The sequence below is a fragment of the Tropicimonas sp. genome (assembly GCF_047971885.1).
Taxonomy (GTDB): Bacteria; Pseudomonadota; Alphaproteobacteria; order Rhodobacterales; family Rhodobacteraceae; genus Tropicimonas.
Genome location: NZ_JBKEAE010000124.1, coordinates 1 through 100,700, shown reverse-complemented (window position 1 = coordinate 100,700; position 100,700 = coordinate 1). Strand labels below are relative to the sequence as shown.

Annotated in this window: 90 protein-coding genes, 1 tRNA gene and 7 pseudogenes; 36 read left to right on the top strand and 62 right to left on the bottom strand. The window is 65.2% G+C overall.

Annotation, left to right across the window (positions count from 1 at the left end):
* Positions 1-41: 41 nt before the first annotated feature.
* Positions 42-281 (bottom strand): annotated as a pseudogene (locus ACK5IR_RS10670) (IS5/IS1182 family transposase); the annotation flags it as partial.
* Positions 282-442: 161 nt separating this feature from the next.
* Between ACK5IR_RS10670 and ACK5IR_RS10665 the strand changes: the two are divergent.
* The 6 genes and pseudogenes from ACK5IR_RS10665 to trbF form a co-directional block, all read left to right on the top strand.
* Positions 443-1,030, top strand: a pseudogene (locus ACK5IR_RS10665) (strawberry notch-like NTP hydrolase domain-containing protein); the annotation flags it as partial.
* Between the two features lie 31 nt (positions 1,031-1,061).
* Positions 1,062-2,039, top strand: a pseudogene (locus tag ACK5IR_RS10660) (strawberry notch C-terminal domain-containing protein); the annotation flags it as partial.
* A gap of 325 nt (positions 2,040-2,364) precedes the next feature.
* Positions 2,365-2,625: an antitoxin gene (locus ACK5IR_RS10655; protein ID WP_416928680.1), complete on the top strand. Its 261-nt coding sequence runs from the start codon at positions 2,365-2,367 to the stop codon at positions 2,623-2,625.
* Positions 2,622-3,029, top strand: coding sequence for a type II toxin-antitoxin system VapC family toxin (locus ACK5IR_RS10650; protein WP_416928678.1), 408 nt, complete (start codon positions 2,622-2,624; stop codon positions 3,027-3,029). The genes ACK5IR_RS10655 and ACK5IR_RS10650 overlap by 4 nt, the downstream gene beginning before the upstream one ends.
* A gap of 367 nt (positions 3,030-3,396) precedes the next feature.
* The gene (trbL, locus tag ACK5IR_RS10645; RefSeq protein WP_416928676.1) at positions 3,397-4,755 is read left to right on the top strand and encodes a P-type conjugative transfer protein TrbL; all 1,359 of its coding nucleotides are present in this window, start codon (positions 3,397-3,399) and stop codon (positions 4,753-4,755) included.
* Positions 4,752-5,162: pseudogene (trbF, locus tag ACK5IR_RS10640) on the top strand (conjugal transfer protein TrbF); the annotation flags it as partial. The gene trbL and the pseudogene trbF, both read left to right, overlap by 4 nt.
* Here trbF and ACK5IR_RS10635 read toward each other — a convergent pair.
* The 11 genes from ACK5IR_RS10635 to ACK5IR_RS10585 form a co-directional block, all read right to left on the bottom strand.
* Positions 5,155-6,012, bottom strand: a complete 858-nt coding sequence (locus tag ACK5IR_RS10635; protein WP_416928690.1) for a Gfo/Idh/MocA family oxidoreductase — start codon at positions 6,010-6,012, stop codon at positions 5,155-5,157. The pseudogene trbF and the gene ACK5IR_RS10635 sit on opposite strands and share 8 nt — an antisense overlap.
* 155 nt (positions 6,013-6,167) lie before the next feature.
* Entirely contained in the window at positions 6,168-7,337 is a 1,170-nt protein-coding gene (locus tag ACK5IR_RS10630) for a Gfo/Idh/MocA family protein (protein ID WP_416928674.1), read from the bottom strand.
* 37 nt (positions 7,338-7,374) lie between these two features.
* The gene (gene iolE / locus ACK5IR_RS10625) at positions 7,375-8,301 is read right to left on the bottom strand and encodes a myo-inosose-2 dehydratase (protein WP_416928672.1); all 927 of its coding nucleotides are present in this window, start codon (positions 8,299-8,301) and stop codon (positions 7,375-7,377) included.
* Positions 8,302-8,376: 75 nt separating this feature from the next.
* Positions 8,377-9,180: an HpcH/HpaI aldolase family protein gene (locus tag ACK5IR_RS10620; protein ID WP_416928670.1), complete on the bottom strand. Its 804-nt coding sequence runs from the start codon at positions 9,178-9,180 to the stop codon at positions 8,377-8,379.
* Positions 9,143-10,990 carry a 3D-(3,5/4)-trihydroxycyclohexane-1,2-dione acylhydrolase (decyclizing) gene (gene iolD / locus ACK5IR_RS10615; RefSeq protein ID WP_416928668.1) on the bottom strand — a complete coding sequence of 616 codons (1,848 nt, stop codon included), beginning with the start codon at positions 10,988-10,990 and terminating at the stop codon, positions 9,143-9,145. The genes ACK5IR_RS10620 and iolD overlap by 38 nt, the downstream gene beginning before the upstream one ends.
* 26 nt (positions 10,991-11,016) lie before the next feature.
* Complete coding sequence (locus ACK5IR_RS10610) at positions 11,017-11,751, bottom strand: ATP-binding cassette domain-containing protein (RefSeq protein WP_416928666.1); 735 nt, start codon at positions 11,749-11,751, stop codon at positions 11,017-11,019.
* Positions 11,748-12,761, bottom strand: coding sequence for an ABC transporter permease (locus ACK5IR_RS10605; protein WP_416928664.1), 1,014 nt, complete (start codon positions 12,759-12,761; stop codon positions 11,748-11,750). The genes ACK5IR_RS10610 and ACK5IR_RS10605 overlap by 4 nt, the downstream gene beginning before the upstream one ends.
* Entirely contained in the window at positions 12,758-13,735 is a 978-nt protein-coding gene (locus tag ACK5IR_RS10600) for a substrate-binding domain-containing protein (RefSeq protein ID WP_416928662.1), read from the bottom strand. The genes ACK5IR_RS10605 and ACK5IR_RS10600 overlap by 4 nt, the downstream gene beginning before the upstream one ends.
* Positions 13,732-14,511 carry an SDR family NAD(P)-dependent oxidoreductase gene (locus ACK5IR_RS10595; protein ID WP_416928660.1) on the bottom strand — a complete coding sequence of 260 codons (780 nt, stop codon included), beginning with the start codon at positions 14,509-14,511 and terminating at the stop codon, positions 13,732-13,734. Before ACK5IR_RS10595 ends, ACK5IR_RS10600 begins: the two co-directional genes overlap by 4 nt.
* On the bottom strand, positions 14,508-15,344 hold the full coding sequence (locus ACK5IR_RS10590) for an amidohydrolase family protein (protein WP_416928658.1): 837 nt from the start codon (positions 15,342-15,344) through the stop codon (positions 14,508-14,510). The genes ACK5IR_RS10595 and ACK5IR_RS10590 overlap by 4 nt, the downstream gene beginning before the upstream one ends.
* Positions 15,341-16,576, bottom strand: a complete 1,236-nt coding sequence (locus tag ACK5IR_RS10585) for a mandelate racemase/muconate lactonizing enzyme family protein (RefSeq protein ID WP_416928656.1) — start codon at positions 16,574-16,576, stop codon at positions 15,341-15,343. Before ACK5IR_RS10585 ends, ACK5IR_RS10590 begins: the two co-directional genes overlap by 4 nt.
* Before the next feature lie 168 nt (positions 16,577-16,744).
* Between ACK5IR_RS10585 and ACK5IR_RS10580 the strand changes: the two genes are divergently transcribed.
* Both ACK5IR_RS10580 and ACK5IR_RS10575 read left to right on the top strand, forming a co-directional pair.
* Entirely contained in the window at positions 16,745-17,431 is a 687-nt protein-coding gene (locus ACK5IR_RS10580) for a FadR/GntR family transcriptional regulator (RefSeq protein WP_416928654.1), read from the top strand.
* Positions 17,432-18,093: 662 nt separating this feature from the next.
* Complete coding sequence (locus ACK5IR_RS10575; protein WP_416928652.1) at positions 18,094-18,261, top strand: JAB domain-containing protein; 168 nt, start codon at positions 18,094-18,096, stop codon at positions 18,259-18,261.
* Between the two features lie 399 nt (positions 18,262-18,660).
* Here ACK5IR_RS10575 and ACK5IR_RS10570 read toward each other — a convergent pair whose 3' ends face one another.
* The gene (locus ACK5IR_RS10570) at positions 18,661-19,644 is read right to left on the bottom strand and encodes a glycosyltransferase (protein WP_416928650.1); all 984 of its coding nucleotides are present in this window, start codon (positions 19,642-19,644) and stop codon (positions 18,661-18,663) included.
* Positions 19,645-19,772: 128 nt separating this feature from the next.
* Here ACK5IR_RS10570 and ACK5IR_RS10565 point away from each other — a divergent pair, with 128 nt between their 5' ends.
* The 6 genes from ACK5IR_RS10565 to mmsB all read left to right on the top strand — a co-directional run bounded on the left by ACK5IR_RS10565 (position 19,773) and on the right by mmsB (position 25,488).
* Entirely contained in the window at positions 19,773-20,906 is a 1,134-nt protein-coding gene (locus tag ACK5IR_RS10565) for a carboxylate-amine ligase (protein WP_416928648.1), read from the top strand.
* Between the two features lie 3 nt (positions 20,907-20,909).
* Complete coding sequence (locus ACK5IR_RS10560) at positions 20,910-21,581, top strand: DUF2161 domain-containing phosphodiesterase (RefSeq protein ID WP_416928646.1); 672 nt, start codon at positions 20,910-20,912, stop codon at positions 21,579-21,581.
* Between the two features lie 104 nt (positions 21,582-21,685).
* Positions 21,686-22,270 (top strand): L,D-transpeptidase, encoded by a 585-nt coding sequence (locus tag ACK5IR_RS10555; RefSeq protein WP_416928644.1) that lies wholly within the window; start codon positions 21,686-21,688, stop codon positions 22,268-22,270.
* 151 nt (positions 22,271-22,421) lie between these two features.
* Positions 22,422-23,564: an acyl-CoA dehydrogenase family protein gene (locus ACK5IR_RS10550; protein WP_416928642.1), complete on the top strand. Its 1,143-nt coding sequence runs from the start codon at positions 22,422-22,424 to the stop codon at positions 23,562-23,564.
* The gene (locus ACK5IR_RS10545) at positions 23,561-24,613 is read left to right on the top strand and encodes an enoyl-CoA hydratase/isomerase family protein (protein WP_416928640.1); all 1,053 of its coding nucleotides are present in this window, start codon (positions 23,561-23,563) and stop codon (positions 24,611-24,613) included. The genes ACK5IR_RS10550 and ACK5IR_RS10545 overlap by 4 nt, the downstream gene beginning before the upstream one ends.
* Positions 24,610-25,488, top strand: coding sequence for a 3-hydroxyisobutyrate dehydrogenase (mmsB, locus tag ACK5IR_RS10540; RefSeq protein WP_416928638.1), 879 nt, complete (start codon positions 24,610-24,612; stop codon positions 25,486-25,488). Before ACK5IR_RS10545 ends, mmsB begins: the two co-directional genes overlap by 4 nt.
* Positions 25,489-25,524: 36 nt before the next feature.
* Here mmsB and ACK5IR_RS10535 read toward each other — a convergent pair whose 3' ends face one another.
* From ACK5IR_RS10535 to ACK5IR_RS10485, 11 genes are all read right to left on the bottom strand, one after another.
* Entirely contained in the window at positions 25,525-27,624 is a 2,100-nt protein-coding gene (locus ACK5IR_RS10535) for an exonuclease domain-containing protein (protein WP_416928636.1), read from the bottom strand.
* A complete protein-coding gene (locus ACK5IR_RS10530; RefSeq protein ID WP_416928634.1) occupies positions 27,617-28,021 on the bottom strand; it encodes a response regulator transcription factor in 405 nt (134 codons plus the stop codon). Before ACK5IR_RS10530 ends, ACK5IR_RS10535 begins: the two co-directional genes overlap by 8 nt.
* A 1-nt stretch (position 28,022) precedes the next feature.
* Positions 28,023-28,544: a hypothetical protein gene (locus tag ACK5IR_RS10525; RefSeq protein ID WP_416928632.1), complete on the bottom strand. Its 522-nt coding sequence runs from the start codon at positions 28,542-28,544 to the stop codon at positions 28,023-28,025.
* A 45-nt stretch (positions 28,545-28,589) separates the two neighbouring features.
* On the bottom strand, positions 28,590-30,431 hold the full coding sequence (locus tag ACK5IR_RS10520; protein ID WP_416928630.1) for a DUF294 nucleotidyltransferase-like domain-containing protein: 1,842 nt from the start codon (positions 30,429-30,431) through the stop codon (positions 28,590-28,592).
* A gap of 118 nt (positions 30,432-30,549) precedes the next feature.
* Positions 30,550-32,337 (bottom strand): sodium:solute symporter family protein, encoded by a 1,788-nt coding sequence (locus ACK5IR_RS10515; protein WP_416928628.1) that lies wholly within the window; start codon positions 32,335-32,337, stop codon positions 30,550-30,552.
* Between the two features lie 17 nt (positions 32,338-32,354).
* Positions 32,355-32,615, bottom strand: a complete 261-nt coding sequence (locus ACK5IR_RS10510; protein ID WP_416928626.1) for a DUF4212 domain-containing protein — start codon at positions 32,613-32,615, stop codon at positions 32,355-32,357.
* A gap of 109 nt (positions 32,616-32,724) precedes the next feature.
* Entirely contained in the window at positions 32,725-33,402 is a 678-nt protein-coding gene (locus ACK5IR_RS10505) for an adenylate kinase (RefSeq protein WP_416928624.1), read from the bottom strand.
* Positions 33,403-33,408: 6 nt separating this feature from the next.
* Positions 33,409-35,376, bottom strand: a complete 1,968-nt coding sequence (gene acs, locus ACK5IR_RS10500) for an acetate--CoA ligase (protein WP_416928622.1) — start codon at positions 35,374-35,376, stop codon at positions 33,409-33,411.
* A gap of 398 nt (positions 35,377-35,774) precedes the next feature.
* Positions 35,775-36,944, bottom strand: a complete 1,170-nt coding sequence (locus ACK5IR_RS10495) for an alpha-hydroxy acid oxidase (RefSeq protein ID WP_416928620.1) — start codon at positions 36,942-36,944, stop codon at positions 35,775-35,777.
* A gap of 107 nt (positions 36,945-37,051) precedes the next feature.
* The gene (gene trpA, locus ACK5IR_RS10490; protein ID WP_416928618.1) at positions 37,052-37,843 is read right to left on the bottom strand and encodes a tryptophan synthase subunit alpha; all 792 of its coding nucleotides are present in this window, start codon (positions 37,841-37,843) and stop codon (positions 37,052-37,054) included.
* An 86-nt stretch (positions 37,844-37,929) separates the two neighbouring features.
* On the bottom strand, positions 37,930-38,346 hold the full coding sequence (locus tag ACK5IR_RS10485) for a VOC family protein (RefSeq protein ID WP_416928616.1): 417 nt from the start codon (positions 38,344-38,346) through the stop codon (positions 37,930-37,932).
* A 136-nt stretch (positions 38,347-38,482) separates the two neighbouring features.
* Between ACK5IR_RS10485 and ychF the strand changes: the two genes are divergently transcribed.
* Positions 38,483-39,580, top strand: a complete 1,098-nt coding sequence (ychF, locus tag ACK5IR_RS10480; RefSeq protein WP_416928614.1) for a redox-regulated ATPase YchF — start codon at positions 38,483-38,485, stop codon at positions 39,578-39,580.
* 163 nt (positions 39,581-39,743) lie between these two features.
* On the opposite strand, the gene ACK5IR_RS10475 is transcribed toward ychF, so the two are convergent.
* Together ACK5IR_RS10475 and ACK5IR_RS10470 are read right to left on the bottom strand one after the other, a co-directional pair.
* Complete coding sequence (locus ACK5IR_RS10475; protein WP_416928612.1) at positions 39,744-40,058, bottom strand: DUF1476 domain-containing protein; 315 nt, start codon at positions 40,056-40,058, stop codon at positions 39,744-39,746.
* Positions 40,059-40,178: 120 nt separating this feature from the next.
* Entirely contained in the window at positions 40,179-41,165 is a 987-nt protein-coding gene (locus ACK5IR_RS10470; protein ID WP_416928610.1) for a 2-hydroxyacid dehydrogenase, read from the bottom strand.
* Positions 41,166-41,266: 101 nt separating this feature from the next.
* Between ACK5IR_RS10470 and ACK5IR_RS10465 the strand changes: the two genes are divergently transcribed.
* Together ACK5IR_RS10465 and ACK5IR_RS10460 are read left to right on the top strand one after the other, a co-directional pair.
* On the top strand, positions 41,267-41,806 hold the full coding sequence (locus ACK5IR_RS10465) for an SH3 domain-containing protein (RefSeq protein ID WP_416928608.1): 540 nt from the start codon (positions 41,267-41,269) through the stop codon (positions 41,804-41,806).
* 114 nt (positions 41,807-41,920) lie between these two features.
* On the top strand, positions 41,921-42,799 hold the full coding sequence (locus ACK5IR_RS10460; protein ID WP_416928606.1) for a cation diffusion facilitator family transporter: 879 nt from the start codon (positions 41,921-41,923) through the stop codon (positions 42,797-42,799).
* 16 nt (positions 42,800-42,815) lie between these two features.
* Here the strand turns inward: ACK5IR_RS10460 and ACK5IR_RS10455 are convergent, their stop codons facing one another.
* The 6 genes and pseudogenes from ACK5IR_RS10455 to dut form a co-directional block, all read right to left on the bottom strand.
* The gene (locus tag ACK5IR_RS10455; RefSeq protein WP_416928604.1) at positions 42,816-43,268 is read right to left on the bottom strand and encodes a GFA family protein; all 453 of its coding nucleotides are present in this window, start codon (positions 43,266-43,268) and stop codon (positions 42,816-42,818) included.
* Positions 43,269-43,293: 25 nt separating this feature from the next.
* Entirely contained in the window at positions 43,294-45,321 is a 2,028-nt protein-coding gene (locus ACK5IR_RS10450; RefSeq protein WP_416928603.1) for a M3 family metallopeptidase, read from the bottom strand.
* A 50-nt stretch (positions 45,322-45,371) separates the two neighbouring features.
* The gene (locus ACK5IR_RS10445; RefSeq protein ID WP_416928601.1) at positions 45,372-46,181 is read right to left on the bottom strand and encodes an amino acid ABC transporter permease; all 810 of its coding nucleotides are present in this window, start codon (positions 46,179-46,181) and stop codon (positions 45,372-45,374) included.
* A 25-nt stretch (positions 46,182-46,206) separates the two neighbouring features.
* A complete protein-coding gene (locus ACK5IR_RS10440; RefSeq protein WP_416928688.1) occupies positions 46,207-46,959 on the bottom strand; it encodes a transporter substrate-binding domain-containing protein in 753 nt (250 codons plus the stop codon).
* Positions 46,960-47,059: 100 nt separating this feature from the next.
* A pseudogene (locus ACK5IR_RS10435) lies at positions 47,060-47,809 on the bottom strand (HesA/MoeB/ThiF family protein); the annotation flags it as partial.
* A 38-nt stretch (positions 47,810-47,847) separates the two neighbouring features.
* Entirely contained in the window at positions 47,848-48,300 is a 453-nt protein-coding gene (gene dut, locus ACK5IR_RS10430; protein ID WP_416928599.1) for a dUTP diphosphatase, read from the bottom strand.
* Positions 48,301-48,401: 101 nt separating this feature from the next.
* Between dut and mobA the strand changes: the two genes are divergently transcribed.
* Both mobA and ACK5IR_RS10420 read left to right on the top strand, forming a co-directional pair.
* Complete coding sequence (mobA, locus tag ACK5IR_RS10425; RefSeq protein WP_416928597.1) at positions 48,402-49,019, top strand: molybdenum cofactor guanylyltransferase MobA; 618 nt, start codon at positions 48,402-48,404, stop codon at positions 49,017-49,019.
* Positions 49,020-49,068: 49 nt separating this feature from the next.
* Positions 49,069-49,896 (top strand): sulfite exporter TauE/SafE family protein, encoded by an 828-nt coding sequence (locus tag ACK5IR_RS10420; RefSeq protein WP_416928595.1) that lies wholly within the window; start codon positions 49,069-49,071, stop codon positions 49,894-49,896.
* Between the two features lie 27 nt (positions 49,897-49,923).
* Here the strand turns inward: ACK5IR_RS10420 and ACK5IR_RS10415 are convergent.
* From ACK5IR_RS10415 to pdxH, 4 genes are all read right to left on the bottom strand, one after another.
* Positions 49,924-50,000, bottom strand: a tRNA-Pro gene (locus ACK5IR_RS10415).
* A gap of 86 nt (positions 50,001-50,086) precedes the next feature.
* Positions 50,087-50,518: a DUF192 domain-containing protein gene (locus tag ACK5IR_RS10410; RefSeq protein ID WP_416928686.1), complete on the bottom strand. Its 432-nt coding sequence runs from the start codon at positions 50,516-50,518 to the stop codon at positions 50,087-50,089.
* Positions 50,519-50,565: 47 nt separating this feature from the next.
* Complete coding sequence (locus ACK5IR_RS10405) at positions 50,566-51,066, bottom strand: cold-shock protein (protein ID WP_416928593.1); 501 nt, start codon at positions 51,064-51,066, stop codon at positions 50,566-50,568.
* A gap of 268 nt (positions 51,067-51,334) precedes the next feature.
* The gene (pdxH, locus tag ACK5IR_RS10400) at positions 51,335-51,937 is read right to left on the bottom strand and encodes a pyridoxamine 5'-phosphate oxidase (RefSeq protein ID WP_416928591.1); all 603 of its coding nucleotides are present in this window, start codon (positions 51,935-51,937) and stop codon (positions 51,335-51,337) included.
* A 135-nt stretch (positions 51,938-52,072) separates the two neighbouring features.
* On the opposite strand from pdxH, the gene fabI reads away from it, so the two are divergent.
* The 5 genes and pseudogenes from fabI to ACK5IR_RS10375 all read left to right on the top strand — a co-directional run bounded on the left by fabI (position 52,073) and on the right by ACK5IR_RS10375 (position 58,178).
* A complete protein-coding gene (fabI, locus tag ACK5IR_RS10395) occupies positions 52,073-52,891 on the top strand; it encodes an enoyl-ACP reductase FabI (protein ID WP_416928589.1) in 819 nt (272 codons plus the stop codon).
* 7 nt (positions 52,892-52,898) lie between these two features.
* A complete protein-coding gene (gene gpt, locus ACK5IR_RS10390) occupies positions 52,899-53,405 on the top strand; it encodes a xanthine phosphoribosyltransferase (RefSeq protein WP_416928587.1) in 507 nt (168 codons plus the stop codon).
* Positions 53,406-53,616: 211 nt separating this feature from the next.
* Positions 53,617-55,458 carry a SurA N-terminal domain-containing protein gene (locus ACK5IR_RS10385; RefSeq protein WP_416928585.1) on the top strand — a complete coding sequence of 614 codons (1,842 nt, stop codon included), beginning with the start codon at positions 53,617-53,619 and terminating at the stop codon, positions 55,456-55,458.
* Positions 55,459-55,462: 4 nt separating this feature from the next.
* A pseudogene (gene trpE, locus ACK5IR_RS10380) lies at positions 55,463-56,977 on the top strand (anthranilate synthase component I).
* 103 nt (positions 56,978-57,080) lie between these two features.
* The gene (locus ACK5IR_RS10375; protein ID WP_416928582.1) at positions 57,081-58,178 is read left to right on the top strand and encodes an AI-2E family transporter; all 1,098 of its coding nucleotides are present in this window, start codon (positions 57,081-57,083) and stop codon (positions 58,176-58,178) included.
* Positions 58,179-58,194: 16 nt separating this feature from the next.
* On the opposite strand, the gene ACK5IR_RS10370 is transcribed toward ACK5IR_RS10375, so the two are convergent.
* The 3 genes from ACK5IR_RS10370 to ACK5IR_RS10360 all read right to left on the bottom strand — a co-directional run bounded on the left by ACK5IR_RS10370 (position 58,195) and on the right by ACK5IR_RS10360 (position 61,232).
* A complete protein-coding gene (locus ACK5IR_RS10370) occupies positions 58,195-58,989 on the bottom strand; it encodes an endonuclease/exonuclease/phosphatase family protein (protein ID WP_416928580.1) in 795 nt (264 codons plus the stop codon).
* Positions 58,990-59,006: 17 nt separating this feature from the next.
* Entirely contained in the window at positions 59,007-60,419 is a 1,413-nt protein-coding gene (gene cls / locus ACK5IR_RS10365; protein ID WP_416928578.1) for a cardiolipin synthase, read from the bottom strand.
* A 180-nt stretch (positions 60,420-60,599) separates the two neighbouring features.
* Positions 60,600-61,232: a hypothetical protein gene (locus tag ACK5IR_RS10360; protein WP_416928576.1), complete on the bottom strand. Its 633-nt coding sequence runs from the start codon at positions 61,230-61,232 to the stop codon at positions 60,600-60,602.
* A 143-nt stretch (positions 61,233-61,375) separates the two neighbouring features.
* Between ACK5IR_RS10360 and ACK5IR_RS10355 the strand changes: the two genes are divergently transcribed.
* The 7 genes from ACK5IR_RS10355 to lexA all read left to right on the top strand — a co-directional run bounded on the left by ACK5IR_RS10355 (position 61,376) and on the right by lexA (position 66,877).
* Positions 61,376-61,957, top strand: coding sequence for an anthranilate synthase component II (locus ACK5IR_RS10355; protein ID WP_416928574.1), 582 nt, complete (start codon positions 61,376-61,378; stop codon positions 61,955-61,957).
* Positions 61,954-62,973 carry an anthranilate phosphoribosyltransferase gene (gene trpD, locus ACK5IR_RS10350; RefSeq protein ID WP_416928572.1) on the top strand — a complete coding sequence of 340 codons (1,020 nt, stop codon included), beginning with the start codon at positions 61,954-61,956 and terminating at the stop codon, positions 62,971-62,973. Before ACK5IR_RS10355 ends, trpD begins: the two co-directional genes overlap by 4 nt.
* Positions 62,970-63,635 (top strand): uracil-DNA glycosylase, encoded by a 666-nt coding sequence (locus tag ACK5IR_RS10345; protein WP_416928570.1) that lies wholly within the window; start codon positions 62,970-62,972, stop codon positions 63,633-63,635. The genes trpD and ACK5IR_RS10345 overlap by 4 nt, the downstream gene beginning before the upstream one ends.
* Entirely contained in the window at positions 63,632-64,456 is an 825-nt protein-coding gene (gene trpC, locus ACK5IR_RS10340) for an indole-3-glycerol phosphate synthase TrpC (RefSeq protein WP_416928568.1), read from the top strand. Before ACK5IR_RS10345 ends, trpC begins: the two co-directional genes overlap by 4 nt.
* On the top strand, positions 64,456-64,932 hold the full coding sequence (moaC, locus tag ACK5IR_RS10335) for a cyclic pyranopterin monophosphate synthase MoaC (protein ID WP_416928566.1): 477 nt from the start codon (positions 64,456-64,458) through the stop codon (positions 64,930-64,932). Before trpC ends, moaC begins: the two co-directional genes overlap by 1 nt.
* On the top strand, positions 64,929-66,101 hold the full coding sequence (gene glp / locus ACK5IR_RS10330) for a gephyrin-like molybdotransferase Glp (RefSeq protein ID WP_416928564.1): 1,173 nt from the start codon (positions 64,929-64,931) through the stop codon (positions 66,099-66,101). Before moaC ends, glp begins: the two co-directional genes overlap by 4 nt.
* 80 nt (positions 66,102-66,181) lie before the next feature.
* On the top strand, positions 66,182-66,877 hold the full coding sequence (lexA, locus tag ACK5IR_RS10325) for a transcriptional repressor LexA (RefSeq protein ID WP_416928562.1): 696 nt from the start codon (positions 66,182-66,184) through the stop codon (positions 66,875-66,877).
* On the opposite strand, the gene ACK5IR_RS10320 is transcribed toward lexA, so the two are convergent.
* Positions 66,871-68,973: a ComEC/Rec2 family competence protein gene (locus ACK5IR_RS10320; protein ID WP_416928560.1), complete on the bottom strand. Its 2,103-nt coding sequence runs from the start codon at positions 68,971-68,973 to the stop codon at positions 66,871-66,873. The genes lexA and ACK5IR_RS10320 overlap by 7 nt on opposite strands.
* A gap of 250 nt (positions 68,974-69,223) precedes the next feature.
* On the opposite strand from ACK5IR_RS10320, the gene gltX reads away from it, so the two are divergent.
* Together gltX and gltA are read left to right on the top strand one after the other, a co-directional pair.
* Positions 69,224-70,642: a glutamate--tRNA ligase gene (gltX, locus tag ACK5IR_RS10315; protein WP_416928558.1), complete on the top strand. Its 1,419-nt coding sequence runs from the start codon at positions 69,224-69,226 to the stop codon at positions 70,640-70,642.
* Between the two features lie 76 nt (positions 70,643-70,718).
* Positions 70,719-72,011, top strand: a complete 1,293-nt coding sequence (gltA, locus tag ACK5IR_RS10310; RefSeq protein WP_416928556.1) for a citrate synthase — start codon at positions 70,719-70,721, stop codon at positions 72,009-72,011.
* Positions 72,012-72,106: 95 nt separating this feature from the next.
* On the opposite strand, the gene ACK5IR_RS10305 is transcribed toward gltA, so the two are convergent.
* The 12 genes from ACK5IR_RS10305 to ACK5IR_RS10250 all read right to left on the bottom strand — a co-directional run bounded on the left by ACK5IR_RS10305 (position 72,107) and on the right by ACK5IR_RS10250 (position 87,602).
* Positions 72,107-72,898: a GH25 family lysozyme gene (locus ACK5IR_RS10305; RefSeq protein ID WP_416928554.1), complete on the bottom strand. Its 792-nt coding sequence runs from the start codon at positions 72,896-72,898 to the stop codon at positions 72,107-72,109.
* Entirely contained in the window at positions 72,898-74,127 is a 1,230-nt protein-coding gene (locus ACK5IR_RS10300) for a THUMP domain-containing class I SAM-dependent RNA methyltransferase (protein ID WP_416928552.1), read from the bottom strand. The genes ACK5IR_RS10305 and ACK5IR_RS10300 overlap by 1 nt, the downstream gene beginning before the upstream one ends.
* Before the next feature lie 285 nt (positions 74,128-74,412).
* The gene (locus tag ACK5IR_RS10295) at positions 74,413-74,574 is read right to left on the bottom strand and encodes a hypothetical protein (protein WP_416928550.1); all 162 of its coding nucleotides are present in this window, start codon (positions 74,572-74,574) and stop codon (positions 74,413-74,415) included.
* Between the two features lie 264 nt (positions 74,575-74,838).
* Positions 74,839-77,298 (bottom strand): beta-glucosidase H, encoded by a 2,460-nt coding sequence (locus ACK5IR_RS10290; RefSeq protein WP_416928548.1) that lies wholly within the window; start codon positions 77,296-77,298, stop codon positions 74,839-74,841.
* A 109-nt stretch (positions 77,299-77,407) separates the two neighbouring features.
* Positions 77,408-79,000 carry a glycoside hydrolase family 43 protein gene (locus ACK5IR_RS10285; protein WP_416928546.1) on the bottom strand — a complete coding sequence of 531 codons (1,593 nt, stop codon included), beginning with the start codon at positions 78,998-79,000 and terminating at the stop codon, positions 77,408-77,410.
* Entirely contained in the window at positions 78,997-80,136 is a 1,140-nt protein-coding gene (locus ACK5IR_RS10280) for a Gfo/Idh/MocA family protein (RefSeq protein WP_416928544.1), read from the bottom strand. The genes ACK5IR_RS10285 and ACK5IR_RS10280 overlap by 4 nt, the downstream gene beginning before the upstream one ends.
* 11 nt (positions 80,137-80,147) lie before the next feature.
* On the bottom strand, positions 80,148-80,900 hold the full coding sequence (locus tag ACK5IR_RS10275; RefSeq protein ID WP_416928542.1) for a sugar phosphate isomerase/epimerase family protein: 753 nt from the start codon (positions 80,898-80,900) through the stop codon (positions 80,148-80,150).
* Between the two features lie 23 nt (positions 80,901-80,923).
* A complete protein-coding gene (locus ACK5IR_RS10270) occupies positions 80,924-83,356 on the bottom strand; it encodes a beta-mannosidase (RefSeq protein WP_416928540.1) in 2,433 nt (810 codons plus the stop codon).
* Complete coding sequence (locus tag ACK5IR_RS10265; RefSeq protein ID WP_416928538.1) at positions 83,353-84,426, bottom strand: ABC transporter ATP-binding protein; 1,074 nt, start codon at positions 84,424-84,426, stop codon at positions 83,353-83,355. Before ACK5IR_RS10265 ends, ACK5IR_RS10270 begins: the two co-directional genes overlap by 4 nt.
* Positions 84,427-84,431: 5 nt before the next feature.
* Positions 84,432-85,316, bottom strand: a complete 885-nt coding sequence (locus ACK5IR_RS10260; protein WP_416928684.1) for a carbohydrate ABC transporter permease — start codon at positions 85,314-85,316, stop codon at positions 84,432-84,434.
* 31 nt (positions 85,317-85,347) lie between these two features.
* Positions 85,348-86,274: a carbohydrate ABC transporter permease gene (locus ACK5IR_RS10255; protein ID WP_416928536.1), complete on the bottom strand. Its 927-nt coding sequence runs from the start codon at positions 86,272-86,274 to the stop codon at positions 85,348-85,350.
* An 89-nt stretch (positions 86,275-86,363) separates the two neighbouring features.
* Positions 86,364-87,602, bottom strand: coding sequence for an ABC transporter substrate-binding protein (locus tag ACK5IR_RS10250; RefSeq protein WP_416928534.1), 1,239 nt, complete (start codon positions 87,600-87,602; stop codon positions 86,364-86,366).
* A gap of 178 nt (positions 87,603-87,780) precedes the next feature.
* Between ACK5IR_RS10250 and ACK5IR_RS10245 the strand changes: the two genes are divergently transcribed.
* Positions 87,781-88,827, top strand: coding sequence for a LacI family transcriptional regulator (locus ACK5IR_RS10245; protein ID WP_416928532.1), 1,047 nt, complete (start codon positions 87,781-87,783; stop codon positions 88,825-88,827).
* A 41-nt stretch (positions 88,828-88,868) separates the two neighbouring features.
* Here the strand turns inward: ACK5IR_RS10245 and ACK5IR_RS10240 are convergent, their stop codons facing one another.
* The 10 genes from ACK5IR_RS10240 to ACK5IR_RS10195 all read right to left on the bottom strand — a co-directional run bounded on the left by ACK5IR_RS10240 (position 88,869) and on the right by ACK5IR_RS10195 (position 98,649).
* Positions 88,869-89,252, bottom strand: coding sequence for a hypothetical protein (locus ACK5IR_RS10240; protein ID WP_416928530.1), 384 nt, complete (start codon positions 89,250-89,252; stop codon positions 88,869-88,871).
* Positions 89,236-90,345 (bottom strand): flagellar type III secretion system protein FlhB, encoded by a 1,110-nt coding sequence (flhB, locus tag ACK5IR_RS10235; protein WP_416928528.1) that lies wholly within the window; start codon positions 90,343-90,345, stop codon positions 89,236-89,238. The genes ACK5IR_RS10240 and flhB overlap by 17 nt, the downstream gene beginning before the upstream one ends.
* Positions 90,345-91,115, bottom strand: coding sequence for a flagellar biosynthetic protein FliR (locus tag ACK5IR_RS10230; RefSeq protein WP_416928526.1), 771 nt, complete (start codon positions 91,113-91,115; stop codon positions 90,345-90,347). The genes flhB and ACK5IR_RS10230 overlap by 1 nt, the downstream gene beginning before the upstream one ends.
* Complete coding sequence (flhA, locus tag ACK5IR_RS10225; protein ID WP_416928682.1) at positions 91,112-93,142, bottom strand: flagellar biosynthesis protein FlhA; 2,031 nt, start codon at positions 93,140-93,142, stop codon at positions 91,112-91,114. The genes ACK5IR_RS10230 and flhA overlap by 4 nt, the downstream gene beginning before the upstream one ends.
* A 53-nt stretch (positions 93,143-93,195) precedes the next feature.
* Positions 93,196-93,960, bottom strand: coding sequence for a transglycosylase SLT domain-containing protein (locus ACK5IR_RS10220; RefSeq protein ID WP_416928524.1), 765 nt, complete (start codon positions 93,958-93,960; stop codon positions 93,196-93,198).
* A 56-nt stretch (positions 93,961-94,016) separates the two neighbouring features.
* Positions 94,017-96,251, bottom strand: coding sequence for a hypothetical protein (locus ACK5IR_RS10215; RefSeq protein ID WP_416928522.1), 2,235 nt, complete (start codon positions 96,249-96,251; stop codon positions 94,017-94,019).
* Entirely contained in the window at positions 96,251-97,123 is an 873-nt protein-coding gene (gene motA / locus ACK5IR_RS10210) for a flagellar motor stator protein MotA (protein ID WP_416928520.1), read from the bottom strand. Before motA ends, ACK5IR_RS10215 begins: the two co-directional genes overlap by 1 nt.
* A gap of 72 nt (positions 97,124-97,195) precedes the next feature.
* Positions 97,196-97,792 (bottom strand): MotE family protein, encoded by a 597-nt coding sequence (locus ACK5IR_RS10205; RefSeq protein WP_416928518.1) that lies wholly within the window; start codon positions 97,790-97,792, stop codon positions 97,196-97,198.
* Entirely contained in the window at positions 97,789-98,163 is a 375-nt protein-coding gene (locus tag ACK5IR_RS10200) for a hypothetical protein (RefSeq protein ID WP_416928516.1), read from the bottom strand. The genes ACK5IR_RS10205 and ACK5IR_RS10200 overlap by 4 nt, the downstream gene beginning before the upstream one ends.
* 9 nt (positions 98,164-98,172) lie before the next feature.
* A complete protein-coding gene (locus tag ACK5IR_RS10195; RefSeq protein ID WP_416928514.1) occupies positions 98,173-98,649 on the bottom strand; it encodes a flagellar basal body-associated FliL family protein in 477 nt (158 codons plus the stop codon).
* Positions 98,650-98,765: 116 nt separating this feature from the next.
* Between ACK5IR_RS10195 and fliF the strand changes: the two genes are divergently transcribed.
* Positions 98,766-100,397 carry a flagellar basal-body MS-ring/collar protein FliF gene (fliF, locus tag ACK5IR_RS10190; RefSeq protein ID WP_416928512.1) on the top strand — a complete coding sequence of 544 codons (1,632 nt, stop codon included), beginning with the start codon at positions 98,766-98,768 and terminating at the stop codon, positions 100,395-100,397.
* Positions 100,397-100,700 (top strand): annotated as a pseudogene (locus ACK5IR_RS10185) (flagellar biosynthesis protein); the annotation flags it as partial. The gene fliF and the pseudogene ACK5IR_RS10185, both read left to right, overlap by 1 nt.

Sequence of the window (100,700 nt, the reverse complement as noted above, 5' to 3'; positions counted from 1 at the left end):
AAATCGGCTGATGGTCGGGGTTCGCCTTTCCCCGGACAGACTTATCCCACAGGCTCTGTGACAGGTATGCCGAGCACGGTGTAGCCGTTCAGGACGGCGATGCGGACCTGGAGTTCGGCGACCTGACGATCGAAGTCCCGCGCCATGAGCCGCTGGCCCAGAAGTCTGACACAATGCATCTTCGTCTCGACGCGGCTCCAGCGGTGGTATCCACTCCATCGTCGCCACCGGGCACGGCCGAGATACCTGGACGCCCGCAGGGTCTCGTTGCGCGCAGCCGCGACGAGCGGATCGTATGGTGGCGTCACGTTAAGACCACGGCGTAAGAGGGAGAGGAAGGCCGGAAGGGATCGAGTCCGTGCGGTCGAGAGAGAGCGCCGGCGGGCTCATATCCCTTCCGCTCTCCCGAGGTTCCCACCATGTCCATGATTTCCGCAACCGCATGCAGGAGCGTGGTCGCGTTGCCTTCTCGGCCGCGATCGACGGTTCCGTCTATGCCAAGCACGGCACCACGGTCGCAACGCGCCTCACCGTTATCGACAAGCTGCCGGCCGACGATCCCGCCACCTTCCCGGCTGCTCCCGGCGTCGCGCCGGATGTCGCCACGCTGATGGGCTGGGTGACGGAACAGGTTCCGGCCCGTCTCCCCGTCGAACTTCCCGGCCTACCTGCGGCTTCGTCCACGCCCCGCACCGTGCGCGGCTATATCAGCCGCAACGCCAAGATCGCGCGCCCCGTCGCGCCCGCCGAGCCCGAGGCCGCGCCTCTCGACTACGAGACGCAGGATTGGCAGGCGGCCGAAGGCGTTCACATCAGCGATGCCATCTACGAGGATTACGGTCTTCAGGTCATCCGTATTCCCGGCGCCCAGGCTCATCCGACCCAGCTCGTGCAGTCGGCGGCCATGGCGAGCGTTGCACCGCCCAAGCCGAGCTATCGCCCGCTCCTGCCGAGGACGATCCATCGCCTGCTCTCGGACGCGCAGCTTGAAACGGTGATCTATGCCGGCGAAGCCCATTCAAACCACATCCCCGGCGCCTGGACCGTGGACGAGACGTTCGATGCGCGTCCACTATCTGCTCGAAGCCGGCTGGAAGGCGGACACCGCCATCCAAGGGCTCGGCCGCACGCACCGGACCAATCAGAAGCAGCCGCCGTTATTCCGACCGATCTCGACCGATGTGAAGTCCGAGAAGCGATTCCTCTCGACCATCGCCCGACGGCTCGACACGCTGGGCGCGATCACGCGCGGCCAGCGGCAGACCGGGGGTCAAGGGCTGTTCCGGCCCGAGGACAATCTGGAATCGCACTACGCGCGCGACGCTCTGCGCCAACTCTATCTCCTGCTTGTGCGCGGCAAGGTCGAGGGATGCTCGCTTGAACGCTTCCAGGCCGCCACTGGCCTCAAGCTCATGGACGACAACGGCATCAAGGATGAGCTGCCGCCGATCACGATGTTTTTAAACCGCCTCCTGGCGCTCACGATCGAGCTTCAGGGCGTCCTCTTCACGGTGTTCGAGCAGCTCCTGACGGCCCGCATCGAGGGCGCTATCGCGTCCGGCACCTATGACGCGGGGCTGGAAACGCTGCGCGCGGAGAGCTTCGTCGTGACCGACCGGCGGACGATCTATACCCATCCGCGAACAGGTGCCGAAACCCGCCTGCTGACCATCGCAGAGCGCAAGCGCAACCGGCCTGTCTCGCTCGACGCCGCTCTTGCCGAACTTGCCGATCCGCGAGCCCGGCTCCTCATCAACGAACAGTCGGGCCGAGCCGCCGTGCAGATTCCGACCACCGCCATCATGCTCGACGATGGCGAGGTCGACCGCCGCGTTCGGCTGATCCGGCCGATGGAAGCACACAACATCCCCATCCGCCTGATGGGCGGGACGCATTGGGTCGAGGCAGACCGGCACGCTTTCGCCTCGGCCTGGAACGCCGAGTTGGCCGACGTGCCGGAGTTTTCCGAAGGCGTCCTGCATATGGTGACGGGGCTGCTCCTGCCGATCTGGCGGCGGCTGCCCAACGACTCCACCCGACGGCTCGATCGCCTGTCGCGCCAGACTGCGCGGCTCGAACGCGACGTCCGGCTGACGGCGGACACACTGGCGCTGTTTATCCGCCACTGGCTGACGACGACGCCGCCGCTTCCATCGGATGCCCATGCGGTAGCCCAGGCCAAGGGCAAGGAGCGGTTCGAGGGTTTCGTCCAGACGCTCGGTATGCGGCTCCAGCAGGGCAGCAGCTTCCTGAGCGAGATCCCCGATGACATTTCCCCGCGTAAAGAAGATGGCGATGCGTGACCATGCTTGCGCAACCTCGATCCGACACGTATATACGTCTCCGTTTATACGGGAGGCCGCCATGCCCCACATCGCCAAAATCTTCCAATCCGGCAATTCGCAGGCCGTCCGCTTGCCGAAGGATTTCCGCTTCGACGTCGAGGAGGTCGAGGTGTCGCGCGAAGGCGACGCGGTGATCCTGCGTCCCAGGCCCGACCAGGGCAGGCGCTGGGCCTCGCTCCATGCCGCTGTCGAGCGCGGCTTGAGCGCGGACTTCATGGCCGAGGGCCGCGACCAGCCGCAGGACCAGATGCGGCCCGAACTCGACCAGGCGTTCCGGTGACGATCCGTCTCCTCGATACCAATGCTGTGATCTCGCTGCTGGCGAGGCGCTCCGAAGCCTTGCTGCGCCGGGTCGAGGCGTCCGAACCTGGCTCGCTCGCCGTTTCGTCCGTGGTCGCCCATGAACTCTATTTCGGCGCCTATCGTAGTGAGAAGATCGCGTTCAACCTCGAAACGCTCCGGCTCTTATTCGCCGACCTTGCCATCCTCGACTTCGATCGGGAGGACGCGCGCGTTGCCGGCGAAATCCGGGCCGAGCTGAAACGGCGCGGCACCCCGATCGGTCCCTACGATACGTTAATCGCCGGACAGGCCATGGCGCGCGACCTCATCCTCGTCACCAACAATGTCGGTGAGTTTTCGCGGATAGCCGGATTGCGGGTCGAGGATTGGTCCCTGGCCTGATTTCCTCCCCGGCGCGGGCTCGCGCAGCAGGAACGCCATCGCTGAACGACGAGACTGATTCGCTTCAGGCTGCCCGATTTGATGCTGCCGCCCGAAGCCGATTCCGCCGTGCGCCTGTATTATCTCGCTGCACTACTACTACGACCGAAACTTGTTGAATCAGGCCGTTTGGCCGTTCTTTTAGTCGTCCCCATCCGGGGACCGCCTTCGCCCTCATCCCCGGAAATGGGGACGAGATGGTTGGCCAAAATCGCAAACAGGCAACGATGGAACGCGGCGCACGTATGCTCCGCACCGCGCTCGGGCCTGCCATCTCGGACCTGTTGCGCGATCCATCCATCGTCGAGGTGATGCTGAACCCCGAGCCATGGGCGGCACCGGCGTCATTGACAACTTCCTCGGTATCTTCACGAGCTACATCGATGCCGGCTTCGGTCTGCTCGGTAGTGAAGTCGGCTTTATTGCGACGACGTTGATCGTGATCGACATCACGCTCGCTGCCCTCTTCTGGGCCTGGGGCGCCGACGACGACATCATCGCGCGTCTGGTGAAGAAGACGCTGTTCGTCGGCGTCTTCGCCTACATCATTTCCAACTGGAACAATCTCGCCCGCATCGTCTTCGAGTCGTCCGCCGGTCTCGGGCTCATGGCTTCCGGCACCGGCTTTTCGACCGCCGATCTCCTGCGCCCCGGCCGCGTCGCGCAGACCGGCCTCGATGCCGGCCGACCGCTGCTCGAATCCATTTCCGATCTCATGGGCTGGATCGCGGTCTTCGAGAACCTCGTGCAGTTCCTGTGCCTGTTCTTCGCCTGGGCGCTTGTGATCCTCGCCTTCTTCATTTTGGCCATCCAGTTGTTTGTCACTTTGATTGAATTCAAGCTGACCACACTGGCCGGCTTCGTCCTCATCCCCTTCGGCCTCTGGGGCAAGTCCGCCTTCATGGCCGAGCGTGTCCTGGGCAATGTCGTCTCTTCCGGCATCAAGGTGCTGGTTCTCGCGGTCATCATCGGAATCGGCTCGACGCTGTTCGGCCAGTTCACCGCCGGCTTCGGCGGCGCGACCCCGACCATCGACGACGCAATGGCCATCGTCCTTGCCGCTCTCTCCCTTCTCGGCCTCGGCATCTTCGGCCCCGGCATTGCCACCGGCCTAGTCTCGGGCGGCCCGCAACTCAGCGCCGGCGCTGCCATCGGCACCGGCCTCGCCGTCGGCGGCGCAGCGATCGCGGCCGGGGGCGCAACTATGCTCGCCGCGCGCGGCGGCGGCGCGGCCCTTTCCGGCGGCGCTGCCCTGGCGCGCGGCGGCGCATCGGCCGCCGGCGCGGCCTCCTCTGCCTACACGCTCGGCTCCATGGGCGAATCCGGCGCAGCAGGCGTCGCGGCTGGTCTCGGCGGCCTTGCCCGCGCCGGTGGCGCCGCCGCCATCTCCCCTCTGAAACGCGCCGTCTCTCGCGCCACCGAAAGCCTCAAGTCCAGCCATGCGGCTGGCATCAAGGGCGGGTTCGAGACGACCGGCGGCAGCTCGACCATGGGAACGATCGGCGGTGGCGCTGCGCCCGCGCCTGCAAGCACATCTTCGCCCGATGGTCCGCCGGCCTGGGCGAAGCGCATGCGCCACAGCCAGGCCATGAGCCATGGCGTCACCGCCGCCGCCCACGCAGTCCGCGCCGGTGACAGCCACGGCGGCGGCTCATCCATCAGCCTATCGGAAAGCGACCGCTCATGAACATCTTCAAGCGCCCCACCACCCATTACGGCAAGACACCGGAACCCGTCACGCCCTATCAGCGGGCGGCCCAGGTCTGGGACGAGCGTATCGGCTCGGCCCGCAACTGGCGTTTCATGGCCTTCGGCTGCCTGATCCTCGCGGGCGGATTCGCCTCGGCCCTGGTCTGGCAATCGGCGCGTGGCACCGTCGTTCCCTGGGTGGTCGAGATCGACAGCCATGGCGAAGCCCGCGCCGTCGAGCCCGCCGTTGCCGACTATCGGCCCACCGACCCGCAAGTGGCCTGGCATCTCGCCCGCTTCGTCGAGCAGGTCCGCGGCCTGCCCTCCGATCCTATCGTTCTACGGCAAGCATGGCTGCGCGCCTATGAGTTCACCACGGACCGAGGCGCGGTGTCGCTCAACGAATAAAGGCGCGGATCTCGGCCGTATAGCTTGGCCCGTACCGCTCCATGTAGAATTCAAGGATGGGGGCATCGGTGCCCGGCGCTTCCTTGGTGAAGCTGCGAAAGCCGGACTGGCGGGGATTGTCTGACATCACCATGCCCGTGGCCCCGAACGCCTCGATCTGCTGGTCGAAACCGTAGGCGCAGCGGCGGGAATTGAGGATAGTGATGATCGTGCCATCCGCCGCCAGCATCGTCACCGATGCGGTGTCAATGTCGCCGAGCTTACCGAGCTCGGGATCGACAACCGAAGAACCGTGCGCCGTTACGCTGGAGATGTCCTTGCCGACGATTGAGCGCGCCATGTCGAAATCATGGATCATCATATCGCGGAACAGACCGCCGGAGCGCGGGATGTAATCGAGCGGCGGCGGGAACGGATCACGGCTGGTAATGGTCACCTGCTCCAGGCGGCCTATCTTGCCGGATTGCACGGCCTCCCTCACCGAGGCGTGGCCACGGTCGAAGCGGCGATTGAAGGCGAGGAACACTTTCCTAGCAGCGGCCTCACCAACGGTCGCCACGAATTCAAGGCTTTGCTTGTAGCTCGGTGCCAGCGGCTTCTCGCACATGGCGGGCTTGCCGGCCTTGACGGCTTCATACAGCAGCTCGACATGCGTGTCCGAGGTCGTCGCGATGAGAACCGCGTCCACATCCGCTATCGCTTCCGCTGCTGTAGCGCAGACTTTCGCACCAGTGTCTTCCGCAAGCGCCTCCGCCGCTGCCGACACCGGGTCGAAAATTGTTGCAACCCGTGCTCCAGCGTTAACAATTGAGGCCGCATGGACCTTTGCCATGCGCCCGGCGCCCATAAGTGCAATTCCCGTCATCTAATTTCTCCTTTCGCGATTCGGCACCTGCCGCCCGCCCTGTTGTTCTCGACCTCGGCGGAGCCTGGGCTGCGAATTGGCCCGCCAGTGAATTCGACGTCGTGATGGTCAATGCCATCCCGACACCATGGCGTTGGCTACGGCCTTACTGGCCCCGCGACCTTTTCCCATCGGCCCGACGACACGCTATCAAGTGCTGCCTGCACGACGGCGATAGCGCTGCGCCCCTCCTCGGCGGATGGCGCGATCTGGGTGTCCTCGATCACCGAGCGGACAAATTGGTAAGCCTCGATGGTCTTGAGGTCATCGAACCCCATCGACAGGCCAATGCCGGGCTGGAAGCGCCCAAACTCGCCCTGCCCCGGCGCGGCCCGCACCGTCCGGTAGCCAGCCTCCTGGCGCATGGCCAATTGGAGCTCGTTCATGTAGTGGAAATTCCACCGTACCGACCCTTCGGTCCCGTAGATTTCGATCGTATATTCCGCGTGCGGCCCAACATGGGCGCGGGACGCCTCGATCGTGCCGACGGCTCCTTCGGCAAAGCGCGCCAGCAGCGCCGCATAGTCGTCCGTTTCAACCGTACCCCGTGGACCTTCAGTTCCGCCTTTGGCGAAAGCTACCGCACCTTGCGTGGCGGGGAGCGGGCGCTCCTTGATGAAGATTTCTGTCAGCGCGGTTACTTCTGAAACTGGACCGACGATATATTGGGCTAGGTCGACGGCATGCGACATGAGATCGGACAGAACGCCGGGGCCGGACTGTGCCTGGATAAAACGCCACGACAATGCCGTATCCGGATCCGCCGCATAGTCGGCAAGAAAAGCAGCTCTAACGCTGTTTATGCGTCCCAGCGCGCCGGACCGGACCAGATCACGGGCGTGTTGCAGGGAGGGAACATGACGGTAGTTGAAGCCAACCGCCGTCTTCACGCCCGCCTCGGCCGCAGCCGAGGCGATCGCCTGGGACTCGGCCAAGGACCGCCCCATGGGCTTCTCGATCCAAAAATGCTTGCCGGCCTTGGCTGCCGCGACGGCGATCTCGTGATGCAGGAAGTTCGGAGAGCAGATCGAGACGACATCGACATCCGGGTTGGCCAGCACATCGCGGTAGTCGGATGCCGCCGAGCGATAGCCCAGCCTGTCGACCGCATAACGGGCACTGGATTCAACGGGATCGGCCGCCACGACCAGATCGACATCAACATCCAGTTCCGGGAAGAATTCACAAATGCCCCGATATCCGCGCGTGTGCAGCCTTCCCATCCAGCCGACCGAGATAAGTCCAACACCAATTCGAGAGGTTGTCATGGTTTTCGCTTCCGTAGCTGAGAGTGTGCAGCCGATGTCAGGCTGTGGGTTTGGAGGCGGCGAAAAGTCCGCTCACGTAGTCAAAGGCCCGCCTGACCGTGGGCGCAGGAATGGCAACGGTGGGATCCTGTTCAGCTTCAACCACCATCCAGCCTTGGTAGCCGCTGTCGCTGACGAAGCGGCGGAGTGGCTCGAAGTCGATGACGCCATCCCCAGGAACGGTGAACATGCCCGCGCGCACGCTGGCATTGAAACTGAGATCCTGAGTGCGGACCCTTTCGAGTATATCGGACCGCACATCCTTGAGATGGATGTGGTTGATGCGACTGGCGAACCGCTCGATCATGCTGAAATAGTCGAAGCCGCCGGCATAGGCGTGTCCCGTATCGAGCAGCAGGCCGGCAGACGGCGCCTGGTCGAACAGGCTGGAAATTTCATCCCAGGTTTCCGCCACCATCATCAGATGATGGTGGTAGGCAAGTTCCAATCCATATTGACCGAGCAGCCATCTGCTGAACTCATCGAGGCGGGCGGCATAGTCCCGCATATCTGAGGGGTCCAATTTCACCCGTTTCGACATCGAAGCGTCCAGCGGCGCATGCGGGAACATCGACCCCGTCTCGCCATAAACCATGACCGCGGCTCCCATGTCCGCGAGGAGCCTAGCATGAGCGGCCACTGCGACCTGCTCCTCGGCGACCGGCCGATCGGCCAGAAGCCCAGAATACCAGCCGGAGATCAGCTCCAGCCCATGTTCGCCCAGCACTTTCCTAAGCGTGGCCGGATCGCGCGGAAACTTGCGGCCCAGTTCCATGCCCTGAAAACCCGCGCCGGCGGCTTCCGCAAGGCAAGTCTCAAGCGTAATGTCCGCCCCAAGATCCTCAAGGACCTCGTTGGTCCAACTAAGCGGGCTGACGCCCAGCTTCACACCGTCGGGCAGGGCTTTGTTTTTAAATTGCGGCATTGCTTTTTTCCTATGACCGAGTGGTGGCGGCCGGCTGCATCGTGGTCGCGCGTGCAGCTTCGTCGCAGCGGCTAATCATTGCTTTATTCCTTCAATGAGCCCGGTGCTTTCACGCGCCAAAATCCATGTGTCGGCTCCCACCGCCACGAAAGTAGCACCCTGCTCGAACAGGCTCTTCGCGGGCTCCACACCATAGCCAAGGGCACCCGCACCACACCCGGCCGCACGGATGCGGCCGAGCCCATCGCGGATGGCCTGCCTCACCTCGGGCACGCCTCCCTTGCCGGCGAATCCCATCGCAGCGGCCAGATCTCCAGGCCCGATAAAGATGGCGTCGACACCTTCCACCGCCGCAATCGCCTCAATGTTGGCGAGCGCGGTCGGCGTTTCCGCCTGGACGATCACGCATATGTCGTCGTGCTGGCGTGCAAGGTATCCGTCGGCATTCCGGCCATAGCCCGTGGCCCTGACAACGCCGGAGATGCCACGGACACCATGGGGCGGATAGCGCGTCCAGGCGACAGCCTCCCGAGCCTGCTCCGGCGTATCGATCATCGGGAACATCAGCGAGCGAACACCAACATCGAGGAGGCGCTTCGCGACAGCTCGATTTGCTTCCGGCGGGCGTACGACGACCGGGCAGGCGCTGCCGACTGCACGAAGCTGATCGGCAATCGACGCAACCTCGTTTGGTGCATGTTCCATGTCGAGGAGCAGCCAGTCCGCCCCGGAAAGAGCCAGTATCTCCGCCGATGCGGGCGAGCAGAGGCTGACCCAGAAGCCTGCCATCTGCCGCTGCTGTGCTAGACCTTGTTTGAAGGCGTTGCCGGGGGTCAGCATTTCAAACCCCATATCTTTGGCGCTTGCGCGCTTCAGCATGTTCGCCGCGGGCCGCACGGATTTCGGCTCTTTCGCTGACTTCGGGAACGCCCACGTCCCACCAGGCATCGCCGGGAACCCATTTGTCAGGCGCGACCTTGATCGAGATAACCGTCGTCCGCGTTTGTTCGCGCGCCCATGTCAGCGCGTCCTCCAGTTCGATCAGGCTTTCTACCGTGCGGCTCGCCGCACCCATGGCCGCCGCATGGGCAGCGAAGTCGACCGCAAAGGGCTCCTTGACGCGGCAGTCTGCGATCAGATTATTGAACGGCTTGTTGCCCTTGCCAGTTTGCAGCCGGTTGATGACCGCATAGCCGCCATTGTCGCAGACGATGACCGTCATCTTGTGTCCGGCAAGAACGGCTGAGTAGATGTCGGAATTCATCATCATGTAGGAGCCGTCGCCCAGCATAACGAAGACCTCGCCGTCCTCCCTCGCCATGGCCGCGCCCCAGCCGCCGGCAAGTTCGTAACCCATGGTGGAGGAGCCCATCTCGCAATCGAAACCGTAGATGCCCTTGCAGCGCCAGCCCTTGGTCAGTTCGCCCACGATGCCGCCGGCGGAGGTCAGAACCATGTCCTCCGGCTGCGAAAGCCGGTTCACGACGCCGACAACCTGGGCGTAGGAGGGCACGAGCGAATTGTCAGCCGCCTGGTGGCGGTCGACCAACGCATCCCATTCCGCCGTCAGTTGCCGACCTTGCTCCAGCCAGGAGGGATCGGCAGCCCAGCCGCCGAGCGCCGCGTCGATTTCAATAAGCGTCTCGCGTGCATCGCCGACCACAGGGAGGGCGCGATGCTTGACGGCGTCGAAGCGGGCCGTATTGATGGCGACGATCTGCGCCTCCGGGGAAAAGACGGTCCACGAGCCGGTGATGAAATCTTGAAGCCGGGTCCCGATGGCAAGCACCAGGTCAGCGTCGCCCGCCATTCCATTGGCCGACGAGGAGCCAAGCACGCCGATCAGGCCGAGGCCGAGCGGATCGCCATGGATCATCGTTCCCTTGCCGGCAATCGTCTCCGTGACCGGAATGCCGCGGCGCCGGGCGAAGTCCATAACCTCCGCCTCTGCCAGCGAATAGCGCACGCCACCTCCGGCAATGATAAGCGGGCGCTTCGCAGCGCTGAGCGCTGCAACGGCGTCGGCTACGGCGGCGCGGTCGGGCCTTGGCCGGGCGATGCGGTGCACGGTCCGCACGAAGAATGCCTCGGGATAGTCGAAGGCCAGTTCCTGCGTATCTTGGCATAGGCCGATGAAAGCGGGGCCGCAGGTTGCCGGATCGAGCATGGTGGCCACCGCCTGGGGCAGCGAGTTCAAGATCTGACCGGGATGAGTGATCCGATCCCAATAGCGTGAAACAGGTTTGAAGCCATCGTTCACAGTGAGGGTGGGATCTCCAAAATTCTCCACTTGCTGAAGCACTGGATCGGGGCGCCGCCCGGCAAATACGTCGCCGGCGAGAAGCAAAAGGGGAAGACGGTTTGAATGCGCCGCCGCCGCCGCCGTTATCATGTTCGTGGCTCCCGGCCCGATGGACGAGGCGGCGACCATAATTTGCCGGCGCCGCTTGGCCTTGGCATAGGCGATGGCGGCCATCGTCATCGATTGTTCATTCTGCCCACGCCAAGTGGGCAGAGCCTCACCGGCGGCCTCCAGCGCTTCGCCCAGGCAAGTGACATTGCCGTGCCCAAAAATGGCGAAGCATCCTGCAAACAGAGGCCGCTCGACGCCATCGTCGTCGATGAACTGGCTACAAAGATATCGGACCAGGGCCTGTGCCATGGTAAGTCTGACTGTGGTCTGAGCCATATCTCTTCCTCCCCAGAAAACGCTGGTTACAAAATGTCGTGAATTTCTTCGATCGAGGTGGCGTCGACGGGCTTGTCGAGAACGATCTCGCCCCGCGCCATGCCCACTACCCGATGGCAGCTTTCAAACACGTGATGTAGATTGTGGCTGATGAAGATGCCGCATTTGCCCTGTCCGCGCAGCGTCTGCACGAAGGCGATGACCTTGTCCGTCTCCTTGACGGAGAGGTGGTTCGTTGGCTCGTCGAGGATGATCATCTTGGAGCGGAAATACATCGCGCGGGCAATCGCGACCCCCTGGCGCTGCCCGCCCGACAACTCTCCCACCAAGGCATCGGGCGAGCGCAGATGCAGCCCGACCTCAGCCAGGGCCGCCGCCGCATCCGCGGCCATACGGCTGGAATCGAGCGGTCCAAGACCCAGGATCGACCAGGCGAGCGGCTCGCGGCCGACAAACAGGTTCCGCGCCACCGACATAGTGGGCACCGTCGAATTGTCTTGATAGATCGTCTCGATGCCCAATGCGCGGGCATCGGCGGGCTTGCGGATACGCACCGCCTGTCCGCCGATGCGGATCGTACCCGCATCCGCCTGCTGCTTGCCCGACAGGATGTTGATCAGCGTCGATTTACCCGCGCCATTGTCTCCCACCAGGCCAACCACCTCATTCTCGCGGATGGCAAGCGAAGCCGATTTGAGCGCATCGACCCCACCATAGGATTTGCTGAGGGCGTCGCATTGCAGGAATATCTGGCCGCTCATAACCGGCCTCCCAGCTTCAGTCCCCGCGTCTTGCTGCGCAGCCAGCCATTAGCGATGACCGCGAAGACCGTGAGGAAGCCGATGGCGAATTTGAACCAGTTGGCGTCGATGCGCGTCAATACCATGCCATTGTCGATCGCCCGCACCAACACGGCCCCGACCACGCCGCCAAGCACCGTGCCAATGCCGCCGCTGAGCGCCGCGCCCCCGATCACGGCCGCCGAGATCGCCTGCAATTCCACCCCTTCGCCGATGGACGGATAGGGCGTGCCCAGCCGCAGCACCTGCAGGATGCCGGCAATGCCGGCCAAGAGCGAACAGAGGACGAAGGCGAAGAGCTTCACATTAGCGACAGGAACGCCCATCGCCGCGGCCGCCTCGCGCGATCCGCCCGTCGCGGCGATCCAGTTTCCTAGATTGGAGCGGCCCATCATCCATCCCGCCGCCAGCGCCAGCGCGAGGAACCACACGAAGGACATGCGCAGGATGCTGCCGCTCCACAGCGGTGCCACGAACAACCAGTCTGGTAGGTCCGACGGCAGCACGGGCGGGAAACCGCCGGACAAAACGACGGTGACGGAGCGGGCCATGTACAGCATGCCCAGGGTCACGATGAAGCTCGGAATGCCCGATTTGAGAGTGATGACGCCATTTGCCAGCCCGACCATGGCGGCGGCGAGCAGGCCCAATGCCAGCGCGACAGCCATGGGCATGCCGGCCTCGAGCAGCAGGGCCATGCACATCGGCGCCAGCGCGAAAACAGAGCCGACCGACAGGTCGAACTCGCCCGCGATCATGAGCACGGTCACACCCACGACCACGATGGCAATTTCCGGGGTGAGGGCCGCCAGCCCGCGCAGATTGTCCGCGGACAGGAACGCTCCACCCGACTGAATCTGGAAGAAGGCCAGCAGCAGGACGAGCAGCAGGATGCCCGCCGTCTCCGGCCGCTGGACCAGGCTGGCTGCGAGCGAGCGCGTTGCAGGCGTATGCAACCTTGCGATTGTCAACGCAATCCCTCACGCGAAAGGGCGAGCAGCGCTTCGGCATCCTGGGGATAGACCAGCGCATTGCCGGTGTTGACGTCGGCGGGCGAAAGGCCGGCAGTGTGGGCGAGATAGGCCATCGCTACCGGAAGGAAGCCCTGCATATAGGGCTGCTGGTCGACCTGAACCTGGATGTAGCCGGACTGAAGCTCCTGCACCACCTGCGGCACAAGATCGAAACCGGCGAGGAGGACCTGGCCGGCCCCGATGCCGCGGTCGCGCAGGATGCGGGCAACCGCTGAGTTGTTGTTCACGATGTCGAAATACGCCGTCAGGCCGGGATCGGCGGTCAGGGCGGAGCCCACGCGCTCGGCCGTCACGGCCGGGTCGATGCCGGAATCGATACGCCTCACCGTCATCGCGCGATCAGGATTGGCCGCCTGATAGTCCGCCAGGAACTTTTCGATGCCGGCAGCGCGCTTTTCGGCGAAATTGGCGCCCGGCAGGCTCACGCCGATCAGCACGGTCAACGGACCTTCAGCCGGGAAATGTCGGGAAAGGTCCCTGGCCAGCTCATATCCGGCCGCCACGAAATCCTGCCCGACAAAAGCCTGCCGCGCATTGCCCCGCGCGCCCTCCGTGTCGTCGACATTGGTAGCGATGACGGTGATGCCGCTCTCCCGCGCACGCGCCAGAACCTCGTCATAGGCACGGTCGTCGATGATCGTGGTGATGAGGGCGTCGGGCGCTCGCGAGATGGCCGTCTCCAGATTGGCGACGTGTTCGGGGATCGATCCGTCGGTCTGGGCAAACAACATCTGGCAATCCGCGCCTACCTTGGCGCAGGCATCCTCAAAACCCAACCTGACCGCCTGGAAGAAGGAATTGGTGGCCGAGCCATGAATGGCCAGCACGAGCTTTGGCTCCTCTTGCGCGAGGGCCGGCAGGCTCACCCCGCAAATGGCGGCGAATGCAAGTGCTCTGACTACAGACGTCATGGCGTTTCTCCAGATATTGGTGTCAAGCTCAGGTTTTGAGCCGTGCGACCGCCATCGGCATAAAGGCTTTGGCCGGTGAAATAGCTGGCGTGGTCGCTGAGCAGAAATCCGATACCCGCGGCAATTTCCTCGGCTTCGGCGACGCGGCGCATCGGCGTCCGGGCATGGATCGAATCGAGTGCAGCGGGCTTTTCGTCGAGCAGCGCATCGAGCAATGCCGTGCGCACGGTGCCGGGCGCCATGGCGTTCACGCGAATTCCATAGGGCGCCAGCTCGACCGCTAGCACGCGCGTCAGCTGGGCAATCGCGCCCTTGGAGGTGGCATAGGCAGTATGGGTCGGTGTCGCGATCACAGCATTGATCGAGGACACCAGCACCGCCGAATAGCTGGCCGGCATTTGCCTGGGCTGCTCTGCCCAGAGCCTCGCCACGGCTTGCACGACCCTGAACGTTCCCAGCACGTTGATGTCGAGAATCTCCGCGAACGCAGTGTCATCAAGCGCGAAAAAATCATGATGCCGATCAATACCCGCACTCGTGACCACGCCATCCGGCAGGCCGTGCGCCTCCACCGCGGTTGCAATCAGGGCGTCCACCGCCTGCCGCGAGGAGACATCGCACGGAACATAGAGAGCGCCGTTGGGCAAACCCTCGGGCGATGGGCTGCGGCCCGCAAGCACGAGGCGCGCGCCCCGTTTCGCCAGAAAATGCGCGGAGGCCAAGCCAATTCCGCCGGCGCCGCCCGTGATGATGTAGGACTTGCCTTCAAAGTTCATGCCGCCACCTCCGCAAAGCCGAATAGCTCTGCCGCATTGTCCGCGAAAAGCATCCGTTGCCCGGCCGCTCCCGGTACGATGCGCCGGGCGAGATCGACCAGCGCGCAGTCATCCGGCGCGGGCTGCAAATTGGGATGTGGCCAGTTCGACGCCCACACGACACGATGGGGCGCTTCCGCGGCGAGCCGGCGGGCAAGCCGGGCAACATCCTCATAGTCCGAGCCGCCCGTGCGCGAGGTTTCGTAGAGGCCGGAAAGCTTCACCCAGACGCGGCCCGACGCAACCAGATCAAGCAGGGCCAAGAAAGCGGGGTGATCGGGGGAGACCGGCTCAAGGAATTTGCCGACATGATCGACGACCAGCACGCAGGGCAGTTCGGCAAGCATCTGCGCCCGCCCAGCCAAGTCGCGTCCGTCCAGTTGCAGATGCAATTGCCAGTTTCGGTCCGCCAGACGGGCGGCCAGCCGCGGCAGATCGTCCCATGCATAGATGCCGCCCTGCAACATGAAGGCGCGCAGCCCGACCACCCCCTGTTCCGAAAGGCCATTCCAGAGCGCGTCCGGCGCATCGGCCGGCGTGACGGCGATACCCCGCGCCGCGCGTCCCAGTCCGTCGAGCCCAGCCAACATCACCGAATTATCGGCGCCATAAAGCATCGACTGCACCAGAACGACGCGATCTATGCCGAGCCGGTCCATCACCGCGCGATAAGCCGCCAGCCCCCCCTCGGGCACCGCGAAGGGGGCGTCTTCCCGATGCGGGCCGGAAGCGTAGAGATGCATATGCGAATCCACGCTGCCTACCGGAAGTTTCTGGAACGGCGGCGGTTTCATGAGGCGGCCTTTCCCGAAAGCCGGCGGGCGAGGTCCGTGCGGGCAAGGAAGCGCTCGGAGAGGGCCATTCCGATACCCGGCGCTTCGGAGGGATATACCCGGCCATCCTCGATCCGCGGCACGGCATCGACGATTTCTGCGTAAAATCCCTGCATATGCGCACGCACGGTTTCGCAAATGAGGCCGTGTGGACTGGCCACCAGAAGGTGGACATTCGCCCCCAGCGTAACAGGGCCGGTGCAGTCATGCGGCGCGATGGAGCGGTCGTAAGCCTCGGCGAGATGGGCGACTTTGACCGCCTCGCTGAGCCCACCAATCCAGGCGACATCGAAATTGGCCACGTCGACGCAACGGCGCGCAAATACCTCGCGATACCAAGGCACCGTCCCAAAATTCTCGCTGCCGGCAACCCGGCCTTTCACACGGGATTTGTAGACGGCGATGTCGTCGAAGTTCTGCATCCAGACTGGCTCTTCATGCCAGTAGATGTTCAGATCGCGCAGCGCTTCGGCGATTTCGAGCGCGGCTGGAAGTTTCCACAACCCATGATACTCGATCATGATATCGATACGGTCGCCGACCGCATTGCGGATCTGTTCGATGGGCCAGAGCGCCTTGCGCAATTCATCGGGGCGGATTTCTTGACCACCATTTCTGAGCGCAAAGGGATCGAAGGGCCAAATCTTCATGGCCGTTATGCCCTCCGAAAGCAGCTCCTCGGCCAGCCGGACTGGCTCGAAGACCTGAAGCAGCAGATCATCGAGCGGCGCGATGCTTTCGGGCGCGGTGTCGTCGCGGCTGATCAGTTCCGTGTTGTAATTGTGCCTGATCCTGTTGTTGTACCGCGCTCCGGCACACGTGTTATAAGCTCGAATGCTGTCGTGCACCCGCCCGCCCAGCAGGCGGTAGAGCGGTTGCCCCTGCACCTTCCCGAAGATATCCCACAGCGCCAGGTCCACCGCGGAATTTCCCGAGACCTCCACGCTTCGGCTCGGGAACCCGTTGAAGTGGTTCCCGACGCGCCGCGAGAGATCATGCATGATCGCAACCCGCCGTGACGGATCCTTACCTATAAGGGCCGGGGCCGCCGTCGAATGGACATAGGCAATGACCGCATTAGGATTGCGGAAGGTTTCCCCCAAGCCGACAAGACCCTCGTCGGTGTGCAGTTGCACCCACACAAGGTTACTGGCTTCCTGCATTTGTAGTGTTTCGACGCCGATGATCTTCACGGCCACCTCCCTCAATAGGGCGATTGTGACCAAATGAGAGACTATATGTCAATATCAGATGGATCGTCATTGTGTTGCACCATATTATCATATTGATACTAAATCGTTTTTTTAATTTGACGTAGATCTATTTTTACATATGATTACAAATCAAATGGAGATGCGCCTATGGAATCCCCCCTGGTGATGAACACAGTCGGACAGCTGCGCGACATGCTGGCGGCGCGGCAAATGTCCGGCGACGGCCGCCTTCCGCGGGAGGTGGACATCGCCGCAAATCTCGGCGTTTCCAGGCCCGTTCTCAGGCGCGCGCTGGAAATTCTCAAAGAGGAGGGCTTGATCGAGTCGCGGCGTGGATCGGGAACATTCGTCAAGCGGGCGGGGCCATTACCGCCTGCGGGCTATACCCGCCCTCAAACCATCATGGACATCGAGGACTGCCTGCACTTTCGGGCCGTCGTCGAAAGCGCGGCGGCCGAAGAGGCCGCGCTGAAAGGCGACTTGAAGGGCATAGCGGCCATTGAGGCGGCAGTGGAGGCGTTGGCGCACCTCCCGGCGGAGGACAATGCCGTGGCTGAGGGGGATTTCGCTTTCCACCTGGCGGTGGCGCACGCGACGGGCAACAAATATTATCCGATGACGCTCGAATTCCTGAAGCCGCATATTTCGCTCGGCCTGCAGCTGGGGCGCCAGCTGCGGTCGGCACCACCGAACATCACCTCCCGCCGCGTCATGAAGGAACATCGGGAAATCTTCGCGGCCATCCAATCCGGCAATGGCGCATTGGCGCGCGAGCAGATGAGCAGGCATCTCGCCGCAGGCATAGAGCGAATTTTTGGCAAGCGCAGCTGGTAGGTCGCAAAATCAGTAGTTGCGGGGGTGCAACCGTTTTGCGTTCATATTCTGATGGGCTGCATCCGATCGCAGCCCGCGTGTTGGGCGTGGCGATAGTCACGACCCTCGTCTGCTCTGCCGTTCGCATATCTGAACCGCATGCGAACAGCAGGTCTGTTCCGCATTCTCCGAATCGGCCGCGCAGGGAAAACCGACCGGGAGGATCAACCCCGCCGATGTATATCCGCGATCCCGAAGCCACCCTACTACGATCTTTTTTGGCTTCTCTAACGAGGAAAGCGGCGGTCTATTCACCCGTGCGCCAACGGTATTCGGAGACACGGACTATGACTGAACCAAAATTTCTGACAACAAAGGAAGTCGCTGATCGGTACAGGGGAACCATCTCGATCGGTACGCTGAAGAACTGGAGGTCGCTGCGGATCGGGCCATCCTTTGTGAAACTTGGGAAAACTATCCTCTATCCCATCGAGCACCTCGACCGTTGGGACCAGGAAAACTTCGTGACTTGCGATGCCCCCAAGGGAGGTCGCGCTACCGGGAGGGAGCGAAGCTGATATAGGCAGGAGTTGGTCGGGATTTCCGCACCCAAGCGCAGCCCCCACCAACTCCCAGCCCGACAAATTCCATATAAGTTTCCGTATCTTAGGAAAACAAGGTGGATGATGCACAACCATCCATCTGGCGACCCGTCGCCATCGAACGAGGATATTGAGATGACAGACCGGATCAACGAAGCCTGCCGTGCCATCGGGCTGACGATTCACGATCATGTGGTGATCGGCAAGGAGGAGGATGCGTCCTTCCGCCAGTTCGGGTATCTCGCCTGATACCCATGGCAACGGGAACTGACCGTTCGCGATGTCGGCAATGCGGGACGAAGCTGCCTTTCACGTGAGATGCAAGCCGCGCCGACGCATGGCCGTGGACAGGCGCTCCTGACGGTAGAACGAAGTGCTTTATGCCAGCCACATCCGCCCGCAATATGAACGTTGTACGGTCGTCACCAAAGCGCCTGGCCGCGGGAGCGGCCAGGCGCTGGCGCGGCGGCCTTCGGCCTTGTTCCGCGCCCGGGTGTCTTGCTCTGCCAGAACAGGAAGGGCTCCGCACCACCTTTCGCATGGCGAACGCGGGTCCGTCTTCGGGACCACTGGCATGACCCTCGCCGCCATCCTGGCACCCCGCGCTTCGGCGTACCTGCCGCACCCCCGGGGACCGGCGGTGTCACGTCACAACGCTTCGCTTCCGCCGCCCTGTCCCTCGGTGTGAAACGCCTCGGCATCGGCGGCGTAATGGCGGCTCGATCCGCCGAACGCACCCCGGATTCGCCCTGCGGCAATGCCGAACTTGTGCACCGCCTTTACCACCGCATAGCGGCCGCTGACCGGAACGCTCAGCAGATAGAGCATGCCGTCCACGCTTCGCAGCAGCGCCTGGACCAGGCTCAGCGGACGCGATTTGCGGTTCAGGCGGACACCGTTGACCGACTGGTCGCGCGCGCGCCGGAAGTGATAGCCCAGGGTCAGGCGCTTCTGCGGCGTTGGTTCTTCGACCACCGCGTCGTGTATCCAGCCGATCCGCGCCCCTGCCGCCTTCATGTCGAGGCTGAACCGCGTATCCGAGCCGCCGGTGAACTGCAGCGATTCGTCGAAGCGCACACCGAGCCTGCGCTGCGCCTCAAGCCGCAGACACCAGTTGTTGGTGTAGATGTTCAACTCGCTGTCGTTTCCCTCGGCGGCCGCCTTGCGGCGGATGCGGTTGCGGCTTTCCGATCGCGCCTGAAGATGCGTCAGAACGGCCCGGTTCCACGCCGTCATCCCGCCTTCGGGGGCGACCAGCCGCACCGGTGCGCCGGCGAGATCGAACCTCCCGGCTTCCATGCCGCGCACGAGGTTCACCAGCCAGTCGCCGGTGACGGTTTCGTCGTCGTCGACGAAGGTCAGGTAATCGGCGCCGGCGGCAAGCGCCATGTCGAGCACCCTGTTCCGGCCCATGGGGATCCCGGGGGTCGGTTCAAGCGCGAACCGGACATCTTCGCAAACGCTCGCCCTGAACGCCGCGACCTCGGTCGCGACGCTGCATTCGGTGTCGTTTTCGGCAAGAAGAAAGACGATCTCCACACCCTCGGGGCGCCGCATGGCGGCGAGACTTTCGAGCAGCTGGCCGAACATCTTCGGCCGCCGCCGCGTAATCGCCCCAACTGCAACAAGCATCGCCGTCCTTTCCCTCGCGCTGTCCGGCAAGCTCTACCCCAGTCGTCGTGCCTTTCCAACAATCGCCTTCTTGCGCGCGCGCACCCTTCCTGACACGCTGCGCGGACATCAAGGGGGGAGGACCGCCGATGCCACGCACCGCGCCCGCGCTTTCGCTGGGGGTCGAGGAGGAATACCTGCTCGTCGACAGCGAAACGCTCGAACTGGCCAACGCGCCCGAAGCCCTGATCGAGGAATGCGCCGGGGCGGTTCAGGGGCAGGTGAGCCCCGAGTTCCTGCAATGCCAGATCGAGGTCGGCACCAAGGTCTGCCCGACGGTCGGCGCGGCACGCGACGACCTGAAGAAGCTGCGCGCCTCGGTCGCCCGCTGCGCGGCGCGCCATGGTCTGGCACCGATCGCCGCCTCGTGCCATCCCTTCGCCGACTGGAAACTGCAGCACCACACCGACAGGACGCGCTACAACGAGCTTGAACGCGCGCTGGCCGGGGTGGCGCGGCGGCTGCTGATCTGCGGCATGCATGTCCATATCGGCATCGAAAGCCCGTCGCAGCGCATCGACCTGATGAACCAGCTCAGCTATTTCCTGCCCCATCTGCTGGCGCTGTCGTGTTCCTCGCCCTTCTGGATGGGGCAGGATACCGGGCTTGCCTCGTACCGGCTGACGGTGTTCGACAACCTGCCGCGCACCGGGTTGCCGCCACGGCTCGAATCCTGGGCTGAATTCGAGCGCATGTCGGGTGTCCTAGTCGAGCTTGGCATCATCGAGGACGCCTCGAAAATCTGGTGGGATCTGCGACCCTCGTCGCGTTTTCCGACCGTCGAGACACGCATCTGCGACGTGCCGACGCGGCTCGAGGATTCGTTGACCATCGCCGCCCTGACACAGTGCTTCACCCGCATGCTGTGGCGGCTGTCGGCCAGAAACCAGCGCTGGCGCATCTACGATTCGGTCCTGATCGGCGAAAACCGCTGGCGGGCGCAGCGCTACGGGCTGAACGAAGGAATGATCGATTTCGGCCAGCGCGAGATCGTGGCCTTTTCCGATCTGGCCGAGGAGATCGTCGAACTGCTGGCCGAGGATGCCGAGGCGCTCCAGTGCACCGCCGAGGTCGGGCGCGTGCACGAGATCGTGGCCCGGGGCAACAGCGCCGATGCGCAACGCGCGGTGCGCGAGACCCGGCTGGCGGCCGGCGACAGCCCGCAGGATGCGATGCGCGCCGTGGTCCGGCATCTTATCGAGGCCTTCCACGACGGGCTCTGAGCCATGGCACCGCGCCCGCGCGAGACAGACCTCTATCCGCCCGTCAAGGCGTTGCTCGAATCCCAAGGCTACACGGTCAAGGCCGAGATCGGCGCCGCCGATGTCGTCGCGATGGGCGAGGAGGGCGACGATCCGGTGATCGTGGAACTGAAAGGCACCTTCTCGCTGTCGCTCTTTCATCAGGCGGTCGCCCGGCAGCGGATCAGCGATTCGGTCTATGTCGCCGTTCCGCATAACCGGGGGCGCCGCTTCCAGCGCGCACTCAGGGCGAATGCGGCGCTCTGCCGGCGGCTCGGGCTCGGGCTCATCACGGTGCGGCTGGCGGATGGCCATGTGCAGGTACATCTCGATCCGGCGCCCTTCCGTCCCCGTCCGTCGGCAAAACGCAAGGGGCAGCTTCTGCGTGAATTCGCCCGCCGCGAGGGCGACCCCAACCGGGGCGGCACCGTCCGCAGCGCGCTGGTGACTGCCTATCGCCAGGATGCGATCCGCCTTGCGGCGCATCTTTGCGCACAGGGCCCGGCGAAGGGCAGCGATGTCTCGGCGGCGACGGGCGTCGCGCGGGCGACACGGATGATGGCCGACAATCATCATGGCTGGTTCGAGCGTGTCGGACGCGGCATCTATACCGTGACCCCGGACGGGCGCAAAGCCGTCAGGATGGCCGGCGGCTGAGCCGGCCGCTTCTCACAAGCCCGTGTATGCCGAACCGGCCACTGGACCCCGCACGCGGTTTTTGCGAAATATCTCTCCAGAACAACAGCAACGAGCAGGTTTCCATGTCTTCCAACCCGACCCGCCGCGGCGTACTCGCCGGTTTCGCCGCCGTGCCGATTCTGGCGGCACCCTCGGTCGTGCACGCTTTCGGCGATGCGCTTCCCGTCGAGCGCGAGCAGACCGGCGCGATGCGCAACATTTCGAGCTTCACCCGCCGCAAATGGGAAGACCATTTCGAACAGATCGGCGTCGGCGCGATCGTCTGCGACGTGGCCAGCCGCGCGGTGCATTTCTGGTCTCCGCAGGGCAATTATCACATTTTTCCCTCATCGGTGCCGAAGACCGACGAGCTGACCAAGCGCGGCTATACCGAGGTCGTGCGCAAGAAGGTCGGCCCCGACTGGCGCCCGACCGCCAGCATGCTGGAAACCGATCCCGACCTGCCGCGTTATGTTGGACCGGGGCCCGACAATCCGCTGGGCACCCATGCGATGTATCTCGGTTGGCCCGCCTATCTGATTCACGGTACCCACGACACGCGCAAGATCGGTCGCCCGTCATCGTCGGGCTGTTTCGGTCTGTATAACGAACAGGTGGCCAGCCTTTTCCCGATGGTCGAGATCGGCACCCAGGTTCGCGTCATCTGACCGAGCCCTTGCGGACGAACTGAATGTGCCGCCCCTCCGGGGCGGCATTTGCGTATCCCCGCGCCGACGCGCACGAAAACCCTTGCATCACCTGCGGCGCCATTGAAAATTGAACGCATATTCAATTTCCACGCGACTTGGGGAGAAACGCATGGATTTCGCGATGAGCGGGGAACAGGCCGCCATTTTCGATCTGGCGCGCAGCTTCGGTGCCGAGGAGATCGCGCCCAATGCGCGGCTTTGGGAGGCCGAGGGCACGATCCCGCGCGCGCTTTGGCCGAAACTGGCGAAGCTGGGTTTCGGCGGGCTTTACGTCTCGGAGGAATCCGGCGGATCGGGCCTGTCGCGGCTCGACGCGACGCTGGTCTTCGAGGCGCTGAGCATGGCCTGCCCTTCGGTCGCGGCCTTCCTGTCGATTCACAACATGTGCGCGGCGATGCTCGATCGCTACGGTTCGGCCGATCTCAGGGCCCGCTTCCTGCCCGGCGCAGTCTCGATGGAAAAGGTCCTGGCCTATTGCCTGACCGAACCCGGCTCGGGCTCGGACGCGGTGGCGTTGAAAACCCGCGCCAAACGCACCAACGAGGGCTATGCCCTGACCGGCACCAAGGCGTTCATCTCGGGCGGTGGCTACGCCGATGCCTATGTGGTGATGGCCCGAACCGGGAGCGACGGGCCGCGGGGCATTTCGGCGCTGGTGATCGAGGACGGCACACCCGGGCTTTCCTTCGGCGGGCTGGAGGCGAAGATGGGCTGGAAAAGCCAGCCGACGCGTCAGGTGCAACTCGATGCCGCCGCCGTTCCGGCCGCAAACCTTCTGGGAGAGGAGGGGCAGGGTTTCGCCTATGCGATGGCCGGGCTCGACGGCGGGCGGCTCAACATCGCGGCCTGTTCGCTGGGCGCCGCGCAGGCGGCGATGGATATGACGCTCGCCTACATGTCCGAACGCCGCGCCTTCGGCCAGACGCTCGACCGGTTCCAGGCGTTGCAGTTTCGTCTCGCCGACATGGAGATCGCGCTTCAGGCAGCGCGCACCTTCCTGCGTCAGGCGGCGTGGAAACTGGATACCGGCGCGCCGGATGCGACAAGGTTCTGCGCCATGGCGAAGAAGCTGGTCACCGAGACCGGCAGCCGGGTTGCCGACCAGTGCCTGCAACTGCACGGTGGCTACGGCTATCTGGCCGATTACGGGATCGAGAAGATCGTGCGCGACCTGCGCGTGCACCAGATCCTCGAAGGCACGAACGAGATCATGCGGGTGATCACCGCCCGCGACCTGCTGGCACACCGATGAGCGACATTTCGATCCGTACGGTCGGGCGCACCGGCCGTATCACCCTGACCCGTCCCCGGGCGCTGAATGCGATGACCTACGACATGTGTCTTGCCATCGACGCAGCGCTGAAGGCATGGGCCGACGATCCCGGTGTGGCGATACTTGTCATCGACGCCGAGGGCGAGCGCGCCTTCTGCGCCGGCGGCGACATCGCCGAGATGTATGCCACCGGTATGGCCGGCGATTATGCCTACGGGCGCCGGTTCTGGCATGACGAATACAACATGAACGCGCGGCTGGCCGAATATCCCAAACCGGTTGCCGCCTTCCTGCAGGGCTTCACCATGGGCGGCGGCGTCGGCATCGGCTGCCATTGCTCGCATCGCGTGGTCTGCGAAACCAGCCAGATCGCCATGCCCGAATGCGGTATCGGGTTGATTCCCGATGTCGGGGGCACATTGCTGCTGGCCGAAGCTCCGGGAAGGCTGGGCGAATACCTCGGCACCACCGGCGGCCGGATGGGGCCGGGCGACGCGCTCCATGCCGGTTTCGCCGACCGGTTCGTTCCACGGGCGGCGTGGCCGGCACTGATCGCGGCGCTGGAGGAAACGCCGGACTGCGCGCTGATCGACAGGGCGGCCCGCCCCGCGCCGGTCTCCCCGCTTGCCGCGCGGCAGGCCGAGATCGATGCCCATTTCAGCGGCGAAACCCTGGGCGATATCCTGCGCGGCCTGCAACAGCAGGACACGGCCTTTGCCTCGGAAACGCTTGCCGCGCTGGCGAGGAACGCCCCGCTCTCGATGGCCTGCACGGTCGAGCTGTGCCACAGACTGCGCGGTCCGGGCGCCGGCATCCGCCGCTCGCTGGAACAGGAATACCGCTTCACCTTCCGCGCCATGGAGCATGCCGATTTTCTCGAAGGTATCCGTGCGGCGATCATCGACAAGGACCGCGCGCCGCGCTGGCGCAACCGGCCGGACGAGGTGACACCCGCCATGGTCGCCGCCATGCTGATGCCGCTCGGCGACAGCAGACTGAAATTCGACGACGGGGAGAACGGAAGATGAAGATCGGATTTATCGGACTGGGCAACATGGGCGCGCCGATGGCGGCCAACCTGGCGGCGGCGGGGAACGCGGTGACGGGCTTCGACCCGGTGGCGCCCTGCCCGGCGGGTATGCAGCCGGCCGCAAGCGCGGCCGGGGCCTGCGCCGGGGCCGAGGTGGTCATCACCATGCTGCCCGGCGGGGCGATCCTGCGTCAGGTCGCGGCCGAAATCCACCCGGCGATGCGGCCGGGCGCGGTGCATCTGGATTGTTCGACCGTCGATGTCGACAGTGCCCGTGCCGTTGCCACCGCCGCCACCGCAAGCGGGCTTCTCGCCATCGACGCGCCGGTTTCGGGCGGGGTCGGCGGTGCGACGGCGGGCACGCTCACCTTCATGGCCGGCGGCCCGGCGCGCGCCTTTGCCATCGTCGCACCGCTCTTCGACGTGATGGGTCGAAAGTCTGTCCATTGCGGCGGCTCCGGTGCCGGACAGGCGGCGAAGATCTGCAACAACATGATCCTCGGCATCACCATGATCGGCACCTGCGAGGCCTTTGCGCTGGCCGACAAGCTGGGGCTCGACCGGCAGAAGCTGTTCGACGTGGTCTCGACCTCCTCGGGGTCGTCCTGGTCGATGAACACCTATTGCCCCGCCCCCGGCGTCGGGCCGCAATCGCCGGCCGACAACGGCTACAAACCCGGATTTGCCGCCGAACTGATGCTCAAGGATCTGCGGCTCAGCCAGCAGGCCGCCGCGGCCGTCGATGCCGACACCCCGCTCGGCGCTGCCGCCACGGCGCTCTACGAAACATTCGTCGAGCACGAGGATGGCCGGGGAAGGGACTTCTCGGCCATGCTGCCACGGTTCGAGCGGCGCGGCTACGGAAGCGGATAACGGCGCGCCGCACCGGCGCCGGAATACGGTATGGAATCAGATCCGGTCCGGATCGTTGGCGTCGCGCAGCAGGCGGCTGTGCCGGCGCACGGCCGCGATGACCTCGCCAAAGGTCCGGTGGCCCTGTCCTTCGAGCATCGGGATCATCATCTCGAATGCCGCCGCCGTGGCGATCGTATCGCCCATCGCGGTATGGCGCGCCTCGGGGGGGATCTCGATCCCCAGCCGTTCGGTCAGCGCGTCGAGCGTATGGGTTTCGGACTGACCGAAGACCACCGCCGACAGCAGCACCGTATCGAGCACCGGATTGTCGAAACTGGCGCCGATCGCCCCCTCGTGCCGGCGCAGGAATTCCAGATCGAAGGGCGCATTGTGCGCCACCAGCACGGCGCCATGGGCAAAGGTATGAAACCGCTTGCCGGCCGTGGCGATGGTGGGCGCGCCCGCAACCATCGCGTCGCTGATGTGGTGCACCTGCGTGGCGACGGCGGGGATCGGGCGTTCGGGGTCGACCAGCGTTTCGAAGCTTTCGCCGGGTATGCGTTTGCCGCCCAGCAGGCGCAGCGCGGCGATCTGCACGATCTCGTCGCCCGACGACGGCAGAAGCCCGGTGGTCTCGGTATCGAAGACCACGCAGGTCAGATCGCGCAGCGGGGTCTGGGCCAGTTCGCCCGAAGGCTCCCGATCAAGCAGTTCGAAATCGTAGACCGCCGAACGGCGCGCGCGCGCCGGGGTCTGTTCGACCGCGCGCGCCTGCGGCAGCGGCAGGCGCAGGATCGCGCGGCCCAGCCGCCCCGGTTCGGGCCAGGCCTCGGTTGCATGGGTCACCAGCACCGAACGCCCGGTAACGTTGGCCATGCCCACCTCGAGCGGCAGATCGAGCCAGCCTTCGAGCAACCCGACCTGAAGCACGTCGCCCTTCCAGCCGAGCGTGATCATCGCCCCGCCCTCGCCATCGCCCGCGATGCGCAGCGAAATCACCGAAGCGTCGATCACGGCCACCAGCCGCTCGCACAGATGGGTCAGCAGGGCGACGATCTGGAAGGCATCGCAGCGAATGACCATGGGCTCGGAATCGCCGGTCACCCTTATGCCGTCGCGCCCGGTGAGCGCGACAACCGAATCGACCAGTTCGCTCGCCCGGACCTCCTCCATCGGCCACCAGCCGCCGCGGTCCCGGTCGTAGCGGGTGCCGAGATCGGTGATCGCGTGGGTCAGCTTGTCGACCTCGCCCAGCAGGGCCGCGCGTCCGTCGCCATTCGCCGCAGCGCCCGAATCGAGCACCGTCTGAATGTTCGCCGCAGGGCGGCGCACACGGTCGAATATCTCGTCCAGAAGCTCCTCGCGCCCGGCATGCAGGCGCAGGTCGGACGTCACGTCGCGCAGCGTCAGCACGTAGCCCGGCACCTCGCCGGCACGATGGGGCAGGTTGACCAGCCGCATGCGCCCGGCCAGCACCTCGCCCGACTGGACGGCGGTGCAGAGCACATCGCAATAGGCATCGGCATCGGCAGAAGCCTTCAGCCGCCGATAGGCGTTTCTCAGCGGGGCGGGGCGCAGGTAATCGAGCACCGACCGGTTGAGGCCGGCCACCACCTCGCCCGGAAGCAGCTCCAGCGCCTGACCGTTGTAGAAAACGATCTGGTGATCGTTGGAGCACAGCAGCACCCCCGCTGGCACGTCGGCCAGCAGCGCCTGAAGCCGCGCATTCTCGACGGCGAGCCGGGTGGTCTCGCGCTCGACGGCCTCGGCCAGCGCGTTCTTGGTTTCGGCCAGCGTGCCGGTAACCGCAAATGCTGCATGCCCGAGATCGCCCAGATAGCGCGCGTCGGCATGGTCGAGTTCCTCGTCGATATCGGCGTGGGCGCGCGCGCGCATGCCGCCGGCAAGCTTCTGGATCGGCCGGGCGACGTTTTCGTCGAACAGGTGCCAGACCCATGTCACGAGGGCCAGAATGCAGAATACCGATATCAGCCCGGCGGAAACGAAAGCCGAGGCCGGAGTCGTCTCGTCGAGGCGGAGATAACCCAGCCAGAGACCGAAAAGCACGGCGGCAACACCGCCGAAGGCAAGAAACGCAAAGAACAGAAACACCCGGAGCCTGAGGCTGAGCGCCTGGGCCAGCCGGTCACGCATCGTTCGCCTCCGTCTCGCCGGCGAGCATTGCCCGCACCTGCGCCATCAGGGTCGAAAGATCGAACGGCTTGGCGATGAACCCGTCCGCCCCGAGCGCCAGCCCCTTGCGCCGCTCCATCGCATTGCCGCGCGCGGTCATCATCAGGATCCGCACATCCGAGAGCGTTTCGTCGAGCCGCATCGCCTGGCAGATCTCGTAGCCCGACTGGCCGGGCAGCATCACGTCGAGCAGCACCAGATCGGGATGTTCGGCGCGGATCGCCGGCAGCGCCGCGTCGCCGTTCGCGACGCGGCTCACCTCCCATCCCTCGCGGCGAAGGACATGGGTCAGGGCGAGGGCGATGTTGTCCTCGTCCTCGACAATCAGGATACGGGCGGCGGGGTCGCTTCCGGTCATGTCAGTCCTCCTTGCAGACAAGTGAAAGGGCGGGGTCGCCGACGCCGACCTCGGTCCATTCCGCCTCGGTCACGCGCCCGGATTCGTCGAAGACGACCGAATCGGCCAGCGGCGCGATACGGTTGCCCTCGCAATCGAAGACCATCGGCAGCACGCGCGGCGCCTTCCAGCGCCCCATAAAGACGATCTGCGCCATATGCTGGCCGGGCACCGCCCCGTTGCTGCGGATCGTCGCCGTGTCGATCGCGGTGAAGCGGTTGATGATCGGCCACAGATAGGTCCATGGCCGCCAGGGCGCGCTGGTGGTGTGAGTGGTGACGACGTGCACGCCCGAAGGGAACTCTGCCGCGCTGCGCTGGAACCAGGTGTATTCCATATACATCGCGTAAACGATCATCGCCGTGCCCGCCGCGGCCGGCATCGCCCATTTCGGCAGCCGTCCGCCGGACAGGCGGTTCAGGATCAGAACCACGCCGGCGGCCAGAAATCCCGCCGCGAAGGCTGCGATCAGTTCAAGAAACATGGCCCCTCCCCGGCGCATGTACCGCGTTATCCTGCCGGCACGGCCTCAGCTCAGCATCCCCTTGCCCTGCCCCGCGGCCGATTGCATGGTGCGGACGACGACAAAGGCATCGCGCAGATGGCTGCGTTCCAGATCGCTCAGATCCGAGGGCAGCATGAAATTGTCCGGCTTGCTTCCGGCGCGGATTTCCTCGGCCTGCTGGTTCAGCCGTGTCTCGGCGATCAGGTCGTAGGCATCGATCAGGTCGTGCCCGCCGGATTGCGAGATCGTGCCGCTCGCCTCGGCCGCCTCGAGCCGGGCGCGCGTGTTGACCTGGGTAATGGCGCCCTTCAGCGCATAGATGCGCCCCAGATCCACCACCGGCACGACGCCGTTCATCTTCATGTCCAGTTCGTTCTTGTGTTCGCCCGAACGCACGGTGGCAAAGCCGCGGAACAGGCCCAGCGGCGGCGTGTGCTTCAGCGAGTTGGCGATCATGTGACTGACGAAGATCGAATTCCTGCGTGCCGCCTGAAGGGTTTCCTCCTGCAGGTTTTCGAACAGGTGCTTCGCCCCGCCGATGGGCCGCAGGTCGAACATCACCGAGGCGAGCATCTGCGCCTCGGGGTCGGGCTTGTCGATCCAGCCGCGGAAATAGCGCTGCCAGACCGACAGCGGCTGCCGCCAGCGCGGGTTGCTCGCCATCATGTCGCCCGGGCAGTAGAAATAGCCGCAGGTATCGAGCCCGTCCGAGACGAACTTTGCCAGCCGGGCGAAGTAGGTCAGATCGCCCTCGGTCGCGTCGTCGCTCAGGATCATGCAATTGTCCTGATCGGAAACGCCGGTCTGCTCCTGCCGGCCCTGCGAGCCGCAGGCCAGCCACAGGTATTCGACCGGCGGCGCACCAAGCTCGGCCTCGGCCAGCGCGATCAGGCGGCGGGTGGCCGCATCGGCGATGTCGGTGACCAGCCGCGTCACCACCTCGTGACGGTTGCCCGCACCGACAAGCTGCATCAGAAGCTTGGGCAGCCGCGCGGTCACCCGCGCCATCTCCTCGGCGGTGTAGGATTCGGCAATCTCCTGCACCATCGAGGCCGAACTGATCGCCTGGAACCGCGTCAGATCGGTCTGGGTCAGGATGCCGACAAGCCGGTCGCCCTCGGTCACGGTCACATGGCCGACCTTGTTTTCCAGCATCACGTTGAGCAGATCCGAACCCAGCGCCGACGGCGCGAGGCTGACCGGGTTGCGGGTCATGATCTCGTGCACGGGCGTGCTTCCGGGCAGGCCCGAGGCGACCACCTTGGTCGCCATGTCGCGCAGGGTGACGATACCGAGCAGGCGGTTACCGGCCTCGGTCACCGCCAGACAGGAAACGCGGGTATCCCGCATCGTACCGGCCGCGGTGCGCACTGTCGTTTCCGGCGCCACCGTCAGCGGATTGCGCGCCATCAGGTCGCCGACCTTCTGGGTGGCAATCTCGCCGCGCCGCTCGCGCGCACCGCTCCGGCCACGGTCGAAGAAGCGGGCGAAGCTGTGGTTGGTGCGGTTCAGTTCGTGGAATATCTCGACCGGCAGAACCAGCAGGCGCGTTTCGTCCACCGCCCGCGCATTGGTCCGGGCGAGCCCGTCGCGCACCAGACCGCGCTCGCCGAAGGTGTTGCGCCCCTTGAGCAGCGATACGGGGGCACCGACCTCGTCGGTGATCTCGACCTTGCCGTGCTCGATGAGATAGAGCCCGTCTAACGGTTCGCCGACCGAATAGATGACACTGCCCGGCCCTGCCACCCTGTCGCGGAACGCACCGGCGATCCGGGTGAGCGTTTCCTGGCTGAGCGTATCGTAGGGATGGACGTTTTCGAGAAAGCGCTGGATGCGCGTATCGCGATCTGTGTCGGTGTCGGTCATCGTCTCACCGCTGGTATCCCTTGGAGGAACCGGCGCGCCCCCGGACATGGGGACGCGCCGAATCTGGTCCCTGTATCGGGCGCGGGCCCTTCAGGGCCCGCACCATTCTCGTTCGATGTCAGTGATCGGTGGCGGTACCCGCGCCACGCGGAATGCGGACGCTTTCGACCAGATCCTGAATCTCCTGCGGCGGCTCCGCCGTCATCCGCGACACAACGAAGGCCGAGGCGAAGTTCAGAAGCGCGCCGACCGTTCCGATCGCCGTGGACTGGATTCCCAGCAGCGAGCCGTCGACGGTGTCGGGGAAGCTTGCCGTGCCGGGAATGAAGAACCAGCCCTTGTGCAGGAAGATGTAGATCACCGTGAAGAGCAGACCCACCAGCATACCGGTCACGGCACCGGTGTTGTTTACCCGTTTCGAGAAGATCCCCATCATCAGCGTCGGGAAGATCGACGCCGCGGCGATACCGAAGGCAAGCGCCACCGTCTGGGCGGCAAAGCCCGGCGGGTTCATGCCCAGATAGGTGGCGATCACGATGGCGACGGCCATGGCGACACGCGCCGACATCAGTTCGGCCGCTTCCGACATGTTCGGGGTCAGCTGACCCTTCAACAGGTCGTGACTCACCGCCGAGGAAATGGCCAGCAGCAGCCCGGCGGCGGTCGACAGGGCGGCAGCCAGGCCGCCGGCGGCGACCAGACCGATCACCCAGCCCGGAAGGTTGGCGATCTCGGGGTTGGCCAAAACGAGGATGTCGTTGTTGAAGTTGGTCAGCTCGTTACCGGTCCAGCCGCTCTCGGCCGCCCGGGCAGCCATGTCCGGGTTCGCCTCGTTATAGTACTGGATTCTGCCGTCGCCGTTCTTGTCTTCCCATCCCAGAAGCCCGGTCTTCTGCCAGGTTCCCATCCAGGCGTAGCCCGGATCGCTGGCGATGGTCTCGATCGAGACCGCCTCGCCGCTGATGCCGTCCGGCCAGAACTGGTTGGTGATGTTGAAGCGCGCCATCGCGCCAACGGCCGGGGCCGTCAGGTAGAGCAGCGCGATGAACACCAGCGCCCACCCGGCGGACCAGCGCGCATCGGCGACGGTCGGCACGGTGAAGAAGCGCATGATGACGTGCGGCAGGCCGGCCGTCCCGATCATCAGCGACATGGTGAACAGAACCATGTTCAGCGTGTCGGTGTGATGGGTGGTGTACTGGGCAAAGCCGAGATCGGTGACGATCTGGTCCAGCTTCACCAGCAGCGGCTCGCCCGAGCCGAGATCGGTCCCGAACAGACCCAGCGGCGGAACCGGGTTGCCGGTCAGTTGCAGCGAGATGAAGATGGCCGGAATCGTATAGGCCAGGATCAGCACGCAGTATTGCGCAACCTGCGTATAGGTCACGCCCTTCATGCCGCCGAACACCGCATAGGCAAAAACCACACAGGCGCCGATCAGCAGGCCGGTGGTGTTGGACACCTCAAGGAAGCGGCCGAAGGCCACGCCGACGCCGGTCATCTGGCCGATCACGTAGGTCACCGAGGCGACGATCAGACAGACCACCGCCACCATGCGCGCGCTCTGGCTGTAGAAACGGTCGCCGATGAACTCGGGCACGGTGAACTTGCCGAACTTGCGCAGGTAGGGCGCGAGCATCAGCGCCAGCAGCACGTAGCCGCCGGTCCAGCCCATGAGGTAGGTCGAGTTGTCGTAGCCGACAAAGGCGATCAGACCCGCCATCGAGATGAACGACGCCGCCGACATCCAGTCAGCGCCGGTCGCCATGCCGTTCAGCACCGGGTGAACGCCCCGGCCGGCGGCATAGAATTCGCTCGTCGAGCCGGCCCGCGCCCAGATCGCGATCGCGATGTAGAGCGCGAACGAACCGCCGACGAAGATCAAATTGATTGTAAACTGATCCATTATCCGGTCCCCGTCGATTATTGCTCGTCCACGCCGTATTCGGCGTCGAGCTTGTTCATCCGCCAGGCGTAGTAGAAGATGATGACGAGGAAGACGAGGATCGCCCCCTGCTGCGCCACCCAGAAGCCCAGATCCGAGCCTCCGACGGTGATCCCCGACAACATCGGCCGCAGCAGGATGCCGAATCCGAAGGGCACGATCGCCCATATGATCAGCAACCAGGTGACGATACGGATGTTCGCCCTCCAGTAGCCGAGAGCCTCAGGTTTTTCCGACATAATGTCCTCCCGTTGGTTTCTGTTTGTCGCTGCGCGCGTCCTGCGCGCAGCGGCCTCACCCGGATAACTCGGTACCGGTTCGCGGGCGGGGATGCCCCCGCCCCGCCGATCAGGCGCTGGCCTGCTCGACAATCCTGTCCAGATCGGCCGCGATCTCGTCGATCGCGCCCATCGCATCCACTTCCCTCAGCACACCGCGGTCACGGTAGAACGCGATCAGCGGCGCCGTTTCCTCGTGATAGGCAACAAGGCGCGCACGCACCGTCTCGGCGTTGTCGTCGGCGCGGCGCTTGAACTCGGTACCGCCGCACTTGTCGCAAACGCCCTCGTTTTCGGGCTTCTTGAAGGTGTCGTGGTAACCCTCGCCGCAAACGGCGCAGGTGTAGCGGCCGGAAATCCGCTCGACCATCGCGTCGTCCTCGACCACGAGGCTGATTGCCGCCGAAATCCGCTGATTGCGGTCGGCAAGCAGCGTATCGAGCGCTTCGGCTTGCCCGAGGGTCCGCGGAAAGCCGTCGAGAATCACACCCCTGGCGACATCCGGCTCGGCCAGCCGCTCGTTCAGGACCTCCAGAACGATCTCGTCGCTCACCAGATCGCCGGCTTCCATGACCGGCCTGGCCTTGCGGCCGGCAGCGGTTCCCGCCGCGACGGCCTCGCGCAGCAGGTCGCCTGTCGACAACTGCACGAACCCGAACCTGTCTTCGAGCATTCGGGCCTGGGTGCCCTTGCCGGCCCCCGGAGGGCCCAGCAGGATCAGGACGTTGGATTGTTTGGTTTCGCTCATGGGCCCTCAGCCTTTGTTCATACGGTTTTCGATGAGGTCCTCGACCACGGAGGGGTCTGCGAGCGTCGAGGTATCCCCAAGGGAGCCGTAGTCGTTTTCGGCGATCTTGCGCAAGATGCGGCGCATGATCTTGCCCGAGCGGGTCTTGGGCAGGCCGGGGGCCCACTGGATGATGTCGGGGGTGGCGATGGGGCCGATCTCGTGGCGGACCCACATGCGCAATTCCTTGAGCAGTTCGTCGGTGGGCTCGACGTCGTTCATCAGGGTGACATAGCAATAGATGCCCTGCCCCTTCATCGGATGCGGATATCCGACCACCGCCGCCTCGGCGACCTTCATATGCGCCACCAGCGCCGATTCGACCTCGGCCGTGCCCATCCGGTGGCCCGAGACGTTGATCACGTCGACGACCCGGCCGGTGATCCAGTAATAGCCGTCGGCATCGCGCCGGCAGCCGTCGCCCGAGAAGTAGTAGCCCTTGTAATCGGCGAAGTAGGTCTGCTCGAAACGGCCGTGGTCGTCCCAGATGCCGCGCATCTGGCCCGGCCAACTGTCCTTGATGCACAGCACGCCCTCACATTCCACCTGACCGATCTCGGCCCCCGACTGCGGGTCGAGCACCACCGGCTGCACGCCGAAGAACGGCTTGGTGGCCGAGCCGGGCTTGGTCGGGATCGCGCCGGGCAACGGGGTGATCAGATGGCCGCCGGTCTCGGTCTGCCACCAGGTATCGACAATCGGGCGCGTGCCCTTGCCGACCTTTTCGTTGTACCAGTTCCACGCCTCGGGGTTGATCGGCTCGCCCACCGTGCCCAGAAGCTTGAGGCTCGACAGGTCGTGCTTCTCGACCCATTCGTCGCCCTGGCCCATCAGCGCGCGGATCGCGGTCGGGGCGGTATAGAACTGGTTCACCTTGTGCTTCTCGACCACCTCCCAGAAGCGGCCCGGATCGGGATAGGTCGGCACGCCCTCGAAGATGACCGTGGTGGCGCCGTTGGCCAGCGGACCGTAGACGATATAGCTGTGCCCCGTCACCCAGCCGACGTCGGCCGTGCACCAGAAGACATCGCCATCGTGATAGTCGAAGACGTATTCGTGGGTCATCGCGGCAAAGAGAAGATAGCCGCCCGAGGTATGGACCACCCCCTTCGGATGGCCGGTCGACCCCGAGGTGTAGAGGATGAACAGCGGATCCTCCGCCCCCATTTCGGCCGGCGTGCTGACCTCGGGCGCATCCATCATCATCTCGTGATAGTCGTGGTCGCGCCCCTCGACCCAGGTCGTCTGCTCGCGGGTGCGGCGGACCACCAGAACCTTGGGGTCGTGGATGCAGTGCAGAAGCGCGGCATCGGTGTTCGACTTGAGCGGCGTCTTGCGCCCGCCGCGCGGCGCATAATCGGCGGTGATGACCAGCTTGGCATCGCAGCCGTTGATGCGGGCGGCCAGCGCCTCGGGCGAAAAACCGGCGAAAACGATCGAGTGGATGGCACCGATGCGGGCGCAGGCCAGCATCGCATAGACCGCCTGCGGCACCATCGGCAGATAGATCACCACCCGGTCGCCGCGGCGGATGCCAAGCTGTTCGAGCACGTTGGCCAGCCGGCAGACCCGGTTGTGCAACTGGCGGTAGGTGATGTACTGCGCCGGCTCCTGAATGTTGTCGGGCTCGAATATCAGCGCCGTCTGGTTGCCACGCTTCGCGACATGCCGGTCGACACAGTTCGCGCAGACGTTCAGCGTGCCGTCCTCGAACCAGTTGACCGCGATATTGCCCGGCTCGAACGACGTGTTCTTGACCTTCGTATAGGGCCGGATCCAGTCCAGCCGCCTGCCGTGCTCGCCCCAGAACCCCTCGGGGTCCGAAACCGATGCCGCGTACATGTCCTCGTACATCGACGCATCGATCAGCGCGGTGGCTTTGAAATCCGCAGGAATGGCGCCGATTTCCCGGGCAGCCTTTGCCTTAGTGCTCATGGGTCGTCCTCCCCTCAAAGTGTCGTCAGCAGTTTGGGGGCATGGTCACTCGGCCTGTTGACACGATCGATGCGCCTCCCCTGCGTCGTCGTTTGCCAGACCATACCCCATTCGGTCAAAAAGTATCTAACCCTTTTTTCTAGAAAGATTTTTATGTCAAGAAATTAACGAAAGGCTTCGTCAGACAGTAAATTTGTTTTCTCAGCCAATCCAAAAGCCATTCCTCGACAATGAGTTAGGCGTCCGCCAAACCGCAAGGGCACAACGCTTGCCAGCCGCCGGACAGGCGGGAATCGTGCGCGAAGCGCCAAATCAACGCAACAACAAACTTGCCTGTCGCGGGCAAAAAACAGAACAATCTTGCCGGCGCACGATTCGCGCCAGACCGGCGCGCATGATCAGAACCGCTTCCAGCGGCCTTCGAAATCCTCGGGCACCAGAAGGATGTCGCGCCCGACATCCTGCAGGCGCCGGTGGCCGCACAGCGCCATCGTCACATCCAGTTCCTTGTGGATAACCTCCAGCGCCCTGGTGACACCCTCTTCGCCCATGGCACCCAGACCATAGACATAGGCGCGTCCGATCATCGTGCCTTTGGCCCCCATGGCGATCGCCTTGAGAACGTCCTGACCCGAACGGATTCCACTGTCGAGATGCACCTCGACCTGATCGCCGACCGCATCGAGGATCGGCTGCAACATGCGGATCGAGCTCAGCGCGCCGTCGAGCTGCCGCCCGCCGTGGTTGGACACGACAATGGCGTCGGCGCCGACATTGGCCGCCATCCGCGCGTCCCCGACATCGAGAATGCCCTTGAGAATCGTCTTGCCACCCCACATCGAGATCAGCTTTTCGACCTTCTTCCAGTCGAGCGACGGGTCGAACTGCGTTGCGGTCCAGGCGGTCAGCGAGGACGGATCGTCGATGTTGTCGACATGGCCGATGATATTGCCGAACTGGCGGCGCGGGGTTTTCAGCATCTCGATGCCCCAGCCCCATTTGGTCGAAAGGTCGATCCAGTTGGCCAGCGTCGGTTTCGGCGGGGCGGACAGGCCGTTCCTGAGGTCCTTGTGGCGCTGGCCGATGATCTGAAGATCGAGCGTGATAACCAGGGCCGAGCACTTCGCTGCCTTGGCGCGCTCGATCAGCCGGCGCAGGTAATCCTCGTCCTTCATCGTGTAGAGCTGGAACCAGAACGGCTTGCTGGTGCGCTCGGCCACGTCCTCGATCGAACAGATCGACATGGTGGAAAGCGTGAAGGGCACACCGAACTTCTCGGCCGCCCGTGCGGCGAGAATCTCGCCATCGGCGTGCTGCATGCCCAGCATTCCCACCGGAGCCAGCGCAACCGGCATGGCGTAATCCTGCCCGATCATCGTGCCGGCGGTGGTGCGGTTGGTCATGTCCACCGCGACGCGCTGGCGCAGATTGATCCGGGAGAAATCGGTGGTGTTCTCGCGAAAGGTCTGTTCGGTCCAGCTGCCGGATTCGGCATAGTCGTAGAACATCTTCGGGACCCGGCGGCGATAGATTCGCTTCAGATCGGCGATATTGGTGATGACCGGCATGATACCCTCCAGAACGCTGGGACAGGCTATGCGAAACGCGGCCTCTGCCGCAATCGCCGGATGACATTCGGGCGCGGAAAACCCGATATCCGCCGGATCGCGGGCGTTCAGGCGCGGTGCGCGCCGTCGGCAAGACCCTTCACGAAGGCAAGAACCTCGGCCACCGGCCTGCCGTCGCCGATCAGTTTCACGATCGCCGAACCGACCACCGCACCGTCGGCGATCCCCGCGATCACCTCGGCCTTTTCGGGCGAATTGATGCCGAAACCGACAATCACCGGCAGGTCGGTCGCCGCCTTGATGCGGGCCACCTCGGGGGCGACATCGGCCGCCTGCGGCTCGGCCGCGCCGGTGATGCCGGTAATCGAAACATAGTAGACAAAGCCGCTGGTATTGCGCAGCACCTTCGGCAGGCGCCGGTCATCGGTGGTCGGTGTGGCCAGCCGGATGAAGTTCAGCCCCGCCCGCTGCGCCGGGATGCAAAGCTCGTCGTCCTCCTCGGGCGGCAGATCGACAACGATCAGCCCGTCGATGCCGGCGGCCCTGGCGTCTTCCAGAAACCGCTCCACCCCGAAGCTGTAGATCGGGTTGTAATACCCCATCGCGACAACCGGCGTCTTCTGATCGTCCATGCGGAAGGCCGCCACCATGTCCAGCGTCTTTTTCAGCGTCTGGCCAGATGCAAGCGCACGCTGCCCGGCATGCTGGATCGTCGGCCCGTCGGCCATCGGATCGGTGAAGGGAATGCCCAGTTCGATGATGTCGACCCCCGCCCCCGGCAGGCCCTTCACGATTTCGAGCGAGGTCGGATAATCCGGATCGCCCGCCATCACATAGGCGACAAAGGCCTTGCGGCCCCCGGCGTTCAGGCGCTGGAACGTGTCGTCGATCCTGGTCATGGCAATCCTCGCAAACGGTCCCGATCCACTTGCAGAAAGCGGGCCGGAAAATCAAGCCGGCCCGCCCGTTCGGCGGCGGACGAAGCTCAGCCCATCCCGGTATCGGTGCTGACCATCCAGAGCTGCCCCCAGCGGTCGCGCAGCGATCCGAACCCGTCGGCGAAGAACGCCTTGTCGAAGGCCATCAGGACCTCGCCGCCTTCCGACAGTCTGTCGAACACCTGCCTGGCCTGCGCGGTTTCCTGCAAGGATACCGATACGTAGGTCGATGCCGGCCTGACGTTCCGCCCCGGCATGTCGTCGCAACCCATGATCATATGGCCGGCGAAACCCACTGCGGCATGCATGATCAGATCTTCCGGCACCTTGGGAAAACCCTCGATTTCAGGAGCCTCGGCGAAACTCATCATGGCGAGAAGCTCACCGCCGAGGATCTCGGCATAGGCGGTCATCGCCTCGCGGCAGTTTCCGTCAAAAAACAGGTATGGGCTGATGGATGGCATTGTCGTCCTCTGTTCGATAGCGTCGACCGGATCGGTCACCGCCAGCCTAACGCGATTTCACCATGCTCCGATAGCTGTCTTGCAGGCGCAGGGATCACACACTAGAAGGCCGCAACCTTTCCACAAGGATTCAGAGATGGGCTTCAAGACCGGCATCGTCGGGCTGCCGAATGTCGGCAAGTCGACGCTCTTCAACGCGCTGACCCGGACCGCCGCCGCGCAGGCGGCGAATTTTCCGTTCTGCACCATCGAGCCCAATGTGGGCGAGGTTGCCGTTCCCGACCCCCGGCTGGAGAACCTGGCGGCGATTGCGAAATCAAAGCAGATCATCCCGACGCGCATGACCTTTGTCGATATCGCCGGGCTGGTGAAGGGAGCGTCGAAGGGCGAGGGGCTCGGCAACCAGTTTCTTGCCAATATCCGCGAATGCGATGCCATCGCCCACGTGCTGCGCTGTTTCGAGGACGGCGACGTGACCCATGTCGACGGCCGGGTGGATCCGGTGGAGGACGCCCGGACCATCGAGACCGAACTGATGCTGGCCGACATGGAGAGCGTTGAAAAGCGCCTGCAGAACCTCGGCCGCAAGGTGCGCGGCGGCGACAGGGAGGCCGTGCAGCAGGAACGCCTGCTCAGGGCCGCGCTTGCGGCGCTGGAAGACGGCAGGCCGGCCCGCACCGTCGCGGTGGACGATGAGGACGCCAGGGCCTGGAGCATGTTGCAGCTTCTGACCGCCAAGCCGGTGCTTTACGTCTGCAACGTGGCCGAGCAGGACGCCGCCGCGGGCAACGCGCTGTCGGAAGCGGTGGCGCAGATGGCCGCCGGCGAAGGCGCCGCTGCGGTGGTGATCTCGGCCCGGATCGAGGAAGAGATCGCGCAGCTCGACCCGGACGAGGCCGGGCTGTTCCTGTCGGAACTGGGGCTGGAGGAAGCCGGGCTCGACCGGCTGATCCGTGTCGGCCACAATCTGCTGGGCCTTCAGACCTATTTCACCGTCGGACCGAAGGAGGCGCGCGCCTGGACCATTCACAAGGGCGACCGCGCGCCGAAGGCCGCCGGCGTCATCCACGGCGATTTCGAGCGCGGCTTCATCCGCGCCGAGACCATCGCCTATGACGATTTCATCGCCTGCGGCGGCGAACAGGGCGCCAGGGAGGCGGGCAGGATGCGGGTCGAGGGCAAGAATTACGTCGTTCAGGATGGCGACGTGCTGCATTTCCTGTTCAACGCCTGACGATTCCCGGCTCCGGCGGACGCCTCGCGGCAGCATCACCGCGCATCTGGTGGCGGACGGCGTGAAGAGGGGCCGGTCGGGCCGGCCCCTTGTATCAGCGTATCAGTGATTCTTTTGCGCGTTGCCCCGGTCTGTCCGATGCGCCCGAACGCTTCCGGCGCGATCAGCCCTCGCCCGCCAGCTGCGCCTTCGCCTCGTCGAGGAATTCCGCGCGTTTCCCGCGAATCTCGTCGGCGCTCGCCAGACTCCCCAGATCGCCCGAAACCTTGCGGATCACATCCTCGTCGCCGGCCTCCTGAAAATCGGACTTGATGACCTCCTGCGCGTAGGAATCGGCATCGGCCCCGGTCCTGTTCATCAGGCCCGCCGCCCACAGGCCCAGCAGCTTGTTCGCCCGCGCCTCGGCGCGGAACTGCATGTCGGCGTCGTGGGCGAATTTCTTCTCGAAGGTGTTCTTCCGCTCGTCAAAGGTAGCCATGGGACCTCCCGTCATTTCAATTGTCGTTCCAGCAGATATGATTGTCCCGCGTTGCCGCCGCAAGGGCGGGTATACGCTGCCATGAGGATTGGCGCGCGTTCCGGACTGGCGGCGCCACGGTCACAGCATGGACGGAACCACCAGATCGGGCGGACGATGACCGTCATCGAAGGTCTTGATATTGATGATGATCTTTTCACCCATCTCGATCCGCCCCTCAAGCGTGGCGGAACCCATCTGCGGCAGAAGCACAACATTTTCGAGGTTCCTGAGCCGCGGGTTGATATTGGCGCCATGCTCGTAGACATCGAGCCCGGCACCGGCGATCTCGCCCGCCCGCAGCATGCGGGTCAGCGCGTTCTCATCGATCACCTCGCCGCGCGAGGTGTTCACGATCACCGCCGTGGACTTCAGCAGTTTCAGCCGCCGCGCGTTCATCAGATGGAAGGTCGACGGCGTGTGCGGACAGTTGATCGAGATCACGTCCATGCGCCGCACCATCTGGTCGAGGCTCTCCCACCAGGTCGCGTCCAGTTCCTGCTCGATCTCGGGGCGCAGGCGGCGACGGTTGTGATAGTGGATCTGCATGCCGAAGACGTGGGCGCGCCGCGCCACCGCCTGCCCGATCCGCCCCATACCGAGGATGCCGAGCCGCCGCCCGGCCACCCGGCCGCCCAGAAAGGCGGTCGGCGCCCAGCCTTCCCAGCGCCCGGCCTGCATCACGGCCAGCCCCTCGGGAATGCGCCGGGTCACGGCAAGGATCAGCGCCATCGTCATGTCGGCCGTATCGTCGGTGGTCACGCCCGGCGTGTTGGTCACCAGCACGCCGCGCTGGCGCGCCGAGGCAATATCGACATTGTCGACCCCGGCACCATAGTTGGCGATCAGCTTCAGCCGGTCGCCCGCCTGGGCCAGCATGGTCGCGTCGATCCGGTCGGTGATCGCGGGCACCAGAACATCGGCACGGCGCATCGCCTCGACCAGTTCGTCGCGGGTCAGCGGAACGTCCCCGGAGCGCAGTTCGGTATCGAACAGCTCGGACATCCGCGCCTCCACCACGTCGGGCAACCGTCGCGTTACGACAACACTCAGCGGCTCTTTCTGCATCGGACCCCTCCTGAGACTTCCCTGAATCCTGCGTCACGCGGCAGAGTGACCGGTGAAGCGGCGCGGCACAAGCGCCCCCCAGAGACGAGCGACAAAATAACATGGGACAGAAGGCACAATCGCCCCGCAAGCGGGCGTCTTTCGCATTGATTCCGGCTTTCGTTCTTGCGGTAACGGCCCTCGCCGGCGGCCTTTCCGCCGCCGAGGCAGCCAAGCGTGGCCCGGTCACCAACCTTCCGCTGCCCCGGTTCGTGTCGCTCAAATCCTCCGAGGGCAACGCCCGGCGCGGCCCTTCGCTGAGCCACCGCATCGACTGGGTCTATACCCGCCGGGCGCTGCCGCTCGAGGTGGTGGCGGAGTTCGGCCACTGGCGGCGGGTGCGCGACCATGACGGCGCCGGCGGGTGGCTGCACTATTCGCTGCTGTCCGGTGTCCGCACCGTGATGGTCGAATCCGAGATGGCCAGCCTGCGCAGCCGCCCGGATACCGCGAGCGAGGTCGTCGCCAGGGCAGAGCGCGGTGTTGTCGCGCGGCTTGGCGAATGCAACCCCGACTGGTGCCGCGTCGCCGCCGATGGCCAGAGAGGCTGGGTCGAGAAAAGCGCGCTCTGGGGTGTCGGGCGCGAGGAAATCCGCGAATAGACGACCGGCGCGCCCGACGCGGACGGCATCGGAGTGCGTCGCCACACCGGCAATCCGCTTGCGCCGGGGTGGCGCAATGCCTAGATATCCCGCCCGGTCGTTTGGGATGGTGTCATGTCGGTCAGCAACAATCGCCTGAATGTTACCGCCGGCATCGCATCGGCGGGCGTGGCGCTGGTGCTGGTGGCGCTGAAGCTCTGGGCGCTGGGGCAAACCGGGGCGCTGTCGATCGCCGCCTCGCTGGCCGACAGCGGGCTCGACCTGATGGTTTCGCTCACCGGGCTGGGGGCGATCGTCTATGCAACCCGCCCGCCCGACGACGATCACGGCTTCGGTCACAGCTCGGCCGAGGATCTGGCCGCGCTGGGACAGGCGCTGTTCCTGCTGATCGCCGCCACGGTCATCGGCACCGCCGGGGTGCGCCGCCTGATCGCCGACACCCCGCCACCGCTTGCCGCCGAAGGCGAGGGCATGGCGGTGATGGGGCTCTCGATCGTCCTGACGCTGGCGCTCGTGCTGTGGCAACGGCATGTCGCCGCCCGCACTGGCAACCGGGTCGTGGCAGCCGATTCGCTGCATTACGTCAGCGATCTGATCCCCAATGTCGGCGCGCTGCTGTCGCTGTGGGCCGCCAGTCGCTTCGGCCTTGCGCAGATCGACAGCGTGGTGGCCATCGGCACCGCCGGCATCCTTGCCGTCGGTGCATTCGGCATCGGGCGCGGCGCCTGGGATGCGCTGATGGACCGTCAGGCAGACCCGGCGATCGTGCGCGGGATCGAGGCGCTGGCCCGCGACTGGCCGGGAATCGAGGGCTTTCACGACCTGCGCACCCGCACCGCCGGGGCGCGCATCTTCGTCAACATGCATGTCGAGATCGACGGGCGCATGTCGCTGACCGAGGCGCACGACATCGGGGCCGATTTGACCCGGGCGATCCTGAAGCGCTATCCGCAGGCCGACGTCATCATCCACCACGATCCGGTCCGGCACTGAGGCCGGGCGGTTGCGGTTACCCCCGTTCCGCCGCAAATTCGCTCAGCAGCGCCGGAAAATCCTCTTCGGGCGGAAACGCCTTGTAGCTGCGGCGCGCCGGCGTTGTCGCCCAGGGCAGTTTCTCGGCCGTCATGGTCTCGACGAAGGGGACGGTCCATTCCGCGATGTCGAACATCGTCGGGCGCACGTTCACCAGATGGTCCATGCCGGCGATCCGCGTGAACATCCAGGTCATGCAGTCGGGACAGAACCGGTGATCGAGCTGCGGGCCGCGAATGCCGCCCCTGACCGGTTCGCCCCCGACGACGCGAAAGGCGCCGGCCGGGATCATCGCCGTCAGCGAAAATGCGCCCGAACTCATCTTCTGGCAGCCGCGGCAATGGCAGGCCGCCGTCATGACGGGCGGTGCGGATATCTCGATCCGTGTATTTCCGCATCGGCAGGTTCCGGCGGCAAGTGGCGTTGGCATGTTCGGTTCTCCGCAGACAGAGTGCTCACCCCACGGTATCGAGGCTCCGCCCCCTGAGCAATGCATCGACCACCGGCAACCGGCCCCGGAACGCGGTATAGAGAACCTCCGGATCCTTCGATCCGCCGGTCGACAGGATGTTCCTTTCCAGCGATTGCGCTACCGCCGGGTCGAACGGATCGCCGGCCTCCCCGAAGGCGGCGAAGGCGTCGGCGTCCATCACCTCGGACCACATGTAGGAATAATAGGCTGCCGCATAATATCCGCCGGAAAAGACATGGGCGAAATGCGGCGTGGCATGGCGCATGCGGATCGCCGGGGGCATGCCGATTTCAGCCAGGACCCCGGCCTGTTTCTGCATCGGATCGGCCGGCGGCGGGCCGTCGTGAAACTCCAGATCGACCATGGCCGAGGCGATGTATTCGACGGTATTGAACCCCATGTCGAAGGTCGATGCGGCCAGTACCCGTTCGAGCATCTCCGCCGGCATCGCCGCGCCGGTTGCGGCATGGGTGCCGAAACGGGTCAGCACTTCGGGCACTTCCAGCCAGTGTTCGTATAGCTGGCTCGGCAATTCGACGAAATCGCGCGGAACCGAGGTGCCCGAGATGCTTTCGTAGCTCACATCGCTCAGCATCTGGTGCAGCGCATGGCCGAATTCGTGAAACAGGGTGCGCGCGTCGTCGTAGGAAAGCAGCGCCGGTGCCCCGGCGCCCGGTCTGGCGAAGTTGCAGACATTCATCACCAGCGGGCGTATATCCCCCGCCAGTTTCTGCTGGCTGCGCAGTGCCGAACACCACGCACCCGAGCGCTTGCCCGAACGGGCAAAATAATCGCCGATGAATACCGCCATATGGCGGCCATCGCGTGTTACCTCCCAGGCGCGGGCATCGGGGTGGTGCAGCGGCAGGTCGAGCGGCGCGAAATCGAGCCCGAACAGGCGCCGCGCGCAGTCGAAGACCGCCTCGATCATCCGCTCCAGTTGCAGATACGGCTTGAGCGCCGCGTCGTCGAAATCGTGTTCGGCCTTGCGCCGCTTTTCGGCGTAATAGTGCCAGTCCCACGGTTGCAGCGGCGCCGCTTCTCCGTCTGCCACCAGTCTCCGTTCGAGGATGACCGCATCGCCGTCGGCGCGGGCCTTTGCCGGCTGCCAGACCGCCATCAGCAGGTCGCGCACCGCCTGCGGCGTTCCGGCCATCTCGGTTTCCAGCTTGTAGGCGGCGAAGTTCTGGTAGCCCAGAAGCACCGCCCGCTCGTGGCGCAGCTTCAGGGTCTGGCGCACGATTTCGCGGTTGTCGGTCCGGCCCCCGTTCGCGCCACGTGCCGTCCATGCCTCAAACGCCCGCTGGCGCAGATCGCGCCGGGGCGAGTATTTCAGAAACGGCACGATCAGCGAGCGCGACAGGGTGATCACCGGCCCCAAAGCGCCCTTTTCCTGCCCGGCGGCCCGCGCGTCGTCGGCGACGAAACCGGGCAGGCCCGCAAGTTCGGCCTCCGAAAGCTCCATGTACCAGTCGCGTTCGTCGGCCAGGACATTCTGGCCAAAGGCGGTGCCCAGCCCGGCCAGTTCGGTGTTGATCGCGCGCAGCCGCGCCCGACCGGCGGCATCGAGCGCCGCGCCGGCGCGGATGAAGTTGCGATGTGTCAGTTCCAGAACGCGCGCCTGCTCCTCGCTCAGCCCAAGACCTGCCGCATCCCGCCACAGCGTATCGACCCGCGCGAAAAGCGCCTCGTTCAGCATCACGTCGCTGTCGAACTCTGCCAGACGGGGCGCGAAATCGCGCTGCAAGGCCTCGCGCGCATCGTTGGCGTCGACCGAGGCCAGCGTGTAGAAAACCGCCAGCACCCCGGACAGGGTACGCCCCGAAAGTTCCAGCGCATCGATGGTATTGGCGAAGGTCGGCGCCTCGGGGCTGGCGGCGAGGGCGGCAATCTCGGCGTGGGCTGCGGCGAGCGCGGTCTCGAAGGCGGGCGCGAAATCGTCGTCGTGCAGGGCGGCGAAATCGGGCAGGTCGAACGGCAGCGGCGAGGGCAAGAGAAGGGGATTGGACATTGCGGGCTCCGTAAGGCTTCGCTCCCTTCCTAGAGCAACCGCGCGACGGATCAATCCCGCGGCTGCTGTCCGGCCCGGCGCATGCCCCGTTCGAACCGCCTGAGCAGCAGCGACAGCGTGACTGTCATCGTCAGGTAAAGAAAGGCCACCACGTTGTAGGTTTCGAAATAGCGGAAATTGCCCGCCGCCATCACCTTGCCCAGCTGGGTGATGTCGAGCACGCCAAGGACCGACACCAGCGAACTGTCCTTGATCATGGCGATGAAATCGTTGCCCAGCGGCGGCAGGATCATCCGCATCGCCTGCGGAAAGACGATCAGCCGGAACCTGAACCAGCCGCCCAGCCCGAGCGATTTCGCCGCTTCGATCTGCCCCTCGTCCACCGCCTGCAGCCCGGCGCGGAACACCTCGGCAATGAACGCCGAATAGCCGATGGTCAGCGCCAGTATCGCCCGCCAGACCAGCGGGAAGTCGCGGGTGCGGACCGGATCGAGCCCAAGCCAGCCGAACGCATGGTTCACGCCGGCAACCAGCGCCGGCGCTATCACGAAGGCGACGTAGAGCAGCAGCACGATCATCGGCAACCCGCGCACGATCTCGACATAGAACCGCGCCACCTGCCTGAGAAACAGGCTGTCCGAAAGCGATGCCATCGCCAATCCCAGCCCGATAACACAGGCCGAGAAGAAGGAAACCACGGTGACGAACACCGTCACGCCCACACCCCGGCTGAGGGTTGTCAGAACCTGCGTGTAGAGCGCGCTGCCGAGCATCGTCCACAGGAAGAACGCGCCCAGCAGTCCGGCGGCAACCAGCCACCAGGGAAAATCGCCGTCCTCTGTCTTCGGGCGCGGTAGCATCGCCGCCTTCCGGTTTTGCCGCGTTTCAGCCGCCCATCTTGTAATCGAGGAACCACTTCCTGTTCAGCGCGTCGAGTGTGCCGTCCTCGCGCATCGCCTCGATCGCCGCGTTGACCGGCGCAACCAGATCCGATCCCCTGGGGAAGATGAAGCCGAAATCCTCGGCCCCGAGCGGCTCGCCAATGATCTTGAGCGCCCCGTCGCTTGCCGCCACATAGCCGCTGGCGGCGGTATCGTCGCTCAGCGCCAGATCCACGTCGCCGGCGCGCAGCGCCTGGATGCCGGCGCCGAAGGTCTCGAACAGCTTGATCCGCGGGTTGCCCTCGTCACCGTCAAGAATGTCGTAGACGGTCACATAGAAGGGCGTCGTGCCGGGCTGGGCAGCGGCGAGGAAATCGGGATTGGCGGCAAATTCCTCGTGATCGGTGAACCGTTCCTCGTCGCCACGCACGATCATCATCATCTGCGAGCGCAGGTAGGGCTCGGAGAAATCGACCATCTCCCTGCGGTCGTCGCGGATGGTGATGCCGTTCATCGCCATGTCGTACTGGCCTTCCGAGATACCCGGTATCATCGCGTCCCACGAGGCGTTCTGATAGACCACCTCGATGTTGATCCGCCGGGCGATCTCGGCCACCGCGTCATATTCCCAGCCGATCGCCTCGCCGGTTTTCGGGTCGATGAACTGCAGCGGCGGATAGGTGTTCTCGGTGATGACCGTCACCTCGCGACCGCCGAGGTCGGGCGTCTCGGCCTGCATCGGTACTGCGGCCAGCATCGCCGCGACGGCCGCGGCAAGGGTCAGTCTGGGGTTCATGGGGGTTCTCCCTGTTGATCGCTTTGCAGTATGCCGCCACGCAGGCGACTGTCCAGCCGCGCTAGGCGGACCCGGCGCCGCAGATCGGGCAGTCGGGCCGCTTCGACAGCGCGATCCGGCGGGTCTCGCCGTAGAGCGCGTCGTAGATCAGCATCCGCCCGCGCAGGGGCTCGCCCGCTCCGGTGATCAGCTTCACCGTCTCGACCGCCATCATCGTGCCGATGACGCCCGGCAACGGCCCCAGCACCCCCGCCGCCGCGCACGAGGGCGCAAGGCCGGGCGCCGGCGCCTGGGGGAAAACGCACTGATAGCAGGGGCCGCCGCGCGCCGGGTCGAAAACGCTGACCTGCCCCTCCCACTGGCTCAGCGCGCCGGAAACCAGTGCAATCCCCGCCGCGACCGCGGTGCGATTGGTCAGATAGCGGGTGTCGAAATTGTCTGTCCCGTCGAGCACCAGATCGTATCGGGCGAAAATGCCGGCGGCGTTGACCGGATCGAGCCGGCCCTGATGCGCCTGAACCGCGACATGCGGGTTCTGCGCCAGCATCGCGGCGCGGGCCGATACGGCCTTGGGCATGCCGATGGTGTCGTGGCGGTGGATAACCTGCCGTTGCAGGTTGGAATTGTCGACCGTGTCCGCGTCGATCACGCCGATGGTGCCGACGCCGGCTGCGGCGAGATAAAGCAGCGCCGGCGAACCCAGCCCCCCCGCGCCGACAACCAGCACCCGCGCGCCGCGCAGCTTCTTCTGCCCCGGCCCGCCGATCTCGCGCAGCACGATATGGCGGGCGTAGCGGTCGAGTTCGCCGGCGGTGAAACTGCCCCCGGGGGCTGTGTTCCGACGCCCGGTCATCGCGTTCCGGTCGAGCCGAACCCGCCCGCGCCGCGCACCGTATCCGACATCTCCGCCACCTCGACCGCCCGGAAGCGCCGCACCTCGGCGATCACCGCCTGCGCGATACGGTCGCCGTGGCGGATGGTGAAGGGCACGCGCCCGAGCATGTAGAGCCCGACCATCACGCAGCCGCGATAATCCTCGTCCACGGTGCCGGGGCTGTTGGGCAGGATCAGCCCGTGTTTCAATGCCAGCCCCGAACGCGGGCGGATCTGCATCTCGGTGCCCGAAGGCAGTTCGACGCAGAAACCGGTCGATATCATCGCGAATTGCCCGTGCTCGAAAATCACCGGGCCATCCGGCAAAAAGGCGCACAGGTCCATTCCCGCCGCGCCCGGCGTCTGATAGGCAGGCAACGGAAGATCGCTGTTGCCCGAGACCCGCTTGAACCTGATTTCGCCTGCCATGACCCGTTTCCGCCGCCGTGCGGCCACCTTGCCCGAAGACGGGTCACTTTGCCAGCTTCGCCGGCGGGCGCAAGCCTTGCCCGCTGCGGCATGTGTGCCCCGTGACTGACAGCGCGCGGGTTCTGCCCGCCGTCGTCGTCGCCGGCGGGCTTTCGCGGCGTATGGGCGGCCCCGAAAAGGCGCTGATGGAACTGGGCGGCCAGAGCCTGCTCGGCCGGGTCGTCGACCGGCTCGCCCCGCAGGCCGCCCCGCTGGCGCTGAATGCCAATGGCGATCCGGGGCGCTTCGCCGCCTTCGGCCTGCCGGTGATCGCCGACAGCGTACCCGGCCGTCCCGGCCCGCTTGCCGGTATCCTTGCGGCGATGGACTGGGCAGCGGGGATCGGTGCGGAGCGGGTCGTCACCGTGGCCTCGGACACGCCGTTCTTTCCACACGATCTGGTGGCGCGCCTTGCCGGCGCGGCGCAGGACGCGGCCATCGTTCTGGCCGCTGCCGGACACCCCGAGCGCGGGCCGATGCGGCACCCGCTTTTCGGGCTGTGGCCTGTCGATCTGCGCGCGAGGTTGCGGGCCGATATCGCAGGCGGCGCCCGCAGGGTGGGGCAATGGGCGGGCGACGCGGGCTGTATCATCGCCCACTTCCCCGCCGAAAGCGACGATCCGTTCTTCAATATCAACACGCCGGATGATCTGGCAGTGGCGCAGCTTCGCCTGCGCTGATCGCGCCCCGGCCCCCTCAACCGCCTGAACGAAAGGGCGCGAGCACACCATGACCGATCTGTCGACGCTGCAAATCCTCATGATCCTGGCCGGGCTGGCCACCACATCGGTCGTTGCGGGCATTCTGGCCGGGCTGCTGGGCGTCGGTGGCGGTATCGTACTGGTCCCGGCGCTGTTCTGGCTGCTTTCGGCAACGCATTTTCCCCCCGAACTGTCGATGCACATGGCGGTTGCAACCTCGCTCGCCACCATCGTCTTCACCTCGGTGTCCTCGGCGCGGGCGCATTACCGGCGCGGTTCGGTCGATGTTTCGCTGCTGCGCCTCTGGGGGCCGGGGATCGCGCTCGGCGCGCTGACCGGCGGGCTTGCAGCCAGATATATCGACGCCGGCGGGCTCAAGCTGATCTTCGGGATCATCGCGCTGCTGGTCTCGCTCAACATGGCAAGCCCGCGCGCGCTGGTAATATCGGACCACCTGCCGAAAAGCCGGCTGGCGAACGGGGCGATCTCGTTCGCGACGGGCACCTTCTCGGCCCTGATGGGGATCGGCGGGGGTACGCTTTCGGTGCCGCTGCTTACCGCCTTTTCGGTCGATATCCGGCGCGCAGTGGGCACGGCAGCGGCTTTCGGCTTCCTGATCGCGGTGCCGGCCACGCTGGGCTTCATCGTCTCCGGGCTTGGCGTTCCGGGGCGGCCGCCGGCATCGCTCGGTTACGTGAACCTGATCGGCGCGGCGGTCATTCTGCCCTTCACAGTCGGCTTCGCGCCGGTCGGGGCACGGCTGGCGCACCGTCTCGACACGATCTGGATCAAGCGGGCCTTTGCCGTATTCCTCGGCATCACCTCGATCCGCATGCTGATGTCGGCTCTGGGCTGAGGGTACCGGTATTTTCCGGCGGCCGGATGGTCGGGACGGCAAGATTCGAACTTGCGACCTACGGTACCCAAAACCGTCGCGCTACCAGGCTGCGCTACGCCCCGACGACGGCCTACCTAAGCGCTGGCGCCGCCGATGGAAAGCCCCAACGCGCGCCCCGGCCGAATAACGGATCGCGCGGTCCGCAGGTTCATTCCGCAGCGCAGGGCCAGGCGGCATCTTCGCCGAATGCGGGGTGGCGCATCTGGCTGCCTTCGGAAATCCCCATCGCCCCGGCCAGCCCGCCGTTGATCTCGAGTACCGCCAGAATCCCGTCGCCGCCGGGGATCGGCGTCAGATCGCCGGGAACCGCGCGCGAATGTACGTGCCGCACCACACCGTCGGGGCCGAGAAAGAGCATGTCGAGCGGGATGAGCGTGTTCTTCATCCAGAAACTGGATGGTTGCGGCCGGGGATAGATGAACAGCATCCCCGACGAACGTGGCAGCACTTCGCGGAACATCAGCCCGCGCGCGCGTTCCGCCTCGTCGTCGGCGATCTCGACCGAAAACCGGGCAGAGCCCCAGTCGCCCCGCAGATCCACCGCATCGGCACGGCAATCCGCCGCGGCGGCAACGGGCATCAGCGCCGCGACGGACAGCGCCGCGATGCGTATCGGGTTAAGCGGCTTCAATGGGTGAGCGCGCGTTCCCACGCGGCAACCTCGATCGCCATGCGCCCCCTGCGCCCGACAACCACGCGCAGGCCCACCGCCTCGCCCGGCTGCAGGTCGGCAAGCCCCGACCGGCGCAGGATCTCGATATGGATGAAGATATCCTCGCCCTTGCCAAAGACATTGGCAAAGCCGAATCCCTTGCCCTTGTCGAACCATTTCACCCGGGAAGGTTCGAGCGGAAGCGCTGCGATCTGCTCCGGGGTCAGTCCCGATTCATCCTCGAAATGGGCCGTGGCGCCATCGTCATCCGGCGGGACGATCTTGAGGACCTCGACAGCCTGCATTCCCCGCGCCGTTTCCTGGGCGAGTATCTCGATCGCCGCTCCATCGGCAACCGACGACTGACCGAAATTGCGCAGGACATTTGCGTGCAGGAGGATGTCCGGTCCGCCTTCATTGCCGACCACGAAGCCAAAGCCCTTGGCTGGATCGAACCATTTGACACGCCCGTTCACGAGCCGGGCGCTTCCTGTCGCAGTACTGGTCACCGAAGGGCCACCTTATTTAGGTCCTGAAATCGATTCAGGCTTGTTTCATCGCGTAGCACTACACAGAAAAATGGAAAGCCCCGCAAGGGACGTGTCCATTTTTGAGAACGCATCGCACAAACACCAAGGAGCTACAGCCCTATTGGTTAAGGGATCGTTATCGGGACATCAAGGCCGTTATACTGTCCAATTGGACAGGTATAGCGGATTTTTTGCGCTCTTCCCCTTCATATGGTCATGGAAACAACCGCACGATATCCCAGCCGCCCCGTCCGTCCGTCCGCCAGCGAAACCGGTCATGCAGACGAAACGCCCCGTCGGCCCAGAACTCGATCTCGACCGGGCGGAGCCGGAATCCCCCCCAGAACGGCGGCCTCGGGGGCTGCATGCCGAATCGGGCGGTGGCGCGCGCGGCCTCGCCCATCAGGGCGGCACGCGATTCGAGCGGCTGGCTCTGGCGCGACGCCCAGGCCCCGAGACGCGACCTGAGCGACCGCGAGGCGAAATAGGCATCCGCCTGGGGGCCGTCCTCGCGCACGGTCAGGCCGCGGACCCGTATCTGCCGGCGCAGGCTTTTCCAGTGCAGGACGAACGCGGCCTTTCCGGCGTGCTCGATCTCCACCGCCTTGGCACTACCGTAGTTGGTGTAGAAAACGAAGGCATCGTTCTCCACCTCCTTCAGCAGCACCATGCGCACGTTCGGCATCCCGTCGGGATCGACCGTGGCAAGGGCGATGGCGTTCGGATCGTTCGGTTCGGCCGCCTCTGCCTCGGCCAGCCAGCGCCGCGAAATCTCGAAAGGATCGTCACCGGCGAATATCCCGCTGCGGTCCGTCATCTGCGCCTCCTTCGACATCATGTCACCGCCACACGATCGCCCGGGGCCGGTCCGGCACCCGCCTGCGCTCCCTTGCCTAGCGGCTTTCGCATGGCTAAACCCGCGAATACCCAATTCCCAGCGGCGGAGGAATAGATGACGACAGGGTTGATGGCCGGCAAGCGCGGCCTGATCATGGGGCTGGCGAACGACAAGTCCATCGCCTGGGGGATCGCCAGGGCCTGTTCCGACGCCGGAGCCGAGCTTGCGCTGACCTATCAGGGCGACGCCTTCCGCAAGCGTGTACTGCCGCTGGCTGAACAGCTTGGCGTGACGCAGCTTGCCGATTGCGACGTCACCGACGACGCCTCGGTCGACGCGCTCTTCACCCAGATCGAACAGGCCTGGGGCGGGCTCGATTTCGTCGTCCACGCCATCGGTTTTTCCGACAAGAACGAGCTTCGCGGCCGCTACGTCGATACCAGCCGGGCGAATTTCGCCATGTCGATGGATATTTCGGTCTATTCCTTCACCTCGGTCGTGCAACGGGCGGAAAAGCTGATGAAGAATGGCGGCGCCTGCCTGACACTCTCCTATTTCGGTGCCGAAAGGGTGATGCCGCATTACAATGTGATGGGCGTCGCCAAGGCGGCGCTCGAGGCCTCGGTACGGTATCTGGCCGAGGATCTCGGCAAGGATGGCATCCGGGTCAACGCCATCTCGGCCGGCCCGATCAAGACGCTCGCCGCCTCGGGGATCGGCGATTTCCGCTACATCCTCAAGTGGAACGAACTGAACTCTCCGCTGCGGCGCAACGTGACGATCCACGATGTGGGCAACTCGGCGCTCTACCTGCTGTCCGACATGGGCGCGGGCGTCACCGGCGAGGTCCACCACGTCGATGCGGGGTATCATGCCGTCGGCATGAAGGCGGTGGACGCCCCCGATATCGACGTTGTCAGCGGCAGGAAGTGAACGTCCGATGACCGACCGCCTGCCCCACGAGAAAGGTTTCCACATCAGCTGGGACCAGATTCACCGCGATTCCCGGGCGCTGGCATGGCGGCTCGACGGCCACGGGCCGCTGGAGGGCGGCGCCTGGAAGGCCGTGGTGGCGATCACCCGCGGCGGCATGGCCCCGGCGATGATCGTCGCGCGCGAGCTTGATATCCGCATCGTCGATACGATCTCGGTCAAATCCTACAACCACCAGAACCAGATGGATGCTCAGGTGCTCAAGGCGCCCGACCCCTCGACCATGGGCGACGGCACGGGCATCCTGGTGGTCGACGATCTGGTCGACAGCGGCAAGACGCTGGAACTGGTGCGCCGGCTCTACCCGCGCGCTCATTTCGCCACTGTCTACGCCAAGCCCAAGGGCCGCCCGATGGTCGATACCTTCATCACCGAGGTCAGCCAGGATACGTGGATCTTCTTCCCGTGGGACATGGCGCTGCAATACGTCGAGCCCTACCGCGGCAACAGATAGGCCGCAACGGACCCTTCCCTGCCGACGGGCGCGGCGACTGCCGGACCTTCGGCCATGCACGAGACGCGATGCCGGCAACCCCGAACCCGCCATGGTGCGGACCGGGCGTTCTCCGGTTCCCGGAACTGCCGGTCCGGTTCCGCTCGGCGCTTGCCTCCCCGCCGCCGGACGCATAGACAGGCGCGACCATTCCTGCTGGAGAACGCCGCAGATGAGCAAGCACATGAAAGCCGGCAATATCCTCGTCTATGTTCTGATTGCCATGCTCGTCGCCGGGCTCGGCGGCTTCGGCATCAGCAACTTCTCGGGCGGCGGCAGCACGGTTGCGACGGTCGGCGACCGGGATATCACCGCACAGGATTATTATCAGGCGCTTGCCCAGGCGATCCGGGCGCAGGAAGCGGCGGGAGCAACCGACCTTTCGATGGCAACCCTCGATGCGCAGGGGATCCCGCAGCAGGTGCGCGGGCAGCTTGCCGGTGCCGCCGCGCTCAACGGTGAAGCGGACCGGATCGGGCTCAGCATCGGCGACGCCGAGGTGGCGCGCCGGATCAGGGAGACCAGCGCCTTCGCCGGTCCCGACGGGAATTTCGACCGCGAAGCCTATGAATACACGCTCGACCGCAATGGCTGGAAGGTCAGCGATTTCGAACGCAACGTGCGCGACGAGGCGACACGCCAGCTTCTCCAGGTCGCCGTGACCCAGGGCGTCGCCACTCCCGAGGCGGAAGTCGGACTGATGGCCGAATGGCTGGGCGAGCAGCGCAGCTTCCGCTGGATCGCCTTCGATACGGCGGCAACCGGCGCCGTGCCGGCACCGACCGACGAAGAGCTCGCCACCTATTTCGAGGCGAACAGGGATATCTTCACCCTGCCCGAGATGAAGCGCATCACCTATGCCGTGCTGACGCCCGAAATGCTGGCAGGCAGCATGGATCTGCCCGAGGACGCGTTGCGCGCGCTCTATAGCGAGCGTGCCGACCGATACGTCGTCCCCGAGCGCCGGCTCGTCGAACGGCTGGTTTTCGGCACGGCAGAGGAGGCGGCGGCGGCCAAGCAGGCGATCGACGCCGGCGAGACCGATTTCGAGACGCTGGTAACCGCGCGCGAGTTGACGCTCGACGATATCGACATGGGCGAGGCGACCCGCACCGATCTGGGACAGGCCGCCGATGCCGTCTTCGGTCTGGCGGAGCCGGGCGTTGTCGGCCCCTACCCCTCCGATCTCGGGCCGGCGCTCTACCGGATGAACGGCATTCTCGTCGCCAGCGAGACCAGCTTCGAGGCGGCCGAGCCGGAACTGCGCGCCGAACTCGGCCGGCAGGAAGCGGCCGAACGGATCGAGGACCTGATCGGCGAGTACGACGACCGCCTTGCCGGCGGCGCCACGCTCGAGGATCTGACCGCCGAGACCGACATGGACCTCGCCACCGTCGATTACTGGGGCGGCACGGACGACCCGGTCGCAGGCAACGCCAGGTTCCGCGAGACGGCCGATGCGCTGACCGACAGCGATTTCCCCGAAATCGTCGTGCTCGACACCGGCGGTATCGTCGCCATGCGTCTCGATCAGATCGTGCCGCCGCGGCAGCAGGCGCTCGACGAGGTGCGCGAGACGGCGATCGCCGGCTGGGAGGCGGAGCGTCAGGCCGAGATGGCGCATCAGGCGGCCGAGGCCGCACGGGCGCAGCTCGATGTGGGCGGCAGGCTTGGCGATGGCGGCGAAACCGTCCGGACCGCAGCGAACGTGACCCGCCTTTCGGCGGGCGGCATACCCGCGCCGGTTCTCGAAGCGGTTTTTGCCATGCAACCGCAAGAGACGCGCATCGTCGACCTGCCCGGCACCGTGCTGCTGGTGGAGCTTGACAGCGTGGCCGGACGGGACGGCGGGAATGCGCAGCTCGGGCAACTCGAAACGGTCATGAGAACCGAACTGACCCAGAGCATTGCCTCCGATCTGATGACCTATTTCACCCAGTCGACGCTGGCCGCCGCCGGCATCAGGTTCAACGAGGCCGGGCTGAACGCCGTCCACACGCAAATGTTCCGGTAGAGCAATGGTACAGCTTTCCCCGTCGTTCGACGAATTTGCCCGTGGCTACGGGCGCGGCGACAATCAGGTGGTCTATGCGCGGCTGGCGGCCGATCTCGATACGCCGGTCAGCCTGATGCTGAAGCTAGCGGATGCGCGCGAAAACAGCTTCGTGCTGGAATCGGTGACCGGCGGCGAGGTGCGGGGGCGCTATTCGATGGTCGGGCTCAAGCCCGACCTGATCTGGAAATGCGACGGCGATTCGGCGCGGATCAACCGGCAGGCCCGCTACGACCCGTCGGCCTGGGTGAATGCCGACAGCGACCCGCTGACCTCGCTGCGTGCGCTGATCGACGAGTGCCGCATCGACCTGCCGGCCGATCTGCCATCGGCGGCGGCCGGGCTTTTCGGCTATCTGGGCTACGACATGATCCGGCAGGTCGAGCATCTGCCCGATATCAACCCCGATCCGGTCGGGCTGCCCGATGCGGTGATGCTGCGCCCGTCGATCGTCGCGGTGCTGGACGGGGTCCGGGGCGAGGTGATCGTCGTATCGCCGGCCTTCACCGCCAGCGGGCTGAGCGCGCGTGCCGCCTATGCGCAGGCCGCCGAGCGGGTGATGGACGCGATCCGCGATCTCGAATCGGGGTTGCGCGGCGAATCGCGCGATCTGGCCGATCTGGCCGAGGTGGGCGAACCGGTGTCGAACTTCACCAAGCCCGCCTATCTGGCGGCGGTCGAGAAGGCGAAGGAGTAGATTCGCGCCGGCGACATCTTTCAGGTTGTGCCGTCGCAGCGCTGGACGGTGCATTTTCCGCTGCCGCCCTTCGCACTCTACCGCAGTCTGCGGCGCACCAACCCCTCGCCCTTCATGTTCTTCTTCAACTTCGGCGGCTTCCAGGTGATCGGTGCCAGCCCCGAGATCCTCGTGCGGCTGCGCGACGGCGAGGTCACCGTCCGGCCCATCGCCGGCACGCGCCCGCGCGGCACAAGCGAGGAGGAAGACCGCGCACTGGAGGCCGACCTGCTGGGCGACGAAAAGGAAATGGCCGAGCACCTGATGCTGCTCGATCTCGGGCGTAACGACGTCGGCCGGGTGGCGCGGATCGGTACCGTCCGGCCCACCGAGGAATTCGTGATCGAGCGCTACAGCCACGTGATGCACATCGTCTCGAACGTGGTCGGCGAACTGAAGGAAGGTGAGGACGCCCTTTCGGCGCTGCTGGCGGGGCTGCCTGCCGGTACGGTATCGGGCGCGCCCAAGGTGCGGGCGATGGGGATCATCGACGAACTGGAGCCGGAAAAGCGCGGTGTCTACGGCGGCGGGGTCGGCTATTTCGCGGCGGACGGGGACATGGACATGTGCATCGCGCTGCGCACCGCCGTGCTGAAGAACGAGAACCTCTATATCCAGGCGGGCGGCGGGGTCGTCTACGACAGCAACCCCGAGGCCGAATGGCAGGAGACGGTCAACAAGTCCCGCGCCATCCGTGCCGCCGCCGAGGATGCGGGCCGGTTCGTCAGGCAGGGCAACCGCTGAACCGCTGCCAGCCTGCCCGATCGCATCCGGCGCGGGCATTGTCGCTTGTCCCGGATTGCGCTCTGTGCACTTACTGCGCATGCGCAACCGGGCAGGTGCAACCATGAACGTTTCCTCCGACAGCCGGACCATCGACCTGCTGATCAGGATCGCGATCCTGGCGGTCTTTCTCTACCTGGTGCTGACCCTGGTCGCGCCGCTGACGATGCTGATGCTCTGGGCGGGCATTCTGTGCATCGCGATCTTTCCGCTTCACACCGCGCTCAGCCGGTGGCTCGGCGGGCACCGGGTCCTGTCGGCCATCATCCTGACCGTGCTTGGAATCGTGCTGGCGGTCGGGCCGGTGGCGGCGCTGGCGCTGGGCATCGTCGAAGGCGGGCACAACCTGATTGTCCGCATCGAAGCCGGACAGATCCGCCTGCCCCCGCCCGACGAGGCGGTGAAAGCCTGGCCGGTCGTCGGGCCGCGGCTCTATTCGTTCTGGGCCGACGCGCACAGCAACATCGCCGGCCTGGTCCAGAATTACGGCCCGCCCGCCCTGCGTGCCGGGCAGGCACTGCTGATCCGGCTGGCCGGATTCGGCGTCGACCTTCTGACGCTGCTGCTGTCGATTCTGGTGATGGGGGTGCTGCTGGTGACGGGCCCCGACATCATGAAGGTCCTGCGCCGGTTCGCCGACCGGATCTATCGCGGCAACGGACCGGCGCTGCTGGAAACCGCCGGGGCAACGGTGCGCAACGTGTCGCGCGGCGTGATCGGCGTCGCTGCCGTTCAGGCGCTGCTGTCGGGTATCCTGATGAGCGCCTTCGGTATCGCGGCGGCCGGCCCGCTGGCGCTGGTGATCCTCGTGCTCTGCATCGTGCAGATCGGCAGCGGCGTGGTACTGATCCCGCTGTCGATCTGGGCCTGGACGTCGATGAGCCCGCAGCAGGCGCTCGTCTTTACCGTTTTTGCTGTCGCGATCACCTTTGTCGACAACATCCTGCGGCCGCTGATGATGTCGCAGGGGTTGAAGACGCCGTTTCTGGCGATACTCGTCGGCCTGATAGGGGGGGTGATCGCCTATGGCGTCGTGGGGATATTCGTCGGCCCGGTGATCATCGCCGTGTTCATCGACCTGTTCACCGTCTGGATCGGCACCGCCGAAGACGAGCCGGATACCCGACCGGCCGCACCCGACCGCACCGGCAAGCCGGGCTGATCCGGCCGGCCCGGGGTCAGTCCAGGTCGCGCTCGCGCGCGAAACGGAAGGCGGAGGGATCGAAGGCGACCGGCAGCGCCGCCTCCCGCGGTTTCTGCAACACCGCGTCCGGATGCGGCGCCAGCGTGACATCGGCCCAGACCGGCAGGTGATCGGAGGCGCGGCTGGCAAGCGGCCCCTCCTCGACCCCGGCATCCACCAGTTCGAGATCGCGCCCCAGCGCCACCCGGTCGAGCCCGGCAACCGGCCGCGCGGCGTGAAACGACTTGCCCGGGCTGATCACGTCGAAATCGGGCGCGAGCGGTTCGAGCCCGCGATCAGCCGACCATTCGTTGAAATCGCCCAGCACTGCCACCCGTTCGGGCGCATCGCCCATATAGGCGCGGATCGTCGCCAGTTGCAGGCGGCGGTAGTAGCGCACCAGCCCCAGATGGGCGCCAACAAGCGAAAGCGGCCCCGCACCGGTTTCGATATCGACACGCACGGCCCCGCGCGGCTCCAGCCCCGGAAGATCCAGATGGAAGGTGTCGTTTATCTCCAGATCGCGGTGGACCAGCACCGCATTGCCGTGCCAGCCCAGGCTCACCTCGTTTTGCGAAAGCGGCGCGATGCGAAAGTCGGTTTCGGTCTCGATGTATTCCCGGCACAGCACCGAGCGCCGCTCGCCGAAACGCTTGTCGACCTCCTGCAGGGCCACCACATCGGCGCCGAGCGTGTTCACCACATCCAGCACCCGCATCGGATCGCGGCGGAAATCGACGCCGACGGCCTTCTGTATGTTGTAGCTTGCCAGTCGCAGGCGCTTGTCCATCGTTTCTCCCCTGGGCCTCAGAGGACCGGTGCCATCAGCCGCGCGAAAGGCGCACCGAAACGGATGCGGCGGGGTTGCTCCTCGAGGGTCTTTTCCAGAACATAGGAATGCGCGAAGTCGTCTTCCAGCATCCGTTCCACATCTTCGGCGGCGCGGCGGTCGAATACCACCACGGTCGCCTCGAAATTGAGCCGGCAGGAGCGGTTGTCCATGTTGGTCGTTCCGACCGATGCGATGTTGTCGTCGACCAGCACAACCTTCTGGTGCATGAAGCCGTCGGTGTAACGATAGATTTTCACCCCGGCGGTCCGCACCTCGTCGAAATAGGCGAAGGCCGCGAGCCACGGCATGGTATGGTCGATCACCTCGGGCACGAGGATCCGCACGTCGACCCCGCGCAGCGCCGCCAGCTTGAGCGCGGTCAGGATGTCGATATCGGGCACGAAATAGGGCGATGCAATCCAGACCCGCTTCTGCGCGCGCGTGATGCAGGCACAGAAATAGATCGAGCCGGTCTCGAGCTCGTCGCCCGGGCCGGTGGCGACCAGAAGCGCGTCCATCTCCTCTTCCTCCCGCCCGGTGTCCCAGCACAGTTCGGGCAGCGGAAGCGCGTTGGTGGCCCAGTGCCAGTCTTCGGCGAAGACGATCTGAAGCTGCGAGACGACCGGCCCGCGCAACCGGCAATGGGTGTCGCGCCAGCGCCCGAAATACGGATCGCGGCCCATGTATTCGTCACCGACGTTCAGCCCGCCGATAAACCCCGTCTTTCCGTCGACAACCACCGTCTTGCGATGGTTGCGGAAATTCATCTCGAACCGGTGCCTGGGCCCGTTGAGCGCATGGGCGTTGACCGCCTCGACCCCGGCATTGTGCAGATCCTCGAGATAGGATTTCGGCAGTTTCACGCAGCCGACCGCATCGTAGAGCAGCCGGACCTCGACCCCGCGCGCCCGGGCGGCCTTGAGACGGCGGGCGAACTCCCGGCCAAGGTCGTCGTCCTTGAAGATGTAGAACTGTACCAGAATGTAATCCTGCGCGGCATTGATCGCCTCGAAGATCGCGTCGAAGGTCTGTTGCCCGTCGATCAGCAACTCCATCGAGTTTCCCGAGACTACCGGCAGTTCGGCCACTTTTTCGAAAGCGGAAAATCCGAAATTGCCGCCGCTTCCATGGGCGCGGTTCTGCTCGGCATAATGCTTGATATCGGCGATGACTTCCTGCGAATCCCTGCGGGCAATCAGATATCCGCGTACCCGATTGTGCCCGAAGACCAGAAAGGCAGGCACCGCCAGCCAGGCGTTGCTGACAAGAAAGATCACCCAGGCGATGGAGCCCTGCGGCGTGCGCGCCCGCGAAATCGCCGCATAGGCAAAATAGACCGCCGTCGCCTCAAGCAGCAGGACGACGATTGCACCCAGTGTGATCCACATGGTCCGTTCTCCCTCGGGCGTGGTTTTCTGCCATGAGCGAAGTTTCAACGAGCGGCGGGAACGATGCAAGGCGCTCGTTGCCGGAAACGGCAAGGGCCGGCGGTGCGGCCGGCGCGCATGCCAAAAACCGGCAGGTCGCGTCTGCCGCTCGCGGCCTGTCCGGCCGGTCGTGCCCGAACCCTAACGTGCGGTGCTGCCGGCATCCTGCCCGACCGGCGCGGCGGGCAAAACCGTCTGTGCCGGATCGGGCGGCACGAAAGCCGGTACGGGTGCGCCTTGCATAACCGGTCCCACGGGACCGGGCACCACCATCGCGGGGGCGGGGTTTTCGGACCGCGCGGCCGGTGCAGCGATGGCTCTTAGCGCTTCGGTGGCCGGGGCATGCGGCACGGCGACAAGAGGTCCGCCCACCTCGGGGCGGACGGTGCCGCCCGCTCCGGACACCGGCACACCGGATTCCACCGCACCGGGCTGCGCAACCACCGGGCCAGAGGATGCCGGCGGCGGCCCGTCCTGCGATGGCAGCGCAACCTCGGCCTCGGGCGGGGCACGGCGAAACTCCGATCCGGCGGGAATCGCCAGGCCCGGTGCCGCCGGAAGGCCCTCACGCCCCTTTTCCGCCGCGTCCCGTCCGGCGGAAGCGGCCGGTGCCGACGCCGTTTCGGCTTCGGGCGGCGCATACGGCGAAGGGCTGGCGCCGGCGTTTCCGCCCGTTGCCGGAGCGGAAAGCGGCAGCATCAGCGATGCGGTCCCCAGAACGGCGACCGATACGATGCTGCCCCAGATCATGCCAGACAGGATTCCCCGCGCCACGGACGCCTCCAGCTTCTTTCGTTGCGCCCGTACCTCGGACCGACGGACTCGCGGTACGCAGCCTTGACCCGGGCGGATGCCTCTGAACATGTATAGCCCGACCCGTACCGCGGTTCACCCCCTTCCTGCCGGGATACCTGCGAATGCTGCTACTGATCGATAACTACGACAGCTTCACCTACAATCTGGTTCACTATTTCGGCGAACTCGGCGCCCGGGTCGACGTCCGGCGCAACGATGCGCTCGACGTCGAGCAGGCGATGAGCCTTGGCGCCGAGGGCATTGTGCTGTCGCCGGGGCCCTGCGATCCGGCGCAGGCGGGCATCTGCCTGGCACTGACCCGCGCCGCCGCCGAGGCCGGCGTGCCGCTGCTCGGCGTCTGTCTCGGGCATCAGGCCAGTGGCGAGGCGTTCGGCGGCCGGGTGGTACGCTGCCACGAGATCGTGCACGGCAAGACGGGCCATATCCACCATGACGGCAGAGGTGTCTTTGCCGGTATCGAGGGGCCATTCGCGGCGACGCGCTATCATTCGCTGGTCGTCGAGCGCGAAAGCCTGCCCGAATGTCTCGAGGTATCGGCCTGGCTCGAGGACGGTACGATCATGGGGCTGCGCCACAGGACGCTGCCCGTCGAGGGCGTGCAGTTCCACCCCGAGAGCATCCGCTCCCAGCACGGCCACCGGATGCTGAAGAACTTCCTCGACCGCATGCGGGTGCCGGCATGAGCGATATTTTCAAACCCCTCGTCGGGCTTGCCGCCGAGCGCCCGCTGAGCCGCGCCGAGGCGGAAACCGCCTTCGACGCCCTGTTCGAGGGCATGGCGACGCCAAGTCAGATCGGCGGTTTCCTGATGGCGCTGCGCACGCGCGGCGAAACCGTCGAGGAGATTTCGGCCGCCGCCCGCGTGATGCGCGCCAAGTGCCACGCCGTCAGGGCGCCCGAAGGGGCGATGGATATCGTCGGAACCGGCGGCGACGGCAAGGGCACGCTGAACATTTCGACCGCCGCCGCCTTTGTCGTGGCCGGCGCCGGGGTGCCGGTGGCCAAGCACGGCAACCGCAACCTCTCGTCCAGATCCGGCTCGGCCGATGCGCTCGGCCAGATGGGGATCAACGTCATGGTTGGCCCCGAGGTGGTGGAGCGCGCGCTGAGCGAGGTCGGCATCGGGTTCATGATGGCGCCGATGCATCACCCGGCGATGCGCCACGTCATGCCGACACGAACCGAGCTTGGCACGCGGACGATCTTCAACCTGCTTGGTCCGCTGACCAATCCGGCGGGGGTGAAATACCAGCTTACCGGCGCCTTCTCACGCGACTGGCTGCGCCCGATGGCCGAAACGCTGGACGCGCTCGGCACACGCGGCGCCTGGCTGGTTCACGGCTCGGACGGGACCGACGAGCTTTCCATCGCCGGCCCGTCGTGGATCGTCGCGCTCAGCGATGGCGGGATCACCGAGCGCGAGATTTCTCCCGAAGACGCCGGGCTGCCGGTTCACCCCTTCGAGGCGGTCCTCGGCGGAACGCCCGCGGAAAACGGCCGGGCATTCGCCGCCCTGCTCGACGGCGCGCCGGGGGCCTATCGCGATGCGGTGCTGCTCAACGCCGCTGCGGCGCTGGTGGTCGCCGGGGTCGCGGGCGATCTGCCCGAGGCGGTCGCCGTCGCGCGCGAAAGCATCGACAGCGGTGCGGCCAGGGCCCGGGCCGAGGGGCTGGCGCGCGTGACCGCCGCAGCGGGATGAGGATCGCGACCGGTCATATCGGCGCCTGGGGCGCGTTGCCGTTCTTCCGCAGCGACCTGCTGCGGATCGCCGTTGCGCTCGACCGCGACGGGCGCCAGATCCTGCCGCCGGCCGACCGGATCCTTGCCGCGCTGGAACTGACCCAGCCCGACGACACGCGGGTTGTCATCCTCGGGCAGGACCCTTACCCGACGCCGGGCCACGCCCACGGGCTCGCCTTTTCCGCCGAACCCGATGTCCGGCCGCTGCCGCGATCGCTGGCCAATATCTACCGCGAGATGAAAGACGATCTGGGTGCCTGTCCGGCCAGTGCCGATCTGCGGTTCTGGGCGCGTCAGGGGGTGCTGCTGCTCAACGCGGTGCTCACCGTTCCGGCGGGCGAGGCGAACGGCCACGGAAAACTCGGCTGGCAGCGGCTGACCCGGCAGGTTCTGGACCGGCTTTCGGACCGGCCGCGCGCCTTTCTCCTCTGGGGCAGACAGGCGCAATCGGCCGCCGCCGGGCTCGACCCGGAAACACATCTCAAGATCGAAACCGCCCATCCCTCGCCGCTCTCGGCGCGGCGCGGATTTTTCGGCTCCCGCCCCTTTTCGCGCACCAACGACTGGCTTCGCGCACGGGGCGAGCCCCCCATCAACTGGACGACCGTGGAGGCTGCATGACCACCCCGACCATCCTCGAAAAGATCAGGGACTACAAGCTTGAGCATATCGCGGCCTGCAAGGCCGCGCGCCCGCAGGGTCAGGTGGAGGCGGAGGCCCGGGAGGCGCCCGTCGTCCGCCCCTTCGCAAAGGCACTGCAAAAGGCGACGCGGACCGGCTATGGGCTGATCGCCGAAATCAAGAAGGCCAGCCCCTCCAAGGGGCTGATCCGCGAGGATTTCGATCCCGCCACGCTGGCGCATGCCTATGAGGCGGGTGGCGCAACCTGTCTTTCGGTGCTGACCGACGGGCCGTCGTTCATGGGCGACGACGCCTATCTGGGCGCGGCCCGCGAAGCGTCCGGCCTGCCGGTGCTGCGCAAGGATTTCATGTTCGATACCTATCAGGTGGCCGAGGCGCGCGCGCTGGGGGCCGACTGCATCCTGATCATCATGGCCGCCGTTTCCGACAGCCAGGCAGCGGAACTGGAGGCGGCGGCGCAGGAATGGGAAATGGACGCACTGATCGAGGTGCACAACCGCGACGAGCTCGAACGTGCGCTCCGGCTTCAGGCCCACATGATCGGTATCAACAACCGCGACCTCAACACCTTCGAAACCACGCTCGACGTGACGCGCGGCCTGATCAAGTTCATCCCCGAGGATCGCCTGATCGTATCGGAATCCGGGCTTTCCGGTCCGAAGGAACTGGCCGAACTGGCGATGTATGGCGCCCGCTGCTTCCTGATCGGCGAAAGCCTGATGCGCGAGGCGGACGTCGAGGCCGCCACCCGCGCCCTGCTGGCCCATCCGCTGACCTCGGCCTATGGCGGGGGCATGTGATGCCGCTGACCCATTTCGATGCCCACGGTCAGGCGCATGTGGTCGATGTCTCCGGCAAACCCGTCACCGCGCGCATCGCCAGTGCCGAAGGGTATGTCCGCATGCGGCCTGAAACGCTCGATCTTGTCGAACAGGGAACGGCGAAGAAGGGCGATGTGCTGGGGGTTGCGCGTCTTGCCGGTATCATGGGCAGCAAGAAGACGGCCGATCTGATCCCGCTCTGCCATCCGCTGCCCGTCACAAGGGTCTCGGTCGAACTTGCCGCCGACCGCGACCTGCCGGGGGTACGCATTGCCGCGACCGTCGGAACCACCGGACAGACCGGAGTCGAGATGGAGGCGCTGACGGCCGTGTCGACGGCCGCACTGACGGTCTATGACATGCTCAAGGCCGTGGAGCGCGGCATGGAGATCGGCGGCATACGGGTCACGTTGAAGGACGGCGGAAAATCCGGCCGTTACGAGGTAGGCGAATGATTTCGGTTGCGGAAGCTCTTCAGAAGGTCCTTACGCTGGCCCGTCCGCTCGGGACGGAACTGGTGCCGCTGGCCGAGGCCGGCGGCCGTGTTCTGGCCGAACCCGTTATCGCGCGACGGGCGCAACCGCCCTTCGCCGCCTCGGCCATGGACGGCTATGCCCTGCGCGGAAACGAGATCGCCCCGGGCGCCCGCTTCGCCGTGATCGGCGAGGCCCCGGCCGGCCGCGCCTTTGCCGGGCAGGTCGGGCCGGGTCAGGCTGTTCGCATCTTTACCGGCGCGCCGGTGCCCAACGGGGCCGATCACGTCGTGATCCAGGAGGATACGCACCGCGACGGCGATGCGGTCGTCATTGCGGAGACGACGAGCAGCGGCAACAATATCCGCCCCGCCGGCGGCGATTTCCGCCCCGGCGACCGGATCGGGGCGCCCCGGCGCCTTTCGCCGTTCGACCTTGCGCTGGCGGCGGCGATGAACGTTCCGGAACTGGCGGTTTTCCGGCGGCCGGTCGTGGCGCTTCTGGCGACCGGCGACGAACTGGTGATGCCGGGCGAGACCCCGCGCGACGACCAGATCGTCGCCTCCAACGCGTTCGGCCTGAAGGCGATGTTCGAGGCCGCCGGCGCCGAGGTCCGTCTTCTGCCCATCGCGCGCGACGACGTGCAGAGCCTGACCACCGCCTTCGGGTTGTGCCAGGGCGCGGATCTGACGGTGACGATCGGCGGCGCCTCGGTCGGCGATCACGATCTGGTCGGCAAGGTGGCCGGCGATCTGGGGATGGAGCGCGCCTTCTACAAGGTCGCGATGCGGCCCGGCAAGCCGCTGATGGCCGGGCGCATGGGCGATGCGGCGATGCTCGGTCTGCCCGGCAATCCGGTCTCGGCCATGGTGTGTGCCCACCTGTTCGCCATTCCCCTGCTGCGCCACATGCAGGGGCAGGAACCGGCCGGCACGCCGCGCATCGAGGCCCGGCTTGGCGCCGCCGTCGCCGCGAACGGGCCGCGCGAGCATTTCATGCGGGCACGGCTCGAGGGCGGAATCATCACCCCGTTCGACCGGCAGGACAGCGCACTGCTGAGCGTCCTGTCATCGGCAAACGCCCTGCTGGCAAGACCCGCCGGCGATGGCCCGCGACAGGCCGGCGACATGGTCGAGGTGATTCCCCTCTGATCTGCGGTATTGACACAAAACGTGAACACTGGCAGAACAGGCCGTAAACACAACCCGACCTACCCGATACGGGGGCTGCCATGCTGACGAAGAAGCAACTGGATCTGCTGGAGTTCATCCACACCCGCGTTCAGCGCGACGGGGTGCCCCCGTCGTTCGACGAAATGAAGGACGCGCTCGATCTGCGGTCGAAATCGGGCATCCACCGGCTGATCACCGCGCTGGAAGAGCGCGGCTTCATCCGCCGGCTGGCACATCGCGCGCGCGCCATCGAGATCGTGAAACTGCCCGAACCGTTGCAGACAAAGGGGTTCCGGCCGCTGGTGATCGACGGCGACGCGCGCAACGAGGCGTCGGTAGCGCCGGCAAACGCCATTCCGGTACAGGTTCAGGCGACCGAACTGCCGGTGATGGGGCGGATCGCGGCCGGCGTTCCGATCGAGGCGATCAGCCATGCCAGCCATACCGTCGCGGTTCCGACCCAGATGGTCGGCCGCGGCCCGCATTATGCGCTCGAGGTCCGGGGCGACTCGATGATCAACGCCGGCATCAACGATGGCGACATCGTGGTGATCCGCGAACAGAGAACCGCCGACGACGGCGATATCGTTGTGGCACTGGTGATCGACGACAACGAGGCGACGCTGAAACGGTTCCGCCGCAGGGGCAGCACCGTTGCCCTCGAAGCCGCCAATCCGGCTTACGAGACGCGGCTTTTCCGCGACGATCAGGTAAAGGTTCAGGGGCGGCTGGTCGGGCTGATCCGCAGCTACTGATCTTTCCGTTCTGCGCGCCGCCGCGCGGGCGACCACAGACGCTGCCCCGTAACATCCGCAACCGTCAGCAGGGCCGCGCCCCGGGCCGAGGGCGTGATCGCAACCGCACCGCTCTGGCGCAGGCTGCGGGGATCGAGCAGGATGCAGGGGCCGTCGGGGCGATGTTCGGGCGGCGTGCTCAGAACGACGATTTCGTTTCCGCAGATCCGGCCGAGTTGCGCTTCGGCGTCGCGCCCCGACAGATGGCGCAGCCGGATCCCCGCAACTTCGATCCGCCTGTCGCCGGGTGCGCCGGTGAAACCGGGGCGCAGGGCGGCCTGCTCCTGATCGGCGGCGTCACCATCGTTTTCCAGCCAGGTTCGGGCGGCGAACCCGTCACCGCGTGGCTTCGACAGCGCGCGCCCCTCGGCTCCGACAACGCCGACCAGACCGCCCGTATCCGACACCAGAACGACGGGCCGTTCCGCCTGTACCCACAGGACAGATGCCGCAACGACCGGCACCAGCCCGACCCGGCGGGCACGCCCCTGCCAGAGTATCAGAAACAGGAACCCGCCGCCCAGCAGCGGAAGAACCCCGGCACCCGGAGCAACGACATGGCTCACCGCCCCGTCGAGCGCGGATACCCCGTGCGCCACCCACAATATCCACTCCAGCCCCCAGCGCATCGCCCAGAGCGCCAGCCCGGACAGGCCAAGCGGCCACAGGACAACCGCCGCGACCGCCGCCGGCATGACCAGCGCGCCCATCAGGGGCACCGACAGCAGGTTGGCGAGCAGCCCGTAATCCGCGATGCGGTTGAAATGGGCTGCGGCAAGGGGCGCCGTGGCCGCCCCGGCAACGGCGGAAGACAGCAGAACCGTCAGGGCCGGTGCCAGCCAGCCCGGCGGGCGCGGAAGCCGGTCGCGCCAGCCGCGCAGCAGGCCGAATGCCACCACCAGCGCCGTGGTGGCGGCAAACGACATCTGAAAGCCCGGACCAAGCAGCGCCTCGGGGCTGAGAACCAGCAGGATCGTCGCGGCGATGGCAACCGAGCGCAGGCTGATCGCCCGCCGCTCAAGCAACACCGCCACCAGCATCACGCCGACCATCACAAAAGCACGCAGGGTCGAGACCGCCCCGCCCGACAGCGCCAGGTAGAAGGCCGCGGCGGCGAGCGCCCCGACGGCGGCGATCTTTTTCGTCGGCCAGCGCAGCGCCAATGCCGGAACCAGCGCCATGGCCATCCGCAGGGCGGAGAACACCACACCGGTCAGCAGCGCCATATGCAGGCCCGAGATCGCCAGAAGATGTGCCATGTTCGAATTTCGCAGGTCGTCCACCACCTCGCGCGGCAACCCCGACCGGTCGCCGGTCAGGAGTGCGGCGGCAAAAGCCCCTGCCGCACCGGGAATCCGCTCCTGCAGCGCGCGGCTCAGGACCATCCGGATACGGAATATCGCCAGTTCCGGCGCGCGCTCGGGCGGGGAAAGCGCCAGCACGGGTGTGCGTGTATAGCCCACCGCCCCCAACCCGTCGAACCAGGCCATGCGGCGGAAATCGAACCCGCCCGGTTCGACCGGCCCGTTGGGCGGCGAGAGATGCCCGGTCAGGATCACCGTCAATCCCGGCTCGGGTACCAGGAAGCCCTGATCGCCGTGCAGGGAAACGCGCACCCGCGTCGGCGTACGCCCGTGACGCATATCCTTCAGTACCACCCGGTCGAGCGTCAGGCGCGTTTTGTCCGAAACGGAGCGGTCGATATCGACGATCCGCCCCTCGATCGGCCCGTAGTAGCGGAAGCCCAGCACCGGTTCGGCCACCAGATGCGCCCGCGCGCCGGCCAGAAGCAGCCCCGCGATCACCAGCGCGGCGGCCCGGAACAACGGTGCCGATACCTCTCCCGCCCGCAGGCCCGCCACCGCGGCGGCCAGCATCGCGCCGGCGCAGAACCCGTAGAACAGCGCATCCGGCTCGAACCGGAGCGAAAACCACCCACCGATTCCCGCCGCCAGACAGACCGGCACCCACAACAACAGGCTTCCCCGTTGCGCACGCAGCGCCCCGGCCAGCCGCTGGCGCCAATCGGGCAGCGGGCGCGATCCTGCTTCTGACAAAACCTCGACCTGCACCGGACGAGGCTAGGCAATCGTGGTTTACGGCTGGTTAACAACCGACAACGCCGGCCGGGCGCACCCTGCGTCGGGGATGCGCCTCTCCCGGACACATGGGCACCTCTTTACCTTCGCGCGGCGCAGCGAATATACCCGGGTGCAAGGTGCCGCTGGCAGCTTTCATGCCATTGCACGTCGCCGGTGCCTGATGTGGCGTCAGGTACGCGGTTCAGATTCGAAAGGCTATCTTCCCATGCAGGACGGCACTCAGGTTGTCACCCGTATCGCCCCCTCACCCACCGGTTTCATGCATATCGGCACGGCGCGAACGGCGTTGTTCAACTGGCTCTATGCGCGCGGCCGGGGCGGCAGGTTCCTGCTGCGGATCGAGGATACCGACCGCGAGCGCGCCACGCCCGGCGCCACCGAAGCGATCCTGCGCGGCATGACATGGCTGGGGCTGGGGTGGGACGGCGAGGCCGTTAGCCAGTTTGCCCGCGCCGGCCGCCACGCCGAGATCGCCCATGCCATGCTGGAAACCGGCGATGCCTACAAGTGCTTTTCGACCCCTGACGAGATCGCCGCCTACCGCGAGACGGCACGGGCAGAGGGGCGCAGCACCAACTTCCGCAGCCCATGGCGCGACGCCGATCCCGCCGATTACCCCGATGCGCCCCATGCCATCCGCATCCGCGCCCCGCGCGAGGGCGAGACGGTGATCGAGGACAGGGTGCAGGGCAGCGTGCGCTGGAAGAACACCGACCTCGACGACATGATCCTGCTGCGCTCGGACGGCACGCCGACCTACATGCTCGCCGTGGTGGTCGACGATCACGACATGGGCGTGACCCATGTGATCCGCGGCGATGACCACCTTGCCAACGCGGCACGACAATCGCTGATCTACCGCGCGATGGGCTGGCCGTTGCCCGTCTATGCCCATATTCCGCTCATCCTCGGGCCGGACGGCAAGAAACTGTCGAAGCGTCACGGCGCCACCGGGGTCGAGGAATACCAGAAGATGGGATATCCCGCTTCGGGCATGCGCAACTACCTTGCCCGGCTCGGCTGGAGCCATGGCGACGACGAGTTCTTCACCGACGCGCAGGCCCTCGAATGGTTCGATCTGGATGGAATCAACAAGGCGCCGGCGCGCTTCGATTTCAAAAAGCTCGAAAATCTCTGCGGGCAGCATATTGCAAGCGCAGAAGATTCCGGGATTCTGACCGATCTGGTGGCATATCTGTCAGCCATCGACGCCGATCCGTTGACGAAAACACAGGAAGATGGACTTTCGCGCGCCATGTACAGCCTGAAAGAGCGATCCAAAACATATGGCGAACTCATTGAAAAAGCACACTTCGTTCTTGGATCGCGCCCGTTCCTGCCGGACGGGAAGGCAGCGGCGGCACTCGATCCTGTATCCCGTGGTATACTGATCGAATTGACGCCGCACCTGCAAAATGCTAGCTGGACGCGGGATGGGCTGGAGGACGCCATCGCCGCCTTCGCCGGGGAAAAAGATTTGAAACTCGGCAGGATCGCACCGCCTCTGCGCGCCGCGCTTGCGGGGCGTACCGTGACGCCCAGCGTCTTTGACATGATGCTCGTAATCGGCCGCGAGGAAACACTGGGCCGGATCGAGGATGCCACCGGGCATTCAGGAAACTAGCCCGCCGCCCGCGGAACAAGCTGCTGCCCCGGAGGCCGGATCGGCCCGCCGGACAACGAACAGAAAGGGATGCCAGATGACGGATAGAATCGCGAAACTCACTTTCGACGGCAAGTCCTTCGACCTGCCGCTGCTGTCGCCCACGCTCGGACCCGATGCGGCAGACATCCGCAAGCTCTATGCCCAGGCCGATATCTTCACCTTCGATCCCGGCTTCACCTCGACCGCCGCCTGCCAGTCGACGATCACCTTCATCGATGGCGAAAAGGGCGAACTGCTGCATCGCGGTTACCCGATCGAGCAGCTTGCCGAGAAATCGCACTACCTGGAGGTCTGCTATCTGCTGCTTTACGGTGAACTGCCGACCCGGGCGCAGATGGAGCAGTTCGAAAATACCATCACACGGCACACGATGCTGCACGAGCAGATGCAGTATTTCTTCCGCGGTTTCCGCCGCGATGCCCATCCGATGGCAACCATGGTCGGTGTGGTCGGCGCCATGTCGGCCTTCTACCACGATTCGACCGACATTACCGATCAGGCGCAGCGCGAAATCGCCTCGCACCGGCTGATCGCCAAGATGCCGACAATCGCCGCCTGGGCCTACAAGTATTCGATCGGCCAGCCCTTCGTCTATCCGCGCAACGATCTCGATTTCGCGGCCAACTTCCTGCACATGTGCTTCTCGGTGCCGGCCGAACCCTATCACGTCGACCCGATCCTTGCCCATGCGATGGACCGGATCTTCACCCTGCACGCCGATCATGAGCAGAACGCCTCGACCTCGACGGTGCGGCTGGCCTCCTCGTCGGGCGCCAATCCCTTCGCCTGTATCGCCGCCGGAATCGCCTGCCTCTGGGGCCCGTCGCATGGCGGTGCCAACCAGGCGGTGCTGGAAATGCTGCGCGAAATCGGCACGCCGGACCGGATCCCCGAGTTCATCGCCCGCGCCAAGGACAAGGACGATCCATTCCGCCTGATGGGCTTCGGCCACCGGGTCTACAAGAACCTCGATCCGCGCGCCAAGGTGATGAAGAAGTCGGCCGACGAGGTGCTCGATCTGCTCGGCATTCACGACAACCCGGTTCTGCAGACCGCCAAGGAACTGGAGCGGATCGCGCTCGAGGACGGCTACTTCATCGAGAAGAAGCTCTATCCGAACGTCGATTTCTACTCGGGCATCATCCTCGACGCGATGGGCTTTCCGACCTCGATGTTCACGCCGATCTTCGCCCTGGCGCGGACGGTCGGCTGGGTTTCGCAGTGGAAAGAACAGCTTGCTGATCCCGAGCACAAGATCGGCCGCCCGCGTCAGCTCTATACCGGTGCCCCTTTCCGCGATTACCTTCCGGTGGACGAACGCGGATAGGCCCAAACCGGTTTTGCGCCTTTACCCGCCCCCTGCCGGCACCTCGCCGCAGGGGGCTTTGCCGTCCCGGCAGCTTCACCCGGGGAAGACGGGTGTCAGCCCGCCCAGGCGTCCCAGTCGGCAGCGCTGCCGCGAAAGACGTTGATGTCGACCTGCCCCGGCACGCCGGGTACCAGACCGGTGCCGGTATATTGCCAGAAATGCCAGGGCGCGCCCGGATAGACCTCGCTCGGATGGCCGGCGACCGAGCGCAGCCAGAACCGCGTGCCGCCGAGCCGCCCGATACCGGTATCGCGCCAGAACTCGACGCCGGTATAGAGAATCGGGCGCTGGCCGTAGTGGCGTTCGAGAATATCGAGGAATTTGCGCGCCTCGCTGCGAACGACTGCCCCGTCGGGACGCAGCAGGCAGGTCGGCGAATAGGGATTCCATTCCATGTCGAGCACCGGCGGCAGCATTCCCGGCTCTTTCGGCACATTGCGGATGAACCAGCGTGCCTGCTCTTCGGCCGAGCGGCAGAAGTAATAGAAATGATAGGCGCCATGCGGCAGGCCGGCCCGCCGGGCACCGTTCCAGTGTTCGCGGAACATCGGGTCGAGGTCCTCGGCGCCCTCGGTGGCCTTGATATAGGCGAAATTCACCCCCGAGTTGCGCACGCGGCGCCAGTCGATCGGCCCCTGATAGCGCGAGACGTCGATCCCGTGCACCGCATGGGCCCGCGGCCCGCGCCCCTGCCATTCATGCGGATCAGCATCGCCAAAGGCCGGATACAGCGCCAGCGCGCCCTGTACATCGGATGTGCCGGCACGATTCGGCATCCGTTCGCCCCCTCCGCCGCAGGCGGCGAGCAGGGCAAGAAGGGCAGCAAGCAATGCGAAAGGTCTCATCAGGATATCTCCGGCGAATCGGTATCAGGCCGTCCTTCCACCCCATTAATGCCATCCGGACAACTGCTGGCAATATCCCTTGCGGGCGCTGGGCGATCGCCGGAACCCTGTTCGCCCAGCGCGCCGGTGCGGAACAGTGCGACCTTCAGTCCACCATGGGGAACGGGTGCGCCGGGTGGCCCGAACGGCAAATCCGTGCTGCGGGCCAGGCCGGCGTCGCTGGTCACCAGACCCACCCGCCAGCCACCGAACCGGGTTTTCAGAACCTCGCCCAGGGTCGCGTGCAGGGCAAAAAGCGGCTTGCGGTTGCCGATCCGCGCGCCGTAGGGCGGGTTGACGATGACCAGCCCCGGCGAGCCTTCGGGCGGGAAAAGCTCGCTCACCGGCTGGCAGCGGAACTCCGTCAGCGCCCCAACACCCGCGCGCTCCGCATTGGCGCGGCTCATGGCGATTGCACCGGCATCGCGGTCGAAGCCGAAAAACCGTGGCGCCGCCGTGATGGCGGCCGCCCGCGGCGCGCGGCGCATCGCCTCCCATGCCGCCGGATCGAAGGTCGCAAGCTGTTCAAAGGCAAAGTGCCGTGCCCGGCCGGGGGCAAGACCGGCGGCGATTTCCGCCGCCTCGATGATGAACGTCCCCGAACCGCACATCGGGTCGACCACCGGACCGCTGCCGTCGTAGCCACACTGGCGCAGGAACATCGCCGCCATCGTCTCGCGCATCGGCGCCTTGCCCACCGCCTGCTTGTGACCGCGCCGATGCAGGGAATCGCCCGATGTATCGACGCTGAGGGTGCAAAGATCGTCCTCGATCCGCACCTTGATCCGTACCAGCGCATCATCGGCGACCGGCGCACCGAGCGTTTCGGTGATCGCGCGCCCGATCCGCTGCGCCGCCGCCCCCTGATGGTAGATTTTCGAACGCCGGCAGGTCACCTCGACCCGCACCGGCACATCGGGGCGCAACACCTCGCCCCAGGGGAACCGGCGCGCCCGCTTGTCGAGTTGCGCCAGATGAAAGGCCCGGAAGGCGCCGATCCGCGCCAGCACCCGCGTCGCACCGCGCAGCCACAGATTGGCCCGCCAGACATCCGGCCAGCCGCCCTGCAACGTCACGCCCCCCGCAACGGCCCGGGGTGCGGGCAACCCGAGCCCGCATGCCTCGTCGTGAAGCGGTACTTCGAGCCCGGGCGCAGCCACAAGGAATATTTCGAAACCGGACCTGTCCATGTCCGGTGCTTAGCGAAGCTCAGGCAAACCCGCGACCGCTTTTTTCGCGCCGGAATGAGCGCAACCGCTCCGGTGCGGCGTATCGCCCGTTCCCGATGACGGAAGATGTCGAATTTCCGGCACGAGCCCGACCATTTTCAAGAATGCGATGCTGAAACAAAATCTGACGGGTTGGCCATTGTGCTGAAATGTCGAAGGGCAGACCGCGGGTCTGCCCTTCAGCTGTTTGGTGTATTTGCTGTCTGCGGTGGTTCGGTCTGGCCACCCTCTTCCGGCCGCATCTTCTCAGGCGGCGTAGACCGCTTCGCGGGCGATCTTGCGGGCGTCGCCACGATGGATGTCGAGGTCCAGGGCAACGTCGAGCGGCATGTTTTCAATCGCACGGACGGTGCGGTTGTAACGGGTACGCCTGGCGACGATCTCGCGGATGGTCTCGATCAGTGTCATTTCAATCTCCTCTGCCAACTTTCATGTCATCATCGACACGGCACATATCGGGTACCTGTTAGCGCTAGACAACTTCATGAAAGTTCGAACCGCCATGCAAATTCTGCAATGCGGCAAAAGATCGGGAATATCGCCCTGCACGGCAAAAGCAGTGGCTCGAACATCACACTGACCGGCGCGAAAGCCGGTGTTCGAGTGGAAAATCGCAGGGCGTGGCCCGCCGCCCGGCGGAACACGCCAGCTTTCCCCGGCAACGTAGCTGCGTCAGACAGCGAGCGTCATCGACGGCATTGCAACCCGCACCGACGCCCGGATATCGACCGCCGAGAACCCGGCCTCGATCGTGAAATCGCCCGTCTCGACACGCCAGAGCCGGTTCGCCACATCGAAGAAGGCAAAATCGCGGGGACCGAGATCGAACGTCATCGCGCGGCTTTCGCCCGGTTCGAGGGTGGCTTTTCCGAATGCCTTGAGTTCGCGCACCGGCCGGTCGACCGATGCCGCGATATCGCCGGCATAGATCTGCACCACCGTGGACCCCCTGCGCCGGCCGGTATTCCGCAGCGTCACGGCGACATGTACGGTGTCGCCGTCCCGAACGGCCGACAGATCGCCCATCTCGAACGTCATGTAGGAAAGACCGTGGCCAAAGGCAAAGAGCGGAACGATCCCCGCCCGGTCGTAATGCCGGTAGCCGATGAAGACGCCCTCCCGGTAGCGCACCTTTCCGTCACGCCCGGGATAGACCTCGGGATCGGCGCTCCAGGTGGGGTTGTCTTCCCAGCGCACGGGAAAGGTCTGCGGCAGGCGGCCGCCCGGTTCGGCATCGCCGAAAAGAACATCGGCAATCGCATTGCCCGCCTCCTGCCCGGGATACCACGCCTGAAGGATCGCCGGCGTTTGCGCCACCCACGGCATTTCGACCGGCCCGCCCGTCTGCAGGACGACAATGGTGCGCGGATTGGCGGCCAGAACCGCTTCGACCAGTTCGTTCTGCCGCCCCGGCAGGGTGATGTTCTCGAGGTCGGAGCCCTCGGTATCCCATTCGCCCGACCGGCCGACAAAGACGATCACCGTTTCGGCCTCGCCGGCGATCCGTGCCGCCTCGGCGATATCGGCGTTGCCCATCGGTACGCCGATCCCGGCGCGCAGTGCCGCGATCATCAGCGTTGTACCTTCCCGCGCCGCGAACTCGATGGTGACGGTATGGTCGGTGCCCGCTTCCAGCACCTTTTCGCCGACAACCTCGTCGCAGCCCTCCTCGAAGAAGGTGCGCCCCCGCGTCCAGTGCGTCGCGGCATCGGCAACCACCTCACCATCGACCAGCATCTTCGACAGGCCCGCCGCATGGATACCGAAGCGGTGCACGCCCGTCACCCCGGCGGTATAGGTGCCGGTCATGCGAACCGAAAACCGGTGCGGATCGACCTTTCCCTCGGCAAGTGGCGGCACCCAGAACGCCTCGGACGCGGTCATGGTCTCGGTATGGGCCGGCGCGCCCTCGAATCGCGGATTGTCGAAATACTCGACCCTGATATCGGCGTGCCAGAGCGGCTCCCAGCGGTGGTTGGTACACCCTTGCGCGTAAAGCAGCCTGTCCTCGCCCAGACGTGCCGCCAGTCCGTCCCAGGGCGAGACGCTGTAGTAGGGGTTGAGTTGCGCCGAACCGCCGCCCATGATCCGGGCCACCCTGGCGTTCGGGCCGATCACCGCAATCCTGCCGCCGGATGCCGGCAGGGGAAGTATCCCGTCATTCTTGAGCAGAACCGTTCCCGCGGCACCCGCCCTGCGGATCAGGGCGCGGGTTTCGGGACGGTCGTTTTCCCGCTCTTCGAACGGGCGATGATCGTCCAGCGACCCGACCCGCTCCATGAGTTTCAGCACCGCTTCGGCGCTGGCGGCAATGGTTTGCCTGGTCACCGAGGCGGCTTCGACAGCCGCGATCAGCTTGTCGCCGCGATCACGTGTCGGCCCCGGCATTTCCAGGTCGAGCCCCGCATTCACCGTCGGCGCCGTCGAATGCGAGCCGAACCAGTCCGACATGACGATGCCGTCATATCCCCAGTCGCCGCGCAGGACCTCGGTCAGCAGCCATTCGCTCTCCGAGGCAAATACCCCGTTCAGACGGTTGTAAGAGGACATCACCCCCCAGGTTCCGGCCTTCTTCACCGCATCCTCGAACGTGCGCAGATAGATCTCGCGCAAGCTGCGCTCGTCGATCTCCGAGTTCATGGTGGTACGCTGGATCTCGCTTTCGTTGCCGGCGAAATGCTTGATCGTCGCCGAAACACCCTGCGCCTGCATGCCCGCGATATACCCGACCGCCAGCGCGGCGGTCAGTTCCGGATCCTCGGAATAGCATTCGAAATTGCGCCCGTTGGTCACCGAGCGATGGATATTGACCGTCGGCGCCAGCGAGACATGCGCGCCCTTCGCCTTTACCTCGTCGGCGATGGCAGCGCCAATCTCGCCCGCAAGCGCGGGATCCCATGTCGCGCCGATCGAGATCCCGACCGGAAAGGCCGCCGATCTGACCCCGCCGACCAACCCGCCGCCGCCGCGCGCGCCATTCGGCCCGTCGGTTACCCGCAGCGTTCCGATTTCCAGCCGTCCGATCGGGTTGACCGACCAGAAATCCTGCCCGGACAGGATCGATACCTGCTCTTCCAGGGTCATTTCCCCCGCCAGTTCGGCGGCGGTCCTGTCAGACGATCGGTTTTTCATTTGACATCTCCTCTTCGGGGTGCGGCGACCGCACACATGCGGACAGCACAGACAACTCGTATCCGGCACCCCGGTTCCGGAAACGGGGCACACTGGTAGCGGGCGGCGATCACCCGTCGCCTGGGCGATAGGCGAACCGGGTAAAGCGCGCCTCCCTGCCGTGACCGGTGATATCGAAGGCCAGCATCCCGACGAAGGCGCCGGTGAACGATCCGTGCTCGCCTGGCGGGCCCTCGTCCGAGATCAGCCACGCGTCCAGTTCCGGACCCGCCGCCTGCCAGTCGCCGCCCTGCCGCCAGAAGAACCGCTGGACCGCACGGTCGACCTCGACAGCCATCTCCACCGGCCCCTCGGCAAGCGGCACGGCATCGTCGAGCCGGTAGGTCAACTTGCCGTCCGGGTAATCCCCCAGGCACGAGGCGGTAACGAGACAGCGGCCGATACCCGGCTCCTCTGTCAGCAGCAGGCAGTGAAACTTGTAGCGATTGTAATAGGTTGTCAGCCCGGCGGCCTGCTGCCAGGTCTCCGGCGCGAAATCGAGCGTCGTCTCGGCGCGATAGGTGAAATCCTCCTGCCGCCGGGCGACCAGCGCCTGCTCGAACCAGCTGCCGACGCTCTCGCGCCCGGTCAGCACCAGCGCACCGGGTTCGACCCGGAACAGCCGCTCGGGAAAGGGCGTGCGCAGCCACTGGAATTCACCCGGCAGCTTTCCGTCGGCGAAATCCGTGACCGAGGGCAGCCGGGGCGCCGGCGCGACATCGACAAGGCCGGGAAGCTCCTGCCGAACCACCAGACCGCCCGCTTCGAGATAGAGCCAGTCGTCGCGCCAGACGCAACGCTCAATGCCACTCTCACGCCCCAGCGGGCAATAGCGTCCGGGCAGCGGCCGCCCCATCAGAAAGCTGTGATAGACCTGACCGTCCGGCGTTTCGACATATTGCCCGTGCCCGGTGCGCTGGATCGGATATTCCGCCACACCCGCCGCAGTCAGCAGGTGCCTGTCGGGATGCAACTCGTAGGGGCCGCGAATATCGCGTGACCGGGCCATGGTGATGGCATGGTTGTAACCTGTGCCCCCCTCGGCCGTGGTCAGGTAGTAATATCCGTTGCGTTTGAACAGATGCGGCCCCTCGGTCAGGCCCAGTGGCGAGCCGTCGAATATCCGGGTGATACCGCCTGTCAGGCCCATTTCGGGGTGCCATTCCTGAAGCAGGATGCCGTCGAACGAGGCATTGGCGGGGTTGGCGCCGCTACCCGGTCCGCGGTGGTTCCATTGCAGCACCACGAACCACTTGCGGCCATCGTCATCGTGGAAAAGCGACGGATCGAACCCGTTGGAATTGACATGGACGGGGTCGGACCAGTCGCCGTCGACGGTTTCGCAGGTGACGATGTAGTTATGCGTGTCCTTGAAGCTTCCGCCCAGACGCCTGACATCCGTGTAAACCAGCCAGAACCTGCCGTCGGCGTGGCTGAGGCATGGCGCCCAGACACCCCCCGAATCCGGGTTTCCCCGCAGGTCGAGTTGCGATGGCCGGTTGAGCGGCCGGGCCACCAGCCGCCAGTTCACCAGATCGCGCGAATGGTGGATCTGAACCCCCGGGTACCATTCGAAGGTCGAGGTGGCGATGTAGTAATCCTCCCCGACCCGGCAGATCGACGGGTCGGGGTTGAAGCCGGGCAGGATGGGGTTGCGGATCACGGCGCCGCCCTGAGCAGCGATGCCGCCTCTTCGGGCAGCAGCACCTCGGGGCGGTCGCAGGTGGTCGAAAGATCGACAAACGCGCCGGCCTCGCCCGATTTCAGGATCGATGTCATCACGTCGATCACATGCAGCGCAAGCTCCAGCGAACAGCGGTGCGGGCGCCCCTGCGCAATTGCCGCCGCCATGTCGGCCAGCCCGGCAACCCGATAATTGGCGCGCCAGACACCATCCTTTTCTTCGTTGGGGATGCCGAAGGGGTGCTGCCACGCTTCGACCGGCCGGATGACACGATCCCCGCCGGCCATTTCCAGCGCACCGCCGAAGAAGTTCGGATCGGGCACGAAAAGGCTGCCGCCGGTCCCGTAGAGTTCCATTGGCGCGTGACGATGGGCGGAAACATCCCAACTCGACGAAAAGGTGATGCTGGCGCCCGAGACGAATTCGAGCAGGGCGTGGATCGTCGTCGGCGTGTTTACCGGTACCGCCTGACCGGCCAGCGGCCCGGTGCCGATGGTCCGGGTGTGGAACGCCGCCGAAGACAGCGCCGCCACCCGCCTGACCGGCCCCAGAAGCTGCACCAGATTGGTGATGTAGTAGGGGCCCAGATCCAGCACCGGCCCGCCGCCGGGCTGGAAGAAGAAGCCGGGGTTGGGATGCCATGCCTCCATGCCCCGGCTCATCACATGGGCGGTGCCCGATGTGATGCGGCCGATGGCATCGCCGTCGATCAGGGCGCGCGCCTGCTGATGGCTGCCGCCAAGGAACGTGTCGGGCGCCGAGCCCACGCGCAACCCGCGCCCGGCAGCCAGCTTGTGCAGCGCCTCGCCCTTGTCCAGCGAAAGAACGAACGGCTTTTCCGAATAGACATGCTTGCCGGCTTCGAGGATCGCCGCCGATACCGAAAAATGCGCATCCGGTATGGTGAGGTTGACGATGACGTCGATATCGTCGGCATCGAGAAGTTCGTCGACCGTATACGCCCGCACACCGAATTCCCCGGCACGCGCCGCGACGGCCTCGGCGTTGATATCCGCCACCGCCCGCATTTCCAGTCCCCTGAACAGGGGCGCAAGTGTCAGATAGGCGGTCGAAATGTTGCCGCATCCGATGATGCCGACACCCAGATTGGTCATGATGGGTTTCCTCAGAACGTCTTTGCGGTGGCGATGGAGCGGCTGGCAAACCGCGCATCGTCCTTCGGATTGTCGTGTTCCACCACAAGGAAGCGGGCGGCGGATGCATCGACCGCCGGGATGATCGTATCCCAGTCCATCACCCCATGGCCCACATCGGCCCAGCCGTCCTCGTCGGCATTCTGGCCTTCGGAGGCGCGATCCTTAAGGTGCACGGCGATCAGCCGGTCAGAATGTTCGCGTACCAGTTCCGCCGGCGACCGGCCGGCGACCTGTGCCCAGGCCAGATCGAGCTCGAGCGCGACATCGTTGTCGGCCAGTATCAGATCGAGCGGCAGCGACCCGTCGGGCAATGCCTCGAATTCGAAGGCGTGGTTGTGCCAGCCATAGGCGAAGCCCGCATCGCGGACCGGCTTGCCCGCTTCGGCCAGCGCGGCGCCGAAGGCGCGCCATCCGGCGGCATCGGCGGGGCGCCGGTCGGGCGGCAGGAACGGCACGATGACGGCGGCCATGTCAAGCTCGCGGGCGATGTCGATGGTGCGGGCGGGATCGTCACGCACCATGTCGAAACCGAAGTGTCCCGTCGGCATGGCCAATCCGTTCCGGGCAAGATCAGCCTTCAGTTTTCCAAGATCGTCGAGCCCGGCGTAGAGCGCGCCGTATCCCTCGACCTGCGTGTAGCCGAGATCGGCCACCATCTTGAGCGTATCCGGCAGCGGGCCGAAATTGCGCGAGGAATAGAGCTGGTAGGAGAAATCACGCATGGCGTGTCCTTTCGTGCTGCGGGTCAGCCCGCATTGCAGGTGGCCGAGTGGAGATCCCGGATCGTCAGGTTCGGCCGGGCGCCGGGATCTCTGGGTGTAAAGCGGATATCCGCCGGAATGCCCGGCAGAAGCAGGAAACCGTTGTCGGAGAAACGCCCCGGAACATCGGATTCGAGTGCCACGAAAAAGGCCGGCTTTTCCGAGGTCAGCCGGATCGTCAGCCCGTCGGGCGCGTCGGTTGTCTCGATGGCGATGTTCGGCGCCTCAAGGCCGAAGGTCTTGTAGGGTGCCGGCGCGAAATGATCGAAGCCGGCGCTGCCGTCGGGCAGGATCCAGCGGAAAAGCAGCATCTCGTCCGCGCGCAGATCCGCGGTGCGAAACACTTCGGTCGCGGCATCGGGTGCAACGGTGGCGCGCGCTTCGCCAAGCGGACGCTGGCCGCCATCCATCGCCAGGGCGAACACCTCGACATCGATGCTCAGCGTTTCCGCCCCGTCGTTCGCCGCCCTCAGGACGAGGCTATCCCCCTCGGGAACCGCCGAGACGATCACCGGGGCGAAGAACTTTTTCGCCATGTGGTGCATCAGCTTCCAGCCACCGCCATAATCGAGCGACGACCACGAGCAGACGGGCCAGGTGTCGTTGAGCTGCCAGATCAGCGTGCCCATGCAGCGCGGCTTGACGCCGCGCCAATAGCTGACAGCGGTGTGAATCGCCAGCCCCTGCTGGACCTGGCTGAGATAGACGAAATTCCCGAAATCCATCGGAAAGCGGAAATAGCGGAACATGGTTTCCGCAATGCGCGCATTGCCACCCCGGTTCTTCTGATGGCTTTCGAAGACCGGATCGGAGATGTTGAATTCCTGCGGCGCCGCGAAGCTCCGGATCACATCCATCGACGGATAGGACTGGAAACCGAATTCCGAGCAGAAGCGCGGCTGCACATCCCGGTAATGTTCGAAATCGCGCCCCTCGTGCCAGACCGACCAGAAATGCATGTCGCCCGAGGTATCGTCGTGCCATGCGTCGCCGAACGAAAGCGGGCCGGGCGTGGGAGAGGACGGCCACCACACCGCCGCAGGATCGGTCTCGCGCAGGGTGGTCTCGATGGCACGGTTCAGCCGGTCGTAATTGACGAGGTACCGGTCGCGGTCGCGCCGGCTTTCCTCGAACCAGGTAAGCGCCCCCACCAGTTCGTTGTCGCCGCACCAAAGCGCCGTCGAGGCATGGTGGTGCAGGCGGGCGACCGCATCGCGCACCTCGGCCTCGACCTCGGTCAGGAAATCGGGGGTCGACGGGTAGAGATTGCAGGCGAACATGAAATCCTGCCATATCAGCAGGCCCAGTTCGTCGCACATGTCGTGCAGCCAGGTGGGCTCGTATCGGCCGCCGCCCCAGATACGGATCATGTTCATGTTGGCGTCGACCGCCGAGTGCAGCAGATCGCGCACCTGTTCGGGCTCGATCCGGCCCGCCAGTGCATCGGCCGGAATCCAGCTTGCCCCCTTGCAGAAGATCGGCCGCCCGTTGACCCGGATAACAAAGCTGCGGCCGATTTCGTCGGGCGCGCTTTCCAGTTCGATCCGGCGAAGCCCGATCCGCCGGTGCTCGCGCTGCGCCCCGAAGGTCACATCGAGATCGGTCAGCGCCTGCGCGCCATGACCCGCCGGCCACCAGAGCGTCGGCTCCGCGATACGGAATTCGCAGGTGACAACCGGGTCGGCGATTCCGGCCGGAACCTGCATGGTCCGCGTTTCACCACCGAAATCGAACCACAGGTCCGGCGTATCGCTCCCAGCCGCTCCCTGCAGGTGGGCGGCCACGCGCAGAACCACCCCGGGGCCGGAATGATCCTGCGAAATCGCCAGCCTGTCGATCCGCATCGGTTCGGCGGGTTCCAGCGACAACGTTCCATAGACACCGACCGGCGCCAGCGCGATATTCCAGTCCCAGCCGAAATCGCATTGCGGCTTGCGCAGCATGTTTCCGTTGCGGATCGGAGAGTTTTCGCCGTGATCGGGGATAAAGAACGGCTGTGCCGCCTGCCGTTCCTCGCATTCGCGGGTGATCGAGGCGAGGCGGATTTCGATCCGGTTCCGCCCCACCACCGCCGCGCCCGAGATATCCGCGCGATAGGTGCGAAAGGCGTTCTGCGTTTCCAGCACCACCATATCGTTGATGCGGATGGTGGCCACGGTGTCGATCTCGCCTGCCACAAGCACCAGATCGGTCCGTTCCAGGTCGATCTCGCGCGTCAGGATCCAGTCGCGCTCGCAAATCCAGCGCAACCCGTATTCGTTGCGCCCCCAGTAGGGTTCGGGGATTTTGCCGGCGGCATGCAGCGCGGTGACAACATCGCCGGGAAGCGTCATGTCGAACGTGTATTTCCGGTAGGCATCGGTCGCCGACCAGCGACCGGCGAGATCGATCTCGCCGGCATGGGCCGAATGGGTCATAGTCGCAGTTCCGTCGCCTTGTCGAAGAACGAGGACTTGGTGGGATCGATGCCGATGCGGATGGTATCGCGCTCGTGCACCTCGGCCTGCCCGTCCATCCGGAAGCGGAAGGTCTGACCGGCGAATTTGGTCCAGACCAGCGTGTCGGATCCCATCGGCTCGACCAGATCGACCACCACATCGGCCTGTATCGGCAGTCCTTCGAGCGCGTGATCGGTCGCCACGTGCTCGGGGCGCACACCCATGGTGGCGGGCCCGTGGGCCGTGCCGCCGGCGAACGGATATCCGGTGGTATCCAGCGCCTCGCCACCGGTACTGAACCGCCCGTCGCGCAGCTCGCCCTCGAGGAAGTTCATCGACGGCGAGCCGATGAAATCGGCCACGAACCTGTTGCCGGGCCTGTTGTAGATTTCCGCCGGGCTGGCAAGCTGCATGATCTGGCCACCCTTCATGATCGCGATCCGGTCGGCCAGTGTCATCGCCTCGACCTGATCGTGGGTGACGTAGATCATGGTGTTTTCAAGCTGCTGGTGCAGGCGCTTGATCTCGACCCGCAGGTCGGCGCGCAGCTTGGCGTCGAGGTTCGACAGCGGTTCGTCGAACAGGAACACGTCGACATCGCGTACCAGCGCCCGCCCGATGGCGACACGCTGGCGCTGCCCGCCCGAAAGCGCGCCGGGCTTGCGCTTGAGAAGCGGCTCGATCTGCAGGATCTCGGCGGCGCGGGCCACACGTTTGGCGATCTCGTCCTTGGCCATGCCCGAATTGCGCAACCCGAAGGATAGGTTCCCCTCGACCGTCATCTGCGGGTAGAGCGCATAGGACTGGAACACCATGCCGATGCCGCGTTCGCTGGGCTCCAGCCAGGTCACATTGCGGTCCTTGATGAAGATCTGGCCGTCGGTGACATCGAGCAGCCCGGCAATGCAGTTGAGCAGCGTGGACTTGCCGCAGCCCGACGAGCCGAGCAGCACCAGAAACTCACCGTCGTGGATGTCGAGATCGAGATTCTGCAGCACCTTGACAGCGCCGAAGTGAAGGTCGAGCGAACGGATGGAAACAGAGTGCATGGTGATTATCCCTTCACGGCGCCGGCAGCGATGCCGCGCACGAACAGCTTGCCGGAAACGAAGTAGATGAAGAGCGGCACAAGCCCGGTCAGCAGCGTCGCCGCCATGTTGACGTTGTATTCCTTCACGCCCTGAACAGAGTTGACGATGTTGTTGAGCTGAACCGTCATCGGGTAGATTTCGGGCTTGGTGTAGATCACGCCGAACAGGAAATCGTTCCAGATGCCGGTAACCTGAAGGATCATCGCCACGACGAAGATCGGCAGTGCCATCGGCAGCATCACCCGGAAATAGATCCCCCAGAAACCGGCGCCGTCGACGCGGGCCGCCTTGAACAGTTCTTCGGGAACGGCGGCGAAATAGTTGCGGAAGAGCAGGGTCAGGATCGGCATGCCGAAGATCGTGTGCACGACGATCAGGCCCCACAGCGATCCGTAAAGGCCGATCTCGCGCAGCAGGATCACGATCGGATAGATCATCACCTGATAGGGGATGAACGCGCCGAGGATCAGGATGGTGAAGAACACCTCGGATCCCCTGAACTTCCAGTTGATCAGCGCATAGCCGTTCACCGACGCCACGGCGATCGACAGCACCACCGACGGCACGAGGATGCGCACCGAGTTCCAGAAGCCGCGCGAAAGCCCGTCGCAGTTGATCCCGGTGCAGGCTTCGGCCCAGGCCTTGACCCAGGGCTGGAAGGTGATCTCGACCGGCGGGGCAAAGATGTTGCCCATGCGGATCTCGGGCATGCCCTTCAGCGAGGTCACGACCATCACGTAGAGCGGCAGCGCGTAGTAGAGCGCCACCACGATGAGCGTGCCGTAGAGCATGATGTTGCGGCGCGAGAAGACGCGGGTCGGTTTCGGGCCGCGCGGTCCGTCGACCATTCCGGTCGCGGGCACGGCGGAGGCGGTCACATCAGCCACGTTTCTTCCCTCCGAATTCGAGATAGGCCCAGGGGATCAGGATGATCGCCACCATCAGCAGCATCATGGTCGATGCGGCAAAACCCTGGCCGAGGTTCTGGCTGCCGAACATGCGGTCGTAGACGTATTTCGCCGGCACCTCCGAGGCGATACCCGGCCCGCCCGAGGTCTGCGCCACCACAAGGTCGTAGACCTTGACGATGCCGCTGGCGATCATCACCAGCGCGGTCACGAAGACCGGCCGCATCATCGGAACGATGACAAAGACATAGGTCTTCCACACCGGGATACCGTCGACGCGGGCGGCCTTCCAGATATCCTCGTCGATACCGCGCAGACCGGCGAGCATGATCACCATGATCAGGCCGGTTCCCTGCCAGAGCGCGGCGATGACGATGCCGTAGATGACGATATCGGCATTGTAGAGCGGGTCGAAATTGAAGCTCTCCCAGCCCATGCTGCGCACCACGTGCTGCACGCCGAGGTCGGGGTTGAGAATCCACTGCCATACAAGACCGGTAACGATGAAACTGAGCGCGAAGGGGTAGAGGAGAATGGTGCGGAACGCGCCTTCGAACCGGATCTTGCGGTCGAGCAGGGCGGCAAGCGTGAAGCCGATGACCATGCTGAAGACCAGCATGCAGGCACCATAGATCGCCAGGTTGTTGATCGAGACAAGCCACCTCCGGGTGCCCCAGAGCCGGTCGTACTGATCGAAACCGACAAAATCGAGCGAGGGCAGAAGCCCCGAACTGGTGAAGGAATAAAAGACCGTCCAGACGGTACAGCCGACGAAGACAACAAGCGCTGTCAGCATCATCGGGATCGCGGCGATCTTTGCGGTAAGGTTCTTCAGAAGTCGTGCGGGCGGACGGCTCGTCTTCCCCGTCCCCGCGGCGGAGCTTTCGGCAGTACTCATGACATTCTCCCGGCCAGTCGGGTTTCTGGAGTCCAGTCGGTTTCTGGAACGAAGACCCGGCCACAGGGGCCGGGTCCGCAGTCGTCAGATCATTTCGCCCGCGAAATGATGTCGGCGTAGACTTCCTGCGCCTCTTCCGGCGGATAGGAGGGGTCGAACCAGAATTCAGTGACCAGATCGTTGATCTCGGCGATCGTATCCGCCGACAGCCGAAGCTCGATCGATGGCACAACCACCGATCCACCCTGCGCCAGAAGGTCCAGGCCCTTCTTCATGCATTCGTTGACGCTTGCCATGTCGACGTCGCCGCGCACCGGCATCGAGCCTTTCTTCTCGTTGAAAGCCACCTGCACGTCGGGTTTCAGCAGCAGCGCCGCAAGCTCCTTCTGGGCTGCGGTCACCGCCGGATCCCTGTTGACGGGGAAATAGATGGCATCGCCCCCGGTATCCAGAACGTCCTGGAGCCCGAGCCCGGGCAGGCAGGTGTAATCGTCGCCGGCGTTCTGCCCGGCAAGCGCGAACTCACCCTGCGCCCAGTCGCCCATGATCTGGCCGCCCGCCTGGCCGGTGATGACAAGGTTCGTGGCCTGGTTCCAGTCCTGCACGTTGGAGTTGGCCGACAGTTCGCGCGCTTGTGCCGCCGCTTCCCATACCTTGAGGAATTCGGGGCTGCGGGCCGCTTCGGCATCCTTCTGGCCCATGATCCGCTCGGCCAGTTCCGGGCCGCCGACTGCGGTGAAGATCACGTTGAACGCACCGCCCTGCTGCCATGGCTGCTGGCCCATCGCCAGCGGTATCTTGCCTGCGGCGACCAGCGCCGGACCGGCGGCGACGAATTCGTCCCAATTGGTGGGTATCGGCACGCCGGCATCCTCGAACGCCTTGTTCGACAACCACATCCACTGCCACGAGTGAATATTGATCGGGGCGCAGTAGATCCTGCCATCGAGCGTACAGGCATCGAGAAGCGACGGCGGGTTGACGAGATCCTTCCAGCCCTCGGCCTCGGCGACATCGGTCAGATCCATCATCAGCCCGGCCTGAATCAGTTCCTCGGTCTGGCGGCCGTGGTTGAACTGCGTCGCACCCATCGGATCGCCGCCGAGAATACGGCTGACGAAAATCGGCCGCGCGACATTGCCGCCTCCGGCCACTGCGCCGTCGACCCATGTGTGTTCGGTCTGTTCGTTGAACGCCTTGGCAAATTCCCTCACGGCTTCAGCCTCGCCGCCGGATGTCCACCAATGGGTCACCTCGAGGTCGACGGCATATGCCGCGCTGGCGCCGGTCAGCGCGGTCGCGGCCAGAATTCCGGTGATTGTCTTCACAATTCTCCTCCCTGGAGCTGAATCACTGTGGGCGGCACTGTAACGATACAGATTTCCATTGCAAGAAACTTTCAAACGGGGTTCACTGTTGGAATTTACGATAGTTGCGTTGCGGCTGCCGGATATCTGCGGATCCGGCATGCACCTTGCGAGTTCCCGGGCCGAACCGCGAAAACGGATGGAAATTGTGGCGAAAAGGACAGGACCGAACGTATCGCAACCACCGGACAAGGGTGGCAAGCCGACGCTCAGGACAGTCTCGCGACTGAGCGGCTTTGCCGTGACAACCGTCTCGCGTGCGCTAAATGACGCACCCGACATCGGCGACGAGACCAAGAGGATCGTCCGCCAGGTCGCCAAGGAGATCGGCTATGTTCCGAATCGCGCCGGCGTGCGGCTGCGTACCGGGCGCACCAACGTGATCAGCCTCGTGCTCGCCACCCATTACGAGATAATGAACCACACCGCACAGCTTATTTCGTCGATAGCCGAGGGGCTGCGCGGCACCCGCTTCCATCTCAACATCACGCCCTACTTTCCCGATCAGGACCCCATGGAGCCGGTTGCCTATCTCGTCGAAACCCGGTCGGCGGATGCGATCCTGCTCAATCAGACCACCCCCGAGGACACGCGGGTAAAATACCTTCTGGAGCGGGGCGTTCCCTTTGCCACCCATGGCCGGACCAGACTCGGTGCCGAACATTCATATTTCGATTTCGACAACGAATCCTTCGGGCGGATGGCCGTGCGCAGGCTTGCCGCTCTCGGGCGCCGCTCGATCGTCCTTGTCCCGGGGCCGCCGAACCAGACCTATGGCGGGCACATGATACATGGCGCCCGGCACGAGGCCGGCAAATGCGGGGTCGATCTGCATCTCGAAACCACTGTTTCCAGCGACAATCCCAGTTGGGAGGTAAAGGAAAGTGTCGCGCGGTGGCTGGCCGAGAAGCCGGAGGTGGACGCGGTCATCACCGCCTCGTCGACCGCCGCGATCGCCGCTGTGACCGCGATCGAGGACGGTGGCCGCTCCGTCGAACAGGAGGTTCGGGTGCTGACGAAAGAGGCGGTGCCATTCCTGCGCGTCATCCGCAAGGACATCATCGTGATACCGGAAAACGTCTATCGCGCCGGCGTTTTTCTCGCGCAGGCGGCGATTCAGGCGATCAACAATCCCGATGCCCCGCCGATGCAGGGGCTCGAAGAACTGGAGGGGGCGGCGCGCTGACGGCCGTGACCAGACCTGCAAAGAAACCCGGACATGGCGTCCTATGCCCGATTACGCCGTTGCGCCGTCTTTCGACGGTCAAGCTCGATCAGCTTCTCCACCGCGCTGTTTCGGCCAAAAGACGCCCGCGCACGCTGCTGAACATCGAGCTTCTCCGCCCTGAGCCTTGCCAGTTCGCGGTTCAGGCGCTGGCGCTCGCGTTCCGCCCAGCGCATCCAGCGCGCGGTTGCGGCCAGTTGTGCCCCGTCGCTGCCTGCCGCCGACAGGTTGGCGATGCTGATCCGCTTGCCATCGGCCAGCGAGGCGAGCTTGCACGCGACCTCGCGCTCCTCGGCGGCCTTCCGGCGCAGGTCCTGACTCTTGCCCAGCCAGACCGCCTCGGCGATCTGCTGCAGGCGTGACAATTCCCTAGCGCGGCTTTGCATCGGTCCGCTCCGTCATCTTTCCGCGGGCGATCTTCCGCATCCTCTCGGCAAAACGGATCGCCGCCGCCGCTGCCCTGTAGTGTTCCGGCCGTATCTCGTCGCCCGGATCGGTGGTCGCATGCAGCTCGCGCGCGAAGGGCGGATCGCGATGAATCGGTACGCCGTTCTCACTGGCGATCTCGCGGATGCGCGCCGCGATCTCGTCCACCCCCTTGGCCACACAGATCGGTGCGCCGGAAAACGATGTCTCCCACTTGAGTGCGACCGCATAATGTTCGGGGTTCACCACCACGACTGCCGCGGCCGGCACCTCCGACAACATCGAATTGAGCGCAATCTCCTGCGCCCGGCGGCGGCGGGACTGCTTCATGTGGGGATCGCCCTCGGATTCCCTGATCTCGTCGCGCAGTTCCTTTTGCGACATGCGGTTTCGCCGGCGGTGTTCGGCAACCTGCCAGAAATGATCGATGGCCCCGATCAGCCCGAAAAGAACCACCAGGATCGACAGGAACTCGACGGCAAGCCGCCCCAGCCGCGTCGCAACCGCAAGATGCGGCAGCATCGTGGCGCCGACCAGCTGTTCGGCATTCCGCCACAGGAACATCGCCATGATCCCCGAGATCAGAACAAGCTTTGCCGCCGATTTGCAGAATTCGAACAGACCGGAGCGGCCGAACTTGTTCTTCGCGTTGCTCAGGGGCGAAATGCGCGAAAATCTGGGGCGCAGCTTGTCCGGAACGAAGACCAGCGCGCGCAGGAAAAGCAGGCTGGCAAGCACCGCAATCGCCGGCAGCAGCAGCGCGGGCAGCACCAGCCGGCCAAGCTGTGCCAGCAGATCGAACGATGGCGGCACAGTCATCCGGTCGATGAAAGCGGCGCGGAAGCCCCGAACCGGGTCGATGAACGACAGGCCAACACCCCCGAGACCCGAAACAGACCCGCCGCCGAAGGTCGCCGCGACAAGCAGAAAACCCGCATAGGAAACCGCAACCGAAATATCGTTCGATTTCGGTATCTCGCCCTTCTTGCGCGCATCGTCGAGCTTTTTCTGGCTCGGTTCGTGCTGCTTGTTGTCGTCCTGTTCGGCAGCCATCAGAAAGCTCCGAACGGATCGGCCGCAACCGCCGCGAGCGTACCGAGCCAGACGTGGAGCAGAACCGGCGAGGCGACCGCAAGCAGCACCAGCCCGGCCCCGGTGATCGCCGGCGCGCCGACAAGCACGACCATGAGTTGCGGCATCGCACGGTTTATTGCGCCCAGTGCAAGGTTGTAGATGAAAGCCGCCAGCACGAACGGCGCTGCGAGCGAGAAGGCAAGCGAAAATGCCCGCGCCACGTGCCCGACCACAAACTCCGCCGTCTGTCCGGAGGCAAGCGGCGTGCCGGCGGGGAAGAGGTGGTAACTTTCGATCAGACGTTCGACGATCGTGACATGAAGCCCGGTCAGCATGGCAAGCGCCAGGCCGGAGATGACAAGCAGATGGCCCACGGCCGGAAGCGGCTCGCCACCCGCACCGCCGAAAAGCTGCGACAGCGAGGTCGATTGCGCGATCATCGAGCCGGCCATCTGCAGGGCATTGACCATGACGCGGAAGGCGAACCCGAATGCAAGGCCGATCAGCGATTCGGTGAACAGCAGCCTGACCATTTCGGCGGAACCGTCGGGCGCCGGGCCGGCCGGAACCGCCGGACCGACGAACACCGTCAGTGCCAGCGCAAGCGACACCCGCACCCGTACCGATACCGTGGTCTCACCAAGCGCCGGAAGCAGCACGAGGCCTGCCCCGATGCGAACGAAGATTGCCGCGCCATGCAGAACGGCGGCGGTGCCAAGGTCGAGAAGGGCGGCAAGATCCCCGTTCAAGCGGGCACCGTTCCGACCATGGCGGGACGGGCATCGAAGCCGAGTTCCTCGAAGGACAGGACCGGCGAATTGATGCCCTTTGCACCCAGCACGTTGGACAGGAACCTGCGCCGGCGTGTCGAGGTTATCAGTGCCGGGTATACGCCGTTTTCGGCGGCGCGCGCCATGCGGTCGGCAACACCGCTGGCAAGGCGGCCAAAATCGTCCGGCGGCAGCGCAACATCCTCCTGTCCGGCCGCTCCGTCTATCTGGTAGGCGATGAAGCGATCCTCCCATTCGGGGGCAAGCTGGATCAGCGGCAGCGTTCCGTCATGGCGGCGCAGTTCCGACACGATCTGAAACCCGAGCCGTTGCCGCACATGCTCGCAGATCGCCTCGGCGGTGCCCAGCCCGCCGCGCCCTTCGGCAATCGCCTCGAGGATCAGGGGTATGTTGCGGATCGAAACGCGCTCTTCCAGCAGCAGCCGCAGGACCGAAAGCAACAGATCCACCGGAACGCGTTCCGGAACAAGTTCGTCGATCAGCTTGCGGTTCGCCTCGGCGCGCGCCGCGTCCGACAGATTTGTCATCTCGTTCAGCAGCCGGCGCAGCGCCTTCAGGGTCAGCAGGCGCGGGAAGTTCTGCTTGACTACCTCGAGAAGATGGGTTGCCAGCACCTCGGTCGGCGTCACGATCGTGGTTCCGGCCAGAGCCACCGTCTCCCTGTCGGGTTGAAGAATCCACCGTGCCGGGGCGCCGTAGACCGGCTCCTTCACATCGTCTCCCGGGGGCAGTACCTGCGCTTCCGACGAGCGCAACGCCAGAAGCCGCTCCGGCTGCAGCCGGTCCCCGGCCTGAACGACGCCGTGAATGCGGATGGAATAGCGCCCCGGCGGAAGCGCAGCATTATCGGTCAGCCTGATCTCGGGCAGGATGAGACCATAGGACTCCGCGACATGGTTGCGCATGTTGCCGATACGGGTATCCAGACCGGTGGCCGGGTCGAGCACCATCGAAACCAGATCGGGCGCGAATTCGAGGTGAATGTCGTCGAGATCGAGAACATCGCCGATCGAGCGCGATCGTGTGGCGGGATCCGGGCGCGAGGCATCCCCGGCCTTTTCGCTCTGCTTGCGCTCTTGCCTGCGACGGGCGTGAAAGGCGGCAGCGAACAGCGCCGTCGATCCGGCGAGAAACGGCAGTGTGGGAAAGCCGGGCACGGCCGCGAAGACCAGCATCAGCGCACCGACGGTCGCAAGCGCCGAAGGGTAGCGCCCAAGCTGTGAAAATACCGCCAGATCGGTTGCGCCCTTGTCGCCGCCCCGCGCGAGCAGCAGCGCCGAAGCGACCGAGATGATCACTGCCGGGATCTGCGAGACGAGCCCGTCTCCAACCGTCAGGATCGCATAGGTTTCGAGCGCCCGGCCGATCGGCATGTGGTGGACGGCCAGCCCCATCGTCAGCCCGACGATCAGGTTCAGGATGGTGATCAGCAGACCCGCGATGGCATCGCCCTTGACGAATTTCGATGCCCCGTCGAGCGATCCGAAGAAGGTGGTTTCCGCCTGTTCGATCTCGCGCCGGCGCTTGGCCTCGGCGTGATCGATGGCGCCCGCCGACATGTCGCTGTCGATGGCAAGCTGCTTGCCGGGCATGCCGTCGAGCGCGAAACGCGCCCCGACCTCGGCCATGCGGGTGGCGCCCTTGGTGATGACCACGAAATTGACGATCATCAGGACGCAGAAGACGACAAGCCCGAGAAAAACGCTCCCCCCCATCACGAACATCGCAAAGCCCTGGATCACATTGCCGGCGGCGTCCGTTCCGGTGTGACCCTGCCCGATGATGAGCTTGGTCGAGGAAACGTTCAGCGAGAGCCTGAGCATCAGCGACGCCAGAAGAATGGTGGGGAACGCGGAGAAATCGAGCGGACGCTCGATGAACAGGGTCACCGTGAAGATGAGAATGGCGAGTGAGAACGAAATCGCAAGCCCGACGTCGAGCACCCAGGCAGGCATGGGCAGGACCATCATCACGATAACGGCCATCAGCGCGATCGTCAGAAGAACGGTCGGGTTGAAAAGGTCTTTTACCGCAGGTTTCAACGTTCTGTACCCCGCGCAAAAAGCGACGGGCCAGCGCTCCGGCTGACGAGGGCAAGCGATCCGTGCGCCGGCATTGCACGGGACTTCCGGTCAAGCGCCAGCACGCTGCCCGGGGTCCGGGTGGCGGATGGTACGGGCGCCCGACGAAGGCGCCTGGACATGCCGGCGTCCTCCCCCGTCCGCTCCCTGTTTTTGCCCTGTAATACTCCGGCCAGCCTTTGCCAGTACCGGTCGGCATGTTCCGGGGTCCGCGAGTGATAGGCTCTGGCAGCGGCTTCCCAACTGCCCAGTTCCTGAAACAGCCCCGACAGAAAGCGCGCCGCGTATTCGGCATTTTCCCTGGGATCGAGCATGGACTCGACTGTAGGGAACCTGTCACCATGCCAGCGGTAGTTCAGCTGAAAACAGCCGATATCGAAATTGGGATCGTCCCCCGCCGACCGGCGCCTGACGAATACCTCGGCGGACTTGCGGTCCGGAAACCACATGCCCCGGCCGTCGGCGTGAACGGTCCATGGCCACGGCATGCGACGGGCACCGGCGCCACGCCCGCTTTCGACCAGCGCCACCGCACGCATCAACTCGCGCGGAACGCCTGCCTCGGAAGCGGCAACGTCCGACCATTTGGTGCATGGATTGGCGCCGGCATCTACCTGCGCACCTGTTGTCGTCACGCCCGTTGCGACAACAAGCGCGACAAGACAGGCCCACCTGGCCGTCCGGCGACAAACCTGCATGCTGCCGTCTGGAATCGCTGTCATCGGACTACCCTTCTGGCTGACCTCTGCCTTCCTAGGTGATGAATCTTGACGGGCTGTTACCGTGTCCCGTTCACGCGCGCTTCGCTTGCTCCCGCCAGATCGCTGGCAAGGACCGTTCCGATCAATGCGCGGGCTGCCTGACTGCGCTGCAACTTCGCACCGGCACCTTTCAGCGTTACGGAACCGGTTTCGACGGGATTCGATGCATCCTGTGGTTCGGTTTCGGCGCGCATCCGCGAAAGACCGGCCAGATCGGCCAGATCGGTTGCGCCGAACCTGCGCAACAGTTCCGGATCGCCCGACATCCATGCCTCGCGCACCGCGTTTTCAGTCAGATCGAGTTCCTCGAACAGTGCCGATGCGGCGTGATGGTCCCCAAGGGCGGAAAGCGCCTTCGCCCGCAGTTCGAGGCTGCGCAGATCGGTTTCACCGGCCACCAGCGAAAGACCCATCGAATAGGCGCCGCGCAGCAGCGCGATTTCCGCGTGAATCTGCCTGATCTCGAGGTCACGGCTTTCGCGATGGGGGCGCAACATGGCCTCGGAAAGCTCCGCCATCTCCAGCCGGGCAAGACGCGCCGCCGCATCTGTCGCGACCCGCCGGTTCAGACTTGCGGTTTCGGCCCCCGAGGTGAGCATCTGCGCCACCGCCAGCAGATGAACATCGTCCCGTGCCGCGAGAATTCGCTCGACAAGGAACGAAAGCACCGGGTCGGTCCCTTCCCGGTCATCCAGTTGCGTCCAGTACCCGATGGCATCGCCAAACGCGCCGATCCTCGCGGCGGCAATTGCCAGCGCTTCCCGCAACTCCGGTTCCACCGGCGTCCCGCGGTTCTCGAAGGCCATCGCTTCGCCCAGTTCCATCTGTTCCGGGCCAATTGACGGCGGTGCCGCATTGCGCAGCAGCGTCACCATGGCCCTGACCGACATGTCATCGTTTTCCGCAGTCAGCGCCTGCAAACGGCCGGCGGCCTCGGCCGACGGGCCGGCGACGATCTCGCGGCTTGCCTCGAGATAGATCATTTCGGGGGTCGGCAGGCCGGGGGCACGAGCGGCCGCACGCCCGATCGCGCCGGCGGCATCGGCGTGGCCCGATGCGTTCAGCCGTTCCTGAAGACCGGGGCCGAGCAGGCGCCTCAGATGCGGCGGAAACCCGGAAAAACTCTCCATGATCGCCCGCGTGTTGACCGATTCGAGGTTCGCAGCATCTGCGGCGGCCATCACTGCCCAGACCGCAGTATCGTCGTCGCAGCGTTCCAGACCGTGAAACGGCGCCGGATCCGCCGCAATGCCGAGATCGACGATATCGGCAATCGCCTCGAACTGGCGGGTTTCGAGGCTCCCCTCGCCCCATTGCCGCAGGATCGCCCGCGCTTCGGCCCCGAACCCGAAGCCAAGATAAGCACGCGCGAGACGTTGCAGGGCGCCCCTGTCCATCCGGTCGACATCCCGAGCCAGGGCCAGGTGCAGACCCGACATCGCCTCGGCAAAACCCTGTGCGCCGGTCCACCCATTCGGGTTCAGGCTTCCCGGGACCGGACAGTCGAGCGCCGTCGACTCCAGCGAAGCGGCGACCGGCGAATCGCGGCCGATCATTTCGAACACCGTTCTGGCGCGCAGATGACCGGCCACCGGCAAAGCGCCCGCGTCACCCGTTTCGGGTGGCGCAACCGGGACGGTCATCTGCGCCAGACCCTGGGACGCAGCACGCGCCAGTTCGTTGGCAAGCCTATTTTCCAGGGCGGCGTAATGCGGCGGCAGGCGCGGTGGGACAGCGGCGAGACCCCTCTCGGGCAATGCTGCCTCTGCCGGGAGAACCGTGGCATCGGGTGTGCCCGCACCCTCGCCGAACCGCCAGACGGTTTTCGCGCCCGGGCGTCCGAAGGGAAATGCGACGGGAGCGGGGGTGGTTGGCTGCACTGCCGCAACGGCCTCGGGAGCCGACCTGATATCGAGCGCAACCGTGTTATTTCCCGCCAGAAAGACCTCTAGCACGCAGGCACAGTCGCTTTTCAGATCGAGCGTGGCGCTCTTCGCGTCGAAGCCGACATCCGAGAGACGGTCGCGGGGGATGCGGTCGAACACCCGGGACAAATCGAGCGAAAGGCCGGAACGTTCGAACGTGACGGAAAAACCCGTTTCGGTCCTCTCGCTGCGCCATCCGGTCGGCTCGGCAAAGACGAGTACAATTCGCGAAAAATTGTCATGCTCACCCGACAGCACCCGCACGTTTTCCGCGTTGGCGCCCGTTGCCGCCAGTATCGCCAACCCGAGGGTCGCCAGCCGGCGCATCAGGCGGCTTCCTTCTGTTTGACTTCCTTCAGCGCCTCCTCGAGATCGCCAAAACTCGGCCTGATATGGCTGGGCGTGTTCTGCCGGCCTACCTCGATGCAGATATTTGGCGGATGACTGTGAAGATTGGCGACCAGAACCTCGCGGATCAACTGATAGAAATGCGCATCTTCGACGGTGGCGTCACGAACCTTCGCCGCGAAGGGGCCAACGATCCCATAGGCCAGAAACACCCCCAGAAACGTCCCGACCAGCGCGCCACCGATCAGCCGGCCGAGAATTTCCGGCGGTTGGTCGATGGAGCCCATCGTCTTGATGACGCCGAGCACCGCAGCAACGATGCCCAGCGCCGGCAGACCATCGGCCATGGTCTGAAGCGCATGACTTCCATGAAGGGCATGGGCCTGATTTGCCTCGATGCGCTTTTCCAGAACCTCCTCGACCTGATGGGGATCGTCATAGTTCATCGACGCCGAGCGGAGCGTGTCGCAGATCAGATCCACCGCCTCGCCGTCCTTGAGAATCCTGGGATATCTGGCAAAGATCGCGGAGTCCGCCGGCGCCTCGACATGTTCTTCCAGCGCGACGGGGTTCTGCCGCGCCAGCCTGACCAGTTCGAACAGCAGACAGAGAAGATCGCGATAATCGGCCGGCTTCCATTTCGGCCCCTTGAACACCTTTCCCACATCCCGGAGCGTGTGCTTGATCCCGGACAGGTCGTTGGAAATGACAAACGCGCCGACCGCCGCGCCGCCGATCATGGTCAGTTCGTAGGGCATCGACTTCAGGATGATCGCCATCTTGCCGCCGGCGGCGAGATAGCCACCGAACACCATCGCGAAAACCACCACAATTCCAACGATTCCGATCATCCGTGCACTCCACCCGCATGGCTGTGTCATCCCGAGGATGGCAGGCTGCGGTTAACATCCGCTGAGGCGCGCCTATTCGCTTGGCACACCGGTATTGCGACCGGCGAGAATGGCACTCACCGTATAGGCCGCGCCGGGATCCATGCCTGCCATCACGGCCGCGGCCGAATCGGGCGACATCCGCGCCAGAAAACCCGCCGCAAAACTCGGGTCCATCTCCTCGAACAGCGCCGAGGCCTCCTTGGGCCGCATGTTCTCGTAGACTGCGGTCAACCGGCCGATATCCGATTCGGCGGCACCGTCCGCCTGGGCCATCGTGGCGGCGAGCGCTTTTTCGGTATCGACCAGATCCGCAAGATTCCACTCGATTTCCGTTTCCGCAAGCCGCAGCGCCTGCATGCGGCCCGCGATCTGCTCCTCGCGCCGGTCAAGTTCTTCGGATCGCTTGCGCAGCGTGACGAGAACCGCCGCCACATCGGCATCCGCCCCGCAGGAAAGGGGCGATTCGCCATCAGGCCGGTTCGGTGCCGAGGCAATTGCCTCGAACTCACGCGCAATGGCGACACCCGTGTTGCCGGCAAGCCTGAGAACGCCGGAGCCGGCAAGCAGCGCCGAAAGGACAAGCAACACCCGCCGGCTGCCGCCCTTGCGCGACCGGGCGCGGCTCATCGGGTCGCCTCGCGCCGTTTGCCCGCCCTGGTGCGTCTGGTGCGGCGCACCCTTCCCTGCTGAGGCCGTCGCGCAGCCTCCGGGCCCTCTCCCAGGTCGTGCATCGACGCGAGCATCAGTTCGATCCGTTTTGATGCCCCTTCGGCCCGTTCGGTCAGCGCCGCAAGCGAATCGGCCGATCCGCGCGAGGATTTCTGCGCCTCGGACAGGACCTTTGTCATCTCGTCCACCTGCACCGAAAGCACGGCGACGGCACCGCCTACCCCGTGTTCCAGATCGGTAAAGCGTGTCAGCCGGCGCGAAAGGACATAACAGTAAAACGCCGCGCCCGCAGCGCCGGCAATCAGCAGGATATCGGCGATCAATGCCATTCCGGCCTCCTAGTTCAGGACAAATTCGGTAACGAGCAGGTCGCGCACACGGCCGTCGCCGACCACAAGCTGGATTCGCCGCAACAATTGCGCCCGCAGCCGGATCAGCGCCGTCGGTTGTTCGAGATCGGCGGCTTCAACCGCACGAAGATAACCGTTCATCACATCGACAATGCGCGGCATCAGCGATTCGACCTCCGGAGCCCGCCCGGGAACCACCTCGAGTTCGGCGCGAAACCGCAGATGCCGCGATTCGGACCCCGCCGCGAGCGATACGAGAATCGGATCGAGCGGCAGGAAATCGACCTGCGCTACCGTTTGAGGCTGATGATCGTTCGGCGCATCGCGTTCAGGCGAATCGAACAGACCGGCATAGGTTACGTAGAATGCCGCCCCGCCCAGAAGCGCCGACAGCAGCAGCCCCGCCAGCAGCGGAAGCAGTTTCGAGGGCTTGCCCGCCTCCTGCGGAATCGCTGCGTCGTCCATGACGGTCTCCTTGCTGCACCCGGCCTTGGTTACCCGCCCAGGGCTAACCGATTGTTAAGCGAGATGGATCAAGCATGCCCCTCTGAGCCCGAATGGCCACCCGCAGGAGGTGTTGCGTGCAGAATGTCCTCGATTCCTGGTCGGCGCTGGATCTGCGCCGCCGTATTCTGGTTGCCGTGGCCGCGCTTGCCACGCTTGCGGCCCTTGTGCTGCTGTCGCGGATTGCATCCACCGAACGGATGGAACTGCTCTATGGCGGCCTGGAACCCGGCCCGGCAGGCGAGGTCATCGCCGCCCTCGAGCAGAACGGCACGGGATACGAGGTGCGCGGCAATGCGATCTATGTGGATGCCGCGAGCCGCGATCAGTTGCGGATGATCCTTGCCGGGCAGGGGCTGCCGGCCAACGGCAGCGCCGGCTACGAGCTGCTCGACGGCCTGTCGGGATTCGGAACCACCTCGCAGATGTTCGATGCCACCTACTGGCGCGCCAAGGAAGGGGAACTCGCCAGGACGATCCTCGCAAGCCCGCAGGTCAGGGCGGCACGGGTGCATATAGCCAGCCCGGACACGCAGGGTTTCCGGCGCAATAGCGCGCCTACCGCCTCGGTATTCGTCACCCCGGCGGGCGGCGCACTGGACGAGGCACAGGGAAACGCCCTGAGATACCTCGTCGCCTCGGCGGTGGCCGGCCTCCGGCCCGACAACGTGTCGGTGATAGACGCGGAATCCGGCGCAGTCCTCGGTACCGACTCGCCGGCGTCCCGGTCCACGACGGGAAAGCGCGAAGAGGCGCTGAAGAACAACGTCCTGCGGCTGGTCGAGGCGCGGGTCGGTACCGGCAACGCCATTGTCGAGACAAGTCTGGAAATTGTCACGGAACGCGAATCGATTGTCGAGCGCAGGTTCGATCCCAGCGGGCGCGTTGCCATCAGCACCGATACCGAAGAGCGCAGTTCCTCGGCCAGCGGGCAGTCCGGAGGCGCAGTCACGGTGGCCAGCAACCTGCCGGATGGCGACGCCGGCGCCGGGGGCGGACAGGATTCCAGCCAGGACAGCGAAACGCGCGAGCGCGTGAATTACGAGGTTTCGGAAACGCAGCGCGAACTGCTGCGGGTTCCCGGCGATATCAAGCGGCTTTCGGTCGCCGTTCTTGTCAACGGCACCCGCGCCGTCGGCGACAACAGCAGCGAACAGATCGTGCCGCGAACCGAGGAAGAGCTTGAAACCCTGCATGCACTGATCGCCGCGGCGGTGGGATTCGACGAAGCCCGCGGCGACAGGATCACCATCAGATCGCTTGCTTTCGAACCGGTCGAGGCGCTGGGAACGCCGGCCACAGCAAGCGGCATGCGAATGCCGGATCTGACTGTTCTTGCCCAGCTCGGCACGCTCGCGGCGGTTGCCATCGTGCTGGGGCTGTTTGTCGTACGCCCCATCCTTTCCAACAGCGAGCTTCCGGCAAGACGCGAAATCGCCGCCGCGCCCCCGGGCCGCGCCGCACAATCGCCCCTTCCGGGCAACAGCACCTCCGTGCAGGCGCTGACCGGTGAAATCGCCGACGACGATTCGGACCTACCCACGCAGACGGCCGGAAATCTCGTGCGGCGCGATGCGTCCGGCGCACCCGCTTCCGGCACCGTCACCGCCGACCCGGTTGAGCGCCTGCGCGAAATGATTCGCGAGCGCCGGACCGAAACCGTCGAAGTGCTCCGGTCATGGATGGACGACGAGGAAGAGAGGGCCTGATGGGACGCCCGCTTCAACTGGAATGCTTCGATTCCATGGATGGAACCGATCCGCTCCTGGCCTTCTATCCCGAGGCACGGCTGGAAGAGGAGCGGCTGGTTGCTTTCGACAGCGGCTATCGCGCCGGCTGGGACGATGCTGCGGCCGCGCATGCCGACGAACAGGGTCGCATTTCAGCGGAATTTGCCGGCAATCTTCAGGAACTGTCCTTCACCTATCACGAAGCACGAAACGCGGTACTGGGCGAGATGGAAGGGATACTCAAGGGTATCGTCGACAAGGTCCTGCCCGGAACCGCGCGTC

Coding starts and splice junctions, on each gene's coding strand:
- ACK5IR_RS10655 (WP_416928680.1), top strand. CDS start 2,365: ATGCCCCACATCGCCAAAATCTTCCAATCCGGCAATTCGCAGGCCGTC.
- trbL (WP_416928676.1), top strand. CDS start 3,397: ATGGGCGGCACCGGCGTCATTGACAACTTCCTCGGTATCTTCACGAGC.
- ACK5IR_RS10635 (WP_416928690.1), bottom strand. CDS start 6,012: ATGGGCGCCGGGCGCATGGCAAAGGTCCATGCGGCCTCAATTGTTAAC.
- ACK5IR_RS10630 (WP_416928674.1), bottom strand. CDS start 7,337: ATGACAACCTCTCGAATTGGTGTTGGACTTATCTCGGTCGGCTGGATG.
- iolE (WP_416928672.1), bottom strand. CDS start 8,301: ATGCCGCAATTTAAAAACAAAGCCCTGCCCGACGGTGTGAAGCTGGGC.
- ACK5IR_RS10620 (WP_416928670.1), bottom strand. CDS start 9,180: ATGCTGAAGCGCGCAAGCGCCAAAGATATGGGGTTTGAAATGCTGACC.
- iolD (WP_416928668.1), bottom strand. CDS start 10,990: ATGGCTCAGACCACAGTCAGACTTACCATGGCACAGGCCCTGGTCCGA.
- ACK5IR_RS10610 (WP_416928666.1), bottom strand. CDS start 11,751: ATGAGCGGCCAGATATTCCTGCAATGCGACGCCCTCAGCAAATCCTAT.
- ACK5IR_RS10600 (WP_416928662.1), bottom strand. CDS start 13,735: ATGACGTCTGTAGTCAGAGCACTTGCATTCGCCGCCATTTGCGGGGTG.
- ACK5IR_RS10595 (WP_416928660.1), bottom strand. CDS start 14,511: ATGAACTTTGAAGGCAAGTCCTACATCATCACGGGCGGCGCCGGCGGA.
- ACK5IR_RS10590 (WP_416928658.1), bottom strand. CDS start 15,344: ATGAAACCGCCGCCGTTCCAGAAACTTCCGGTAGGCAGCGTGGATTCG.
- ACK5IR_RS10580 (WP_416928654.1), top strand. CDS start 16,745: ATGGAATCCCCCCTGGTGATGAACACAGTCGGACAGCTGCGCGACATG.
- ACK5IR_RS10575 (WP_416928652.1), top strand. CDS start 18,094: ATGATGCACAACCATCCATCTGGCGACCCGTCGCCATCGAACGAGGAT.
- ACK5IR_RS10570 (WP_416928650.1), bottom strand. CDS start 19,644: ATGCTTGTTGCAGTTGGGGCGATTACGCGGCGGCGGCCGAAGATGTTC.
- ACK5IR_RS10565 (WP_416928648.1), top strand. CDS start 19,773: ATGCCACGCACCGCGCCCGCGCTTTCGCTGGGGGTCGAGGAGGAATAC.
- ACK5IR_RS10560 (WP_416928646.1), top strand. CDS start 20,910: ATGGCACCGCGCCCGCGCGAGACAGACCTCTATCCGCCCGTCAAGGCG.
- ACK5IR_RS10555 (WP_416928644.1), top strand. CDS start 21,686: ATGTCTTCCAACCCGACCCGCCGCGGCGTACTCGCCGGTTTCGCCGCC.
- ACK5IR_RS10550 (WP_416928642.1), top strand. CDS start 22,422: ATGGATTTCGCGATGAGCGGGGAACAGGCCGCCATTTTCGATCTGGCG.
- ACK5IR_RS10545 (WP_416928640.1), top strand. CDS start 23,561: ATGAGCGACATTTCGATCCGTACGGTCGGGCGCACCGGCCGTATCACC.
- mmsB (WP_416928638.1), top strand. CDS start 24,610: ATGAAGATCGGATTTATCGGACTGGGCAACATGGGCGCGCCGATGGCG.
- ACK5IR_RS10535 (WP_416928636.1), bottom strand. CDS start 27,624: ATGCGTGACCGGCTGGCCCAGGCGCTCAGCCTCAGGCTCCGGGTGTTT.
- ACK5IR_RS10530 (WP_416928634.1), bottom strand. CDS start 28,021: ATGACCGGAAGCGACCCCGCCGCCCGTATCCTGATTGTCGAGGACGAG.
- ACK5IR_RS10525 (WP_416928632.1), bottom strand. CDS start 28,544: ATGTTTCTTGAACTGATCGCAGCCTTCGCGGCGGGATTTCTGGCCGCC.
- ACK5IR_RS10520 (WP_416928630.1), bottom strand. CDS start 30,431: ATGACCGACACCGACACAGATCGCGATACGCGCATCCAGCGCTTTCTC.
- ACK5IR_RS10515 (WP_416928628.1), bottom strand. CDS start 32,337: ATGGATCAGTTTACAATCAATTTGATCTTCGTCGGCGGTTCGTTCGCG.
- ACK5IR_RS10510 (WP_416928626.1), bottom strand. CDS start 32,615: ATGTCGGAAAAACCTGAGGCTCTCGGCTACTGGAGGGCGAACATCCGT.
- ACK5IR_RS10505 (WP_416928624.1), bottom strand. CDS start 33,402: ATGAGCGAAACCAAACAATCCAACGTCCTGATCCTGCTGGGCCCTCCG.
- acs (WP_416928622.1), bottom strand. CDS start 35,376: ATGAGCACTAAGGCAAAGGCTGCCCGGGAAATCGGCGCCATTCCTGCG.
- ACK5IR_RS10495 (WP_416928620.1), bottom strand. CDS start 36,944: ATGCCGGTCATCACCAATATCGCCGATCTGAAGCGAATCTATCGCCGC.
- trpA (WP_416928618.1), bottom strand. CDS start 37,843: ATGACCAGGATCGACGACACGTTCCAGCGCCTGAACGCCGGGGGCCGC.
- ACK5IR_RS10485 (WP_416928616.1), bottom strand. CDS start 38,346: ATGCCATCCATCAGCCCATACCTGTTTTTTGACGGAAACTGCCGCGAG.
- ychF (WP_416928614.1), top strand. CDS start 38,483: ATGGGCTTCAAGACCGGCATCGTCGGGCTGCCGAATGTCGGCAAGTCG.
- ACK5IR_RS10475 (WP_416928612.1), bottom strand. CDS start 40,058: ATGGCTACCTTTGACGAGCGGAAGAACACCTTCGAGAAGAAATTCGCC.
- ACK5IR_RS10470 (WP_416928610.1), bottom strand. CDS start 41,165: ATGCAGAAAGAGCCGCTGAGTGTTGTCGTAACGCGACGGTTGCCCGAC.
- ACK5IR_RS10465 (WP_416928608.1), top strand. CDS start 41,267: ATGGGACAGAAGGCACAATCGCCCCGCAAGCGGGCGTCTTTCGCATTG.
- ACK5IR_RS10460 (WP_416928606.1), top strand. CDS start 41,921: ATGTCGGTCAGCAACAATCGCCTGAATGTTACCGCCGGCATCGCATCG.
- ACK5IR_RS10455 (WP_416928604.1), bottom strand. CDS start 43,268: ATGCCAACGCCACTTGCCGCCGGAACCTGCCGATGCGGAAATACACGG.
- ACK5IR_RS10450 (WP_416928603.1), bottom strand. CDS start 45,321: ATGTCCAATCCCCTTCTCTTGCCCTCGCCGCTGCCGTTCGACCTGCCC.
- ACK5IR_RS10445 (WP_416928601.1), bottom strand. CDS start 46,181: ATGCTACCGCGCCCGAAGACAGAGGACGGCGATTTTCCCTGGTGGCTG.
- ACK5IR_RS10440 (WP_416928688.1), bottom strand. CDS start 46,959: ATGCTGGCCGCAGTACCGATGCAGGCCGAGACGCCCGACCTCGGCGGT.
- dut (WP_416928599.1), bottom strand. CDS start 48,300: ATGGCAGGCGAAATCAGGTTCAAGCGGGTCTCGGGCAACAGCGATCTT.
- ACK5IR_RS10420 (WP_416928595.1), top strand. CDS start 49,069: ATGACCGATCTGTCGACGCTGCAAATCCTCATGATCCTGGCCGGGCTG.
- ACK5IR_RS10410 (WP_416928686.1), bottom strand. CDS start 50,518: ATGCCCGTTGCCGCCGCGGCGGATTGCCGTGCCGATGCGGTGGATCTG.
- pdxH (WP_416928591.1), bottom strand. CDS start 51,937: ATGACGGACCGCAGCGGGATATTCGCCGGTGACGATCCTTTCGAGATT.
- fabI (WP_416928589.1), top strand. CDS start 52,073: ATGACGACAGGGTTGATGGCCGGCAAGCGCGGCCTGATCATGGGGCTG.
- gpt (WP_416928587.1), top strand. CDS start 52,899: ATGACCGACCGCCTGCCCCACGAGAAAGGTTTCCACATCAGCTGGGAC.
- ACK5IR_RS10385 (WP_416928585.1), top strand. CDS start 53,617: ATGAGCAAGCACATGAAAGCCGGCAATATCCTCGTCTATGTTCTGATT.
- ACK5IR_RS10375 (WP_416928582.1), top strand. CDS start 57,081: ATGAACGTTTCCTCCGACAGCCGGACCATCGACCTGCTGATCAGGATC.
- ACK5IR_RS10370 (WP_416928580.1), bottom strand. CDS start 58,989: ATGGACAAGCGCCTGCGACTGGCAAGCTACAACATACAGAAGGCCGTC.
- cls (WP_416928578.1), bottom strand. CDS start 60,419: ATGTGGATCACACTGGGTGCAATCGTCGTCCTGCTGCTTGAGGCGACG.
- ACK5IR_RS10355 (WP_416928574.1), top strand. CDS start 61,376: ATGCTGCTACTGATCGATAACTACGACAGCTTCACCTACAATCTGGTT.
- trpD (WP_416928572.1), top strand. CDS start 61,954: ATGAGCGATATTTTCAAACCCCTCGTCGGGCTTGCCGCCGAGCGCCCG.
- ACK5IR_RS10345 (WP_416928570.1), top strand. CDS start 62,970: ATGAGGATCGCGACCGGTCATATCGGCGCCTGGGGCGCGTTGCCGTTC.
- trpC (WP_416928568.1), top strand. CDS start 63,632: ATGACCACCCCGACCATCCTCGAAAAGATCAGGGACTACAAGCTTGAG.
- moaC (WP_416928566.1), top strand. CDS start 64,456: ATGCCGCTGACCCATTTCGATGCCCACGGTCAGGCGCATGTGGTCGAT.
- glp (WP_416928564.1), top strand. CDS start 64,929: ATGATTTCGGTTGCGGAAGCTCTTCAGAAGGTCCTTACGCTGGCCCGT.
- lexA (WP_416928562.1), top strand. CDS start 66,182: ATGCTGACGAAGAAGCAACTGGATCTGCTGGAGTTCATCCACACCCGC.
- gltX (WP_416928558.1), top strand. CDS start 69,224: ATGCAGGACGGCACTCAGGTTGTCACCCGTATCGCCCCCTCACCCACC.
- gltA (WP_416928556.1), top strand. CDS start 70,719: ATGACGGATAGAATCGCGAAACTCACTTTCGACGGCAAGTCCTTCGAC.
- ACK5IR_RS10305 (WP_416928554.1), bottom strand. CDS start 72,898: ATGAGACCTTTCGCATTGCTTGCTGCCCTTCTTGCCCTGCTCGCCGCC.
- ACK5IR_RS10300 (WP_416928552.1), bottom strand. CDS start 74,127: ATGGACAGGTCCGGTTTCGAAATATTCCTTGTGGCTGCGCCCGGGCTC.
- ACK5IR_RS10295 (WP_416928550.1), bottom strand. CDS start 74,574: ATGACACTGATCGAGACCATCCGCGAGATCGTCGCCAGGCGTACCCGT.
- ACK5IR_RS10290 (WP_416928548.1), bottom strand. CDS start 77,298: ATGAAAAACCGATCGTCTGACAGGACCGCCGCCGAACTGGCGGGGGAA.
- ACK5IR_RS10280 (WP_416928544.1), bottom strand. CDS start 80,136: ATGACCAATCTGGGTGTCGGCATCATCGGATGCGGCAACATTTCGACC.
- ACK5IR_RS10275 (WP_416928542.1), bottom strand. CDS start 80,900: ATGCGTGATTTCTCCTACCAGCTCTATTCCTCGCGCAATTTCGGCCCG.
- ACK5IR_RS10270 (WP_416928540.1), bottom strand. CDS start 83,356: ATGACCCATTCGGCCCATGCCGGCGAGATCGATCTCGCCGGTCGCTGG.
- ACK5IR_RS10265 (WP_416928538.1), bottom strand. CDS start 84,426: ATGCACTCTGTTTCCATCCGTTCGCTCGACCTTCACTTCGGCGCTGTC.
- ACK5IR_RS10260 (WP_416928684.1), bottom strand. CDS start 85,316: ATGGTCGACGGACCGCGCGGCCCGAAACCGACCCGCGTCTTCTCGCGC.
- ACK5IR_RS10255 (WP_416928536.1), bottom strand. CDS start 86,274: ATGAGTACTGCCGAAAGCTCCGCCGCGGGGACGGGGAAGACGAGCCGT.
- ACK5IR_RS10245 (WP_416928532.1), top strand. CDS start 87,781: ATGGAAATTGTGGCGAAAAGGACAGGACCGAACGTATCGCAACCACCG.
- ACK5IR_RS10240 (WP_416928530.1), bottom strand. CDS start 89,252: ATGCAAAGCCGCGCTAGGGAATTGTCACGCCTGCAGCAGATCGCCGAG.
- flhB (WP_416928528.1), bottom strand. CDS start 90,345: ATGGCTGCCGAACAGGACGACAACAAGCAGCACGAACCGAGCCAGAAA.
- flhA (WP_416928682.1), bottom strand. CDS start 93,142: ATGGCCGTTATCGTGATGATGGTCCTGCCCATGCCTGCCTGGGTGCTC.
- ACK5IR_RS10220 (WP_416928524.1), bottom strand. CDS start 93,960: ATGACAGCGATTCCAGACGGCAGCATGCAGGTTTGTCGCCGGACGGCC.
- ACK5IR_RS10215 (WP_416928522.1), bottom strand. CDS start 96,251: ATGCGCCGGCTGGCGACCCTCGGGTTGGCGATACTGGCGGCAACGGGC.
- motA (WP_416928520.1), bottom strand. CDS start 97,123: ATGATCGGAATCGTTGGAATTGTGGTGGTTTTCGCGATGGTGTTCGGT.
- ACK5IR_RS10205 (WP_416928518.1), bottom strand. CDS start 97,792: ATGAGCCGCGCCCGGTCGCGCAAGGGCGGCAGCCGGCGGGTGTTGCTT.
- ACK5IR_RS10200 (WP_416928516.1), bottom strand. CDS start 98,163: ATGGCATTGATCGCCGATATCCTGCTGATTGCCGGCGCTGCGGGCGCG.
- ACK5IR_RS10195 (WP_416928514.1), bottom strand. CDS start 98,649: ATGGACGACGCAGCGATTCCGCAGGAGGCGGGCAAGCCCTCGAAACTG.